Source organism: Streptomyces sp. NPDC001985 (assembly GCF_040296845.1).
GTDB lineage: Bacteria > Actinomycetota > Actinomycetes > Streptomycetales > Streptomycetaceae > Streptomyces.
The window spans coordinates 1-114,041 of record NZ_JBEOYB010000013.1 but is presented as its reverse complement, the minus strand read 5'-3'; the positions used below and the strand labels follow the sequence as shown (position 1 = coordinate 114,041).

At 71.8% G+C, this 114,041-nt stretch carries 101 protein-coding genes, 1 rRNA gene and 1 pseudogene (1 of these 103 running past the window's edge); 33 read left to right on the top strand and 70 right to left on the bottom strand.

From position 1 onward, the window contains the following. A protein-coding gene (locus ABT122_RS08600; RefSeq protein WP_351547401.1) for a bifunctional serine/threonine-protein kinase/ABC transporter substrate-binding protein crosses the window boundary here: on the bottom strand, positions 1-1,486 show its 5' portion. The gene continues 887 nt to the left of window position 1, outside the view; only the first 1,486 of its 2,373 coding nucleotides appear in the window; the start codon lies at positions 1,484-1,486; the stop codon falls past the left edge of the window. Between the two features lie 281 nt (positions 1,487-1,767). Beyond that, positions 1,768-2,469, bottom strand: a complete 702-nt coding sequence (locus ABT122_RS08595; RefSeq protein ID WP_351547398.1) for a hypothetical protein — start codon at positions 2,467-2,469, stop codon at positions 1,768-1,770. A 459-nt stretch (positions 2,470-2,928) separates the two neighbouring features. Between ABT122_RS08595 and rarD the strand changes: the two genes are divergently transcribed. Continuing rightward, complete coding sequence (gene rarD / locus ABT122_RS08590) at positions 2,929-3,960, top strand: EamA family transporter RarD (protein WP_502976118.1); 1,032 nt, start codon at positions 2,929-2,931, stop codon at positions 3,958-3,960. 137 nt (positions 3,961-4,097) lie between these two features. Further along, positions 4,098-4,898 (top strand): mechanosensitive ion channel family protein, encoded by an 801-nt coding sequence (locus ABT122_RS08585; protein WP_351547392.1) that lies wholly within the window; start codon positions 4,098-4,100, stop codon positions 4,896-4,898. Between the two features lie 187 nt (positions 4,899-5,085). Here ABT122_RS08585 and ABT122_RS08580 read toward each other — a convergent pair whose 3' ends face one another. Next, the gene (locus tag ABT122_RS08580; protein WP_351547389.1) at positions 5,086-6,444 is read right to left on the bottom strand and encodes an MFS transporter; all 1,359 of its coding nucleotides are present in this window, start codon (positions 6,442-6,444) and stop codon (positions 5,086-5,088) included. A gap of 256 nt (positions 6,445-6,700) precedes the next feature. On the opposite strand from ABT122_RS08580, the gene ABT122_RS08575 reads away from it, so the two are divergent. The 3 genes from ABT122_RS08575 (at position 6,701) to ABT122_RS08565 (ending at position 9,357) form a co-directional block, all read left to right on the top strand. Beyond that, positions 6,701-7,144, top strand: a complete 444-nt coding sequence (locus ABT122_RS08575; RefSeq protein ID WP_351547387.1) for a winged helix-turn-helix transcriptional regulator — start codon at positions 6,701-6,703, stop codon at positions 7,142-7,144. A gap of 47 nt (positions 7,145-7,191) precedes the next feature. Beyond that, the gene (locus ABT122_RS08570) at positions 7,192-7,641 is read left to right on the top strand and encodes a VOC family protein (RefSeq protein ID WP_351547385.1); all 450 of its coding nucleotides are present in this window, start codon (positions 7,192-7,194) and stop codon (positions 7,639-7,641) included. A gap of 369 nt (positions 7,642-8,010) precedes the next feature. Continuing rightward, positions 8,011-9,357, top strand: coding sequence for a M28 family metallopeptidase (locus ABT122_RS08565; protein ID WP_351547382.1), 1,347 nt, complete (start codon positions 8,011-8,013; stop codon positions 9,355-9,357). A gap of 186 nt (positions 9,358-9,543) precedes the next feature. Here the strand turns inward: ABT122_RS08565 and ABT122_RS08560 are convergent, their stop codons facing one another. The 5 genes from ABT122_RS08560 to ABT122_RS08540 form a co-directional block, all read right to left on the bottom strand. Then, positions 9,544-10,551: an ABC transporter permease gene (locus ABT122_RS08560; RefSeq protein WP_351547379.1), complete on the bottom strand. Its 1,008-nt coding sequence runs from the start codon at positions 10,549-10,551 to the stop codon at positions 9,544-9,546. Beyond that, a complete protein-coding gene (locus tag ABT122_RS08555) occupies positions 10,538-11,479 on the bottom strand; it encodes an ABC transporter ATP-binding protein (RefSeq protein ID WP_351547376.1) in 942 nt (313 codons plus the stop codon). The genes ABT122_RS08560 and ABT122_RS08555 overlap by 14 nt, the downstream gene beginning before the upstream one ends. Before the next feature lie 151 nt (positions 11,480-11,630). Beyond that, on the bottom strand, positions 11,631-12,959 hold the full coding sequence (locus ABT122_RS08550; RefSeq protein WP_351547373.1) for a LolA family protein: 1,329 nt from the start codon (positions 12,957-12,959) through the stop codon (positions 11,631-11,633). A 493-nt stretch (positions 12,960-13,452) separates the two neighbouring features. Further along, positions 13,453-14,448, bottom strand: a complete 996-nt coding sequence (locus ABT122_RS08545; protein WP_351547370.1) for a CHRD domain-containing protein — start codon at positions 14,446-14,448, stop codon at positions 13,453-13,455. A 339-nt stretch (positions 14,449-14,787) separates the two neighbouring features. Next, a complete protein-coding gene (locus ABT122_RS08540; RefSeq protein ID WP_351547369.1) occupies positions 14,788-15,798 on the bottom strand; it encodes a polyprenyl synthetase family protein in 1,011 nt (336 codons plus the stop codon). A 241-nt stretch (positions 15,799-16,039) separates the two neighbouring features. Between ABT122_RS08540 and ABT122_RS08535 the strand changes: the two genes are divergently transcribed. Then, positions 16,040-18,037, top strand: a complete 1,998-nt coding sequence (locus tag ABT122_RS08535; protein WP_351547367.1) for a CocE/NonD family hydrolase — start codon at positions 16,040-16,042, stop codon at positions 18,035-18,037. Positions 18,038-18,128: 91 nt separating this feature from the next. Beyond that, on the top strand, positions 18,129-19,355 hold the full coding sequence (gene fahA / locus ABT122_RS08530) for a fumarylacetoacetase (RefSeq protein ID WP_351547364.1): 1,227 nt from the start codon (positions 18,129-18,131) through the stop codon (positions 19,353-19,355). Positions 19,356-19,424: 69 nt separating this feature from the next. Here the strand turns inward: fahA and nuoN are convergent, their stop codons facing one another. The 14 genes from nuoN to ABT122_RS08460 are packed head-to-tail and all read right to left on the bottom strand — an operon-like array spanning position 19,425 to position 35,466. Then, the gene (nuoN, locus tag ABT122_RS08525) at positions 19,425-21,074 is read right to left on the bottom strand and encodes an NADH-quinone oxidoreductase subunit NuoN (RefSeq protein ID WP_351547361.1); all 1,650 of its coding nucleotides are present in this window, start codon (positions 21,072-21,074) and stop codon (positions 19,425-19,427) included. After that, positions 21,071-22,642 carry an NADH-quinone oxidoreductase subunit M gene (locus ABT122_RS08520; RefSeq protein ID WP_351547358.1) on the bottom strand — a complete coding sequence of 524 codons (1,572 nt, stop codon included), beginning with the start codon at positions 22,640-22,642 and terminating at the stop codon, positions 21,071-21,073. Before ABT122_RS08520 ends, nuoN begins: the two co-directional genes overlap by 4 nt. 5 nt (positions 22,643-22,647) lie before the next feature. After that, positions 22,648-24,543: an NADH-quinone oxidoreductase subunit L gene (nuoL, locus tag ABT122_RS08515; protein WP_351547356.1), complete on the bottom strand. Its 1,896-nt coding sequence runs from the start codon at positions 24,541-24,543 to the stop codon at positions 22,648-22,650. An 11-nt stretch (positions 24,544-24,554) separates the two neighbouring features. Beyond that, positions 24,555-24,854, bottom strand: a complete 300-nt coding sequence (nuoK, locus tag ABT122_RS08510; RefSeq protein ID WP_351547353.1) for an NADH-quinone oxidoreductase subunit NuoK — start codon at positions 24,852-24,854, stop codon at positions 24,555-24,557. Next, positions 24,851-25,765: an NADH-quinone oxidoreductase subunit J gene (locus ABT122_RS08505; protein ID WP_351547350.1), complete on the bottom strand. Its 915-nt coding sequence runs from the start codon at positions 25,763-25,765 to the stop codon at positions 24,851-24,853. Before ABT122_RS08505 ends, nuoK begins: the two co-directional genes overlap by 4 nt. Then, the gene (nuoI, locus tag ABT122_RS08500) at positions 25,762-26,379 is read right to left on the bottom strand and encodes an NADH-quinone oxidoreductase subunit NuoI (protein ID WP_351547347.1); all 618 of its coding nucleotides are present in this window, start codon (positions 26,377-26,379) and stop codon (positions 25,762-25,764) included. The genes ABT122_RS08505 and nuoI overlap by 4 nt, the downstream gene beginning before the upstream one ends. Then, positions 26,342-27,739: an NADH-quinone oxidoreductase subunit NuoH gene (nuoH, locus tag ABT122_RS08495; protein ID WP_351547344.1), complete on the bottom strand. Its 1,398-nt coding sequence runs from the start codon at positions 27,737-27,739 to the stop codon at positions 26,342-26,344. The genes nuoI and nuoH overlap by 38 nt, the downstream gene beginning before the upstream one ends. Beyond that, complete coding sequence (locus tag ABT122_RS08490) at positions 27,736-30,243, bottom strand: NADH-quinone oxidoreductase subunit G (RefSeq protein WP_351547341.1); 2,508 nt, start codon at positions 30,241-30,243, stop codon at positions 27,736-27,738. The genes nuoH and ABT122_RS08490 overlap by 4 nt, the downstream gene beginning before the upstream one ends. Next, the gene (nuoF, locus tag ABT122_RS08485) at positions 30,240-31,616 is read right to left on the bottom strand and encodes an NADH-quinone oxidoreductase subunit NuoF (protein ID WP_351547338.1); all 1,377 of its coding nucleotides are present in this window, start codon (positions 31,614-31,616) and stop codon (positions 30,240-30,242) included. The genes ABT122_RS08490 and nuoF overlap by 4 nt, the downstream gene beginning before the upstream one ends. Then, entirely contained in the window at positions 31,616-32,467 is an 852-nt protein-coding gene (gene nuoE, locus ABT122_RS08480; protein ID WP_351547336.1) for an NADH-quinone oxidoreductase subunit NuoE, read from the bottom strand. The genes nuoF and nuoE overlap by 1 nt, the downstream gene beginning before the upstream one ends. Then, positions 32,464-33,786, bottom strand: coding sequence for an NADH-quinone oxidoreductase subunit D (locus ABT122_RS08475; RefSeq protein WP_351547334.1), 1,323 nt, complete (start codon positions 33,784-33,786; stop codon positions 32,464-32,466). The genes nuoE and ABT122_RS08475 overlap by 4 nt, the downstream gene beginning before the upstream one ends. After that, on the bottom strand, positions 33,786-34,538 hold the full coding sequence (locus ABT122_RS08470) for an NADH-quinone oxidoreductase subunit C (RefSeq protein WP_351547333.1): 753 nt from the start codon (positions 34,536-34,538) through the stop codon (positions 33,786-33,788). The genes ABT122_RS08475 and ABT122_RS08470 overlap by 1 nt, the downstream gene beginning before the upstream one ends. Beyond that, positions 34,535-35,089, bottom strand: a complete 555-nt coding sequence (locus ABT122_RS08465; RefSeq protein WP_351547331.1) for a NuoB/complex I 20 kDa subunit family protein — start codon at positions 35,087-35,089, stop codon at positions 34,535-34,537. Before ABT122_RS08465 ends, ABT122_RS08470 begins: the two co-directional genes overlap by 4 nt. A 17-nt stretch (positions 35,090-35,106) precedes the next feature. Further along, positions 35,107-35,466, bottom strand: coding sequence for an NADH-quinone oxidoreductase subunit A (locus ABT122_RS08460; protein WP_003956195.1), 360 nt, complete (start codon positions 35,464-35,466; stop codon positions 35,107-35,109). 865 nt (positions 35,467-36,331) lie between these two features. Between ABT122_RS08460 and ABT122_RS08455 the strand changes: the two genes are divergently transcribed. Continuing rightward, positions 36,332-37,219 (top strand): C40 family peptidase, encoded by an 888-nt coding sequence (locus ABT122_RS08455; RefSeq protein ID WP_351547329.1) that lies wholly within the window; start codon positions 36,332-36,334, stop codon positions 37,217-37,219. A gap of 81 nt (positions 37,220-37,300) precedes the next feature. Here ABT122_RS08455 and ABT122_RS08450 read toward each other — a convergent pair whose 3' ends face one another. After that, complete coding sequence (locus ABT122_RS08450) at positions 37,301-37,753, bottom strand: ATP-binding protein (RefSeq protein WP_351547328.1); 453 nt, start codon at positions 37,751-37,753, stop codon at positions 37,301-37,303. 202 nt (positions 37,754-37,955) lie between these two features. Between ABT122_RS08450 and ABT122_RS08445 the strand changes: the two genes are divergently transcribed. Both ABT122_RS08445 and ABT122_RS08440 read left to right on the top strand, forming a co-directional pair. Continuing rightward, a complete protein-coding gene (locus tag ABT122_RS08445; protein ID WP_351547326.1) occupies positions 37,956-38,807 on the top strand; it encodes a Scr1 family TA system antitoxin-like transcriptional regulator in 852 nt (283 codons plus the stop codon). A 13-nt stretch (positions 38,808-38,820) separates the two neighbouring features. Then, positions 38,821-39,015 carry a DUF397 domain-containing protein gene (locus ABT122_RS08440; protein WP_351547416.1) on the top strand — a complete coding sequence of 65 codons (195 nt, stop codon included), beginning with the start codon at positions 38,821-38,823 and terminating at the stop codon, positions 39,013-39,015. 338 nt (positions 39,016-39,353) lie between these two features. On the opposite strand, the gene ABT122_RS08435 is transcribed toward ABT122_RS08440, so the two are convergent. From ABT122_RS08435 to ABT122_RS08405, 7 genes are all read right to left on the bottom strand, one after another. Continuing rightward, positions 39,354-40,136, bottom strand: a complete 783-nt coding sequence (locus ABT122_RS08435) for an ABC transporter permease (protein ID WP_351547324.1) — start codon at positions 40,134-40,136, stop codon at positions 39,354-39,356. Continuing rightward, a complete protein-coding gene (locus ABT122_RS08430; RefSeq protein ID WP_351547322.1) occupies positions 40,133-41,140 on the bottom strand; it encodes an ATP-binding cassette domain-containing protein in 1,008 nt (335 codons plus the stop codon). The genes ABT122_RS08435 and ABT122_RS08430 overlap by 4 nt, the downstream gene beginning before the upstream one ends. A gap of 379 nt (positions 41,141-41,519) precedes the next feature. Beyond that, positions 41,520-42,371: a DUF4097 family beta strand repeat-containing protein gene (locus ABT122_RS08425; RefSeq protein ID WP_351547320.1), complete on the bottom strand. Its 852-nt coding sequence runs from the start codon at positions 42,369-42,371 to the stop codon at positions 41,520-41,522. 92 nt (positions 42,372-42,463) lie between these two features. Further along, positions 42,464-42,997: a hypothetical protein gene (locus ABT122_RS08420; RefSeq protein WP_351547318.1), complete on the bottom strand. Its 534-nt coding sequence runs from the start codon at positions 42,995-42,997 to the stop codon at positions 42,464-42,466. A 228-nt stretch (positions 42,998-43,225) separates the two neighbouring features. After that, the gene (gene hisS / locus ABT122_RS08415) at positions 43,226-44,557 is read right to left on the bottom strand and encodes a histidine--tRNA ligase (protein ID WP_351547316.1); all 1,332 of its coding nucleotides are present in this window, start codon (positions 44,555-44,557) and stop codon (positions 43,226-43,228) included. 155 nt (positions 44,558-44,712) lie between these two features. Continuing rightward, positions 44,713-45,015, bottom strand: coding sequence for a hypothetical protein (locus ABT122_RS08410; RefSeq protein ID WP_351547313.1), 303 nt, complete (start codon positions 45,013-45,015; stop codon positions 44,713-44,715). A 340-nt stretch (positions 45,016-45,355) separates the two neighbouring features. After that, a complete protein-coding gene (locus tag ABT122_RS08405; RefSeq protein WP_351547311.1) occupies positions 45,356-46,639 on the bottom strand; it encodes a geranylgeranyl reductase family protein in 1,284 nt (427 codons plus the stop codon). 98 nt (positions 46,640-46,737) lie between these two features. Here ABT122_RS08405 and ABT122_RS08400 point away from each other — a divergent pair, with 98 nt between their 5' ends. Beyond that, positions 46,738-47,247 carry a GNAT family N-acetyltransferase gene (locus ABT122_RS08400; RefSeq protein ID WP_351547308.1) on the top strand — a complete coding sequence of 170 codons (510 nt, stop codon included), beginning with the start codon at positions 46,738-46,740 and terminating at the stop codon, positions 47,245-47,247. A gap of 203 nt (positions 47,248-47,450) precedes the next feature. Here the strand turns inward: ABT122_RS08400 and ABT122_RS08395 are convergent, their stop codons facing one another. Genes ABT122_RS08395 through ABT122_RS08380 form a run of 4 tightly spaced genes read right to left on the bottom strand, consistent with a single transcriptional unit; the run spans position 47,451 to position 51,120 of the window. Next, positions 47,451-48,152 carry a demethylmenaquinone methyltransferase gene (locus ABT122_RS08395; protein WP_351547305.1) on the bottom strand — a complete coding sequence of 234 codons (702 nt, stop codon included), beginning with the start codon at positions 48,150-48,152 and terminating at the stop codon, positions 47,451-47,453. A 32-nt stretch (positions 48,153-48,184) separates the two neighbouring features. Then, positions 48,185-48,943 (bottom strand): imidazolonepropionase-like domain-containing protein, encoded by a 759-nt coding sequence (locus ABT122_RS08390; protein WP_502976117.1) that lies wholly within the window; start codon positions 48,941-48,943, stop codon positions 48,185-48,187. A gap of 5 nt (positions 48,944-48,948) precedes the next feature. Then, complete coding sequence (mqnC, locus tag ABT122_RS08385) at positions 48,949-50,148, bottom strand: cyclic dehypoxanthinyl futalosine synthase (protein ID WP_351547302.1); 1,200 nt, start codon at positions 50,146-50,148, stop codon at positions 48,949-48,951. 57 nt (positions 50,149-50,205) lie between these two features. Continuing rightward, positions 50,206-51,120 (bottom strand): menaquinone biosynthetic enzyme MqnA/MqnD family protein, encoded by a 915-nt coding sequence (locus tag ABT122_RS08380; protein ID WP_351547299.1) that lies wholly within the window; start codon positions 51,118-51,120, stop codon positions 50,206-50,208. 426 nt (positions 51,121-51,546) lie between these two features. Between ABT122_RS08380 and ABT122_RS08375 the strand changes: the two genes are divergently transcribed. Next, complete coding sequence (locus ABT122_RS08375; protein ID WP_003967102.1) at positions 51,547-51,750, top strand: cold-shock protein; 204 nt, start codon at positions 51,547-51,549, stop codon at positions 51,748-51,750. Positions 51,751-51,850: 100 nt separating this feature from the next. Here ABT122_RS08375 and ABT122_RS08370 read toward each other — a convergent pair whose 3' ends face one another. From ABT122_RS08370 to ABT122_RS08325, 10 genes are all read right to left on the bottom strand, one after another. Further along, positions 51,851-53,209: a M1 family metallopeptidase gene (locus ABT122_RS08370; protein ID WP_351547296.1), complete on the bottom strand. Its 1,359-nt coding sequence runs from the start codon at positions 53,207-53,209 to the stop codon at positions 51,851-51,853. 227 nt (positions 53,210-53,436) lie between these two features. Continuing rightward, positions 53,437-57,438: a Pls/PosA family non-ribosomal peptide synthetase gene (locus ABT122_RS08365; protein ID WP_351547293.1), complete on the bottom strand. Its 4,002-nt coding sequence runs from the start codon at positions 57,436-57,438 to the stop codon at positions 53,437-53,439. A 286-nt stretch (positions 57,439-57,724) separates the two neighbouring features. Next, the gene (locus ABT122_RS08360; RefSeq protein WP_351547290.1) at positions 57,725-59,071 is read right to left on the bottom strand and encodes a dicarboxylate/amino acid:cation symporter; all 1,347 of its coding nucleotides are present in this window, start codon (positions 59,069-59,071) and stop codon (positions 57,725-57,727) included. Positions 59,072-59,432: 361 nt separating this feature from the next. Further along, positions 59,433-60,176, bottom strand: a complete 744-nt coding sequence (locus tag ABT122_RS08355; protein WP_351547287.1) for a peptidoglycan recognition protein family protein — start codon at positions 60,174-60,176, stop codon at positions 59,433-59,435. A 251-nt stretch (positions 60,177-60,427) separates the two neighbouring features. After that, positions 60,428-60,709 carry a DUF4229 domain-containing protein gene (locus ABT122_RS08350; RefSeq protein WP_351547284.1) on the bottom strand — a complete coding sequence of 94 codons (282 nt, stop codon included), beginning with the start codon at positions 60,707-60,709 and terminating at the stop codon, positions 60,428-60,430. Between the two features lie 145 nt (positions 60,710-60,854). Then, positions 60,855-62,018 carry an aminofutalosine synthase MqnE gene (gene mqnE / locus ABT122_RS08345; RefSeq protein ID WP_351547281.1) on the bottom strand — a complete coding sequence of 388 codons (1,164 nt, stop codon included), beginning with the start codon at positions 62,016-62,018 and terminating at the stop codon, positions 60,855-60,857. Between the two features lie 90 nt (positions 62,019-62,108). Further along, positions 62,109-62,564, bottom strand: a complete 456-nt coding sequence (locus ABT122_RS08340) for an Lrp/AsnC family transcriptional regulator (RefSeq protein WP_351547410.1) — start codon at positions 62,562-62,564, stop codon at positions 62,109-62,111. Positions 62,565-62,722: 158 nt separating this feature from the next. Continuing rightward, entirely contained in the window at positions 62,723-63,409 is a 687-nt protein-coding gene (locus ABT122_RS08335) for a UbiX family flavin prenyltransferase (RefSeq protein ID WP_351547278.1), read from the bottom strand. A 202-nt stretch (positions 63,410-63,611) separates the two neighbouring features. Next, positions 63,612-64,532: a menaquinone biosynthesis prenyltransferase MqnP gene (gene mqnP / locus ABT122_RS08330; protein ID WP_351547275.1), complete on the bottom strand. Its 921-nt coding sequence runs from the start codon at positions 64,530-64,532 to the stop codon at positions 63,612-63,614. Further along, on the bottom strand, positions 64,529-65,980 hold the full coding sequence (locus tag ABT122_RS08325) for a menaquinone biosynthesis decarboxylase (RefSeq protein ID WP_351547272.1): 1,452 nt from the start codon (positions 65,978-65,980) through the stop codon (positions 64,529-64,531). Before ABT122_RS08325 ends, mqnP begins: the two co-directional genes overlap by 4 nt. Positions 65,981-66,069: 89 nt before the next feature. On the opposite strand from ABT122_RS08325, the gene ABT122_RS08320 reads away from it, so the two are divergent. Next, positions 66,070-66,411, top strand: coding sequence for a PLD nuclease N-terminal domain-containing protein (locus tag ABT122_RS08320; protein WP_351547269.1), 342 nt, complete (start codon positions 66,070-66,072; stop codon positions 66,409-66,411). 74 nt (positions 66,412-66,485) lie between these two features. On the opposite strand, the gene ccsB is transcribed toward ABT122_RS08320, so the two are convergent. The 6 genes from ccsB to hemL all read right to left on the bottom strand — a co-directional run bounded on the left by ccsB (position 66,486) and on the right by hemL (position 73,091). Continuing rightward, positions 66,486-67,565: a c-type cytochrome biogenesis protein CcsB gene (gene ccsB, locus ABT122_RS08315; RefSeq protein ID WP_351547266.1), complete on the bottom strand. Its 1,080-nt coding sequence runs from the start codon at positions 67,563-67,565 to the stop codon at positions 66,486-66,488. After that, positions 67,562-69,433 (bottom strand): cytochrome c biogenesis protein ResB, encoded by a 1,872-nt coding sequence (gene resB / locus ABT122_RS08310; protein ID WP_351547263.1) that lies wholly within the window; start codon positions 69,431-69,433, stop codon positions 67,562-67,564. The genes ccsB and resB overlap by 4 nt, the downstream gene beginning before the upstream one ends. Before the next feature lie 5 nt (positions 69,434-69,438). After that, entirely contained in the window at positions 69,439-70,215 is a 777-nt protein-coding gene (locus ABT122_RS08305) for a cytochrome c biogenesis CcdA family protein (protein WP_451069089.1), read from the bottom strand. Between the two features lie 52 nt (positions 70,216-70,267). After that, complete coding sequence (locus ABT122_RS08300; protein ID WP_351547260.1) at positions 70,268-70,864, bottom strand: TlpA family protein disulfide reductase; 597 nt, start codon at positions 70,862-70,864, stop codon at positions 70,268-70,270. A 233-nt stretch (positions 70,865-71,097) separates the two neighbouring features. Continuing rightward, complete coding sequence (locus ABT122_RS08295; protein ID WP_351547257.1) at positions 71,098-71,787, bottom strand: histidine phosphatase family protein; 690 nt, start codon at positions 71,785-71,787, stop codon at positions 71,098-71,100. Continuing rightward, positions 71,784-73,091: a glutamate-1-semialdehyde 2,1-aminomutase gene (gene hemL / locus ABT122_RS08290; protein WP_351547255.1), complete on the bottom strand. Its 1,308-nt coding sequence runs from the start codon at positions 73,089-73,091 to the stop codon at positions 71,784-71,786. The genes ABT122_RS08295 and hemL overlap by 4 nt, the downstream gene beginning before the upstream one ends. A gap of 273 nt (positions 73,092-73,364) precedes the next feature. On the opposite strand from hemL, the gene ABT122_RS08285 reads away from it, so the two are divergent. Beyond that, the gene (locus tag ABT122_RS08285; RefSeq protein ID WP_351547252.1) at positions 73,365-73,922 is read left to right on the top strand and encodes a hypothetical protein; all 558 of its coding nucleotides are present in this window, start codon (positions 73,365-73,367) and stop codon (positions 73,920-73,922) included. 210 nt (positions 73,923-74,132) lie between these two features. Further along, a complete protein-coding gene (locus tag ABT122_RS08280; RefSeq protein ID WP_351547250.1) occupies positions 74,133-74,876 on the top strand; it encodes a Mut7-C RNAse domain-containing protein in 744 nt (247 codons plus the stop codon). A gap of 42 nt (positions 74,877-74,918) precedes the next feature. Here ABT122_RS08280 and ABT122_RS08275 read toward each other — a convergent pair whose 3' ends face one another. Beyond that, the gene (locus tag ABT122_RS08275; protein WP_351547247.1) at positions 74,919-75,500 is read right to left on the bottom strand and encodes a TetR/AcrR family transcriptional regulator; all 582 of its coding nucleotides are present in this window, start codon (positions 75,498-75,500) and stop codon (positions 74,919-74,921) included. Between the two features lie 150 nt (positions 75,501-75,650). Here ABT122_RS08275 and ABT122_RS08270 point away from each other — a divergent pair, with 150 nt between their 5' ends. From ABT122_RS08270 to ABT122_RS08260, 3 genes are all read left to right on the top strand, one after another. Further along, positions 75,651-77,060 (top strand): FAD-dependent monooxygenase, encoded by a 1,410-nt coding sequence (locus ABT122_RS08270; RefSeq protein WP_351547245.1) that lies wholly within the window; start codon positions 75,651-75,653, stop codon positions 77,058-77,060. A 259-nt stretch (positions 77,061-77,319) separates the two neighbouring features. Beyond that, on the top strand, positions 77,320-78,081 hold the full coding sequence (locus ABT122_RS08265) for an SDR family NAD(P)-dependent oxidoreductase (protein ID WP_351547243.1): 762 nt from the start codon (positions 77,320-77,322) through the stop codon (positions 78,079-78,081). 164 nt (positions 78,082-78,245) lie between these two features. Further along, positions 78,246-79,049 (top strand): LAGLIDADG family homing endonuclease, encoded by an 804-nt coding sequence (locus ABT122_RS08260; protein ID WP_351547240.1) that lies wholly within the window; start codon positions 78,246-78,248, stop codon positions 79,047-79,049. A gap of 27 nt (positions 79,050-79,076) precedes the next feature. Here ABT122_RS08260 and ABT122_RS08255 read toward each other — a convergent pair. Further along, a pseudogene (locus ABT122_RS08255) lies at positions 79,077-79,247 on the bottom strand (RtcB family protein); the annotation flags it as partial. Between the two features lie 250 nt (positions 79,248-79,497). Here ABT122_RS08255 and ABT122_RS08250 point away from each other — a divergent pair. From ABT122_RS08250 to ABT122_RS08240, 3 genes are all read left to right on the top strand, one after another. Further along, positions 79,498-80,349: a DUF3558 domain-containing protein gene (locus tag ABT122_RS08250; protein ID WP_351547237.1), complete on the top strand. Its 852-nt coding sequence runs from the start codon at positions 79,498-79,500 to the stop codon at positions 80,347-80,349. A 130-nt stretch (positions 80,350-80,479) separates the two neighbouring features. Then, positions 80,480-81,232, top strand: coding sequence for a DUF3558 domain-containing protein (locus ABT122_RS08245; protein ID WP_351547234.1), 753 nt, complete (start codon positions 80,480-80,482; stop codon positions 81,230-81,232). Positions 81,233-81,308: 76 nt separating this feature from the next. Then, positions 81,309-82,796 (top strand): DUF2637 domain-containing protein, encoded by a 1,488-nt coding sequence (locus tag ABT122_RS08240; protein ID WP_351547232.1) that lies wholly within the window; start codon positions 81,309-81,311, stop codon positions 82,794-82,796. Positions 82,797-82,817: 21 nt separating this feature from the next. Here the strand turns inward: ABT122_RS08240 and ABT122_RS08235 are convergent, their stop codons facing one another. Further along, positions 82,818-83,024 carry a hypothetical protein gene (locus tag ABT122_RS08235; RefSeq protein WP_351547229.1) on the bottom strand — a complete coding sequence of 69 codons (207 nt, stop codon included), beginning with the start codon at positions 83,022-83,024 and terminating at the stop codon, positions 82,818-82,820. Positions 83,025-83,207: 183 nt separating this feature from the next. On the opposite strand from ABT122_RS08235, the gene ABT122_RS08230 reads away from it, so the two are divergent. The 6 genes from ABT122_RS08230 (at position 83,208) to ABT122_RS08205 (ending at position 88,910) form a co-directional block, all read left to right on the top strand. Then, positions 83,208-83,582, top strand: coding sequence for a transcriptional antiterminator (locus ABT122_RS08230; protein ID WP_351547226.1), 375 nt, complete (start codon positions 83,208-83,210; stop codon positions 83,580-83,582). Positions 83,583-83,661: 79 nt separating this feature from the next. Further along, positions 83,662-84,015: a DUF2620 family protein gene (locus ABT122_RS08225; RefSeq protein ID WP_351547223.1), complete on the top strand. Its 354-nt coding sequence runs from the start codon at positions 83,662-83,664 to the stop codon at positions 84,013-84,015. A 170-nt stretch (positions 84,016-84,185) separates the two neighbouring features. Continuing rightward, entirely contained in the window at positions 84,186-85,520 is a 1,335-nt protein-coding gene (locus ABT122_RS08220; protein ID WP_351547220.1) for a YhfT family protein, read from the top strand. Between the two features lie 14 nt (positions 85,521-85,534). After that, positions 85,535-86,557 carry a phosphotriesterase family protein gene (locus ABT122_RS08215; protein WP_351547217.1) on the top strand — a complete coding sequence of 341 codons (1,023 nt, stop codon included), beginning with the start codon at positions 85,535-85,537 and terminating at the stop codon, positions 86,555-86,557. Next, positions 86,557-87,726: an aminotransferase class V-fold PLP-dependent enzyme gene (locus tag ABT122_RS08210; protein WP_351547214.1), complete on the top strand. Its 1,170-nt coding sequence runs from the start codon at positions 86,557-86,559 to the stop codon at positions 87,724-87,726. The genes ABT122_RS08215 and ABT122_RS08210 overlap by 1 nt, the downstream gene beginning before the upstream one ends. 26 nt (positions 87,727-87,752) lie before the next feature. Continuing rightward, entirely contained in the window at positions 87,753-88,910 is a 1,158-nt protein-coding gene (locus ABT122_RS08205) for an alanine racemase (RefSeq protein WP_351547211.1), read from the top strand. Positions 88,911-89,074: 164 nt separating this feature from the next. On the opposite strand, the gene lysS is transcribed toward ABT122_RS08205, so the two are convergent. Further along, positions 89,075-90,835, bottom strand: coding sequence for a lysine--tRNA ligase (gene lysS, locus ABT122_RS08200; protein WP_351547208.1), 1,761 nt, complete (start codon positions 90,833-90,835; stop codon positions 89,075-89,077). A 144-nt stretch (positions 90,836-90,979) separates the two neighbouring features. Here lysS and argS point away from each other — a divergent pair, with 144 nt between their 5' ends. After that, on the top strand, positions 90,980-92,752 hold the full coding sequence (gene argS / locus ABT122_RS08195) for an arginine--tRNA ligase (RefSeq protein ID WP_351547205.1): 1,773 nt from the start codon (positions 90,980-90,982) through the stop codon (positions 92,750-92,752). A gap of 213 nt (positions 92,753-92,965) precedes the next feature. Here argS and ABT122_RS08190 read toward each other — a convergent pair whose 3' ends face one another. Continuing rightward, positions 92,966-93,235 (bottom strand): DUF1876 domain-containing protein, encoded by a 270-nt coding sequence (locus ABT122_RS08190; protein ID WP_351547202.1) that lies wholly within the window; start codon positions 93,233-93,235, stop codon positions 92,966-92,968. A gap of 276 nt (positions 93,236-93,511) precedes the next feature. Here ABT122_RS08190 and ABT122_RS08185 point away from each other — a divergent pair, with 276 nt between their 5' ends. Both ABT122_RS08185 and ABT122_RS08180 read left to right on the top strand, forming a co-directional pair. Further along, positions 93,512-94,417: a chitinase gene (locus ABT122_RS08185; RefSeq protein ID WP_351547199.1), complete on the top strand. Its 906-nt coding sequence runs from the start codon at positions 93,512-93,514 to the stop codon at positions 94,415-94,417. A gap of 280 nt (positions 94,418-94,697) precedes the next feature. Beyond that, positions 94,698-95,609: a glycoside hydrolase family 19 protein gene (locus ABT122_RS08180; protein ID WP_351547196.1), complete on the top strand. Its 912-nt coding sequence runs from the start codon at positions 94,698-94,700 to the stop codon at positions 95,607-95,609. 81 nt (positions 95,610-95,690) lie between these two features. Here ABT122_RS08180 and hemB read toward each other — a convergent pair whose 3' ends face one another. The 7 genes from hemB to ABT122_RS08145 form a co-directional block, all read right to left on the bottom strand. Then, complete coding sequence (gene hemB, locus ABT122_RS08175) at positions 95,691-96,680, bottom strand: porphobilinogen synthase (protein ID WP_351547193.1); 990 nt, start codon at positions 96,678-96,680, stop codon at positions 95,691-95,693. Positions 96,681-96,737: 57 nt separating this feature from the next. Beyond that, the gene (locus tag ABT122_RS08170) at positions 96,738-97,268 is read right to left on the bottom strand and encodes a DinB family protein (protein ID WP_351547190.1); all 531 of its coding nucleotides are present in this window, start codon (positions 97,266-97,268) and stop codon (positions 96,738-96,740) included. 1,012 nt (positions 97,269-98,280) lie between these two features. Beyond that, positions 98,281-99,939: a bifunctional uroporphyrinogen-III C-methyltransferase/uroporphyrinogen-III synthase gene (locus ABT122_RS08165; protein ID WP_351547187.1), complete on the bottom strand. Its 1,659-nt coding sequence runs from the start codon at positions 99,937-99,939 to the stop codon at positions 98,281-98,283. Then, entirely contained in the window at positions 99,936-100,895 is a 960-nt protein-coding gene (gene hemC, locus ABT122_RS08160; protein ID WP_351547185.1) for a hydroxymethylbilane synthase, read from the bottom strand. Before hemC ends, ABT122_RS08165 begins: the two co-directional genes overlap by 4 nt. Then, positions 100,892-102,547, bottom strand: a complete 1,656-nt coding sequence (locus ABT122_RS08155; protein WP_351547184.1) for a glutamyl-tRNA reductase — start codon at positions 102,545-102,547, stop codon at positions 100,892-100,894. The genes hemC and ABT122_RS08155 overlap by 4 nt, the downstream gene beginning before the upstream one ends. Then, on the bottom strand, positions 102,544-103,275 hold the full coding sequence (locus tag ABT122_RS08150) for a redox-sensing transcriptional repressor Rex (protein WP_351547181.1): 732 nt from the start codon (positions 103,273-103,275) through the stop codon (positions 102,544-102,546). The genes ABT122_RS08155 and ABT122_RS08150 overlap by 4 nt, the downstream gene beginning before the upstream one ends. Positions 103,276-103,658: 383 nt before the next feature. Next, positions 103,659-103,934 carry a glutaredoxin family protein gene (locus ABT122_RS08145; protein WP_351547178.1) on the bottom strand — a complete coding sequence of 92 codons (276 nt, stop codon included), beginning with the start codon at positions 103,932-103,934 and terminating at the stop codon, positions 103,659-103,661. 168 nt (positions 103,935-104,102) lie between these two features. Here ABT122_RS08145 and ABT122_RS08140 point away from each other — a divergent pair, with 168 nt between their 5' ends. From ABT122_RS08140 to ABT122_RS08130, 3 genes are all read left to right on the top strand, one after another. Continuing rightward, the gene (locus tag ABT122_RS08140; RefSeq protein WP_351547175.1) at positions 104,103-105,044 is read left to right on the top strand and encodes an HAD family hydrolase; all 942 of its coding nucleotides are present in this window, start codon (positions 104,103-104,105) and stop codon (positions 105,042-105,044) included. Positions 105,045-105,356: 312 nt separating this feature from the next. Continuing rightward, positions 105,357-106,151 (top strand): ECF subfamily RNA polymerase sigma factor, BldN family, encoded by a 795-nt coding sequence (locus ABT122_RS08135; RefSeq protein ID WP_351547172.1) that lies wholly within the window; start codon positions 105,357-105,359, stop codon positions 106,149-106,151. Between the two features lie 219 nt (positions 106,152-106,370). Further along, positions 106,371-107,576, top strand: a complete 1,206-nt coding sequence (locus tag ABT122_RS08130) for a DUF5667 domain-containing protein (RefSeq protein ID WP_351547169.1) — start codon at positions 106,371-106,373, stop codon at positions 107,574-107,576. Between the two features lie 109 nt (positions 107,577-107,685). On the opposite strand, the gene ABT122_RS08125 is transcribed toward ABT122_RS08130, so the two are convergent. The 8 genes from ABT122_RS08125 to rrf form a co-directional block, all read right to left on the bottom strand. Beyond that, positions 107,686-108,789, bottom strand: a complete 1,104-nt coding sequence (locus ABT122_RS08125) for a lysophospholipid acyltransferase family protein (protein WP_351547166.1) — start codon at positions 108,787-108,789, stop codon at positions 107,686-107,688. A 6-nt stretch (positions 108,790-108,795) separates the two neighbouring features. Continuing rightward, on the bottom strand, positions 108,796-109,884 hold the full coding sequence (locus ABT122_RS08120; RefSeq protein WP_351547163.1) for an NAD-dependent epimerase/dehydratase family protein: 1,089 nt from the start codon (positions 109,882-109,884) through the stop codon (positions 108,796-108,798). Between the two features lie 191 nt (positions 109,885-110,075). Continuing rightward, positions 110,076-110,174 (bottom strand): 30S ribosomal protein bS22, encoded by a 99-nt coding sequence (locus ABT122_RS08115; protein ID WP_003948845.1) that lies wholly within the window; start codon positions 110,172-110,174, stop codon positions 110,076-110,078. Between the two features lie 121 nt (positions 110,175-110,295). Continuing rightward, the gene (locus ABT122_RS08110) at positions 110,296-110,508 is read right to left on the bottom strand and encodes a helix-turn-helix domain-containing protein (RefSeq protein ID WP_003958488.1); all 213 of its coding nucleotides are present in this window, start codon (positions 110,506-110,508) and stop codon (positions 110,296-110,298) included. 128 nt (positions 110,509-110,636) lie between these two features. After that, the gene (locus ABT122_RS08105) at positions 110,637-111,452 is read right to left on the bottom strand and encodes a phosphatase (protein ID WP_351547159.1); all 816 of its coding nucleotides are present in this window, start codon (positions 111,450-111,452) and stop codon (positions 110,637-110,639) included. 573 nt (positions 111,453-112,025) lie between these two features. Further along, positions 112,026-113,204, bottom strand: a complete 1,179-nt coding sequence (locus tag ABT122_RS08100) for an acetoin utilization protein AcuC (protein WP_351547156.1) — start codon at positions 113,202-113,204, stop codon at positions 112,026-112,028. 44 nt (positions 113,205-113,248) lie between these two features. Beyond that, the gene (locus ABT122_RS08095; protein WP_351547154.1) at positions 113,249-113,893 is read right to left on the bottom strand and encodes an HAD family hydrolase; all 645 of its coding nucleotides are present in this window, start codon (positions 113,891-113,893) and stop codon (positions 113,249-113,251) included. 81 nt (positions 113,894-113,974) lie between these two features. Beyond that, a 5S ribosomal RNA gene (gene rrf / locus ABT122_RS33600) occupies positions 113,975-114,041 on the bottom strand; the annotation flags it as partial.

The window sequence follows — 114,041 nt, the reverse complement described above, 5'->3', positions numbered from 1 at the left end:
TCGAGCCGAGGACGGCGGCGACCTCGCGGTCGTCGGCCAGCCGGCGGGCCGCGGTGAGGGCCCTCGCCCGGTCGCCGGCGTCGTCCTCGGCGCGCAGGCCGACGGAGAAGGGGCGGTCCGCGCGGGCGTTGAAGGCGTCGACCGCGAGCCGGGCCCCGCGCTCCTGCTCGATGCCCGTCTCCTTCCGGGGGCCGGAGAGGTCCGCCTGTACGCCGATCACCCAGCGCCTGCTCGCCGGTGGGCCGCCCGGGGCGGTCCGGTCGTCGCGCGGCCCCGCCCGGAGCACGGCCCCGCCGCCCAGCGCGAGCACGGCGGCGGCGCCCGCGGCGATGAGGAGTCTCCGGCGCCCCGGGGAGCGCGGCGGCCCGGGCTCCCCGGCACCGGTGGGCTCGATGCCGGGCAGCGCCAGCATCCGCGCCGAGCGCTCGGCGATGGTCCGTACGACCTCGGGGGGCAGCCAGTCGGCCCCGGCGCGCGGCGCGTCCTCGGCGAGCCGGCCGGTGATCTCGACGGCCGTCGGGCGCTGCCGGGGGTCCTTGGCGAGGCAGTCGGCGAGCAGTCGGGCCAGCCCGGGTTCGATGCCCCGGAGATCGGGGTCGTCGTGGACCGTGCGGTAGAGCAGGGCGTCGACGGCGCCCCGGCCGAAGGGGAGCCGGCCGGTGAGCGCGTGGGCCAGCAGACAGGCCAGGGCGAAGACATCGCTCGGCGGGCCGATGTCGGCGCCGCGCGCCTCGGCCTGCTCGGGGGCGAGGAATCCGGGGGTGCCGACGACCATGTCGGTGGCAGTGAGGGCGGTTTCGTCGGCGGTGCGCGCGATACCGAAGTCGATCAGGCGCGGGCCGTCGACGGCGAGCAGCACATTGCCGGGTTTGACGTCCCGGTGGATCAGGCCCGCGTCATGGACGGCGGCGAGCGCGCGGGCGAGGGCGACGCCCAGGACGCGCACGCTGCGGGGCGGGAGCGGGCCGTGCGCGGCGATCGTCTCGGCGAGTGAGGGGCCGGGGACGAACACGGTGGCGAGCCAGGGCTCGGGAGCGTCGGGGTCGGCCGCGGTGACCGGCACCGCCCAGGGGCTGGAGACCCGCCGTGCCGCCGCGACCTCCCGGCGGAACCGGGCCCGGAAGTCCGGGTCCTCGGCCTGGCCGGAGAGGGTGACCTTGACGGCCGCCAGTTCGCCGGCGTCCGTACGGCCGAGGTAGACGACGCCCATACCGCCGGCGCCGAGCCGTCCGAGGAGGCGGTAACCGGCGATCGCGGACGGGTCATGGGTACGCAGCGGCTCCAGCGCCCCCGGCGCCCGGGGGTCACCGGGTGGAGCCGGCGGCCGAGCCGGGGGCGGGATGGCCTCCGGCCCGGCTCCGGAGCCCTCGGGGCCGGCGGCGGACGGCGGCCCGGCTCCGGCTTCCGGCGCGCCCGGGGCCACGGGGGAGGGGGGCGCGCCGTGCCCCGCGCCGCTCCCGGGGTCGGTGGGGGCGCTCGTGTCCACCGGGGAGCGGTCACCGGGACCGCCCGCGCCCACGCCGCTCGGGTGCGCGTCCGCGCCGCTCGGAGGCGTGTCCGCGTCGTTCGGAGGCGTGTCCATGTCGCTCGGAGGCACGGCGGCGTCGGAGGGGGCTGGAGGGTCGGACGGCGCCGTGGCCCCGGGCACGGCCGGGGTGGCCGGAGGGTCGGACGGCGCCGGGGCAGCCGGGACACGGGGGTCCGCCGGGACACGGGGGTCCGCCGGGGGGTGGCGGGACGGGTCGCGCGGGGGCTCGGGGGCGGGGCTCATGCCGCGGCCTCCAGCCGGCCTTCGAGGCGGTGCATCATGCCGGTGAGCGCTTCCGCCCGGGCGGTGTTGATCTCGTCGTCCGTGTGGCCCTCGGCCCCCTTGGTGACCGCGGCGACGGTGACCTGGCCGAGCCGCGACTGGAACCAGCCGTACTCGTACGGCTGGTCGCCGGACTCCTCGCTCACATAGCGGCCGATCTCGCCTATCGAGTCCTCCGCGGTGAAGTTCCCGCCGGTACCGAACGCGGAGCCGATGGACATCAGCCCCCGCACCCGTTCGCCGTCGCGGAGTTTCTGGTCCGGGCAGCGCAGGGCCTCCTCCAGCGTCTCGGCCATCTCCCACTCCGCCCGCCGCACATCGCGGTGGACGGTGACGGTGGCGGCGACCCGCAGCGGGCCCCGGCCGGGACCGGCCGGCAGTTCGCTGTGGGCCGTGAGGCTGTAGAGGACGCCGGAGGGGAGGGCACCACTCCGCCAGACGCACTTCGCGTCCAGCACCGGCCAGTAACCCGGCGGGCTCAGCGCCGGGGTGCGTGCGACGAATCCGGCGCCCCAGAGATCGGGACCCGCGACCACCGCGCGGGCCAGCTCGCCCGCCGCCGCGGCCGTCCTGGGCGCGCGGGCCGGGTCGGGGTCGAACCCCGGGCCGGTCGGCGCCGGGCTCGCCTCCGGCTCCGGCGCTCCCGATCCCTTCCCCACCGGGCTCCCGGACGCGCCGGCCGGGGCGCTCCGCTCCCCCGACCCACCGGGCCCGCCGGGCTCCCCCGGTCCTCCCGGGCCGGAACAGCCCGTCCACAGCAGCCCGCCCGCGAGCACTCCGCAGACAGCACGCACCACTCTTCCGCAGGCCATGGTCCCCCACCACACATTCGCCCAGTGTTCCGTCCGATCGTACGACCCACCACCGACAACCGGACCCGGCCGCCCGCCAGTTGATCCACTCGGCTCCCCGCCGGCCCCGCCGCGCGTTCCCGGGCCGTCTCTCGGGCCACCCCCGTCCCGTCATGACCGTATGCCGATACATCCATGACAGCCCGCCCCCGGGGCGCGTACCGTCGACGGGATGGTGTGCGTGACGTGCACAGGGCAGGAGGGCCAGTGAAGCCGAGCGACGGCGAACAGCGGACGGGGTTGCTGCACGGCATCGCCGCGTACGGAATGTGGGGGCTGGTCCCCCTCTTCTGGCCGCTGCTGGAGCCGTCGGGCGCGCTGGAGATCCTCGCCCACCGCATGGCCTGGTCACTGGTGGTCGTGGCCTTCGCGCTGCTGGTCCTGAAGCGGTGGGGGTGGGTACGGGAGCTGCTGGGCGACCACCGCAAGCTCGGGCTGCTCACCGTGGCCGCGCTGGTCATCACCGTCAACTGGGGTCTGTACATCTGGACCGTGAACGAGGGCCGGGTCGTCGAGGCATCGCTCGGCTACTTCATCAATCCGCTGGTCACCATCGCCATAGGTGTGCTGGTGCTCAAGGAGCGGCTCCGGCCCGCGCAGTGGGTGGCCGTGGGCACGGGCTTCGCCGCCGTGGTGGTGCTGACCGTCGCCTACGGGCAGCCGCCGTGGATCTCGCTGACGCTGGCCTTCTCGTTCGCCGCCTACGGGCTGGCGAAGAAGAAGGCCAACATCGGGGGGCTGGAGTCGCTGGCGGCGGAGACCGCGGTGCTCTTTCTGCCCGCGGTGGGCTTTCTGCTGTGGCTGGCGGCCCGGGGAGAGGCGAGCTTCGGGGCCCACGGCCTCGGGCACGTGGCGCTGCTCGCCGCGACCGGGCTGGTGACGGCCGTCCCGCTGGTCTGCTTCGGCGCGGCGGCGATCCGGGTGCCCCTGTCCACGCTGGGGCTGCTCCAGTATCTGGCTCCGACGTTCCAGTTCCTGCTGGGAGTGCTGTACTTCAAGGAGTCGATGCCCGCCGAGCGGTGGGCCGGATTCGCGCTGGTGTGGCTGGCGCTGACCTGTCTGACCTGGGACGCGCTCCGGGCGGGGCGCAGGTCGAGGGCGGAGGCCCAGCGGCTGGCGGGGCTGGCGGTCCTGGCCGCCGCGCGCGCGGGGGCGGCGGACGACGACGGGCACGAAGGCCGCGGAGACAGCGGAGACCGCGGAGACCGCGAAGGCGGCGGCACAGCGGGGGCGGCGGCGGTCGCACCGGCCGCGCACACCCCGCGTACCACCGGGTCGGCCGCCGGTCCCGGGGGCTGACACCCCCCGACCGCGAAATATCACTCCACCGGCCCATCAACGGGTCCGGCCGCAGGCCCGGTACGTCCACCGGGTGCTACCACCGAAGTCCGGGTACCGGTCAGCGGGGCCCGCCCAGCGGACGGAGTGAGAGCGTCATGTCACAGCCCCTCGCCCTCTCTGTGGACTTCGGTCAGGGCTTCACCGACGCGTGGTCCGCGGTCGCGCGGTTCATCCCGAGGTTCATCGCCTTTCTCGTCATCCTGATCATCGGCTGGCTCATCGCCGGGCTGATAGCCCGGGTCGTGGACAAGCTGCTGCGCAAGGTCGGTTTCGAGAGGCTGGCGGAGCGCAGCGGGACGGCCCACGCCCTGCGGAACTCGACATACGACGCGACCGGAATCCTCAGCAAGGTCATCTACTACGGCCTGCTGCTGATCGTCCTCCAGCTGGCCTTCAGCGCCTTCGGCCCCAACCCCATCAGCTCCATGATCAACTCGGCGGTGGCCTGGCTGCCGAAGGCGATCGTGGCGCTGGTGATCGTGGTGGTGGCGATGGCCATCGCCCGCGCGGTGCGGGACATCGTGCGGGGGGCGCTGGGCGGGGTCTCGTACGGCAGGGTGCTGGCCACCTCGGTCTGGGCGTTCATCGTCGCGCTCGGTGTGATCGCGGCGCTGGGGCAGGCGGGTATCGCGACGGCGGTCACCGGTCCGCTGCTCACGGCGGTGCTCGGCACGGTCGCGGGGGTGCTGATCGTGGGGGTTGGCGGGGGGCTGATCGGGCCGATGCGGTCGCGGTGGGAGCGGTGGTTGGCGCGGGCGGAGGAGGAGAGTTCGGGGGCGCGGGAGAATATTGACGCGTACCGGCGCGGGCGGGCCGACGGGCGGGCGGGCCGGCCCGCCACCGGCCGCCCGAACCCACCGCCCGAGGGCGGCCCGGAACACATCGACCCGATGTGAAGCCTCGCCCCGGAGGGGCCTCGCACAGTGCGGGGTCCTCCGCCCCGGGGTCCGTCCTCAATCGCCGGACGGGCTTGGAATGCCCGGGTCACCTGTCGTGCAGGGGCCGTGCCCAAGTGCCGGGCGGGCCTGGAATGCCCGGGTCACCTGTCGTGCAGGGGCCGTGCCCAAGTGCCGGGCGGGCAGGTCATCTGTGAGCGTGGGGGTGGCGGCGGGCGCTGGGGAAGGCCAGGGCCACACCCGCGAGAGCCATCACCACCGGCACCACCAACCCCGCCCGAAACGCCCCCATCCCCTCCCCCACCAGCCCGTACACCGCCGTCACCGACGAAACCCCCACCGCCGCCCCGAACTGCGTCGCCGTGTGCAGCAACCCACCCGCCAGCCCCTGCTCCCCCTCCGCGACACCGTCCGTCGCGGCGATCGTCAGCGGGCCGTAGGCGAGCGCGAACGCCACCCCCACCAGGGCGAGCGTCGGCACCATCGCCGCGTACGTCCAGTCCGGGCCGACCGGGAGGAAGAGCAGATATCCGACGGCCGCCATCACAAAGCCGCCGAGGATGACCCGGCCGTAGCCGAACCGGTTCACCAGAAGCGGTGTCACCGTGGGCGCGAGCAGCACATCCACGCCCATCAGCAGCAGGGCGAGCGAGGTCTCCATCGAACTCCAGCCGCGCAGCTCCTGGAGATAGAGCGTCACCATGAACTGGAAGCCCATGAAGGCCCCCAGGAACAGCAGCGCCCCGAGGTCGGCGCGGACCATCTGGGCCCGGCGCAGGATGCCCAGCCTGACCAGGGGCGCCGGGGAGCGGCGTTCGATCGCGGTGAAGAGCCCCACCAGGAACAGCCCGCCCATGACGGCGGCGACGGTGAGGACCCAGCCGTGCAGACCGTGTTCGAGACGGAGGATGCCGTAGGCCAGCAGCAGCATCGCCCCGGCGGCGGCGCCCGCGCCCGCGAGGTCGAAGCTCCCCTTGTACGCGGGGGGCTTCGCCGCCGGGATCAGCCGCAGCGCGGCCAGCAGGAGCACTCCGCCCAGCAGCACGGGCGCGAAGAAGACCCAGCGCCAGCCCAGCTGGGTGAGCAGCCCGCCGATGACCAGACCGAGCGAGAACCCACCGGCGCCGGTCCCCGCGAAGATCAGCAGGGCTCTGTTGCGCTGCGGCCCCTCCCGGTAGGAGGTGGTGATGATCGACATCGAGGCGGGCGTCATGAACGCGGAGGCCACACCGGTGACGAAGCGGGAGACGATCAGCATCCACCCCTCGGTGGCCAGCCCGCCGAGAGCGGAGAAGACCAGGAAGACCACGAGCCAGCCCAGGAACATCCGGCGGCGGCCGAGCAGATCGGCCGCCCGGCCGCCGAGCAGGGTGAAGCCCGCGTAGCCGAGGACATAGCCGCTGACCACCCAGGCCGCCGTGCCGGTCGACAGCCCCAGATCGGCCCTGATCGTGGGCACGGCCACGGCGAGCATCGCGATGTCGATGCCCTCCAGGAAGATCGCACCGCAGAGGACGAGCAGCAGGGCCCAGGCCCGCCCGGACATGGCCGGGGCCGGGGACGGAGACGGAGCAGGGGAAGGGGAAGAGCCGGGAGGAGGAGGCGAGGAGGACAGGGCAGAGGACATCAGTGGACAGCTCCGCGAATGGCAACGGACAACGGACACCGGGCAGGGGAGGTCGAGGCGGGAGGGAAGGAGCGGCAGCGGAAGAAAGGGGGAGAGGAACGGCCGGGATCGGTTACCTCACAGGGGGCCGGTTCCCTCTTGTAACCAGCTCGATCCTCCGGCAGCATGGCGCTCCATGGAAGAAGGCACTTCAAAGTCACCGAGGCACTGCGCGGTGACCGACTTCGACGACACCGGCGATCCCGACCCCTTCCAGTGGGACACCCGCGGGGACTGCGAGGTCCGCCAGATCCTGGACCGGGTCGGCGACAAGTGGTCGCTGCTGGTCATCGCGCTGCTCGACAGCCGGGTCCTGCGCTTCACCGAGCTGCGCCGGGAGATCGACGGGATCAGCCAGCGGATGCTGACCGTGACCCTGCGCCAACTGGAGCGGGACGGACTGGTCAGCCGTACGGTCCACCCGGTCGTACCACCGCGCGTCGAGTACGCGCTGACCGCGCTCGGCTGCACTCTGCACACCACGATCCGCTCCCTGGTCACCTGGACCGAGGAGCACCAGAACGAGATCGCGGCGGCCCGGGAGGGCTACGACCGGAGGATGGCCGGGACCGAGAGCTGACCCCGCCGGGCGCGCGGCCCGCCCGCACAGCGCCTACAACTGGTCGCATGGCACTGCACTGGAAACTCAGCATCGACGCCGCCGACCCCGCCGCCCAGGCCGACTTCTGGGCCGAGGCACTCGGCTACGAGGTCGAGGACCCCCATACCCTCATCGAACTGCTCCGACAACAAGGGCAGTTGCCGGAGGGTTCGACCCTCCGGCACCACGACCGGGAGGCGTGGCGGGAATGCGCCGCCGTCCGTCATCCGGACGACCCCTTCGACAAGGTGAGCGGCATCGGCGAGGGCCGCCGGCTGCTGTTCCAGCGGGTACCGGAGGCCAGAACGGTCGAGAACCGCGTCCGCCTCGATCTGCACCCCGGTCCGGAGCTGCGGGAAGCCGAGGTCACCCGACTGGAGGCACTGGGCGCGACCGTCATCGGCCGGCAGCAGCGGCCTATGGGCACATGGGTGGTAATGATCGACCCTGAGCGCAATGAGTTCCGCGTGGCCTGAGGGCGGACCCGGCCGGGCCGGGCGGCGGACACCGCGACGGACGCGGACCCCGCGGGCCGGGCGGGGACACGGCAGAGGGACTCCCCGAGGTCCTCAGACGTCCCACGGGCCCATATTCGTCCGATATTCGAACACAACTGACCGGTTTCCGCCCTTGACGGTATGACGAACTCTCGCTGAACTCTCAGGACGCATCACCGCGCCACTCAGTGCACCGCCCGCACCCCCCTCCCCCGCGCCCCGGGGCACTCAGTGCCGCCGGGACCGCTCAAGTGCTCAGCGCCACCGCTCCAGCGCCCTGGACCGCACCGCTCCGGGGCGTCTCGCACGTTCCGTCCTGTCCCCGTACGGAATCCGGAGCCCGCCCCCATGAAGCTCTTCGCCACCAGACGCACGGTCGCAGCGGCCGTCATATCCCTGGCCGGGCTGCTCGCCACCGCGACTCCCCCGGCCTCCGCGGCACCCGCGGCGCCCGCCGCACCCTCGTCCCCCACCGCCGCCGGCGCCTCGGCGCTCGCCGCCCCCGACATACCGCTCGCCAATGTGAAGGCCCACCTCACCCAGTTCCAGTCGATCGCCACCGCCAACGGGGGCAACCGCGCCCACGGCCGTCCCGGTTACAAGGCGTCCATCGACTATGTGAAGGCCAAGCTGGACGCGGCCGGTTTCACCACCACCCTCCAGACCTTCACCTCCGGCGGCGCCACCGGCTACAACCTGATCGCCGACTGGCCGGGCGGCGACGCCAACCAGATCCTGATGGCCGGGGCGCATCTCGACTCCGTCACCTCGGGCGCCGGCATCAACGACAACGCCACGGGCTCCGCCGGGGTGCTGGAGACCGCGCTCGCCGTCTCCCGCGCCCAGCTCCAGCCGACGAAGCATCTGCGGTTCGCCTGGTGGGGCGCCGAGGAGCTGGGGCTGGTCGGGTCACGGCACTATGTCAACAACCTCCCCGCCGCCGAACGGGCCAAGCTCACCGGCTATCTCAACTTCGACATGATCGGGTCCCCGAACCCCGGCTACTTCGTCTACGACGACAACGTCGCCATCGAGACCGTCTTCAAGAACTACTTCTCCGGCCTCGGCGTCGCCACCGAGATCGAGACCGAGGGCGACGGCCGTTCCGACCACGCCCCCTTCAAGAACGTGGGCATCGCCGTCGGCGGCCTCTTCACCGGGGCCAGCCGCGCGAAGACGGCCGCGCAGGTCCAGAAGTGGGGCGGCACCGCCGGGCAGGCCTTCGACCGCTGCTACCACTCCTCCTGCGACAACACCTCCAACGTCAACGACACCGCGCTGGACCGCAACAGCGACGCCATCGCCCACGCGATCTGGACGCTGGGCACCGGCGCCTCCAACCCGCCCGGCGATGTCTACGAGAACCTCGCCGATGTGGCGATCCCCGACAACGGCGCGGCCGTGACCTCCACGGTGACCGTCTCCGGCCGGACCGGGAACGCCCCCGCCGCCCTGGCGGTCGGAGTGGACATCAAGCACACCTGGCGCGGTGATGTGGTGGTCGACCTGGTGGCCCCGGACGGGACGGCGTACCGGCTGAAGAACTCCAGCAGCAACGACTCGGCCGACCATGTCATCGAGACCTACACCGTCAACGCCTCCAGTGAGCCGGCGAACGGAGCCTGGAAGCTGCGCGTCCAGGATGTGGCCGCACAGGACACCGGCACGATCGACAGCTGGAAGCTGACCTTCTGACCTTCTGACCTGCGCCGGCCCGGGTCCTGGCTCCGCCACCGGCCCTGGCACCGGCACCGGCCTCTGATACCGGTCTCTGATCAGCACCGCCGCCACCCCCCACCGGCCGCATGCGTGTGCGTCCCCGCACACGCATGCGGCCGTGTATGTCCGCCGGGGCCCGCGCTCGGCGGCGCTCGTGCCGCCCTACGAGGTGATGTCCTTCGTGGTGAAGCGCGCCCAGGCCGCCGCCCCGAACACCCCCGCGTACAGGGCCTGGAGTCCGAGGTTCCTCCGCACCTCGTCCCAGTGGAACGGCTCCCGCAGCAGATCCGAGAACGACATCCAGTAGTGCGGGAAGAGATACGGGTGGATCGCGTCCAGCTGGGGGATGGTGCCCAGGATCTGCACGGTGATCAGCAGTCCGACCGTGGTGGCCATGGCCGCGATACCGCTGCCCGTGAGGGTGGAGACAAAGAGCCCGAGCGCCGCGAACCCCGCCAGCGAGGCGGCGACGACGACGGCGACCAGCGCGGCCCGCAGCAGCCCCGATCCGAAGGAGATCGTGGTGCCGGAGATGGTGGTGACATCCCCCAGCGGGAAGAGCAGCGCGCCCACCGCCAGGGCGGAGACCGCGACCACCAGGGTCGCTGTCAGACAGAAGGCGAGGGCGGTGGCGTACTTGGCCAGCAGCAGCCGGGTCCGGCCGGCCGGGGCGACCAGCAGATAGCGGAGCGTACCGGCGTTGGCCTCGCCCGCGATGGAGTCGCCGGCGACGACCCCGACCGCCATCGGGAGGAAGACGGGCAGGGTCACGGCCAGCGCGGCGAAGACCAGGAAGAGCCCGTTGTTGGTGATCTGGGTGATGAAGGCCGGGCCCTCGCCCCCGCCGCCGGACCCGGCCGAGCCGTCCCCGCCGGTCTCGATCCGCACCGCGACACCGATCAGCACGGGGACGGCGGCCAGCACTCCCAGCAGGGCGAGCGTCCGCCAGCGGCGCAGGGTGGTGAGCAGCTCGGAGCGGAAGAGCCCGAACGTCCACGACCAGTGCGCCTCCCGCACCGCCCCGGAACTCCCGGCCACTCCGGCCGCCCCGGAACCGGCCGGCCCGGCCACCCCGGAGCCCCCGGAGCCCCCGGAACCCCCGGAACCGGACGCCTGGGAACCGGCCACCCCCGCCACCCCCGCCATCTCGTCGGTCTCAGCCCGCGACATCGAATCCCTCCCCCGTGAGCGCGACGAACGCGTCCTCCAGCGAGGCCCGCTCGACGCCGAACCCCCGTACCCGTATCCCGTCCTTCACCAGCGCGGCGGTGAGATCGGACAGCTCCGTGTCCACCGCCGGCGGGTCCGCCGTCACCCGGACGCCGTCCTCGACGGCCACTCCGGTGACTCCCCGCTCCCTGAGCAGCCGGGCCGTGTCCTCGGTGTCCGGGGTGAGCACGGTGAGCCGGCCGCGCGCCCCCGCCGCGAGGTCGGCGACGGGGCCCTGGGTGAGCAGCCGGCCCCGGGCCATCACCGCCACATGGGTGCAGACATGCTCGACCTCGTCGAGCAGGTGGGAGGAGAGGAAGACGGTGGTGCCGTCCGCCGCCAGCTCGCGCACCAGGGCGCGGATCTCCCGCATGCCCTGGGGATCGAGCCCGTTGGTGGGCTCGTCCAGGACGAGGAGACTGCGCGGCTGGAGCAGTGCGGCGGCGAGCCCGAGGCGCTGTTTCATTCCCAGGGAGTACGCCCGGGCCTTCTTGCCCGCCGCGGTGGTCAGGCCCACCCGGTCCAGGGCGGCGCCGACCCGGGCGGTCCGGGTGCGCGGATCGGCGGTCGGGTCGGCGGAGTCGAACCGTGTCAGATTCGACCGGCCGCTGAGATGTCCGTACAGCGCGGGTCCCTCGATCAGCGCTCCCACCCTGGGCAGGACGGAACGCTCCGCGCCGGGCACGGCGCCGCCGAGAACCCTGGCGGTGCCGGCGGTCGGTTCGATGAGGCCCATCAGCATGCGGATGGTGGTGGTCTTGCCCGAGCCGTTGGGCCCGAGGAAGCCGAAGACGCTTCCCTCGGGCACGGTGAGGTCGAGCCCGTCGACGGCGAGCTGGCCGCCCCGGTAGCGCTTGGTGAGGCCGCGCGTCTCGATCACCGCTGTCATGTCCGGCTCCCCCGATTCGACGCGTGCCGCTGGCGCACGCGTGCCGTGTTCTGTGGTGGCCCGTGGGGCCGTGCCGACGGACCCGGCCGCCCCACCGTACGAACGTACGGCGGAGCGGCCGGGTTCCGTTCCTCTGGCGTCGCCGCGCGGGCTACTTGTCCGCGTTGGCGGCCTTCACCAGCGCGTCCTGGGTGACGGCACCCGCATAGACCTTGCCGTCGTCCGTCATCAGGGCGTTGACCAGCCGGGTCTTGAAGATCGTCCCGGTGCCGAAGTCGCCGCTGACCTGGTCGCCCAGGGAGTCCAGGAAGTTCTTGGCCTCGGCGGGCACGTCGCCGTCCGCTCCCTTGGCCGCGCCGGACGCCGCGCCGCCCGGGGCGTCGAACACGGCGATGGAGGTCCAGTCCTCGCCGATGACGTTCAGCCCGCCGCCCGGGAGGCCACCCGGGCCGCCCGCGTGCTTCTCCAGCTTGCCGAGGTCCTTCTCCAGATCCTTCCCGAGCTCCTTCTCCAGCTCCTTGAGCCGCTGCTCACCCGGTCCGGCGGGCCCGTCCTTCCCGGCCCTGCCCTCCTGGCCGGCCTCGGTCACCTTCGTCCCCTTCGGCGGGGTGAAGTCGAAGGTGGAGCCGGCGGGCCGGGAGAAGTCGACCTTGGTGAAGCGCACATCGACCGCGGCCTTGCCGCCGCTCGCGGGGTTGACCGAGAACTTCAGCGGCGTTCCCGTGCTCGCGTCCACGGCGATCTTGATCGAGCCGATCGTCGAGCCGCTCTGCTGGGGCCTGACTGCCAGCTGGTAGGCGTCGCGGCCGGCGACCTGCGCGGTGCCGTCGACGGTCACGGAGGTGGAGGAGCCGGCGGCGGCCTTCAGGACCTGGTCCGCCAGCTCCTTGGGCGTGACCGACAGGTCCTTTCCGTCCGCCTTCCCGCGCTCGTGGGCCCGGGCGCCGTCCTTCTTCGCGTGGTACGCCTCGTTGCTGGCGCTGTCGTACGCCCACACCTCGGCGCCGTCGCGGATGATGCTGTACTCGGCGTTGTCCTCCAGGATCGAGAGCTTCTGCCGGTCGGGGCCGTCGACCGCGACACGCAGCGTGTGCGACCCGGTGGCCAGCCGCATCAGCTTCTCCTCGGGGGCGGCGGCGGAGGTCTCGCCGCCCTCCTCCGCACCGCCCTTCGGGGTGAAGTTGTCGCCGAGGCCGCCGAGATCGCCGAGCCCGTCCAGCGGGAGACCGAGATCCGTGGTGATCCTGACGGTGCCGGAGAGCTGTTCGGTGTCCGAGGCGGCGATCTTCTCGACCAGCTCCTGTGCGCTGATCTCCGGCAGGTCCGGGTCACCGGACGCGGCCAGCGCCGGGACGAGCCCGATGGTCGCCGCCGCCACGCCGGCCACGGCGACCGGGACGAAGTAGCGCGCGGCCTTGCGGCGGACCGGTCCCCGGTCCCGGTCCTCTTCGGTGGTCAGTGCGCTGTCGTTCGGTGCCATGGTGTGGCCTACCTCCGTGGTCGGTCAGAAGCGGTGACGCCGTGCGGTGCAGAAGCAGTTGGCCCCCCGGGCTGCTGTTGCCCGGAGGCGCTGATATCAATCTGACCAAATCACCGGGGCGGGGGCGTCAGCCCCCGGGAGCAACTTGGCGTACTGCTCTGGGATGAGGAAACGACACGGCGCCTCCCCCTTCCAGTAGGGGGAGGCGCCGCGCCCGCGCAAGGGTGCCGTGTCGGGTTTCGGCCAGGGCCTCCCGGCCCGCTCCGGGCCTCACCCGGGACTCACCCGGGCCCGCCCTGCCGCGCCCCCGCGCCCGGCTCGGCCCTGCCGCGCCCCCGCCCGGCTCGGCGCCCCCGCCCGGCTCAGCGCTGCCCGGCTCGGCGCTGCCCGGCTCGGCGCTGCCCGCTCCGCCCGCTCCACCGCCTCAGTTCACTTCCGACCGTCCTGGATCACTTCAGATCGCCTCGGATCACTTCCGGCCGCCGCTCCCGGGCTACTTCTGAATGAAGACATAGTCCGCGCCGTAGGAGACCCCCTTGAGGGCGCCCTTGGCGCAGCTTCCCGTGGGCGCCACGCCGCCCACGGTGTTCAGCCGCAGGATCTCCTGGCTCCCGGCGAGCAGCCCCTTCTTCTTGCCGGACTGGGTGGCCTTGAGGTCCAGCTCGGCGATGTTGGCGGTGCCGTTGGCGACCTTGCTGATCAGCTTCCCGGTGACGGCGCTGCGGTCGGGGGCGATCCACTGCGGGGTGCCGGAGCCCGGGGCGGTGAAGGAGTGGGCGATCCTCCCGCCCAGCACCGCGCTGACATCGTGCTGCTGGAACGAGAGCTTGCCGTCCGCGCCCTTCCTGCACTGGTAGATCTGCTTGCCCTTGACCACGGACGCCTGGAAGTTGTCGAGCGCCCTGGCGAACGGGAAGGACCCGGTCACCTTGTGGAACTGGCCCCGCACCGCGCCGCCCGGGAACTGGGCGGTGTGCAGATTGGCGTAGAAGCCGTTCGGGTCGGCCGTGAAGGCCCGGAGGACGGCCTTGTCCGTGATCCTGACCGTGCCGGTGACCGCACCGGTCCAGCCGTCGAGCCGGCTGCTGCCCTTGGCGAGCAGACCGGTGAAGTCGATCTTGACTCCGCCGTTGGTCCCGCGCGCGCCCTGGTGGATGTGGAGCGCGGTCGGCTTGTCGGTGCCACGGAACTTCACGGCGACCGAGACCTTGTCCCCCTGCACCTTCACGAACTGGAGCGCCAGGCCGTCGCGGTCGTTGACGGCGGGGCCGCCCTGCACCGGCACCTCGTTGGCACCGTTCAGGCTGGCCGCGAAGAGCGAGACGGCGGGGGCCTTGGCGCCGGCCTTCGCCGAGACACCGATGGCGCCCGTGGCGCCCGTGCCGCCGCCCGGGCCGCCGGCGGCGAAGGCGGGCAGTACGGCGAGCCCCATACCGACGGCCGCCACAACAGCGGTGGAACCGATAAGGATGGTCTTGGTGTGCTTCATCAGGAAAACTCCCCGTACAGGTGCCAACGCCCTGTGCGTCGGCTTCCGTACGTGAATACGGATGCGGTCCGAGGACCGGCCCAATCCTGGGAAGTGACCTGCGCCACACCACCTGGGCACCACGTGGCCAGAGTTTTCGCAGGTCAGCGGCGCCCGATCGGATACGGGCCGCTGGACACGATTCAGCGCGCGGCTCAGCCCACGCGTCAGCCACAGCTCCGGCGCACGCCCCGGCCCGGCCCCAGCCGCGCCCCGCCAGGGCCCGGCCCCGGCTCAGCCCCGGTCCGGCCCCGGCCCGGCCCCGGTTCGGTCCCGGCTCAGCCCCGGCCCGGTCCCGGCTCAGCCCGCGCGGTGCACCACCGCGTCGCACAGCTCCTCCAGAGCCGCCTTCGCGTAGCACTCGGGCAGCGGGGCGAGCATCGCCCGCGCCTCCTGCGCGTACCGCACGGTGTCCCGGCGGGCCAGCTCCAGCGCCGGGTGCTCGCGCAGCCGGCGCAGCACCTCGGCGAGCCGGTCGTCGTCCGCGAGATCCCCGTCGAGCAGGGCGACCAGCTCCAGGTCCTCCCGGCGGCCGTGGGCCCGGGCCTGCGCCCGCAGATGGAGCACCGGGAGCGTGGGGATGCCCTCGCGCAGATCGGTGCCGGGGGTCTTGCCCGACTCGTGCGAGTCACTGGCGATGTCGAGCACGTCGTCGGCGAGCTGGAAGGCGACGCCGAGCCGCTCCCCGTACTGGGTCAGGATGTCCACGACACCCTCCTCGGCACCGGACATCATCGCGCCGAACCGGCCCGAGACCGCGATCAGCGAGCCCGTCTTGCCGCCGATCACATCGAGGTAGTGGTCCACCGGGTCGCAGCCGTCGCGCGGCCCCGCCGTCTCCAGGATCTGGCCGGTGACCAGCCGCTCGAAGGCCTCGGCCTGGATGCGCACGGCCTCCGGGCCGAGGTCGGCCAGGATGTGGGAGGCGCGGGCGAAGAGGAAGTCACCGGTCAGCACGGCCACGGAGTTGCCCCAGCGGCTGTTGGCGCTGTCCACACCGCGCCGCACCTCCGCCTCGTCCATCACGTCGTCGTGGTAGAGGGTCGCCAGATGGGTCAGCTCCACCACCACGGCCGAGGGCACGATTCCGGGGGAGTACGGATCACCGAACTGGGCGGCGAGCATCACCAGCAGGGGACGGAACCGCTTGCCCCCGGCGCGTACGAGATGCTGCGCGGCCTCCGTGATGAAGGGCACCTCGCTCTTGGTGGCATCGAGCAGGCCCGCCTCCACGGCGGACAGTCCGTTCTGGACATCGGCCTCAAGAGCCTGGTCCCGCACGCTCAGCCCGAACGGCCCGACGACGGTCACGAGGTGGTCTCCTGTCTGCTGATAATCACACGGATTGTCGATGTGTCGGTGGATTCACTCAAGTCAGCGTATCCGGTCGCCTTTCGATCACCATGAGCGCCTTCCCGCCGCCGCCGGTATGTTCGTGATCAGCACATACGACCCGAAGTAGCCCTTTTCGCCAAGATCGGATGTCAGGCCGGAAAACCGGCCGGACGGCGGTCCCGGAGAAGGGGGCGCACCCCGTCATCGAGGCTCAGCCATGCGCCATCGCCTGCGGTTTCCCCATGACATCGGCCAGGAGGACCTCCGTATCCCGGTCCGTGACGGCACCGTGCTGTACGCGCGCGTCTGGCGGCCGACCGGAGAGGAGCCTGTCCCCGCGCTGCTGGAGTATTCGCCGGAAAGGCTGACGGACGCGACCGTCCCTCGCGACCTGCGGCGCCACCCCTGGTACGCCGGTCACGGCTACGCCTCGGTCCGCGTCGACGCCCGGGGCCACGGAAACAGCGGCGGCGTACCGGCGGGCCCGGCCGCCGAGGGCGCGCCCGGCGGGCCGCCGGACCTCCCGGACGCCGTCGATGTCATCGAGTGGCTGGCCGCGCGGCCCTGGTGCACCGGCCGGGTCGGCATGTTCGGGCTCGGCGCCGGCGGCACGCTCGCGCTGCGCGTCGCCGCCCTGGCCCCCGAGCCGCTGCGGGCCGTCGTCACCGTCTGCTCCAGCGACGACCCGTACGACAACGGGGGCTGCGCCCTCGGCGGCGCGCTGCCCGCCGGAGGGCTGCACTCCCGCTCGGCCGCGCTGCTCTCCTCGGTCTGCCGCCCGCCGGACCCCGTCTTCGCCGGACCGTCCTGGCGCGAGCGGTGGCTCACCCGGCTGGAGGCCGTCGAGCCCGCCGCCCACACCTGGCTCGCCCACCAGCTCAGGGACGACTTCTGGGAGCGGCAGACCCCCGCCGCCGGGGCGGTCAGGGCGGCGGTGCTGGCCGTCGGCGGCTGGGGCGACCCGCGCCGGGACACCGTGCTGCGGCTGGTGTCGGGGCTGCCGCCCGACCGGGTGCGCGGAGTGCTCGGCCCCTGGCCGCACGGCTACCCCGACCAGGTGCGGCAGGGAGCCGGGGCCGGCTTCCTGCACGAGACGCTCCGCTGGTGGGACCACCATCTGCGGGGCATCGGCAACGAGGTGATGGCGGAGCCGCTGCTGCGCACCCGCGCCCCCGGGGGCCCCTGGACCGGGGAGGCACACTGGCCGCCGCCGGATGTCACCCCGCTGGTGTACGAGCTCCGGGGCGCGCCCCGCACCGTCGACTCACCGCACTCCACCGGGGCGGACGCGGGCCCCTTCCTCCCTGACCTCCTCCCCGCCGCCGACCAGCGCGCCGACGACGCCCACTCCGCCTGCTTCGAGTTCCCCGTGGCCGATGAGCCGGTCACCGTCCTGGGCCGCCCCCGGCTCGCCCTGCGGCTGCGGCTGGACGTCCCGCACGGGCAGGTGATCGCCCGGCTCTGCGATGTCGCGCCCGACGGCTCGTCGGCGCCGGTCACCCTGGGCGCCCTCGGTCTCTCGGCCCGGCACGGCCCGGAGCGCGTCCACGCCTGGCCGCCGGGGACGACGGAGGAGGTGTCGCTGGAGCTGCTCGCCGCCGATCACACCTTCCGGCCCGGCCACCGCATCCGGCTCGCGGTCTCGTCCGCGTACTGGCCCTGGATCTGGCCGCAGACGGGCTCGGCCGGGTTCGTCCTGGACCCGGAGGGCTCCCGGCTCGAACTCCCCGTGCACGAGCACCCCGCCGGGCGGAGGACCCTCCCGGACCCCTTCCGGGTCGTCGGCCAGGACCCCGGTGCCGCGCGGGAGCAGGAGGGGCCCTGGCCGGTCGGGGTCAGCTCCGCGCCACGGCTGGACGGGGAGCGGCCCGAGCGGCTGCTGATCCGCGATCTCACGGCGGGCACCTGGCGGCTGGAGACCCTGCCGTGCCCCGCCGGCACCCGGACGCACCCGGGCGGTCTGGAGATCACCGAGGACGCGCTGGAGGTCCGTACCGTCCAGGAGCGCGACCCCCACTCCGCGCGGGCGCTCACCACCTGGAGCACCCGGCTGCACCGGCCGGAGCTGTCCTGGGACATCACCGTCGAGACCCGTTCGGAGCTGTCCTGCGACGCGTCGGACTTCCTGCTGCGGGACGAGGCGGTCTGCCGGGACGGCCGGGAGACCGTCTTCCACCGGACCTGGGAGCGGAGAATCCCCCGGCTGGCCGGATGACCGTGGCCCCCGCCGGATGATCGTGGTCTGCCGGGCGGGGGCGTCGCCCACGTACCGTGTCCTCACAACGTGGAAAGCGAGGCAGGCACCGATGTCCGAGCAGAGCCCGCTCGATCTGGCCGAGGGTGATCCCTTCGGTCCGCACAACCTCCCCTACGGCGTCTTCACCACGGCCGGCGAGCCCGAGCGCCCCCGGGTCGGCGTCCGGATCGGCAACCATGTGCTGGACGCCGGCGCGGCGGCGCGCGCCCTCGGCTCCCCCTACGCGGCGCTGCTGGACCGCCCGGCGCTGGACCCGCTGCTGGCGGCCGGGCGCACCGCCTGGCGCGATGTCCGGCGGGCCCTGACCGCCTGGGTGACGGTGCCCGCGCACCGCGCCGTCACAGAGCCGCTGCTGCACCCGCTGGACTCGGTCGCCCTGCACCTCCCGTACGCGGTCGGCGACTACGTCGACTTCTACGCCAGCGAGCACCACGCCACCAATGTGGGCCGGATCTTCCGCCCGGACGGGGACGCCCTCACCCCGAACTGGAAGCATCTGCCGATCGGTTACCACGGCCGCTCCGGCACGGTCGTGGTCTCCGGCACGGACGTCGTGCGCCCCCGGGGCCAGCGCAGGTCGCCCGCCGACCCCGCCCCGGTCTTCGGCCCCTCCGTCAAGCTCGACATCGAGGCGGAGGTCGGCTTCGTCGTCGGCACCCCCTCCACCCGGGGCCTGCCGGTCGGGCTCGCGGAGTTCCGGGAGCACGTCTTCGGCCTCTCGCTCCTCAACGACTGGTCGGCACGGGACATCCAGGCCTGGGAGTACGTCCCGCTCGGGCCGTTCCTCGGCAAGTCCTTCGCCACCTCCGTCTCCGCGTGGGTGACCCCGCTGGAGGCCCTGGAGGCGGCCAGGACCGATCCGCCCGCGCGCGACGTGGTGCTGCTGCCCTATCTCGACGACACCGCCGAGGAGGAGAAGGGCGGCTTCGACCTGCGGATCACGGTGGCGGTCAACGGCCATGTGATCGCGGAGCCGCCGTTCGCCACGATGTACTGGACCGCCGCCCAGCAACTGGCGCAGATGACCGTGAACGGCGCCTCGCTGCGCACGGGTGATCTGTACGGCTCCGGCACGGTCAGCGGCCCCGAGGTCCACCAGCGCGGCTCGCTCCTCGAACTCACCTGGAACGGCCGTGACCCGCTGAGGCTCCCGGAGGGCGAGCGCACCTTCCTGGAGGATGGCGACGTGGTGACGATAACGGCCTGGGCACCGGGCCCGGACGGGGTACGCGTCGGCCTGGGCGAGGTCACCGGCCGGATCACCCCCTCCCCCTGACCCCCGGTCCGGTACGCGGACGGGCCCGGCTCCCCCGAGGAGCCGGGCCCGTCGTGCGCGCGGGCCGCGCTACCGGACGAACACCCCGGCCTGGCCCGCCAGATCCAGGAAGTACTGCGGGGCGACACCCAGGACCAGGGTCACCGCGACCCCGACCGCGATCGCGGTCTTGGTCATCACCGAGGGCACGGCGACCGTGGGGCCGTCGGGCTTCGGCTCGCTGAAGAACATCAGCACGATGACCCGGATGTAGAAGAAGGCGGCGATGGCGGAGGAGATCACACCGACCACCACCAGCGCCCCGGCACCGCCCTCGGCCGCCGCCTTGAAGACCGCGAACTTCCCCGAGAAACCGGAGGTCAGCGGAATCCCGGCGAAGGCCAGCAGAAAGACCGCGAACACGGCGGCCACCAGTGGCGAGCGCCTGCCGAGCCCGGCCCACTTCGACAGATGGGTCGCCTCGCCTCCGGCGTCCCGCACCAGGGTCACCACGGCGAACGCCCCGATGGTGACGAAGGAGTAGGCGCCGAGGTAGAAGAGGACCGAGGAGACGCCCTCCGGGGTCACCGCGATGACACCCGCGAGGATGAACCCGGCGTGGGCGATGGACGAGTAGGCGAGCAGCCGCTTGATGTCCGTCTGGGTGATCGCCACGATCGCGCCGGCCAGCATGGTGACGATCGCGACCGCCCACATCACCGGCCGCCAGTCCCAGCGCAGCCCCGGCAGCACGACGTACAGCAGCCGCAGCAGCGCGCCGAAGGCGGCCACCTTGGTCGCCGCGGCCATGAAGCCGGTCACCGGGGTCGGCGCGCCCTGATAGACGTCCGGGGTCCACATGTGGAACGGGACGGCACCGACCTTGAAGAGCAGCCCCATCAGGATGAGCGCGGCGCCGATCAGCAGCAGCGCGTCATTGCCCATGGTTTCGGCGAGCACCGGGTCGATGGTCTGGACGCTGCCGTCGACCACATCGGCGATCCGGGCGTAGGAGAGCGAGCCCGCGTACCCGTAGAGCAGGGCGACGCCGAAGAGCAGGAACGCCGAGGAGAAGGCGCCGAGCAGGAAGTACTTCACCGCCGCTTCCTGGGAGAGCAGCCGCTTGCGGCGGGCCAGCGCGCAGAGCAGATACAGCGGGAGGGAGAAGACCTCCAGCGCGATGAAGAGCGTCAGCAGATCGTTCGCCGCCGGGAAGACCAGCATGCCCGCGATGGCGAAGAGGGCCAGCGGATAGACCTCGGTGGTGGTGAATCCGGCCCTGACCGCAGCCTTCTCGCTGTCGCTTCCGGGGACCGAGGCGGCCTGGGCGGCGAAGGAGTCGATCCGGTTCCCATGGGTCTCCGGGTCGAGCCTGCGCTCGGCGAAGGTGAGGACGGCGACCACCGAGGCCAGCAGGATCGTGCCCTGGAGGAAGAGGGTCGGTCCGTCGATCGCGATGGCGCCCATGGCCGCGATGTTCATCTTGGAGGTGCCGTAACCGGCCTGGGCGAGCGCGATGATGGAGGCGAACGCGGCGGCCAGCGCGACCAACGTCAGGGTCACCTGCGCCTGGTACCGCGCCCTGCGCGGCAGGAACGCCTCCAGCAGCAGGCCCAGGACCGCCGCGCCGACCACGATCAGGATCGGTGCGAGCTGTCCGTACTCGATATCGGGGGCCGGGATCTTGTCGGTCGATCCGGCGGCCGTCGTCCACAGGCTGTGGACAGCCGTAGCGCTCACTTCGCCGCCTCCGCCTCGGGCCGGGGGTCCTTCTTCTGTACGTCGGACATCGTGTGCTCCACGGCCGGGTTGACGACCTCCGTCAGCGGCTTCGGGAAGACACCGAGGAGGATCAGCAGTGCGATCAGCGGCGCGACCACGGCCAGCTCACGGGCCTTGAGATCGGGCATCGACCTGACCTCGGCCTTCACCGGGCCGGTCATCGTCCGCTGGTAGAGGACGAGGGTGTAGAGCGCGGCCAGCACAATGCCGGAGGTCGCGATGATCCCGGCGACCGGATAGCGGGCGAACGTGCCGACCAGGACCAGGAACTCGCTGACGAACGGCGCGAGCCCCGGCAGTGACAGGGTCGCGAGACTGCCGATCAGGAAGGTGCCGGCGAGGACCGGGGCGACCTTCTGCACCCCGCCGTAGTCCGCGATGAGCCGCGAGCCGCGCCGGGTGATCAGGAAGCCGGCCACCAGCATCAGCGCGGCGGTGGAGATCCCGTGGTTGACCATGTAGAGCGTGGCGCCCGACTGGCCCTGGGAGGTCATCGCGAAGATGCCGAGGACGATGAAGCCGAAGTGCGAGATGGAGGCATAGGCGATCAGCCGCTTGATGTCGCGCTGTCCGACCGCGAGCAGCGCCCCGTAGACGATGCTGATCAGTGCCAGCACCAGGATCACGGGGGTGGCCCACTTCGACGCCTCGGGGAAGAGCTGGAGGCAGAAGCGGAGCATCGCGAAGGTGCCGACCTTGTCGACCACGGCCGTGATCAGCACGGCGACCGGAGCGGTCGCCTCCCCCATCGCGTTGGGCAGCCAGGTGTGCAGCGGCCACAGCGGCGCCTTGATCGCGAAGGCGAGGAAGAAGCCCAGGAAGAGCAGCCGCTCGGTGTTGGTCGCCATGTTCAGCTCGCCCGAGGCGCGGGCCTCGGCGATCTCGGCGAGCGAGAAGCTGCCCGCGACCACATAGAGGCCGATGACGGCCGCCAGCATGATCAGTCCGCCGGCCAGGTTGTAGAGCAGGAACTTGACCGCCGCGTACGACCGCTGGGCCGCCGCGTTCTGGTCGGTGCCCGCGTGGGCCCGGTCGCCGAAGCCGCCGATGAGGAAGTACATCGGGATCAGCATGGCTTCGAAGAGGATGTAGAAGAGGAAGACATCGGTGGCCTCGAAGGAGAGGATCACCATCGCCTCGACCATCAGGATCAGGGCGAAGAAGCCCTGGGTCGGCCGCCATCTGCTGCTGCCGGTCTCCTGGGGCTCGGCGTCGTTCCAGCCGGCCAGGATGACGAACGGGATCAGCAGCGCGGTCAGCGCGATCAGCGCCACCCCGATGCCGTCCACGCCCAGTTCGTACCGGACGCCGAAGTCGGCGATCCAGGCGTGGGACTCGGTGAGCTGGTAGCGGTCGCCGCCGGGTTCGAACCGGATGAAGACGATCGCGGCCAGCACCAGGGTGACCAGCGAGAAGCCCAGCGCGAGGACCTTGGCCGCCGAGCGCCGCGCGGCGGGCACGGCGGCGGTGACGATCGCGCCGACCGCCGGGACGACCGCCGTCGCCGTAAGGAGCGGGAAGGACATTGCAGTTACACCGCCCTCATCAGCAGGGTCACGGCGATCAGCACCGCCGTACCTCCGAACATCGAGACGGCGTACGAGCGGACGTAGCCGTTCTGCAGTTTGCGCATCCGGCCGGAGAGCCCGCCGATGGAGGCGGCGGTGCCGTTGACCACGCCGTCGACCAGGGTGTGGTCGACATAGACCAGGGAGCGGGTGAGGTGCTCCCCGCCCCGGACCAGGACCACATGGTTGAAGTCGTCCTGGAGGAGGTCGCGGCGCGCGGCCCGGGTGAGCAGGGAGCCCCTCGGCGCGGTGACCGGCACCGGCCGGCGCCCGTACATCGCCCAGGCGACGGCGACCCCGATCAGCAGCACCACGACGGTGGCCGTGGTGACCGTCGCCGCGCTGACGGGCGGATGGCCGTGGTCGTAGCCGGTGACGGGCTTCAGCCAGTTCAGGAAGCGGTCGCCGATGCCGAAGAAACCGCCGGCGAAGACCGAGCCGAAGGCCAGCACGATCATCGGGATGGTCATCGACCGGGGCGACTCGTGCGGATGCGGCTCATGGCCCTCGGCGTCGGGCTGCCAGCGCTTCTCGCCGAAGAAGGTCATCAGCATCACCCGGGTCATGTAGAACGCGGTGATCGCCGCGCCCAGCAGGGTGACACCGCCGAGAATCCAGCCCTCGGTGCCGCCCTTCGCGAAGGCGGACTCGATGATCATGTCCTTGGAGAAGAAGCCGGAGAGCCCGGGGAAACCGATGATGGCGAGATAGCCGAGACCGAAGGTGACGAAGGTGACCGGCATGTGCTTGCGCAGACCGCCGTACTTCCTCATGTCGACCTCGTCGTTCATGCCGTGCATCACCGAACCGGCGCCCAGGAACAGCCCGGCCTTGAAGAAGCCGTGGGTCACCAGGTGCATGATCGCGAAGACATAGCCGATGGGGCCGAGGCCGGCCGCCAGGATCATGTAGCCGATCTGCGACATCGTCGAGCCGGCCAGCGCCTTCTTGATGTCGTCCTTGGCGCAACCGACGATCGCACCGAAGAGCAGCGTCACCGCGCCGACGACCACGACCACCGTCTGCGCGTCCGGGGCGGCGTTGAAAATCGCGCCGGAGCGGACGATCAGATAGACACCGGCGGTGACCATGGTGGCCGCGTGGATCAGGGCCGAGACCGGGGTCGGGCCCTCCATCGCGTCCCCCAGCCAGGACTGGAGGGGCACCTGCGCGGACTTGCCGCAGGCCGCGAGGAGCAGCATCAGACCGATCGCCGTGAGGGTGCCCTCGCCGGCGCCGTCGACGGACCCGAGGACCGGGCCGAAGGCGAAGGTGCCGAAGGTGGTGAACATCAGCATGATCGCGATGGAGAGGCCGATGTCACCGACCCGGTTGACCAGGAAGGCCTTCTTCGCCGCCGTCGCCGCGCTGGGCTTGTGCTGCCAGAACCCGATGAGCAGGTAGGAGGCGAGCCCCACACCCTCCCAGCCGAAGTACAGCAGCAGATAGTTGTCCGCGAGGACGAGCAGCAGCATCGCCGCGAGGAAGAGGTTCAGATAGCCGAAGAAGCGGCGGCGCCGCTCGTCGTGCTCCATGTAGCCGATGGAGTAGATGTGGATCAGGGTGCCCACACCGGTGATCAGCAGCACGAAGGTCATCGACAGCTGGTCGAGCTGGAAGGCGACATCCGCCTGGAAGCCCTCGACCGGAATCCAGCTGAACAGCCGCTGGTGCAGGGCGCGGTCGTCCGCGCTCCGGCCCAGCATGTCCGCGAACAGCACCGCGCCGATGAGGAAGGACGCGGCGGCGAACGCCGTGCCGAGCCAGTGTCCGGTGCGGTCGAGCCGCCGCCCCCCGCACAGCAGCACCACCGCTCCGAGCAGGGGCGCGGCGATGAGCAGCGCAATCAGGTTCTCCACGATTCAGCCCCTCACAGCTTCATCAGGCTGGCGTCGTCGACCGAGGCCGAGTGGCGGGAACGGAACAGGGCCACGATGATCGCGAGCCCCACCACGACCTCGGCGGCGGCGACGACCATGGTGAAGAACGCGACGATCTGGCCGTCGAGGTTTCCGTGCATCCGGGAGAAGGCGACGAGCGCGAGGTTGCAGGCGTTGAGCATCAGCTCGATGCACATGAACACGACGATCGCGTTCCGCCGGATCAGGACTCCGGAGGCGCCGATGGTGAACAGCAGCGCCGCCAGGTAGAGGTAGTTGACCGGACTCACCGCGAGGCCTCCTCTTCGTCCCGGTCGCGTCCGAGGCCGCCGTCGGTGTCGTCATCGGTGCCGGCGGGGCCGTCGGGGCCCTCGCCGATCGGTCCCGAGCGGCCCAGCCGCTCCTCCGAGCGCTGCTCCAGGGCCTTGATGTCGTTCAGCGCCTGGGCGGAGACATCGCGGATCTGGCCGCGCTCCCGCAGGGTGCCGATGACGGTCAGCTCGGAGGGGGTGCCGTCGGGGAGCAGTCCGGCGATGTCCACGGCGTTGTGCCGGGCGTAGACGCCGGGGGCGGGGAGCGGCGGCAGCTGCTTGCCCGCGCGCACCCGCTCCTCGGCCAGCTCGCGCTGGGTCTTCGCGCGCTCGGTGCGCTCCCGGTGGGTGAGCACCATCGCGCCGACGGCCGCCGTGATCAGCAGCGCGCCGGTGATCTCGAACGCGAAGACGTACTTGGTGAAGATCAGGGCGGCGAGCCCCTCGACATTGCCGCCGTGGGCGCTGTTGGCGGCGCCCAGACCGGTGAAGGTGGAGAGGGAGGCCTGGCCGATGCCGGCGACCAGCAGCACGCCGAAGCCGAGCCCGCAGGCCACCGCGAGCCAGCGCTGCCCCTTGAGCGTCTCCTTGAGGGAGTCGGCGGCGGTGACACCGACGAGCATCACCACGAAGAGGAAGAGCATCATGACCGCGCCGGTGTAGACGACGATCTGGACGATGCCCAGGAAGTAGGCGCCGTTGGCGAGGTAGAAGACCGCCAGGATGATCATCGTGCCCGCGAGGCAGAGGGCGCTGTGGACGGCCCGCCGCATCAGGATCGTACAGAGAGCGCCGATCACCGCGACGGTGCCGAGGACCCAGAACTGGACGGCCTCACCGGTCGATGTGGTGGTGGCCGCCAGGGCGCCGAGACCGCTCAGCCCGCTCATGCGCCCACCTCCTCGTCCTTCTCCTCCTTGGAGACGGCGGTCTGCTGGACGGTGCCGGGGGCGGCCTCGGTCACCAGGCCCCGGTAGTAGTCCTGTTCGTCCATGCCGGGGTAGATGGCGTGCGGCGAGTCGACCATGTTGTCGTCGAGACCGGCGAGGAGCTGTTCCTTGGTGTAGATGAGGTTCTCGCGGGAGCTGTCGGCCAGCTCGAACTCATTGGTCATCGTGAGCGCCCGGGTGGGGCACGCCTCGATGCAGAGGCCGCAGAGGATGCAGCGCGCGTAGTTGATCTGATAGACGCGGCCGTACCGCTCGCCCGGGGAGTACCTCTCCTCCTCGGTGTTGTCCGCGCCCTCCACATAGATGGCGTCCGCGGGACAGGCCCAGGCGCACAGCTCGCACCCCACGCACTTCTCCAGGCCGTCGGGATGACGGTTGAGCTGGTGCCGGCCGTGGAAGCGCGGCGCTGTGACCTTCTGCTGCTCCGGGTACTGCTCGGTCAGCCGCTTCTTGAACATGGCCTTGAAGGTCACGCCGAAGCCGGCGACCGGGTTCTGGAATGTGCTGTCCGATTCCTCAGACACCGTCAGCCTCCTTTCCGTCACGAGGACCATCACTCACAGTGTCGGGTCCACCACTGACAATCAGCTCGCGCTCACGGCGCGGACGCCTGCGCGGCACGGGCGGCAGGGTCTGCCCGGGCAGCGGCGGTACGGGGAATCCGCCGGCCATCGGGTCGAAGGCGGCGGGTGGTTCCGCCTCCGCCCCCTCCCCCGCGTCGGGGGACCGCTTCCCGCGGAACATGTCGGCGATGAAGGACAGCAGCAGCACGGTGATGACCGCGCCGGCGACATAGAGCAGGATCGTCTGGAAGTCGTAGTTCTCGTTCCGCAGCGCCCGCACGGTCGCGACCAGCATCAGCCAGACCACCGAGACCGGGATGAGGACCTTCCAGCCGAGCTTCATCAGCTGGTCGTAGCGGACGCGCGGGAGCGTGCCGCGGAGCCAGATGAAGAAGAACAGCAGCAGCTGGACCTTGATGACGAACCAGAGCATCGGCCACCAGCCGTGGTTCGCGCCCTCCCAGAAGGTGGAGATCGGGTAGGGGGCGCGCCAGCCGCCGAGGAAGAGGGTGACCGAGACGGCGGAGACGGTGACCATGTTGACGTACTCGGCCAGCATGAACATCGCGAACTTGATCGAGCTGTACTCGGTGTTGAAGCCGCCGACCAGGTCGCCCTCGGACTCCGGCATGTCGAACGGCGCCCGGTTGGTCTCGCCGACCATGGTGACGATGTAGATGATGAAGGAGACCGGCAGCAGGATGATGTACCAGCGGTCGGCCTGGGCCTCCACGATCGCCGAGGTCGACATCGACCCGGAGTAGAGGAAGACGGAGGCGAAGGCGGCGCCCATCGCGATCTCGTAGGAGATCATCTGCGCGCAGGAGCGGAGCCCGCCGAGCAGCGGGTAGGTCGATCCCGAGGACCAGCCCGCCAGCACGATCCCGTAGATGCCGACCGACGCGACCGCGAGGACGTAGAGCATCGCGATCGGGAGGTCGGTGAGCTGCATCGTGGTGCGCTGGCCGAAGATCGAGACCTCGTTGCCGGCCGGTCCGAAGGGGATCACCGCGATCGCCATGAAGGCCGGGATCGCGGCGATGATCGGCGCGAGGATGTAGACGACCTTGTCGGCGCGCTTGACGATCACATCCTCCTTGAGCATCAGCTTGATGCCGTCCGCGAGGGACTGGAGGAGGCCCCAGGGGCCGTGCCGGTTGGGGCCGATGCGCAGCTGCATCCAGGCGACGACCTTGCGCTCCCACACGATGGAGAAGAGCACGGTCAGCATGAGGAAGGCGAAGCAGAACACGGCCTTGATCAGGACGAGCCACCAGGGGTCGCGCCCGAACATCGAGAGGTCCTCGGCCGCGAGGAGCTGGACCTCGGTGAGCTGGGCCGCGGCGATCATGCGCGCACCTCCGGCGCTTGGGCGGCGGACGGCGCGTCGGCCGGGCCGATGCGGACCAGCTGCCCGGGGCGGGCCCCGGTGTCCGCGGTGACGCCGCCGCCCCGCGAGTTCAGCGGGAGCCAGACGACCCGGTCGGGCATCTCGGTGATCTGGAGCGGCAGCCGCACCGCGCCGGCGGGGCCGGTGACGGTCAGTTCGCCGCCGTCCTCGACTCCGGTCTCGGCGGCCGTGGCGGGCGAGAGCCGGGCGACGGCCGCGTGGCGGGTGCCCGCCAGGGCCGTGTCGCCCCGCTGGAGCAGCCCCTGGTCGAGCAGGAGCCGGTGCCCGGCGAGCACCGCCTCGCCCTCGCCGGCGCGGGGCAGCGGACGGCCGGACTCCATGGGCTCCCCGGCCCGGGGGCCGGTCCAGGTGCCGAGGCGGTCCAGCTCCCTGCGCACGGAGAGCAGATCGGGCAGCCCGAAGGGGATGTCCATCTCGTCCGCGAGCATGTGCAGGACACGGGAGTCGGCCGGTGCGAGCCGGCGGGTCATCTGCTCGGGTTTGAGCGCGGCCTCGAACATCCTCGCCCTGCCCTCCCAGTTGAGGAAGGTGCCGGGCTTCTCGGCGACGGCGGCGACCGGGAAGACGACATCCGCCCGGTCGGTGACCTCGCTGGGCCGCAGCTCCAGGGAGACCAGGAATCCGACCGCGTCCAGCGCCTCGCGGGCGCGTGCCGGGTCCGGCAGATCGGCGACCTCGACACCCGCGACGAGCAGGGCGCCCAGCTCACCGGTGGCCGCGGCCTCCACGATCTGCGCGGTGTCCCGGCCGTAGCGCTGCGGGAGTTCCCGTACGCGCCACACCTCGGCGGTCTCCTCGCGCGCCCTCGGGTCGGTGGCGGGGCGGGCGCCGGGCAGCAGCGAGGGGAGCGCGCCCGCCTCGACGGCGCCGCGCTCACCGGCCCGGCGCGGAATCCACACCAGGCGGGCGCCGGTCGCGGTCGCGGTCCGCACGACGGCGGTGAGCCCGCCGGGCACGGCCGCGAGCCGTTCACCGACGATGATCACCGAGCCGTCGGCGCGGAGCGCCTCGGCGGCGGCCGATCCGTCGCCGTCGAGTCCGACGGTGCCGCTGAGCGCGTCCAGCCACTCCGTCTCGGTGCCGGGCGCGGCCGGCAGCAGCGTGCCGCCCGCCTTGGCCAGGCCCCGGGTGGCGTGGGTGGCCAGGGCGAAGGTCCGCTGTCCGTGCTTGCGGTGGGCCTTGCGGAGGCGGAGGAAGACCCCGGGGGCCTCCTCCTCGGCCTCGATGCCGACGAGGAGCACGGCGGGCGCCTGCTCCAGTTCGCGGTGGGTGACCCCGCCGCCGGAGAGGTCCCGGCCCGTCCCCGCGACCCGGGCGGCCAGGAAGTCGGCCTCCTCGGGGGAGTGGGCGCGGGCCCGGAAGTCGATGTCGTTGGTGCCGAGGGCGACCCGGGCGAACTTGGCGTACGCGTAGGAGTCCTCGACGGTGAGCCGGCCGCCCGCGAGGACTCCGGCCCGGCCGCGCGCCGCGCCGAGCCCGGCCGCGGCGGCGGCCAGCGCCTCGGGCCAGCTCGCCGGCTCCAGCACCCCGTCCGCCGTGCGGACCAGGGGGGTGGTGAGCCGGTCCCGCTGCTGGGCGTAGCGGAACCCGAAGCGCCCCTTGTCGCAGATCCACTCCTCGTTGACCTCGGGGTCGTCGGCGGCGAGCCGCCGCATGACCTTCCCGCGCCGGTGGTCGGTGCGGGTCGCGCAGCCGCCGGCGCAGTGCTCGCAGACACTGGGCGTGGAGACCAGGTCGAAGGGGCGGGAGCGGAAGCGGTACGCGGCCGAGGTGAGCGCGCCGACCGGGCAGATCTGGATGGTGTTGCCGGAGAAGTACGACTGGAAGGGGTCGCCCTCGCCGGTACCGACCTGCTGGAGGGCGCCCCGTTCCAGGAGCTCGATCATCGGGTCGCCGGCGACCTGGTTGGAGAACCGGGTGCAGCGGGCGCACAGGACGCACCGCTCGCGGTCGAGCAGCACCTGGGTGGAGATCGGCACCGGCTTCTCGAAGGTCCGCTTCCTCCCCTCGAAGCGGGAGTCCGCGCCGCCGTGCGACATGGCCTGGTTCTGGAGCGGGCACTCGCCGCCCTTGTCGCAGACGGGGCAGTCGAGCGGATGGTTGATCAGCAGCAGCTCCATCACGCCCTTCTGCGCCTTCTCGGCGACGGGCGAGGAGAGCTGCGACTTGACGACCATGCCGTCGGTGCAGGTGATGGTGCAGGAGGCCATCGGCTTGCGCTGGCCCTCCACCTCCACGATGCACTGCCGGCAGGCGCCGGCCGGGTCGAGGAGGGGGTGGTCGCAGAACCGGGGGATCTCGATGCCGAGGAGTTCGGCGGCGCGGATGACGAGGGTCCCCTTGGGGACGCTGATCTCGGCGCCGTCGATGGTCAGGGTGACGAGGTCCTCGGGCGGGACCGCTGCCTCCCCGCCCCCGGAAGGAGCGCTCGTGGTCACGGTCATGCGTTGACCTCCGTGCGGTGATCGGCCCAAGCGGTGGACTTGGCCGGGTCGAAGGGGCAGCCGGCGCCGGTGATGTGCTGCTCGTACTCCTCGCGGAAGTACTTCAGCGAGGAGAAGATCGGTGCCGCGGCACCGTCGCCGAGGGCGCAGAACGACTTGCCGTTGATGTTGTCGGCGATGTCGTTGAGCTTGTCGAGGTCGGACATGACGCCGTGGCCGGCCTCGATGTCGCGGAGCAGCTGGACCAGCCAGTAGGTGCCCTCGCGGCAGGGGGTGCACTTGCCGCAGGACTCATGGGCGTAGAACTCGGTCCAGCGGGTGACGGCCCGGACCACGCAGGTCGTCTCGTCGAAGCACTGGAGGGCCTTGGTGCCGAGCATGGAGCCGGCCGCTCCGACGCCCTCGTAGTCGAGCGGGACGTCGAGGTGCTCGTCGGTGAACATCGGGGTCGACGAGCCGCCGGGGGTCCAGAACTTGAGCCGGTGGCCGGGGCGCATCCCGCCGCCCATGTCGAGGAGCTGGCGCAGGGTGATGCCGAGCGGGGCCTCGTACTGGCCGGGGCCCGCGACATGGCCGCTGAGGGAGTAGAGCGTGAAGCCGGGGGACTTCTCGCTGCCCATGGACTTGAACCAGTCCTTGCCCCGGTTGAGGATCGCGGGAACCGACGCGATGGACTCGACGTTGTTCACCACAGTGGGGCACGCGTACAGACCGGCGACCGCGGGGAAGGGGGGTCGCAGCCGGGGCTGGCCGCGCCGTCCTTCGAGCGAGTCCAGCAGCGCGGTCTCCTCACCGCAGATGTACGCGCCGGCGCCCGCGTGCACCGTGATGTCGAGGTCGAGTCCGCTGCCGAGGGCGTCCTTGCCGAGGTAGCCCGCCTCGTACGCCTCCCGCACGGCTTCGTGGAGGCGCCGCAGCACGGGGACGACCTCACCGCGCAGATAGATGAAGGCATGGCTGGAGCGGATCGCGTAACAGGCGATGATCATCCCCTCGATGAGGGAATGCGGGTTGGCGAAGAGGAGCGGGATGTCCTTGCAGGTCCCGGGCTCCGACTCGTCGGCGTTGACAACAAGATAGTGAGGCTTGCCGTCTCCCTGCGGGATGAACTGCCACTTCATCCCGGTGGGGAAGCCCGCGCCGCCGCGTCCGCGCAGACCCGAGTCCTTGACATAGGCGATCAGGTCGTCCGGGGACATGGCGAGTGCCTTGCGCAGCCCCTGGTAGCCCTCGTGCCGCTGGTAGGTCTTCAGCGTCCAGGACTCCGCCTCGTCCCAGAAGGCCGACAGGACGGGTGCGAGGAGCTTCTCGGGGCTGGTCTCGCCGCCGGCCCCGGAACCGGCGGTGCCTCCGTATTCGGTGGACACGGCCATCACTCCCCCTCCTCGGTGACCGGCCCCGACGGGTGCCGTGGGTCGGAGTCCGCTGTCTGCTGCGGTGCGTCATGGGAACTGAGGTGCCCGGAGCCGGGCTGCGGGGCGTCCTCGGGTGCCTCGGACCGGGGGGAGACCACCCGGGCGGGGACGGTCTCGCCCTTGGCCAGACGGAGCCCGATCAGGGAGGCGGGTCCGGCGCCGCCGGTCGCGGCGACCGCTCCGGGGCGCTCGTCCGGGAAGCCGGCGAGAATCCGCGCGGTCTCCTTGTAGGTGCACAGGGGCGCGCCCCGGGTCGGCTCCACCGGCCGTCCGGCGCGCAGGTCGTCGACGAGCCTGCGGGCCGAGCCGGGGGTCTGGTTGTCGAAGAACTCCCAGTTCACCATCACCACGGGGGCGAAGTCGCAGGCCGCGTTGCACTCGATGTGCTCCAGCGTGACCTTGCCGTCCTCGGTGGTCTCGTTGTTGCCGACCCCGAGATGCTCCTGGAGCTCCTCGAAGATGGCGTCACCGCCCATGACCGCGCAGAGCGTGTTGGTGCAGACCCCGACCTGGTAGTCACCGGACGGCTTGCGCCGGTACATGGAGTAGAAGGTGGCGACCGCGGTGACCTCGGCGGTGGTCAGTTCGAGCTGCTCGGCGCAGAACTGCATGCCGGTACGGGAGACATGCCCCTCCTCCGACTGGACCAGGTGCAGCATCGGCAGCAGCGCCGACCGGGAGTCCGGGTAGCGGGAGACGATCTCCTTGGCGTCGCGCTCCAGCCGCTCGCGCGCCTCGGCCGGGAAGTCGGGGGCGGGCAGCCGGGGCATCCCCAGCTGCACTTCCTGGTTGGACGACTGGGCCGTCATCGGTCGACGCCTCCCATCACGGGGTCGATGGACGCGACGGCGACGATGACGTCGGCCACCTGGCCGCCCTCGCACATCGCCGCCATGGCCTGGAGATTGGTGAAGGACGGGTCCCGGAAGTGGACCCGGAAGGGGCGGGTGCCGCCGTCGGAGACGATGTGCGCGCCGAGTTCGCCCTTGGGCGACTCGACCGCCGCGTACACCTGTCCGACGGGGACCCGGAAGCCCTCGGTGACCAGCTTGAAGTGGTGGATCAGGGCCTCCATGGAGGTGCCCATGATCTTCTTGATGTGGTCCAGGGAGTTGCCGAGTCCGTCCGGTCCGAGCGCGAGCTGCGCGGGCCAGGCGATCTTCTTGTCGGCGACCATGACCGGCCCGGGCTCCAGGCGGTCGACGCACTGCTCGATGATGCGCAGCGACTGGCGCATCTCCTCCAGGCGGATGAGGAAGCGGCCGTAGGAGTCACAGGTGTCGGCGGTCGGGATGTCGAAGTCGTAGGTCTCGTACCCGCAGTACGGATCGGTCTTGCGCAGGTCGTGGGCGAGCCCGGCCGAGCGCAGTACGGGTCCGGTGGCGCCGAGGGCCATGCAGCCGGTGAGGTCGAGATGGCCGACGTCCTGCATCCGGGCCTTGAAGATGGGGTTGCCGGTGGCGAGCTTGTCGTACTCCGGCAGGTTCTTCTTCATCGTCCGCACGAACTCGTGGAGCAGGTCCACGGTCCCGGGGGGCAGGTCCTGGGCGAGGCCGCCCGGGCGGATGAAGGCGTGGTTCATCCGCAGACCGGTGATCAGCTCGAAGAGGTCGAGGACGAGTTCACGGTCCCGGAAGCCGTAGATCATGATCGTGGTGGCGCCCAGTTCCATCCCGCCGGTGGCGATGCACACCAGATGGGAGGAGATCCGGTTCAGCTCCATCAGCAGCACCCGGATCACGGTCGCCCGGTCGGGGATCTGGTCCTCGATGCCGAGCAGCCGTTCGACGCCGAGGCAGTACGCGGCCTCGTTGTAGAAGGGCGTCAGATAATCCATGCGCGTGACGAAGGTGGTGCCCTGCGTCCAGTTCCGGTATTCGAGGTTCTTCTCGATGCCGGTGTGGAGATAGCCGATGCCGCAGCGGGCCTCGGTGACGGTCTCGCCGTCGATCTCCAGGATCAGCCGGAGCACCCCGTGGGTGGAGGGGTGCTGGGGACCCATGTTGACGACGATGCGCTCGTCGTCGGCCTTGGCCGCGCTCTGGACCACCTCGTCCCAGTCGCCACCGGTGACGGTGTAGACGGGGCCCTCGGTGGTCTCCCGGGCGGTTGCGTGGGATGTGGACATCAGCTGTACGACCTCCGCTGGTCCGGAGCCGGAATCTGGGCGCCCTTGTACTCGACGGCGATTCCGCCGAGCGGATAGTCCTTGCGCTGCGGGAAGCCCTGCCAGTCGTCGGGCATCATGATCCGGGTGAGGGCGGGGTGGCCGTCGAAGACGAGCCCGAAGAAGTCGTAGGTCTCGCGCTCGTGCCAGTCGTTGGTCGGGTAGACCGCGACCAGCGACGGGATGTGCGGGTCACTGTCCGGGGCGGAGACCTCGACGCGGATCAGCCGGCCGTGGGTGAGCGAGCGCAGATGGTAGACGGCGTGCAGCTCGCGGCCCTTGTCCTCGGGGTAGTGGACCCCGCTCACCCCGGTGCAGAGCTCGAAGCGCAGGGCGGGGTCGTCGCGCAGGGTGCGGGCGACCCGGAGCAGATGGTCGCGCTCGATGTGGAAGGTCAGCTCGCCCCGGTCGACCACGGTCTTCTCGATGGCGTTCTCGGGGACGAGGCCCTGCTCCTCCAGGGCGCCCTCCAGCTCGTCGGCGACCTCGTCGAAGTACCCGCCGTAGGGGCGGTTCGCCGGGCCCGGCAGCCGCACCGAGCGGACGAGGCCGCCGTAGCCGGAGGTGTCGCCGCCGTTGTTGGCGCCGAACATCCCGCGCTGGACGCGGATCTCCTCGCCGTGGTCGCCGCGCTGCCCGGGAAGGTTCTGCTCGCTGAGCTCCTTCTCGGGGTTCGGCCGGTCGTCCGGCCGGCCCTTGGCCGTCTCGCTCACCGGAGCAGCCCCTTCATCTCGATCGTCGGAAGGGCCTTGAGCGCCGCTTCCTCCGCCTCCCGGGCCGCTTCCGCCGCGTTGACGCCGAGCTTGGAGGACTGGATCTTCTGGTGGAGCTTGAGGATCGCGTCCATCAGCATCTCGGGGCGCGGCGGACAGCCGGGCAGATAGATGTCGACGGGGACGATGTGATCAACGCCCTGCACAATCGCGTAGTTGTTGAACATGCCGCCCGACGAGGCGCAGACGCCCATGGAGATGACCCACTTGGGGCTGGGCATCTGGTCGTAGACCTGGCGGAGCACGGGGGCCATCTTCTGGCTCACCCGGCCCGCCACGATCATCAGATCGGCCTGGCGCGGTGAGCCGCGGAAGACCTCCATCCCGAACCGGGCCAGGTCGTAGCGGCCGGCGCCGGTCGTCATCATCTCGATGGCGCAGCACGCCAGCCCGAACGTGGCCGGGAAGACGGATGACTTGCGCACCCAGCCCGCGGCCTGCTCGACCGTGGTGAGCAGAAATCCGCTCGGCAGCTTCTCTTCGAGTCCCATTGGTGCCTCTCAGCCCCTCAGTCCCATTCCAGCCCGCCGCGCCGCCAGACATACGCGTAGGCGACGAAGACGGTGAGCACGAAGAGCAGCATCTCCACGAGCCCGAAAAGCCCGAGGGCGTCAAAGCTGACCGCCCAGGGGTAGAGGAAGACGATCTCGATGTCGAAGACGATGAAGAGCATCGCCGTCAGGTAGTACTTGATGGGAAAACGGCCGCCCCCGGCAGGCGTCGGAGTGGGCTCGATGCCGCACTCGTACGCCTCCAGCTTTGCCCGGTTGTACCGTTTGGGGCCGATCAGCGTGGCCATGACCACGGAGAAGATCGCAAACCCTGCCCCGAGGGCTCCGAGTACCAGGATGGGCGCGTAGGCATTCACCCTCCTCGCTCCTTCCAGTCGTCCTTGACCGTGTGGACCGCACCGGGCGATAGACGCGCCGCCTCGAAGATCGTGTTCATGTGAGGCAGTTCACAAGCCCGACTGCCCCGCATCCTATGCCTGCCGGTCTGTGATCTGCGACACGGGGTCGGCAACCGCTTTTGTGATCTCCACCACCTGACGAAGGATCATGAAGTCGGATGAGAGGTGATCTTCATACGTGAAGCGCGCAGTTGATTACCAGACGTGACAACTTTTGGCGTTTCCGCTGGTCGTGGGCGTCTCGCACTATCAAGCAGATGCCCGCGAACGCAAATTGGCGGCAAACGGGAGCGGATGATAGTAAGCGTTGCCTTGCCTAACCCGGAGCCTCGCGGGCGGAGCCGCGCAGAAGAGACGGGACCGGTGGCGGCGAGCGCCGGATCACCCCCGCCGGGGGGATACGCGCATCCGTTCACGAACTCCGGGGGCCCACTCCGTCACCCTTCCGGTTCGCGTCACCACACACCGCGACCGCCACCGCGGGCACGGCGGGCCGGGCACGGAGGGGTGGCGGCCCGAGCGGCCGGTAGCGCCCCGGACACCGCCCGTCACGCCCGCCCGTGACCCCACTGTGACCTGCACCACTCCCCTGTGACCCTCGTAAAGGCGGGCTTGGCCAATGGCCTGAAGCGGTGGTAGGCGTGAGGCAATTCGGACCTTTTCCCAGAAACGCATGATCACGACCATGATCACGACTGTCCGAATTATCCCTTAGGGCGTCAATAAGGGTCCACGCCAAGAGGATTGATGGGTTCCGGTCACAACTGTGGCGCAACACACGTTTCTTGTCGGCAACCGGGTATGGCTGATAGCGGTTGTCCCTATGTCCCACACCGCTCACATACCCAGCCACCGGAAGCCCCGTCGCCGGAGCTCCTCCGCGATGGCCCTCCGCGCCGGAGTTGCCGGTGGCGTGCTCAGCACCATCGCCGTGGCCGGAGCCGCCGGACCGGCCAACGCCGACCCGGTGACCGAGACCATCGAGATGCCGGCGTTCACCCCCGCCGGTCTCTCCCAGGCCGTCGCCCAGTCCGCCCAGGCCCAGCAGCAGGTCGCGTTCGACCAGGAGCTGCGGGCCCAGGAGGCCGCCGCGGCAGAGAAGGCCGAGAAGACCGCCAAGAAGGCCAAGGCGGAGGCTCTGCGCCAGGCCGAGGCGGAGCGCAAGGCCGCCGAGGAGCGCGAGAAGCGCGAGCGCGAGGCCGCCGCCAAGGAGGCGGAGGAGCGCGCGTCCCGCACCGCCGAGCGCACCACCCTCGCCGCGGCCGCCGACTCCTCCCCCAGCACCTCCTCCTCCGCCGGGAGTTCGTCGTCGAGCGCCCCCGCCTCGACCTCCCCGTCGAACTCCTCGAACGCGTCCGGCTCCGTCGGCACGGTCATCGCCTTCCTGAAGGCCCAGGTCGGCGACGCCTATGTGATGGGTGCCACCGGCCCCAACTCGTGGGACTGCTCCAGCCTGGTCCAGGCCGCGTTCCGTCAGGTCAACATCGACCTGCCCCGCGTCTCCCAGGACCAGTCGACCGCGGGCACCCAGGTCGGCACCTCCAACCTCCAGGTCGGGGACATCCTCTACTGGGGCGCGGCGGGCAGCGCCTACCACACCGGTGTCTACATCGGCAATGGCCAGTACCTGGACGCGGCCAACCCGGAGAAGGGCGTCGTCATCCAGGATCTGTCGGGTTACCCGGCGACGGGAGCGGTGCGCGTCCTCTGAGCGCGGCTGTTCCTCCGTACCACGGGCACGGCCGAAGGGGCCGGCGGGAGACGCTCTCCCGCCGGCCCCTTCGGCGTCCGCTCACCCCGGGTCCCGCCGCCGGGCCGTGAGCCTGAACCACACGGACTTCCCGCTGGACCGCCGCCCGTCGAGCGGGGTCACCCCCCAGGAGTCGGCGAACGCGTCGAGCAGCGTCAGCCCCCGCCCCCGCTCCTCGTCCGAACGGCTCCCGGCCGGCCGCGGCAGCGCACCGGCCCGGTTGTCCCGGACCCGGACCACCACATGCGCGTCGGTGATGTGCGCGTCGACGCGGATCGTGGCGGCGGTGGTGTGCCGGTGCGCGTTGGTGACCACTTCGGAGAGACAGAGCAGCACGTCATCCGCGAGCTGCGGGTGCGCTGTGCGCAGGGGCGCGGTGAGCCAGTCACGCGCCTTCCTGGCGACGGTGGGGTCGCTGGGGGCCTCTATGCGCAGCCGCGCGCCACTGAACGGGGCGGGTGTCGTTGATGGGGTTGAGGCTGTGGAGGTGTGCATTCACGTCTCCCTGCTCGGAGAAGCCCGCGCCTGGGCATGCGCCTGCCGGTCGCGCCGGGGCCAAGTCCCGGCGTACCGCGCGGTGTTCATGAGACGGTAGCAGCGAAGTCTCAACATTTGTACTCAACGATAGAAACCATGGTGCTCAGTGGACCGAGGTGGGACACGCGGACCAGACTGAGGCCCAACAGGAGGGGAGCAGATGCCACCAAGGAAGGCGCCCACGGCCAGACAGCGCCGGCTGGGTGCCGAGCTACGCAAGCTGCGAGAGCACGCCGGCCTCAATCTGGCGGAGGCCGCCGGGCTGCTCGGCACCGACCGCACCACCATCAGCAACACCGAATCAGGGCGTTTCGGGGTGAGCGCGGGCCGGGTGCGCGCCTGGGCGGGGCACTACTCCTGCCCGGACGCGGCCTACGCCGAGGCGCTCGCGGGGATGGCTGAGGAGCGGATAAGCGGGTGGTGGGAGCACTATCGCGACCATCTCCCCAGCGGTGCGCTGGATCTGGCCGAGCTGGAGCACCACGCGTCGGGCTTCCGGACCGTCCAGATAATGCACATGCCCGGTCTGCTCCAGACCGAGGAGTACGCCCGCGCAGTGGTCGCCCTCGCCGTACCCCCGCCCGATTCCAGCTTCCTGCGGCGCCAGCTGTCACACCGACTGCAACGCCGCGATGTGCTCGACCGGGACCAGCCTCCGAAGTGCACCTTCCTGATCCACGAGGCCGCGCTCCGGATGGAGTACGGCGGCCCCGAGATCGCCCGGAGCCAGCTGGACTACCTCCTCCAGGAGTCGGAGCGGGACAACGTCACCGTCCGGGTGATCCCCTTCTCCGTGGGCGGTTTCCCGAACGCCGGAAGTTCGACACTCTATGTGTACGGGTCGGTGCCGCAGCTCGACACCGTGCAGATGGACACCGCGACCGGCCCCGCGTTCCTGGACGCGGAGACCCGGCTCGCGAACTACCGAGCCGTTCTGGATCAGACCGAGGAGCGCTCACTCGATCCGAAGCGGTCGCGGGACTTCATTCATGAGATAGCACGACAAGCATGAAGGCGTGAGAACAGTGGACATTCAGTGGCGCAAGTCCTCAAAGTCGACGGACGGCGCGGGCAACAACTGCCTGGAACTCGCTGTGCACGGAGGTGAGATCCTGATGCGTGAGAGCGACAATCCGGATGTGATCATTCATACGACCCCGGCCAAGCTGCGCGCTTTCCTGGGCGGCGCCAAAGAGGGGGAGTTCGATGATTTGATCTGATCATCGAACGGCAGCATCGAACGGCCCCTCATTCGACCACGAATGGGGGGCCGTTCGATTCCGTAGACCAAGTTGGCATATTCCGTCTCACTCTAGAGACGGAAAACTATTGATACGGGATGGTAGCCAGCGCTACGGTCGCTGGTGCGCGGTGGCGGGGGCGCTCGCCACGGCCATCTCCCCGCTCCGCTGCGGCTGTTGGGGAGACGCACCAGAGGGCTGCCCCCCGCCCGTACTCACGCCTGCCGGCGGGGGGCACTCTTCATGGGCATGCGCGGGCGGGGTGCCCGCTCCCCGTGCCGGTGAGCGGGCACCCCGCCCGGGTGCGTACCCCCGGCTCAGCGTGTGGTGCCGCTGTTGAAGAGGGAGCGCGACCAGACATAGCCCACCAGCCCGATCCCCACGCACCACGCGAGGGAGATCCACCCGCTGTCGCCGATCGCCGAGCCGGAGAGCAGACCGCGCAGGGTCTCCGTCATCGGGGTGAAGGGCTGGTGCTCGGCGAACCAGCGCAGGCCCGGTGACATCGACTCGGCCGGTACGAACGCCGAGCCCAGGAACGGCAGGAACTGGATGAGCAGCGGCTTGTTGCTCGCCGACTCGACCGTCTTGGAGACCAGGCCGAGCGCCGCGGACAGCCAGGTCACCGAGAAGGCGATCGCCATCAGGAGACCGGCCGCGGCCAGCCACTCCAGCGCCGTCGCCCCGGAGCGGAACCCGACGGCGAGTGCGACACCGACGACCAGCACCGCGCAGAGCATCGTCTGGATGACGCTGCCGATGACATGCCCCGTCATGAACGAGGAGCGCGTGATGTTCATGGTGCGGAAGCGGTTGATGATGCCCTCGGTCATATCCATGCAGATGGCGATCGAGGTCGACATCGAACCCGCGGCCACTCCCATGATGATGATTCCGGGCGTCAGATAGTTGAGATAGGCGTCCCGGCCCCCGCCCATTCCGGCGCCGATCGAGTCACCGAAGGCGTACACGAACAGCAGCAGCATCAGGATCGGTGTCATCGCGCTGCCGAGCCCCACGGCCGGATAACGGATCGCGTGCCGGAGATTCCGCCGCAGCATCGTCCTGGAGTCGTGCACGGCGTGGCCGAGGAAGCTCATCGCTGGTTCTCCTTCACGTGGAGCGCGGTGTTGGTGCTGCCGTCGCCGGTGAGGGCGAGGAACACGTCGTCGAGGTCGGGGGTGTGCACGGAGAAGCCGGCGGCGCGGATACCGGCGGCGTCGAGCCGGTCCAGCAGGGCGCGCAGCGCGTCGAGACCGGCGTCGCCCGCCACCCGCAGGGCGAGTTCCTCGTCGTCGCGGGCCGCGCCGGGGAAGGCGGCGGAGGCGCGTTCGTACTCTCCGGCGTCCGTGAACCGCAGCCGCACATGGCTGCCGGGGATCTGTGCCTTCAGCTCGTCGGCCGTGCCCTCGGCGACGATCCGCCCGCCGTCGAGCACGGCGATCCGGTCGGCCAACTGGTCGGCCTCCTCCAGGTACTGCGTGGTGAGGAAGACGGTGACCCCGCCGGCGACCAGGGAACGGACGGTCTCCCACATGGTGCGGCGGCTGCGCGGGTCGAGACCGGTCGTCGGCTCGTCCAGGAAGATCACCTCCGGGTTGCCGACCAGGGTCATGGCGAGGTCGAGCCGGCGCCGCATCCCACCGGAGAAGAGCGCGGCGCGCTTCCGCGCGACATCCGCGATGTCGAACCGCTCCAGCAGCTCCTCGGCCCGTCTCCGCCCCTCGCGCTTGCCGAGCCGCAGCAGATCGGCCATGAGGAGCAGGTTCTCCTCGGCGGTGAGGAGGTTGTCGAGCGCGGCGAACTGTCCGGTGACGCCGATCGCGGCGCGCACCCGGTCCGGCGCCGCGGCGACGTCGTGCCCCGCGACCTGGGCCTGTCCGCCGTCCGCCGAGATGAGCGTGGAGAGGATCTGCACGGTGGTGGTCTTGCCGGCGCCGTTCGGCCCGAGCAGCGCGAACACCGTGCCGGCCGGAATCCGCAGGTCGATGCCGTCGAGGACGGTCTTGTCGCCGTAGGACTTGCGCAGATCGGCGGTGGAGACGGCGGCGGGAGGCCGCCGGTCGTGCGCGGTCTTTGGCGCGGGCATGACAGAAGAAGGCATGGGGCCCTCCCATTCGGAGGCGTGGTGACGGGGGTGGGGTGCTGTTCGGTACGGGGGGTCGGGCGCGTCGGGCCCGGGTGGCCCGGGTGGCCCGGGTGGCCCGGGTGGCTCGGGTGGCTCGGGCCCGGGTGGCTCGGGTGGCTCGGGCCCGGGCGGGCGGGGCCAGGGCTGCGGGCCCGGGTGGCCAGGCCAGGGGTCGGGCGCGGGGCCGGGCGGCTCAGGCGCGGCGAACCGGGGTCACGGTCGGGCCTGGGGTGGCTCGGGCTCGGGCGCGTCGAGTCCGGGTGGCTCGGGGCGCGTCCGTCCGGCGCGGGCGGGCCGGGGTCGGGGCCCGGGGGCTTCAGGCCCGGGCGGGTCAGGGGCTGCGGGTCCGGGCGGGTCAGGTGTGGGGGTGGGAACGGCGGATGTCGATGTTGCCGTAGCGGGTACGGGCCCTGACCTCGACCGTGTCCTCGGACCCCTCCGGGCTCCCGGACTCGGTGAGCGCGTTGTGCACCTGCCCGGCGACCGACCCGACATCGAGCCAGGCGGCCGTCCCCTTGCGGATGCCGATCTCGATGGCACCGTACGAGGTCTCCAACTGGACGGTGCCACGGACGATCTCGTCGACGCGCAGAGTGCCATGGGCGGTGGTGGCGGTGACCGAGCCCCGCGCGCGCTCGATGGCGATGTCGCCGTTGGCGCCGCTCACGCGCAGCTCCCCCAGGGCATCGCCGACGGTCGTGTTGCCGTGCGAGTTCTTCAGCACGGCCGAGCCGTCGAGGGTGCGGACGCGCAGGCTGCCGGAGCTGGAAGTGATCTCGGCGGACCCCTCGACCCGGTCCACGGTGATATTGCCGTGGGACGCGGTCAGACGCAGCGGCCCGGTGGTGTCGAAGCGGACATCCCCGGTCGAGATCTTCACCCGGACCTCGCCGAGCCTGCCCTCCCCGTTGACCTGGGCCCAGGCGCCGGTCACCTCCACCCCGGAGCCCGTGGGCAGTTCGACCGTCACATCGACCATGCCGGTGCGCCCCACGAAGAAGCGCTGCTTGGGCGTCCTCACCGTCAGATGGCCGTTCGCGTACCGCACCTCGGTCAGTTCGGCGGCCCGCTGGTCCGCGTCCTTCCTCGGGTCACGGGGCCGCACCTCGACGACGGTGTCGGGCCGGTCGGCGGCGAGGAACCGGATGGTCCCGGCTTCCACATGGGCGGTGGCCGAGATCATCGAGGGGGTGTCGAAAGAAGGCATGGCTGTCCCGTCCTCTTGGGTCTTCGTGGCGTCCCCGCTGGTGGGACGTGGTGTGAGTGAAGTGAGGTGAGGTGCGATGAGGGTGGGCGCGGTCAGCGCACCCAGCCCGTGAAGCTCTGTCCGACGGTGCGGGTGGCGCGGGTCGTCTCCGCCGTGCGGGACGGGGTGCCGCCGCCGTCGACCGCGGCCGACACGGCTCGTACCAGCCAGGCGTTGACCGAGAGGCCCTCGCGGCCCGCGGCCTCCTCGGCGCGCGCCTTGAGGTGGGCGGGGAGCCGCAGGTTGACGCGGGCGGTGCCGCCGTCGTCACCGTCGGCGGGGGCCGGGGCCGGCGCCCTGAGCGGCTCGGCGGGAACGCTCCCCCCCTGGTACGCCTCGTCGCCCGCCGGCCGTGTCACCACGAAGTCGGGGTCGAGCCCGCGCAGCCGCACATCGACCGAGCCGGGGGCGAGTTCGCGGGTGATCTCGTCCATCGCGGCGGAGAGCACGTTGAGCATCGTCAGACGGGTCGCCGACTCCAGGGGAGCGGTGAGCCGCTCGGCCAGCTCGCGGGCTTCCTCGCCGCCGGCTTCGGCGGCCACCGCGAGTTCGCGGCGGAGGTTGTCGACATACGGCGTCAGGTCCATAGCGCCATAGTGGCATCACTATGGCGCCATGCACAAGTCCGTCCGGGACCCCCCTGCGAGCCGCCGCGCGGACAACCACCCTGACCTGCGAAAACGCTTCCGGATGGGCTCGCACCAGCACGGCACCATCCCAGGCTCCGATCCCGCTGGCACCTTCAGTGGCACCAGATGGCACCACTGTGGCCCGCCCGGAGGGAGCGGACGCGGTCCGTGCGGTACGCGCCCGGATTACGCGTCGGCCGCCGCGAGCAGACGGGTCAGCTCCGCGGCCGTCTCCGCCAGCGGGACCTGGGTCTGTTCGCCCGTGGTCATGTCGCGGAGGGTGACCGTGCCGGACGCGCGCTCGGACGCGCCGTGGATGACACAGAACCGGGCGCCCTGGTCGGCGGCCCACTTCATCTGCTTGGCGAACTTCCCGCTCGCGCCCAGATAGATGCCGGTACGGATGCCCGCCCGGCGGATCTCGGCCGCGAGGCGGAAGCTGGCGGCGGACTGCTCCTCGCCCATGACCGTGACCGCGACATCGGTGAGCGCGTAGGTGTCCTCGGCGGGCTCGGGGAGCAGGGGCAGAATGCGCTCGATGCCCAGGGAGCCGCCGCAGGCCGGGGAGTCCTTGCCGCCGAGCCGGCCGATCAGACCGTCGTAGCGGCCACCGGAGGCGATGGAGCCGGGGGTCCCGGGGGCGACGACCTCGAAGATGATGCCGGTGTAGTAGTCCAGGCCGCGCACCAGGTTGGGGGTGAAGCCGATCCGCTCGGCGGGGATCGAGTCCTTGGTGAGGTCGAGCAGCCGGTCGACCTCGGCCAGCCCCGCCTGGCCGGTCTCCCCGGCCTTCAGCCGGTCCCGGACGCGTTCGACGGCATCGGGCGCGGTGAGATCGTCCACCAGGCCCTGGGCCACCTCCGGATCGAGCCCCCGGCCGGAGACCAGCTCGGTCACGACCGCCTCCGGGGTGAGCTTGTCCAGCTTGTCGAGGGTGATCAGCGCCCCGGAGCCGCGCTCCTGGGGGACCTCGTACGCCTCCAGGAGTCCGAACAGCACCTGCCGGGAGTTGACCAGGAACCGGAACTCCGGGACGCCGAGCGCCACCAGGGCGTCGTGCAGGGTCAGCACGGTCTCCGCGTCCGAGAGCGGCGACGACGAGCCCACGATGTCCAGATCGCACTGGACGAACTCCCGGAACCGCCCCTTGCCCGGCCGGTCCGCCCGCCAGACGGGGTCGATGGTGTAGCGCTTGTACGGCGTCGGGAGCTGGCTGCCGTAGGCCGCCACCGCGCGCGCCAGCGGGACCGTGAGGTCGTAGCGGAGTGCGAGATCGGCCTCCCCGGTGGCCTCGTGCTCGCCGCGCCGGAGGATCTTGAAGATCAGCTTGTCGCCCTCGTCGCCGTACTTCCCGGTCAGCACGTCCAGGCGCTCGAACGCGGGGGTCTGGAGCGGCTGGAAGCCGTACCGGGAGAAGACGGCACGGATGGTCGCGAAGGCGCGCTCACGCCTGTCGAACTCGGCCGCGAGGAAATCACGGGTCCCGGACGCGGGGTCGAACTGCTTCATGGAGGCCATGCGGGTCATCGTCCCGGAAGCAGGTCACGGTGAGCAAAACGCGGGGTGGCACGGGCGGTTCGCGGCCGGCCGGCGGGCGGCTCGTGGAAGGAGCGGGGGCGAGATCCGAGGAGGACGGAGGGACGGATCAGGCACCGGGTCCGCGGGGGCGGGGCTCAGCCGTCCGGATTCGCCTCCAGACGGGTGAGGTCCATGTCGTCCAGAAGGGCTTCATGGGTCCGCCCGCTCATATGCGCGTCCTTCTCGATCTCGACCGCGGCCCACCCGGTCAGACTCATCACCAGCACCCGCAGGCCGTCCGTGCCATAGGTCTCCAGGACCTCGTCGGCCGTGCGCAGCGCCTCCTCCGGGATGCGCTCCTCCGGGTAGACACCCACCACCCGGCGCAGCAGGCTCACCGAGATGTGGGAGATGTCCGGGGCGATGGCGCGCAGCCGCCGGTCCTCAGCCTCGTCCAACGGGATGTCCCCCTCCGATCAGCGGGAGCCGGCTCCGCCACCCCCGTGTCTGTCCGTATCCCCCCGCACACAACCAGTTTCCACCCCGGCGGGGCGCTACACAGCGGGATTTCCCGAATCAGCACGGGTTCGGCTCACTCTCTTCCCCGAGCGCCCCTCCGGGCGCCCCCCGGTGCGTCACCACGGGGACGGGCGGGGTGCGGCGGGCACCTTGCGGGGGCGCGCGCCCGCTCACGGCGACACGGGCGGCGAGACGGCACGGGAGCGGACGGCGAAAGGCCCGGCGGACGGGCCGCCGGGCCTCGGGGCGCCGGGGGCGCCGCCTGCCGAACCGTGTGCGTCAGGCCTTCGGGGCCACCTTCGAGAGGCCGTTGATGATGCGGTCCATCGCGTCCCCGCCGGTCGGGTCGGTCAGGTTCGCCAGCATCTTCAGGGTGAAGCGCATCAGCAGCGGATGGGTCAGACCCCGCTCCGTCGCCAGCTTCATGATCTTCGGGTTGCCGATCAGCTTCACGAACGCGCGGCCCAGCGTGTAGTACCCGCCGTAGGTGTCCTTGAGGACCTTCGGGTAGCGGTGCAGCGCCAGCTCGCGGTGGGCCGGGGTCGCGCGGGCGTGGGCCTGGACGATCACATCGGCGGCGATCTGCGCCGACTCCATGGCGTAGGCGATGCCCTCGCCGTTGAACGGGTTCACCAGCCCGCCCGCGTCACCGATCAGCAACAGCCCGCGCGAGTAGTGCGGCTGCCGGTTGAAGGCCATCGGCAGCGCCGCGCCCCGGATCGGGCCGGTCATGTTCTCCTCCTGGTAGCCCCACTCCTCGGGCATGGAGGCGCACCAGGCCTTCAGGACCTCGCGCCAGTCCAGCTCCTTGAAGGCACCGGTGGTGTTGAGCACGCCGAGGCCGACGTTGGAGGTGCCGTCGCCCATGCCGAAGACCCAGCCGTACCCGGGCAGCAGCTTGTCCTCGGAGCCCCGGCGGTCCCACAGCTCCAGCCAGGACTCCAGGTAGTCGTCCTCGTGGCGGGGGGAGGTGAAGTACGTCCGCACCGCGACGCCCATCGGACGGTCGTCGCGCCGGTGCAGCCCCATCGCCAGCGAGATGCGCGAGGAGTTGCCGTCGGCGGCCACGACCAGCGGGGCGCGGAAGGTGACCGGGGTCTTCTCCTCGCCGAGCTTGGCCTCCACTCCGACGATCCTGCCGGTGCGGTCGTCGATGATGGGCGCGCCGACATTGCAGCGCTCGTACAGCCGCGCGCCGCCCTTCTGCGCCTGCCGGGCGAGCTGCTCGTCGAAGTCGTCGCGCTTGCGGACGAGACCGTAGTCCGGGTACGAGGCCAGCTCGGGCCAGTCGAGCTGGAGCCGCACCCCGCCGCCGATGATCCGCAGCCCCTTGTTCCGCAGCCAGCCGGCCTCTTCGGAGACATCGATGCCCATGGCCACGAGCTGCTTGGTGGCGCGCGGGGTCAGCCCGTCGCCGCAGACCTTCTCGCGCGGGAAGGCGGTCTTCTCCAGCAGCAGTACGTCGAGTCCCGCTTTCGCGAGGTAGTACGCGGCCGTGGAGCCGGCCGGGCCTGCCCCGACGACAATCACATCCGCGGTGTGTTCGGAGAGGGGCTCGGTCACGGCGGGTTCTCCCGAAGACTCAATTCTGCGTGCCGAACGGCACAGGACATGTGCAGTCTAGGGGGCGTACCGATCAACTGACTGAAGGGCTCCCCCCTATGAGCAGGCCCCTCCCCGCCGTACGGCTGCGTGTGCCCACCGACGAGGACGCCCATGCCTGGCACCGGATCTTCGATGATCCGCAGGTCATGGAGTTCCACGGCGGCCGGTCCGCGGAGCTGTCCGTGTACGAGGAGCTGACGGCCCGGCAGCGCAGACACGACGCCGAACGGGGCTTCTGCCTGTGGACGCTGCTGGACGACGACGGGGAGGTGCTGGGCTTCACCGGCGCCCAGCCCTGGCCCTCTCCTGACTTCGGGCCGGTCGGGGAGATCGAGATCGGCTGGCGGCTGGCCCGGGCCGCGTGGGGCAGGGGCTATGCGACGGCCGCTGCCCGCATCACCCTGGAGCGGGTGCGGGCCGCCGGGGTGCCGGAGGTGGTGGCGATGGTGGACAGCCGCAACGAGCGCTCGATAGCGGTCGTGAAACGGCTGGGAATGGACCATGACCGGACCTTCACGACGCCGGACGGGGAGCGGGAAGGGCAGTGCTTCCGGCTGGCGCTCTGAACACACCGCCGCACTGACGCGCCCGGGCGCGCCCGGGCGCTCAGAGCCCGAGTGCCGCGAAGCCCCTGGAGCCCTGAAGCCCCGGCGCCTCGGGGCCCCGGGGTCCTGAAGCCCCGGCGCGCCGGCGCGGAAGCAGATCCGGCCGGGGAGCCGCTCCGGCCGCCGCCGTTACCGCCGTCAGTCCTCGCCGTCAGTCCTCGCCGTCAGTCCTCCGCCGGCTTGGTGCCCCGGTGCAGGGCCACCACCCCACCGGTCAGATTCCGCCAGGCCACCTTCGACCAGCCCGCCCGCTGGAGCACCGCCGCCAGCGCGGGCTGGTCGGGCCAGGACTGGATGGACTCGGCGAGATACACATAGGCGTCCGGGTTGGAGGAGACGGCGCGCGCCACCGGCGGCAGCGCCCGCATCAGATACTCCTCGTACACCGTCCGGAACGGCGTCCAGGTCGGGTGGGAGAACTCGCAGACCACGATCCGCCCGCCGGGCCTGGTCACCCGGAGCATCTCGCGCAGCGCCTGCTCGGTCCGCTGCACATTGCGCAGCCCGAAGGAGATGGTGACCGCGTCGAAGACACCGTCCCGGAACGGCAGCCGGGTGGCGTCGCCCGCCGTCAGCGGCAGCCAGGGCTCGCGCCGCTTGCCCTCGCGGAGCATGCCGAGCGAGAAGTCGCAGGGCACGACATACGCGCCGGCCTCGGTGAAGGGCAGCGACGAGGTGCCGGTACCGGCCGCCAGGTCGAGCACCTTCTCGCCGGGCCGGGCGTCCACGGCCGCGGTGACCTGCCTGCGCCACCGGCGGTCCTGGCCGAGCGAGAGCACATCGTTGGTGAGGTCGTAGTTCGCCGCCACATCGTCGAACATCGAGGCGACTTCGTGCGGCTGCTTGTCCAGGGATGCTCGGATCACACCGCCCATTCAAGCAGGGCGGCCCGGACCGGCTACGAGCGGCGGTGCACCAGCCGCCCGCCGAGGACGGTGGCGGCGCAGACGGCCGCGCCCGCCCGGCGCAGCGCCCGCTCGGGCTCCTCGCCGGCGAGAAGGGCGTCGAGGAGGGCGGCGGGGAGGTCGAGGACGGCGAAGTCGGCGGGGCCGCCGGGGTGCAGCTCCCCGTCCAGGAGGGCGCCGCCCGGCGGCTGTCCGGCCGCCGGATCGAGCGAGGGCGCCCCCGCCGGGCCCGGGCCCGGACCGGAAGAGGGACCTGGACCGGAGCCGGGGCCTGGACCCGGGCCCGGACCGGAGCCGGGGTGCGAGTGCCCCGGCACCGGGCCGCGTACCCGCAGACCCGAGCGGGAGACCGCGGTCCGCACGGACGGGCGGGTGAAGGGGCCGGTGACGGCGGTGGTGCCATGGGCCAGCATCCGCTGGAGGCCGCGCCGGGCGCTGCCGCCCCAGCGGACCTCGTCGGGAGCGAGGGCGGCGAGCGCCGCGCCGGTGAGCGGCTCGGTGCCGAGCGCGCCGGCCTCGCGGGGGTCGGGGTGGTAGGCGGCCTCCAGCAGCTCCACAGCGCGCGGCTGGAGCAGCCCGGGGAGCAGCAGCCCCGGCCAGCGGCGGACCCGGGCCGCCGGGTGGGCGGCGGTCAGCTCCGCGTACGGCCCGATGGCGACGATCAGCCCGCCGTCGACGGTGACCGCGTCCGCGCCGGTCCCCGGGTCGGTGGCGGCGGTGCGGACGGCTGCCGCGGTGTGGATCGTGAGCACGGGGCTCAGTTGGCGCTGAGGAGCTTCAGCTCCGGGTGGGCCGTGCCGCCCTCGATCGCGGTGGAGGAGATGTGCGAGACGACCCGCTCGTCGACCGGGTCGTCGGCCGGGTCGGTGTGGACGGCGAGGTGCTCATAGGTCGTGGCCCGCTGCGCCGGGACCCGGCCCGAGGCGCGGATCAGATCGATGATCTCCTGCCGGTTGGAGCGGTGCTTCGCCCCCGCCGAGGAGACGACGTTCTCCTCCAGCATGATCGAGCCGAGGTCGTCCGCGCCGTAGTGCAGCGAGAGCTGGCCGACCTCCTTGCCGGTGGTCAGCCAGGAGCCCTGGATATGGGCGACGTTGTCGAAGAAGAGCCGGGCGACGGCGATCATCCGGAGGTACTCGAAGAGCGTCGCCTGCGTCTGCCCCTTGAGCTTGTTGTTCTCCGGCTGGTACGTGTACGGGATGAAGGCCCGGAAGCCGCCGGTCCGGTCCTGCACGTCACGGATCATCCGCAGATGCTCGATCCGCTCGGCGTTGGTCTCGCCGGTGCCCATCAGCATGGTGGAGGTGGACTCCACGCCCAGGCCGTGGGCGATCTCCATGATCTCCAGCCAGCGCTCGCCGGACTCCTTGAGCGGGGCGATGGCGGTACGGGGCCGTGCGGGCAGCAGCTCGGCGCCGGCGCCCGCGAAGGAGTCCAGACCGGCCGCGTGAATCCGCTGGATGGCCTCCTTGGCGCCGACCCCGGAGATCCGGGCCATGTGCTCGATCTCGGAGGCGCCGAGGGAGTGGATCACCAGCTGGGGGAAGGCGGACTTGATGGCGGAGAAGTGGTGCTCGTAGTACTCGACGCCGAAGTCGGGGTGGTGACCGCCCTGGAACATGATCTGGGTGCCGCCCAGCTCGACGGTCTCCGCGCAGCGGCGCAGGATGTCGTCGAGATCGCGGGTCCAGCCCTTGGCCGTGTCCTTGGGAGGGGCGTAGAAGGCGCAGAACTTGCAGGCCGTGACGCACACATTGGTGTAGTTGATGTTGCGCTCGATGATGTACGTCGCGATGTGCTCGGTGCCCGCGTACCGCCGGCGGCGCGCGGCGTCGGCGGCGCGGCCCAGCGCGTGGAGCGGGGCCGAGCGGTAGAGGTCGAGCGCCTCCTCCGCGGTGATCCGGCCTCCCTCGGCGGCGCGGTCCAGCACGGACTGAAGGTCGGCCTTCTCGGTCACCGGGTGTCACCTTTCACCGGACTTGTCTGCGGGCCGGTCCAGCGTACGCCAGAGGGCTCAGGGTGCCGCGAGCCGGTGGCGCGTGTGCGGCCCCCGGCCGTCCCCCAGCAGTTCGACGGTGACATCGGCCGCGAACCCGGTCGTCGGCCCGGTGCGGCGGGCGAACTCCCGTACGCCCGCGATCTGCTCGGGGCCGAACCGGAAGTCCAGCGTCCGGAAGTACCGCTCCAGCAGCTCCGCGTCGAAGCTCTCCCAGCGCGCGGCCTGCGCGGCGACCTGGCCGACCTCCTCCAGCGAGAGGGCCATGGAGGCGAGGAACGCCTCGTGCACCTCCCGGACGAGCCCCTCCTCGCGCTCCAGATACTCCCGGCGGGCGGCCCAGACCGCGAAGACGAAGGGGAGCCCGGTCCACTCCTTCCACATCCGCCCCAGATCGTGGACCTGGAGGCCGAGGCGGGGGGCGTCGTGGAGCGAGGCGCGCAGGGCGGCGTCGCCGATCAGGACGGCGGCTTCCGCCTCCTGCATCATCACGCCGAGATCGGGCGGACAGCTGTAGTAATCGGGCCGGACGCCGTACCGCTCGGCGAGCAGCAACTGCGCAAGACGTACCGAAGTACGCGAAGTCGATCCCAGGGCCACCCGGGCGCCGCCGAGTTTCTCCAGGGGCACCTGCGACACGATCACACAGGACATCACCGGGCCGTCGCAGCCGACCGCGAGATCGGGAAAGGCGACCAGTTGGTCGGCATTGCGGAGGAATTCGACCAGGGTGATCGGGCCGATATCGAGGTCGCCGCGGACGAGCTGCTCGCTCAGCTTCTCCGGGGTGTCCTTGGACAGCTCCAGATGCAGCAGGGTTCCGGTGCGGGCGAGCCCCCAGTAGAAGGGGAGACAGTTGAGGAACTGAATATGCCCGACGCGGGGCCTGCTGCGGCGGTGCCCGGCTGCTGCGCTTTCTCCACGACTGTCCACAACGCGAGGCTAGTACCCCCGGGCCGCCCCGGACACGGAGGGGGCGCAGGCGGGTCGCACCGCCGCGCGGGGGGCGCGGCGGCCCGGGAGGGCTCCGGCCCGGCGGCGGGCCGGACCGGGGGCCGCCCGTCCGGGCGGGTGACCGGCGCACCCCTCGCGAGCTGGGGTTCGTCCGGAGCCGGGCCCGGCGGGGTGCTCGGCGGCCGGGGGGCACGTCAGCGCGGGGACGGGCGTTTCAAGCGTCCGGGTGAAGTGATCTTTGCCTCTACCGCTGCGAACACAGTGCGTGCTAGGCTCGACGCAAGTTGCAGTTTGGTTTCCCTTGCAGTACAGAGCCTGCGGAGCATGTGACCCGCAGGCTTTTGTAGTTTTCAGACTTGTTTGCAGGTTCTGGAGCAGGGCAACCCTTTGGCCCAAGGAGGGCTTATGGCTACCGGAACCGTCAAGTGGTTCAACGCTGAAAAGGGCTTCGGCTTCATCGCCCAGGACGGCGGCGGCCCGGATGTCTTCGTCCACTACTCCGCGATCAACGCGTCTGGTTTCCGCTCTCTTGAGGAGAACCAGGTCGTGAACTTCGACGTCACCCAGGGTCCGAAGGGCCCGCAGGCGGAGAACGTCACCCCGGCCTAGTCAGCCAGGGTCGGCGATCGCGCACGACTAGCAGTACCCAAGGAGCCCCGGCCATTTCCAGGACCGGGGCTCCTGCCTTTCCCCGGCAATTCCCCTCGGGTCACCCGTCCGAGGGCAGGGGCGGCAGTTCCGTCCCGTACAGCCAGGCGCTCAGCAGCCCGTCCACCGGGCGCGGGGCGTGACGGGCCGCGAGCAGCCGGAAGTCCTCCGTGGTCACCACGGCGTGCCGGTGGACACCGGTCCACTCCCGCAGCAGCGGTACGAAGGCCCCGTGGCCGATCTCCGCGCGCAGCGCGTGCAGGGTGAGCGCGCCCCGCTCGTAGACCCGGTCGTCGAAGAGCCGGCGCAGCCCCGGGTCCGCGATCCTGATGTCCTGCGGCAGCAGCGCGAGCCGGGCGTGGGAACGGGCCGCGAGCGCCGCCGCCGAGGGGCCGCCGGACAGCTCGGACCAGAGCCACTCCGCGTACTTCGCGAACCCCTCGTTGAGCCAGATATGGCGCCAGTCGGCGACGGTGAGGCTGTTGCCGAACCACTGGTGGGCCAGCTCATGGGCGATCAGCCGCTCGCTGCCGCGCCGCCCGTCCACATGGTTGCGGCCGAAGACCGAGAGCCCCTGGGCCTCCACCGGCACATCCAGGTCCTCGTCGACGACCACGACGCCGTACTCCTCGAAGGGGTAGGGGCCGAAGAGTTCCTGGAAGGCGGTCATCATCCTCGGCTGGCGCGCGAAGTCGTGCGCGAACCGGCCGCCGGGGCCGGCGAGCGAGCGCGGCACGGCGGCGGGCTGGGGAACACCGGCCGCCCCGTCCGCGTCCGGGACTCCGGCAACGGCCGGGGACCCGGGGACCTCCACCAGCTCGTACGGTCCGATCTGCACGGTCGCCAGATAGGGGGCCATCGGCGCGGGCTGCTCGTACACCCAGGTCGTCGTGGAGGCGCTGATCGTCCGGGAGATCAGGGTGCCGTTGGCGACGGCGGGGTACGGGGTCGGGGCGGTGACCGTGATCCGGTACGGAGCCTTGTCCCCCGGCAGGTCGTTGCAGGGGAACCAGGAGCGCGAGCCGTGCGGCTGGGAGGCCACGAGCGCGCCCTCCTCCAACTGCTCCCAGCCCAGCTCGCCCCAGTCGCGGGTGCGGACCGGCTGGGGGACGCCCGCGTAGCGGACCTCGACGGTGAAGGGGGTGCCGGGGGGCAGCGGGCGGTCGGGGCGGATGCGGAGCTTCTCCGCGCGGTGGGTGTAACGGGCGGGCCTGCGGCCGTCGATGAGGACCTTGGTCAGCCGGAACCGGCCGAGGTCGAGGACGACCTCGGCGAGCGGCCCGGCGGCGGGGGCGACCACCGCGCCGATCCTGGCGCGGCCGGTGAGCCGGCCGGTGTGCGGGATGTACTCCAGCTCCAGGTCGTATCCGGTGGTGCGGTAGCGGTCGTCGCCGTGCTGCGGGAGGTAGGAGTCGCTCACCCTGCGTCCTTCGGTCGCCTGTCGGGTCGGGGCGGGTTCTTCGGGGCGGGCCGGTCGGCCGGTCGGTCGGGGCGGGTTCTTCGGGGCGGGTCGGCCGGTCGGTCGGGGCGGGTCGGCCGGTCGTCCAATCGGTCGATCCCGGCGGGCTCTCCGGGGCGGGCGGGCCGCGCCGGGCGGACGGTGGGTACGGGCCCCGGAGGCACGGCCCCGCCCGGGGGCCGCCGGGGTCAGCCGCGCGCCGACCGGCGCTTGCGGGCGCGGGCCCGCCCCGGCCGCCACGCGGCGATCGGGTTGCCGAGCCAGCGGGTGCCGTCCGGCACCCGCTCCCCGCGCATCACCAGCGACGCGGGCCCGACCGTCGCCCGGTCTCCGATCACCGCGCCGGGCAGCGCGATGCCGTGCGGGCCGAGCGTGGCGCCCGCCCCGAGGACCACATTGTCCATGCGCATGATCCGGTCGTGGAAGAGGTGGGTCTGCACCACACAGCCGCGTCCGACGCTGGCGCCGGACCCCACCGAGACGAGATCGGCCTCCGGCAGCCAGTACGTCTCGCACCAGACACCGGAGCCGACGCGGGCACCGAGCCCGCGCAGCCACAGACTCATCAGCGGGCTGCCGCCCGCCCCGCCGACCAGCCAGGGCACCGCCAGCACCTCGACAAAGGTGTCGGCCAGCTCGTTGCGCCAGACGAACGCCGACCACAGCGGGTGCTCGACCGCCCGGAAGCGGCCCACCAGCAGCCACTTCGCGGCGAGCGCGACCAGACACGCGACCACGCCCCCCGCGAGCAGCAGCACCCCGCCAAGCAGGATCGCGACCGGGTGGCCGAAGCGGCCGGCCAGCGCGCCGAAGGCCATGATCCCCAGGACCGCGAGGGTGACGGAACACATCACCGGAACGATTCTGCACAGCTCGACGGCGGCCCTGGCCCAGCGGAGGCGGGCCGGCGGGGCGAAGGTGCGGCTCCGGTCGCCGCCCTCGGCGGCCCGGGGGAGCCGCATCGGCGGCATGCCGAGCCAGGAACTGCCCGCCTTGGCCCGCTTCGGGGTCGCGGAGAGCACCCCGACCAGACCCCGCTTGGGCACCCGCCGGCCGGCCGCCGTCATCCCCGAGTTGCCGAGGAAGGCCCGCTTGCCGATCCGGGCCTCGGCGATGCGCAGCCGTCCCCCGCCCAGCTCGTAGGAGGCCACCATCGTGTCGTCGGCGAGGAACGCGCCATCGCCGACGGTGGTCATCGCGGGGACCGCGAGCACGGTCGACGCCTCGACACCGCGGCCCACCCGCATCCCGAGCGCCCGCAGCCACACGGGCGTCGCGAGAGACGCGTACAGCGGGAAGAGATGCACCCGCGCCATGTCCATCAGCCGCTCGGTCGCCCAGGCCTGCCAGGCGATCCGGCTGTGGACGGGGTGGCTGCCCTCGCGCAGCCCGGCGCTCAGCGCGCGCACCCCGGCCAGGATCAGCAGGGCGTACGCCACCAGGGCGGCGGCCGTCGCGAGCGGGACGGCCGCGAGCGGGGAGGCGGACCGGTCCATGATCAGCAGGGCGGGGAGGGCGGCGAGCGCCGGGAGCAGGCCGAGGAGGAGCGAGGTCAGCGAGTAGAGCGCCGTCCAGCGGGCCCGGCGCGGCGGCCGGGTGCCGGGGTGCGGACGGGCCCGGCCGTCGCGGGTGGCCGGGACGCCCGACCAGCGCTCACCGGCCGGGACGGTCCCGGTGACACCGGAGCCGGGGGCGATCTCGGACCGCTTCCCGATCCGGGCGCCGGGGAAGAGGGTGCTGCGGGCGCCGACGGTGGCCTCGGCGCCGATCCGGAGCCGGCCGATGTGCAGCCGGTCGCCGTCCAGCCAGTGCCCGGAGAGATCCACCTCGGGTTCGACGGCCGCGCCCCGGCCGAGCCGGAGCAGACCGGTGACGGGCGGCAGCGAGTGCAGATCGGCGTCGTCGCCGATCCGGACGCCCAGCGCCCGCGCGTAGTACGTCAGCCAGGAGCCGGCCAGACCGGTCGCGCCGGTCAGCTCGGCGAGCCGCTCGGCGGTCCAGAGCCGCAGATGGACGCCGCCGCCCCGGGGGTGGGTGCCCGGACGGACCCCGCGCAGCAGCAGCCGCGCGCCGCCGGCGGCGATGAGGATCTTCCCCGGCGGGCTGATGACGAGCAGCCACCCCAGCGCGACCCACCACCAGGAGACGGTGGGCCCGGCGAGGTGGAGGACGTTGTTGACGGCGGCGGCGACCACGGCCCAGCGCAGCCCGGCGACGGTGAGCAGCGGGAGTGTCAGCAGGCACTGGATCAGCTGGGCCCCTCGGGGCACGGGCCGTACGGCGCGCTCGTCGTCCCGCTCGCCGGAGGTGGCCTCCAGGGTGCGGGCGAGGGCGCGGAGGGTGGGGTGCTGGTAGATGTCGCCGACGGAGCCGGTGCCGTACCGCACCCTGATCCGGGAGACCAGTTGCGCCGCCGCGAGGCTGCCGCCGCCGGAGGCGAAGAAGTCGGCGCCGGGGCCGTCGACCGGGACGCCCAGCAGCTCGGTCCACTCGCCGGCGAGCCAGGCCTCGGCCCCGGTCAGCTCTGTGCGCTCCCCGCCGCCGACGGCGCCGGCGCTGTCCGGCAGGGGCCAGGGGAGGGCGTCGCGGTCGACCTTCCCCGAGGTGCGGGTGGGCAGCTCCGCGACCGGCGCGAGCACCGGGACCAGCGCGGCGGGCAGCTCCCGGCGCAGCCGGGCGAGGGCGCCGGCGCGGTCGAAGGGGACGGGGGTGCCGGGGGCCGGGGCCTCCGGGACCAGATAGCCCACCAGGACCTGGTGGCCCGCCGGGGTGGTGCGGACGGCGGAGGCGGCGGAGGCGACGCCCGGCAGCGACTGGAGGGCGGCGTCGATCTCACCGAGTTCGATGCGCCGGCCGCCGAGCTTGATCTGTTCGTCGGCGCGGCCCAGGAAGAGCAGGCCCTCGCGCTCGGCCCGGACGAGGTCGCCGCTGCGGTAGGCGCGTGGCCAGCCCAGCGACGGGAGGGGGGCGTATTTCTCGGCGTCCTTGGCCGGGTCGAGATAGCGGGCCAGGCCCACTCCCCCGATGACCAGCTCGCCGCTGCCGCCGAGCGGCACCGGCTCGCCCCGGGGGTCGACGACGGCCAGCTCCCAGCCGTCGAGCGGCAGCCCGATGCGGACCGGGCCCTCCCCGGTGAGCAGGGCGGCGCAGGCGACGACGGTGGCCTCGGTGGGGCCGTAGGTGTTCCAGACCTCCCGGCCGGGGACGGCCATCCGGGCCGCCAGCTCGGGCGGGCAGGCCTCACCACCGAAGATCAGCAGCCGGACGGCGGCCAGTGATTCGGCGGGCCACAGGGCCGCGAGCGTGGGGACGGTGGAGACGGCGGTGATGCGCTGCTCGACGAGCCAGGGGCCCAGGTCGGCCCCGGTCCGTACGAGGGAGCGGGGCGCGGGCACCAGACAGGCGCCGTGCCGCCAGGCGAGCCACATCTCCTCGCAGGACGCGTCGAAGGCGACCGAGAGCCCGGCGAGCACCCGGTCCCCGGGCCCCAGCGGCTCCCGCGCGAGAAACAGCTCCGCCTCGGCGTCGACGAACGCCGCCGCGCTCCGGTGCGTGACGGCGACCCCCTTGGGCCGCCCGGTGGACCCCGAGGTGAAGATCACCCACGCGTCGTCCCCGGGGGTGACCTCCGGTCGGGTACGGGAGGAAACGCCGGGGCCCCCGGACCCGGCCCCGCGCGAGACCGGTCCTCCGGCAACGGGACCCGGCACACACCCGCCGGGGGGCCCGGTGGCAGCGGGTGGGGCCTCCGGGGGCAGGGTCAGGGTCAGGGTCAGGGCTTCCGTCAGGGTCGCGCGGACGCGTGCCTCGGTGAAGACCAGGGCGGCCCGCTCGTCGGGGTCCTCCGCGTCCACCGGGACGTACGCCGCGCCGGCGGCGAGGACGCCGAGGACGGCCACGTACAGATCGGCGGTCCCGGACGGCACCCGCACCCCGACGCGGTCGCCGGGCCCGATCCCCGCCCCGGTCAGCCGCCGGCGCAGCGACTCCACCCGGTCCGCGAGGGCGCGGTAGGTCAGCGGGGACGTGCCGTCGTCCACGGCGTGGGCCGTCGGATGGCGGCGGGTGGTCTCGCCGAGGATGTCGAGGAGGGTGCGCTCCGGGGCCGCGCGGCCCGCGCGGAACACGGCCGGGGCCTCGGGGCCGATGTCCGGGTCCAGCAGCGCCGGGGTGTCCGGGGCGACGGTCATCCGGCGCACCCGTCGCCGCCCGTCGGTCCGCTCGGGGCGCCGAGGCCCCCGTGTCCCCGCTGGATGGGCAGAACCCGGTTCATCCGCGTCTCACTCTCCGTAGGCCCTGTGGAGTGCGCTGCGACTGCTGCCCCGCACACGGCAAACGAGAAGTTTATCCAGCTTTGCCCCGGCTCGCCTGTTCTGGGTCCCGGGTCCGGGGCCGGGGCGTCCGCGCACCGGAAGGCCCCCGCTCTCCGCCGCGCGGGCGCGCGGCGGGGAACGGGGGCCTCGGAAGCCGCCGGGGTCAGGCCGTGACGGAGACCGGCCGGGTGTCCTGGGACGTCCCGGGGACGTCGTCGATCGGCGAGGACTTGGCGGAGGTGTACGCGTCGTGGTCCAGGATCTTCTCCCGCGCGGCGACGATCACCGGGACCAGCGCCTGGCCCGCGACGTTCGTGGCCGTGCGGATCATGTCCAGGATCGGGTCGATCGCCATCAGCAGACCCACACCCTCCAGGGGCAGCCCCAGGGTGGAGAGGGTCAGGGTCAGCATGACCGTGGCACCGGTCAGACCGGCGGTGGCGGCCGAGCCGACCACCGAGACGAACGCGATCAGCAGGTAGTCCTGGATGCCGAGCTGCACATCGAAGATCTCCGCGATGAAGATCGCCGCCAGCGCGGGGTAGATCGCGGCGCAGCCGTCCATCTTGGTCGTGGCGCCGAACGGAACCGCGAAGGAGGTGTACTCCTTCGGCACACCGAGCCGCTCGGTGACCTTCTGGGTGACCGGCATGGTGCCGACGGAGGAGCGGGAGACGAAGGCCAGCTGGATCGCGGGCCAGGCGCCCCGGAAGAAGTGCAGCGGGTTGACCTTGGCGACGGTCGCCAGCAGCAGCGGGTAGACACCGAAGAGCACCAGGGCGCAGCCGATGTAGACATCGGCGGTGAAGGTGGCGTACTTGCTGATGAGGTCCCAGCCGTAGTCGGCGATGGCGAAGCCGATCAGACCGACCGTGCCCAGCGGCGCGAGGCGGATCACCCACCACAGGGCCTTCTGGAGCAGTTCGAGCACGGCCTCGCCGAGCCCGAGGATCGGCTTGGCCTTCTCGCCCAGCGCGAGGGCGGCGATCCCGGCGACGGCGGCCATGAAGACGATCTGGAGGACGTTCAGCTCGGTGAAGGGGGTGATGACATCGGTCGGGACGATCCCGGTCAGGAAGTCGATCCAGCTGCCCTCGCGCTTGGGCAGGGCGCCGTCCTTCGGGGTGAGGCCGGTGCCCTCGCCCGGGTTGGTCAGCAGGCCGATGCCGATGCCGATGGCGACCGCGATCAGCGAGGTGATCATGAACCAGAGCAGGGTCTGCCCGGCCAGCCTGGCGGCGTTGTTCACCTTCCGCAGGTTGGTGATCGACACCATGATCGCGAAGAAGACCAGCGGGGCCACGGCGAGCTTCAGCAGCCGGATGAAGATGTCGCCGATGTGGCCCAGGGTCTCCTTGAGCCAGCCGATGTCCTGCTCGCGGGCGAGCCAGCCGAGCAGGACGCCGAGCACCAGACCGGCGACGATCTGGACCCAGAAGGGGATCTTGGATATGCGGAAGCCGGAGCCCGAGGGCTTTCCGGTCGTGGTGGACGCGGTGTTCGCGGACACGGACACACTCCAGTAGCGGCGTAAAAGGGGAGAAGAGCGGGGAGGGGCGGCGCCCGTGCGCGAGGGGACTGTTCCGCTGCGGCGGGGGTCAGGCCGAGCGGCGACAGACCGCGGACATACAGCGGCAGAGATCGACATGCAGGCGCGCCACGAGCGGGGGGCTCGCGGCATGGTGAAGGCGCTCTGCTGACGTCATGTCCGATACGTTAACACTTGAACTTTGAGAACCTCAAAGCTCCGCTTTGGGATCTTCGCCACTCCCCGGGCTGCCGGACACCCGGCCCCGCCCAGGTCAGCCCCCGGCAAGACCGCGCCGCACCCGTGCGGCCCGCCGGGACCGGCCTCCCCCGCCCCCCGCCGCTCAGCCCCGGCGGGACCGCCGCACCCGGCGCAGTACCGCTTGCCGCTGGGCCGCCCGCACCGGCCCGGGGCAGGCGTGCGCGCCCCACGCGGCCCCGCCCATCTCATGGGTGCCCAGCCCCCGCCCCTCCGGGGAGTCCGCCACCTCCAGCGGCCAGCCGTGCTCCCGGGCGCCCCAGGCGTAGACGCGCGCGACGGATGCGACCTGCGCGCCGGTGAGCGGCCGGTCCGCGAACCCCGAGGTCTCCACCGACACCCAGGCGGCATTTCCCGCGCGCTGGGTCCAGGCGCGGTCGTGCACCGAGACGTACTGCTCGATCTCGCCCGCCCGCGAGACCCAGAAGTGGGAGGAGCTGCGGGTGGCCGGGTTCGAGAACCGCTCGAACAGCGACCCCTCCCCCTGCTGGACGTGGAGTATCAGCCCGCGCTGCCCCTCCCGTCCGCCCTCGCTGAAGTTCTCGCCGATCGGCCTGCGGGCGGCGCCGGGCATCCAGCCCGGAGGCGGTGCGGCGGAGGCGGTGGAGGCCGAGACGGCGCGGGGCTGCCGGGTGGTGCGCGGCTCCGGGGCGGCGGGGGTCCGCCCGGGCCGTCCCTCCCAGAGGAGGGCCGCCGCCGACACCGGGGCGAGAAGCAGCCCTCCCCCCAGCAGGAACACACCCCGCCGGGACGGCCCGTCCGGTCTCCGGTGCTTCCGCGTCACGGCTGCCTCCGCGTCGGTGCGCCGGGGGCCGTGGGGCTGTTCCACAGGGTGGGCATGCCGAACACTGTGTCCCGCACATGTGATCGTTACCCCATGGCGGCATGACGGGAAGGAAACAGCCCGGACCGGAACCGCCCCCTCCGCGCGCACCGGCCCCGCACCCGGGCGCGCCGGCGGCTCCAGGGGTGCCTGGAGGCCCCGGGTGTGCCGGAAGCCCCGGGTACGCCGGAAGCCGGAGCCCGCCCGCTGTTGTTCGGGAGGCTCCGGCTTCTCGGGGACGCGGAGAGGGAGGAGGGTCAGTCCTCCTGGGTGCGGTTCGCCTGGAGACGGGCCTTGGTCCGGTCGACCTTGCCCACGATCTGCTCGGACATCGCGTCCCGCTGCCGGCGCAGCAGGACGAAGCTGAGCGGCGCGGAGAGCACCAGCGCCAGCAGCACCACCCAGGCGAAGTTGGCATCGGCCACGCCCTTGGGCAGCAGACCGAAGTGGACCAGACCGGCCACCACCACGAAGCAGCCGGCGAAGACGGCCAGGCGCAGGGCCGTGTACTTGATCGCGGCACTCGACTTGGCTGACACTGCGGGGCCTACTCTCTCTCTTCGTACGGGTGGCAGAACGTGCCGAACCAGTGAAGCACGCCCCTCCGGAGGGCGGCACAGTGGCTCGGGGCCGGGCGCGGGACACCCGGTTCGGCACCCACCGCCCCGGGACCGCCGGCGGATCTCAGACGCGCATGGGCTGGGGCGACTCACGGCGGTCGGCGTCCGGACCCGGGTACTCGCGGATGATCTCGTAGCGGGTGTTCCGCTCGACCGGGCGGAACCCGGCGTCACGGATCAGGTCCAGCAGATCGTCGCGGGTCAGCTTGTTCGGCGTGCCGTAGTTGTCCGCGTCATGCGTGATCTTGTACTCGACGACCGAGCCGTCCATGTCGTCCGCCCCGTGCTGGAGCGCGAGCTGGGCGGTCTGCACGCCGTGCATCACCCAGAAGACCTTGACGTGCGGCACGTTGTCGAAGAGCAGCCGGGAGACCGCGAAGGTCTTCAGCGCCTCGGCACCGGTCGCCATCGTCGTCCGCGCCTGGAGGCGGTTGCGGATCTTGCCGTCCTGCATGTCCACGAAGTCGTGCTGGTAGCGCAGCGGGATGAAGACCTGGAAACCGCCGGTCTCGTCCTGGAGCTCCCGCAGCCGCAGCACATGGTCGACGCGGTGGCGGGGCTCCTCGATGTGCCCGTACAGCATGGTCGAGGGGGTCTTGAGGCCCTTGCCGTGCGCCAGCCGGTGGATGCGCGACCAGTCCTCCCAGTGGGTCCTGTGGTCGACGATGTGCTGGCGCACCTCCCAGTCGAAGATCTCAGCGCCGCCACCGGTGAGCGATTCGAGGCCCGCCTCGATCAGCTCGTCCAGGATGTCGGAGGCCGACATGCCGGAGATGGTCTCGAAGTGGTGGATCTCGGTGGCGGTGAAGGCCTTCAGGGAGACGTGCGGGAGGGCTTCCTTCAGCGCGCTCAGGGAGCGCGGGTAGTACCGCCACGGAAGGTTGGGGTGGAGCCCGTTGACGATGTGCAGCTCGGTGAGGTTCTCGTTCTCCATCGCCTTGGCGAGGCGGACGGCCTCCTCGATGCGCATCGTGTACGCGTCCTTCTCGCCCGGCTTGCGCTGGAACGAGCAGTACGCGCACGACGCGGTGCACACATTGGTCATGTTGAGGTGGCGGTTGACGTTGAAGTGGACGACATCGCCGTTCTTGCGGGTGCGCACCTCGTGGGCGAGACCACCGAGCCAGGCCAGGTCGTCCGAGGCGTACAGAGCGATCCCGTCCTCGCGGGTCAGCCGCTCCCCGGCCGTGACCTTCGCCTCCAGCTCGCGCTTGAGCCCAGCGTCCATGCGCCCGCCTCCCATGTCTGACGTCAATCGGGCTCCGACAACGTTACTCCCCCGTCCCCGACGGACGGGGGCGCCCCCACGGCCCCCGGATCAGCTCTGCTCCGGAAGGTCCCCGACCCGGTTCTCCCACTTGGTGGAGAGCACGATCGTGGTGCGGGTGCGGGAGACACCCCGGGTCCCGCTGAGCCGGCGGATCGTCTTCTCCAGGCCGTCGACATCGCCGACGCGCACCTTCAGCATGTAGGAGTCGTCACCCGCGATGAACCAGCAGTCCTCGATCTCCGCGAGATCCCGCAGCCGGCGCGCCACGTCCTCGTGGTCGGCCGCGTCGGAGAGGGAGATGCCGATGAGGGCGGTGACCCCGAGGCCGAGGGACGCCGCGTCGACGGTGGCGCGGTAGCCGGTGATGACACCGGCCGCCTCCAGGCGGTTGATCCGGTCCGTGACACTGGGCCCGGAGAGACCCACGAGCCGTCCCAGCTCGGCGTACGAGGCCCTGCCGTTCTCCCGGAGGGCCTGGATGAGCTGTCTGTCCACCGCGTCCATGTGCCTGGAGCCTTCCATAGTTGCTGAACCTGAGGCGTGCAGGGCGCGAGCCCTGCGATTCTGATGGCGAATCTGATGACGAACCAGCGATGATCTTCAGGGTGTCCGGAATCCCCGGGCAGCGGGAGCCCACGGCGACGGATGTCCGAAAAGGGCCGTCAGGAGGCCGGACCGGCTCCCCGGGAGCCCCCCAGCTCCCCTTCCCAGCGCCGGTACAGCCGGTGCGGTACGCCCACCGCGTCCAGCGCCCGCCCGGCGACGAAGTCCACCAGGTCCTGGATGTGCGTCGCGCCCGCGTAGAAGGCCGGTGAGGCGGGCAGCACCACGGCCCCGGCCTCGTCGAGCGTGACGAGATGCCGCAGGGTCTGCCCGTTCAGCGGGGTCTCCCGCACGGCGACCAGCAGCGGGCGCCGCTCCTTGAGCGTGACGCTGGCGGTGCGCTGGAGGAGATCCTTGGAGAGCCCGAGGGCGACCCCGGCGACGGCGGCCGTCGAGGCCGGCACGATCAGCATCCCCTTCGCGGGGTACGAGCCCGAGGAAGGACCGGCGGCGAGATCCCCGGCCGACCAGTGGCGCACCCCGTCCAGCTCCACCCGGAAGGTGTCCGGCTTGCCGTCCGCGCCCCGGGCGAGCCACTCCCGCAGATCGTCGCGCCAGTGGGCGTCCCGGAAGGAGATCCCGGTCTCGTCGAGCAGCGTCAGCCGGGAGGCCCGCGAGACCACCAGATCGACGCTCTCGCCTGCGTCGATCAGCCCGCGCAGCACGGCGGCGGCATACGGTGTCCCGGAGGCGCCGGAGACGCCGACGATCCACGGGCGACGGGGGTTGTTCTGTGCTGGCTCCACACAGGGAGCCTATCCGGCGGGCCCGAGGACCCGTGTGCCAGGCGCCGGGGCCCGCGACCGGGAGCGGGCGGCGGGCAGCGGGACCGGGAGCGGGCCGGAGCGGGCGGCGGGCGGCGGGAGCGTCCGAGCGGGCGGCGGGCGGCGGGACCGGGAGCGGGAGCGGGCCGGAGCGGGCGGCGGGAGCGTCCGAGCGGGCGGCGGGCTAGAGGGTGAGCCCGCGCACCAGCAGATCCAGCAGGGCGAACCCGAACAGGCTGATCCCGATGAAGCCGTTGACGGTGAAGAACGCCCGGTTCAGCCGGGACAGATCGTGCGGCTTCACCACCGTGTGCTCGTAGCAGAACGCCACCGCCACGATCAGGAGCCCCGCCCAGAGGAACACCCCGGCGTCCGTCGCCAGCGCGTACCAGACCAGCAGCGCGGCCGTCACGGCGTGCGCCGCCCGGGCCCCGTGCAGCGCGGCCGGGACACCGAAGCGGGCCGGCACCGAGCGCACGCCCTCGGCGCGGTCCGCCGAGACGTCCTGGGTGGCGAAGATCAGATCGAAGCCGCCGATCCAGACACCGACCGCGAGCCCGAGGATCACCGCGTCCCACGACCACTCCCCGGTGACCGCGAGCCAGGCGCCGATCGGACCCATGGCCTGCGCCAGGCCCAGGATGGCGTGCGGGTAGTCGGTGAACCTCTTCCCGTACGGATAGACCACCATCGGGACCACCGCGACGGGCGCCAGCATCAGACAGAGCGGGTTGAGCAGCGCGGCGGCCCCCAGGAAGACCACCAGCGCGATCAGGGCCCCGGTCCACGCGGACCGCACGCTCACCGCGCCCGTGACCAGCTCCCGGCCGGCGGTGCGCGGGTTCCGGGCGTCGATCTCGCGGTCGATGATCCGGTTGCAGGCCATCGCGAAGGTCCGCAGCCCGACCATCGCGAGGGTGACCAGCAGCAGCGTCCCCCACTGGATGGACCCGCCGTCCAGGAACATCGCGGTGAGGGCGGCGATATAGGCGAAGGGCAGCGCGAAGACCGAGTGCTCGATCATCACCAGCCGCAGAAAGCTCCTGGTGCGGCCGGGGCTGTCCGGGAGCGGGCTGTCCGGGAGCGCGTCGGCGGACGCGCTCACAGGCCGTACTCCTTCCAGCGGCGGTCCACCAGCGCCGCCGTGTCCGGGTCGGACTCCACCATGTCGGGCCAGCCGCCGTCGCGGACGTACCCCTCCTCGGGCCACTTCCTCGTCGCGTCGATGCCCGCCTTGCCGCCCCAGAACTGCTGGTAGGAGGCGTGGTCGAGATGGTCGACTGGGCCCTCGGCCACGGTGAGGTCGCGGGCGTAGTCGGTGTTGCCCAGGGCCCGCCAGGAGACCTCGTGGAGATCGTGGACATCGCAGTCGGCGTCGACGACCACGATCAGCTTGGTGAGCGACATCATGTGCGCGCCCCAGATCGCGGACATCACCTTCTGCGCGTGCTTGGGGTACTTCTTGTCGATCGAGACGATCGCGCAGTTGTGGAAGCCGCCCGACTCGGGCAGGTGGTAGTCGACGATGTCCGGCACGATGATCTTCAGCAGCGGCAGGAAGAAACGCTCCGTCGCGCGCCCCAGCGGCCCGTCCTCGGTCGGCGGGCGGCCCACCACGATCGACTGGAGCAGCGGGCGCCTGCGCATCGTGACGCAGTCGATGGTCAGCGCCGGGAACGGCTCCTGCGGGGTGTAGAAGCCGGTGTGGTCGCCGTACGGGCCCTCGGGGAGCATCTGCCCGGGCTCCAGCCACCCCTCCAGCACCACTTCCGCCTGCGCGGGGACCTGGAGCGGGACGGTCTTGCAGTCGACCATCTCGATCCGCTTGCCCTGGATGAAACCGGCGAAGAGGTACTCGTCGATGTCGCCGGGGAGCGGCGCGGTGGAGGCGTAGGTGACGGCCGGCGGACAGCCGAAGGCGATGGCGACCGGCAGCCGCTCGCCCCGGCGGGCGGCGACCTGGTAGTGGTTGCGGCTGTCCTTGTGGATCTGCCAGTGCATCCCGATGGTGCGCCGGTCGTGCCGCTGGAGCCGGTAGAGCCCCAGATTCCGTACGCCGGACTCCGGGTCCTTGGTGTGCGTCAGCCCGAGATTGAAGAAGGAGCCGCCGTCCTTCGGCCAGGTGAAGAGCGCGGGCAGCCGGTCGAGGTCGACGTCGTCGCCGCGCAGGACCACCTCCTGCACGGGGGCGTCCTTCACCTTCTTCGGCGGCACGTGCACCATCGAGCCGAGCTTGCCGAACGCCTCGCGCACCCCGACGAAGCCGTGCGGCAGCTCGGGCTTGAGCAGCCCGCCGATCTTGTCGCTGATGTCGCTGTACGAGGTGAGGCCGAGCGCCTTGAGCAGCCGGCGGTCGGTACCGAAGACATTCATCGCGAGCGGCATCGCGGAGCCGCGCACATTCTCGAAGAGAAGGGCCGGGCCGCCCGCCTTGTTCACCCGGTCGACGATCTCCCCGACTTCCAGATGGGGGTCCACCTCGGCCTTGATGCGCTTGAGGTCGCCCTCGCGTTCCAGGGCCCTGAGCAGGGTACGAAGATCGTCGTAAGCCATGCGCTCCAGTATCGGGTACCGGTTACCCTGGCCGCGTCACCGGGGCCCCGCACAAGCCCCCTCACCTCATTCCGGGAGACCGTAAGACCATGCTCAGGTATCTGCCCTTTCTGCTGGTCCTGGCGCTGTGGATCTACGCCTTCATCGACTGCCTGAACACTCCCGAGAAGGAGGTCAGGAATCTGCCGAAGGTGGCGTGGGTCATCATCGTGCTGCTCTTCGGGCAGGTCCTGCTGGGCCCGGTCGCCTGGTTCATCGCGGGGCGCCCGCGCAGGGCCCTGGGACACGGCGGGGCGCGGGGCGGCGGCTGGGTGGCGCCCGACGACAATCCGGAGTTCCTCAAGTCGCTGCGGGACGAGAAGTCCCCGGAGGACGACCAGAGGAACGACGGCAAGGACAAGGACAAGGACAAGAACGACGAGGGCGCGTGAGGTGAGACGCCGGTGCCCCGCCGGTCCGGGACATCCGGACCGGCGGGGCACCGGGGACGGGGCCGCCCACGCGGTCACGCGTAGGAGTGCAGACCGTCCACGAAGATGTTCACGCCGTAGTAGTTGAACAGCCAGCAGGCGAAGGCGATCAGCGCCAGCACCGCCGCCTTGCGGCCCTTCCACCCGGCGGTCGCGCGGGCGTGCAGATAGCAGGCGTACGCCACCCAGGTGATGAAGGACCAGACCTCCTTGGGGTCCCAGCCCCAGTACCGGCCCCAGGCGTCGCCCGCCCAGATCGCGCCCGCGATGATCGTGAACGTCCACAGCGGGAAGATCGCCGCGTTGACGCGGTACGCGAACTTGTCCAGGGAGGCCGCCGACGGCAGCCGGTCCAGGACCGAGGCGGTGAAGGCGCCGGGCTTGCCGCCGCGCGCCAGCTTCTTCTCGTAGGAGTCCCGGAAGAGGTACAGCACCGTGCCGACCGCGCCGAGGTAGAACACCGCGCCGCAGAAGATCGCGGTGGAGACATGAATCCAGAGCCAGTAGGAGTCCAGCGCCGGGACCAGCTGGTCGCTCGCGGTGTAGAGCCAGGTGGTGGCGATACCGAGGTCGATCAGTACGGTGCCGACCAGCGGCAGCCCCAGCCAGCGGACGTTCTTCCCCGCGGCCAGGAAGCCCAGGTACGCGCCGACCAGCACCGTGGAGAAGGTGATGGAGAACTCGTACATGTTGCCCCAGGGGGCCCGCTGCACCGACATCGCGCGGGTCGCGACACCCCCCGCCTGGATGGCGAACGCCAGCACGGTGAGCGCGATCGCGATCCGCCCGTACAGATCGCCCTTGAACGTGCCCCCGGCGGCGCCGGGCCCGTCCGGGACATCACGGGTGCCGGGCGCGGAGCGGGTGACGACCCTCGGCTTGTCGAGGACGGCCGTGCCGCCCTCCTTCCCGGCCTCCTTGCCGCGCACCTGGACGGCGGGGGCGGACGCCGGGGCGGTCAGCGCGGCGGCGGTACGGCCCACCTTGCTGCGGCTGCCGAAGACCCACTCGGCGATGTGCGCCAGGAACGCCAGGGTGTAGACGGCCATCGCGGAGTAGATCAGTGTGTTGCTGATCTGGGCGAGGTTCTCGTTGGTTGCGGCGGCGAGACTCACTTGTCAGCCCCTTCGGCAGAAACTTCCACGGCATCGCTTCGATCGTCGGAGTCGTTCGGTGGTACGGGCGCGGTCGGCGCCCGTTCGTGGAGGGCGGCGGCCAGTCCGGCCAGCTCCTCCGGCAGCTTCGGCGACTCGCTGCGGCCGAGGCCCGCCATCTCGACCACCGTCACCCCGTCGGCGCCGCGCACGGCCCGCACCCAGACCCGGCGGCGCTGGATGAAGAGCGAGCCGACCAGGCCCGCGATGGCGGCGACCGCGCCGCCCAGCGCCCAGCCGTTGCCGGGCGACTGGGAGATCTGGAAGCTCGCCCACTCCTTGACCTCCTTCTCGAAGGTGATGGAGCCGGCGCCGTCCGGGAGCTTCATGGTCTCGCCGGGCAGCAGCCGCTCGGCGAGCTTCTCGCCCTTCTCGTCCGTGAACTGCTTCATCTTGCTCGTGTCGAGCTGGTACACGTTCTGCGGCAGTCCGGAGTTGACCCGCAGATCGCCGATGAAGCCGGTCAGCGCGAGCACCGGATTGTCCAGGGCGGGGAAGGTGGAGAACATCGTGCCCGCGCCGTGGCCGGCGAAGGTGGGGACGAAGAAGGCGCTGAAGCCCAGCTGGGTCTTCTTGCCGTTCTTGTCGCGGTAGCCGTCCATCACCTTGATCGCACCGGTGGAGGTGACATTGGAGTCCGCCGGCAGCAGCGGGGTGGCGCCGCTGAAGACGACCTTGCCCCGGCCGTCCCGGACCGTGACCACCGGGGCGTACCCGTGGGCCAGCAGATAGACCTTGGTGCCGTCGACCACCAGCGGCCGGTTGACCTCGATCGTGGCCTTCTTGTCCTGGCCGCCCGGCTCGGACCAGGTGACCGCGGCCTCGTAGGTGCGGGGGGTGCCGCGCTGCGGCCCGGTCTTCTCGTACGTACCGGTGAACTCGTCCAGCATGAAGGAGAACGGCACCAGGTCGTCGATGTCGTGGAGCGAGCCGGACCGGAAGTCGTCGTAGTGCGTGAGGCTGTTGGAGAACCCGCCGCCCTCGACGATCAGCTTGCCGCCCTCGGACTTGAAGAGCTGGCCTGCGGCGAAGGCCACCAGCATCACGATCAGCGAGACATGGAAGACCAGGTTCCCGGCCTCCCGGAGGTACCCCTTCTCGGCGGCGACCGCGTTGCCGACCGTGTGCGCCCGGAACCGGCCGCGCCCCAGTATCCCGAGCGCCAGCTCACGCACCTGCTCGGGCTCGGCGTCGGTGCGCCAGGTGGTGTACGCGGGCATCCGGTCGAGCCGCCCCGGGGCGCCCGGCGGACGGCTGCGGAGCTGGCCCACGAACTGCCAGGTCCGCGGGACGATACAGCCGATGAGGGAGACGAACAGCAGGATGTAGATCGCCGAGAACCAGACCGAGCTGTAGACGTCGAAGAGCTGGAGCGCCTCGAAGACCGGGGTCAGGGTCTCGTTGTTCTCCTGCCAGGTCTGCACCTTGAGGTCGTCGACGCTGTTCTGCGGGATCAGCGAACCGGGGATCGAGGCGAGGGAGAGCAGCAGCAGCAGGATCAGCGCGACCCGCATGGAGGTGAGCTGCCGCCAGAACCAGCGCGCCCAGCCCACGAGACCGAGGGTGGGGCCGCCGGCCGGCTCCTCCTGGGAGGTCTCCTCCCGGGGGGCGGTGGAGAGCCGCGCCCCGGCGGCCGTCTCCCGGCTCCGCTCGGCCGCGCGCTCCTGCTCGCTCCCGGCCGTGGTCCCGTCCCCGGCCGTGGTCCCGTCCCCGGCCGTGGTCCCGTTCCCGGTCCCGCTGCCGGTCTCCGTTGTGCTGTCGCTCACGGCCCCGCTCTTGCCCTTGTCGCTGGTGCTGGTGCTGGTGCTCTCGGTCGTGCCCTTGCCCATGGGTGTCAGATCCCCACCGTGAAGCCGTTGGACCAGGTCTGCATCTGCGCCACCATCGAGTCCCAGACCCCGGTCAGCAGCAGCAGCCCGGTCACGATCATCATGATGCCGCCGATCCGCATCACCCAGACGTAGTGCCGCTTGACCCAGCCGAAGGCGCCCAGCGCCTTGCGGAAGGCCACGGCGGCGAGCACGAAGGGCACTCCGAGACCGAGGCAGTACGCGACGGTCAGTATGGCCCCCCGGCCCGCGCTGCCCTGCTCCATCGCCAGGATCTGCACGGCCGCGAGCGTCGGGCCGATACAGGGGGTCCAGCCGATGCCGAAGAGCGCGCCCAGCAGCGGCGCGCCGAGCAGCCCGGTCGCCGGCCTCTTCCGGAAGCGGAATTCACGCTGGGTCAGCCAGGGCATCGCCCCCATGAAGAACGCCCCGAGCAGCAGCATCAGCACGCCGAGGATCTTCGAGAGGGTCGCCTGGTGGTCCTGGAGGCTGAGGCCGAAGTGGCCGAAGAGCGCGCCGCCCGACACGAACACGGCGGTGAAGCCGAGCACGAAGAGCGAGGCGCCGGCCACCATCCGGCCGCGCCTGGCCTCCGCCAGATCGGTGCCGGAGACACCGGTGACATAGGAGAGATAGCCGGGGACCAGCGGCAGCACACAGGGGGAGAAGAAGGAGACGAGCCCGCCGAGGACGGCGATCGGCAGCGCCAGCGCCAGCGCCCCGCCAAGGACGGTCTCATTGACGCCCGCCGCCAGCACGGTCCAGTCGGAGCCGGTGGGCACGGGCGGACGCGACGCGGCGAACTCGGCCACGGTCTGTGCGGTGCTCACCGGATCACTTCTCCGCGATCAAGGGGTCGATCATCTTGCGGAGCTGCTTCTCGCTCAGTTCCGCGAGTGAACGGGCCGCGATCTTTCCGTCCCGGTCGAGGACGACCGTGGAGGGAATGGCCTGCGGCGCCAGGGTTCCCCGGGGGAAGCCATTGATGATCAACTTGCCCGCGGGGTCGTACAGACTGGGGTAGCTGACTTCGTATTCCTTCTCGAAGGCAACCGCCGAGCCTTTGTTGTGGTCTCTGGTGTTGATCCCGACGAACTCGACGCCCTTCGGCTTCAGCTCCTCGGACACCTTGTCGAAATGCTTTGCCTCGGCGCGGCACGGACCGCACCACGAACCCCAGACATTGATGACGACGATCTTGCCCTTGAGGTCGGCGACATCGAGCCGCTTTCCCTCCAGGGTCTCGCCGGCGATCGTGCCGGTGGCCTTGCGCTCACCCTTCGCGACGGTGGCGATGCCTCCGGTGTCCGTGACGAAGTTGATGTTGTTTCCGCCCTTGCCTGAGTCCTGGCCGCAGGCGGACAGGACGAGCCCGCCGGCCACGGTCACGGCGGTCAGCAGGGCAGCACGAGGTGCACGGCTCAGGCTCATGTGAAAAGTTTCGCATGACGGTTCCGGCGATCTTCCGCGCCCCCCTCGCTGCCCGTATGACCCCTCTTACGCCTGTTGTCAAGCCGCCTTAAGGAATCCGGCCGCACAACGGGCGGGAGGCGGGCCCCGAACATGCGGCAGGGGGCGCGGGACGCCCATTTCCCGGCGTCCCGCGGCCCCTTGTCACCACGCTGTCCGCGCGCTCTTCCCCGGCAATTCCCGCACCCGCCGGGTTATGCGCCGAACGCCTTCGATTTCCCCTTCACCGGCTTGGCGCCGGCCCGCAGATGCGGGGGTACGAGATCGAGCGCGGGCTCCGAGTACCCCACCGAGACGATGCGGTCGCCCTCGTAGGTGAACGAGGTCAGCGACGCCAGCGTGCACTGCCGGCGGCGCGGGTCGTGCCACAGCCGCCGCCGCTCGATGAAGCTGCGGACGATCCAGATCGGCAGCTGATGGCTGACCAGCACGGCCTCGTGCCCCCGGGCGGCGTCGCGCGCCGAGTTGAGCGCGCCCATCATCCGGACGACCTGGTCGATGTACGGCTCCCCCCAGGACGGGCGGAACGGATTGGTCAGATGCCGCCAGTTCCCCGGCCTGCGCAGGGCCCCGTCGCCGACGCCGAAGGTCTTGCCCTCGAAGACATTGCCCGCCTCGATCAGCCGGTCGTCGGTGCCGAGGCCGAGACCGTGGCCCTTGGCGACGGGGGCGGCGGTCTCCTGGGCGCGCTCCAGCGGGGAGGCGACGACCTGGACGATGTCCCGGTCCGAGAAGTGCTCGGCGACCCGGTCGGCCATCTCCCGGCCGAGCCCGGAGAGGTGGTAGCCCGCCCGTCGCCCGTAGAGCACACCGTCGGGGTTGTGGACCTCGCCGTGGCGCACCAGGTGGACCACGGTCCTGGTGGTGTCGGCGCTCGTGCTCATGCCGTGGCCTCCGCGGCGGCGCGGGCGGCCGAGGGCAGCGCGGCGGCGATCCGCTCCACCGCCCGGGAGTCGTGCGCGGTGGAGACGAACCAGGACTCGAAGGCGGACGGCGGGAGATAGACGCCCTGCGCCAGCATCGAGTGGAAGAAGGCGTTGAAGCGGTACGCCTCCTGGCGCCGCGCCCCCTCGTAGTCGGTGACGGCGTCCGGGGTGAAGAAGACCGAGAACATCGTGCTCGCCGTCTGGAGCCGGTGTGCCACGCCCTGCTGGGTGAGGGCGGCGGTGACCAGGCCCTGGATCTCGGTGGAGACCGCGTCGAGCCGCCGGTACGCGGCGTCGTCCAGCAGCCGCAGCTGAGCGAGACCGGCGGCGGTGGCGACCGGGTTCCCGGAGAGGGTGCCCGCCTGGTAGACGGGCCCGGCCGGGGCGAGCCGCTCCATCACGTCCCGGCGTCCGCCGAACGCGGCGGCCGGGAAGCCGCCGCCCATGACCTTGCCGAAGGTCATCAGATCGGGCTCGACGCCGTCGACACCGAACCAGCCCGCCCGGCTGGTGCGGAAGCCGGTCATCACCTCGTCGGAGATGTAGAGCGCGCCGTGCTCGCGGCAGAGGTCCTTCAGCCCCTGGTTGAAACCGGGCAGCGGAGGGACCACGCCCATGTTGCCGGGCGAGGCCTCGGTGATCACACAGGCGATCTCGCCCGGGTGGGCGGCGAAGGCGGCGCGCACGGCTTCGAGGTCGTTGTAGGGCAGCACGACCGTCTCACCCGCCTGGGCGCCGGTGACCCCGGGGGTGTCGGGCAGCCCGAACGTCGCCACACCGGAGCCGGCGGCGGCGAGCAGGGCGTCCACATGGCCGTGGTAGCAGCCGGCGAACTTCACGACCTTGGCCCGGCCGGTGAAGCCCCGGGCGAGCCGGATCGCCGACATCGTCGCCTCGGTGCCGCTGGAGACCAGCCGCACCTGCTCGACGGGGGCGACCCGGGCCACGATCTCCTCGGCGAGGGCGACCTCGCCCTCACCGGGCGTACCGAAGGAGGTGCCGCGTGCGACGGCGGCGTGCACGGCCTCCAGAACAGCCGGGTGGGAGTGGCCGAGAATCATCGGTCCCCACGAGCAGACGAGGTCGACGTATTCGCGTCCGTCCGCGTCGGTGAGGTACGGGCCGGTGCCGGACACCATGAACCGGGGCGTGCCGCCCACGGCCCTGAAGGCCCGCACGGGTGAGTTGACGCCGCCGGGCGTCACTGCGGACGCACGGTCGAAGAGCGCCTGCGAAACTGGGGCTTCGTATGAATACGCCACTTTGGTCCTGATCTGCGATTCGGGGTTCGGGCGGCCGGGGCGGATGATCTCGGCCACGGGTGAGCGGGGAGCGTGATCTCCTCGTATTACGGAACGGCGTCACCCTCCCCGCATCTGCGAAACTGGGTCGACACAGGGAAGGCTCACGCAATCCATGGTGTCAGAGGCCACGGTGTTCCTCGCGGACAGGTGTTTCACCAGGCGTTCGCGGGGGAGGTCACTGTCACGATGATCGGGTTGCGCGGCGGGGGCCGCGAGTGGTCGGGTGGAGATATGTATCGCGGTGGCGGACTGGGCGAGGGCACCGACGACCTGGGTCCTGAGCCTGCCCGTCGGGGCAGGCACCGACGGGGCGACGCGGACGCGGAGGCCATGGGAGGCAGGAACGCCCGCATGGGGGTGACCTACAAGTATTTCGGGGCGCCCAATGGGGCCACGGCGGCGCGGGTCCCGATCTCGATGCGCCCGGAGGAGCTGGGCGGGGACGAGCTGGGCATGGGCGGCCTCTTCACGAAGATCAAGCCGGAGACCATAGCCGCGATGGTGCTGATGGGCATCCAGGGCCTGCCCCTCAACAAGGTGCCGCCCCTGGAGCTGGTGGTGCTGCATCCGGACTACGCGGTGGTGCGGCTGCCGATGACGGTGGTGGACCCGCTGCGGGACATCGGCGAGGAGTCGGTGGGGGCCGCGGCCTTCATCTGGTCGACGGTGCCGGACCGGGGCGGGCCGAGGGACGCGTACAACGTCTACCAGCTGCTCCACGAGTGGCAGGACTTCAGCCTCCGGCTGCACGAGGCGGGGCACCAGCCCTACTGCCTGGTCTGGCCCTAGGGAGGTTGCCGCATCCGCGGGGGTTCGGGGGCCGGCCCCCGGCCGAGGCCCGCACCGTGCGGGTCTCCTGGGGCACGGGGTCCGTCCTCAATCGCCGGACGGGCTGGGTCGCCGGGGGCACCCGTGGCACAGGGTCCGTCCTCGAACGCCGGACGGGCCGGGTCTCCCAGCCCCGCCGGGAGGCACCCGCCCCGGTGGGATGCTGGCACCGTGAACGGACCGGAAATCCACCTCCTCATCGCCCCCGAGCTCCACCTCTTCATCCCCGCCGAACACCGCCACCACCCCCAGACCCCCACCTCCCTCCTCACCGACGGCACCTCCACCCTCGGCCACACCATCGAATCCCTCGGCATCCCCCTCACCGAGGCGGGCCGACTCCTCGTCGACGGCGAGGAGGTGACGGTCGCCCACATCCCCCGCGCGGGCGAGACCGTCGGCATCCACCCCGTCCAGCGCCCCCAGCACATCCCCGGCGCACCCCTCCGCTTCCTCCTCGACGTCCACCTCGGCACCCTGGCCCGGCGCCTGCGCCTGCTGGGCGTGGACGCGGCCTACGAGAGCGAGGACATCGGCGACCCGGCGCTGGCGGCGCTCTCCGCACGCGAACGGCGGGTCCTGCTCTCACGGGACCGGGGCCTCCTGCGGCGCCGGGAGATCTGGGCCGGGGCGTACGTCTACAGCGACCGCCCCGACGACCAACTGCGCGACGTACTGGGACGTTTCGCGCCCCCGCTCACCCCCTGGACCCGCTGCACCGCCTGCAACGGCCCGCTGCGCGAGGCCGGCAAGGACGCCGTGCGGGCCCAGTTGCGGCAGGGCACCCAGCGGACCTACGACGTGTTCGCCCAGTGCGCGGAGTGCGAGCGCGTCTACTGGCGGGGCGCCCACCACGCCCGGCTGGAGGCGATCGTCGCCGAGGCGGTGAGGGAGTTCGGCGGCACGGCGGCGTGACACCGGGGCCCGGGCGGGACCGGGCCAGAGGCCACTCCCCGGTCACTCCCCCTCGGGCGCGTCCCCCGTCAGATACCGCTGGACCGTGGGGGCCAGCCACCCGACCAGCTCCTCCCGCGCCATCCCCACAGCGGGCGCCAGCCGCAGCACGTACCGGCTGAAGGCCAGCCCGATCAACTGCGAGGAGACCAGCGCGGCCCGCCCCGCCGCCTCCTCCGGGCGCGGGGAGACCCGCAGGGCGAACGGCCTGAGCTGCTCGTCGAACATCCGCCGCGCCCGCTCGGCGGCGACCTCGTGGGTGGCGCTGGCCCGCAGCAGCGCGGGCAGACCGTCCTCCGCCTCCCACCGGCCGAGGAAGTGCCGGACCAGCGCCGCGCCCATGCCCTCCGCCGGCACCCCGTCCAGAGCGGAGAGCCGGAGGTCGAAGTCGGAGGCGGCGGCGAAGAGCCCCTCCTTGTTGCCGTAGTAGCGCATCACCATCGACGGGTCGATCCCGGCGTCACGGGCGATGGCGCGAATGGTCGCCCGCTCGTACCCGTCGGCCGCGAAGCGCTCCCGGGCGGCGCCCAGGATCGCGGCTCTGGTGGCATCGGACCGGCGCGGCGCGGCGGGCTCTTTCGTCATACCAACAACTGTAGGCCAACGGATGTTGACGGAGCCTCAACGGAAATCTACGGTTGCCCACAAGCGTTGGCCCACACCCGTTGGCCCAGACGCCGGCGCAGGGCGCCGGCGCGCAGGCGTCCGCACCCCCAGGGCACCCAGGAGACAGCCGTGCAGACCACCACCACCGAACACACCGAGACCCTCGTCGTCGGCGCCGGGCCCACCGGATTACTGCTCGCCGGGGATCTCGCGGCCCAGGGCATCGACGTCACCGTGATCGAACGCCGCCCCCGCGCCGCGAGCACCCTCACCCGGGCCTTCGCCGTCCACGCCCGCACCCTGGAACTGCTCGACACCCGGGACCTCGCCGAGGAACTCCTCACCCGGGGCAAACGCATCGACCGCCTCCGCTTCTTCGGCGGCCTCGGCTTCGACCTGGCCGGACTGCCGACCCGCTTCCCCTTCGTCCTCATCACCCCGCAGTACGAAGTGGAACGGCTCCTCGAACAGCGCGCCCGCGCCGCCGGCGCCACCTTCCGGTACGGAACGGAACTGACCGGCCTCACCCAGAGCCCGGACGAGGTCACCGCCCACATCCGGGAAGGCGACCGGACCGGCACGATCCGCGCCCGCTACGCCGTCGGCGCCGACGGCGTGCGCAGCACGGTCCGCACCGCCCTCGGCACCCCCTTCCCCGGCAAGGCCGTGATCCGCTCCATGACCCTCGCGGACGTCCGGCTCACCACACCCCCCGACGACCTGATCAGAGCCGACGGCACCGGGGACGCCATCGCCTTCATCGTCCCCTTCGGCGACGGCTGGTACCGCGTCATGGGCTGGGACCCCCGCCACCAGGCCGCCGACAGCGCCCCCGTCGACCTGGAGGAACTGCGCCGCGTCACCCGTCTCGCCCTCGGCTCGGACCACGGAATGCACGACGCCCGCTGGATCTCCCGCTTCCACTGCGACGAACGCCAGGTCCCCCGCTACCGCAGCGGCCGGGTCTTCCTCGCGGGCGACGCAGCCCATGTCCACTCCCCCGCCGGCGGCCAGGGCATGAACACCGGCCTCCAGGACGCGGCCAACCTCTCCTGGAAACTCGCCGCCGTCCTCGGGGACCGCACCCCGCGCCCCGAGGCCCTCCTCGACAGCTACCACGCCGAGCGCCACCCCGTCGGCGCGATGGTGCTCCGCTCCAGCGGCGGAATACTCCGGCTGGCCATGGCCCACACCCGGCGCCGGCGCGCACTGCGCACCCTCGCCGGACTCGCCCTCACCGCGGTCCCGGCCGCCCGGAACCGCGCCGTCGGACAGGTCTCCGGTATCGGGATCGCCTACCGCCGGCCCCTCGGCGCCCACCGGCTCACCGGCAGGCGCGCCCCCGATCTGCGGCTCGCGGAGGGCCGGCTCCACGCGCTGCTGCGCGCGGGCGCCCCTGTGCTGGTGGCCCCCGAGGGCGCGGCCCCCGCCTCGGCACCCGCCCCCGCCGGCACGGTCAGGGCGCACTGGGCCTCCGGCCGGCGCGGCGCGCTGCTGGTCCGCCCCGACGGCTACATCGCATGGGCGGAGGGCCTCTGAGGGGGGACCGCGCGGCGGCCGTGGCGGGGGTTCGCGTGCCGGCGTACTCGCGTACTCGCGGGCTCGGCCGCCCTGTCCGTGGTCACCCCGGGGACCGCTGACCCGCGCGCCGACCGCCCGGGGACCGCTGACCCGCGCGCCCGGCCCCCGGCCCGGCTTCCAGCCCCGCTTCCGGCCGGGCTTCCGGACCGGCCCACCCCGGAGCCCCCGACCCGCCTATCCTGACCGCGTCGTCGATCTCACGTGCGAGGAGCAGTCCATGACCAGCGGTACCCCCGTCGCCGTCGTCACCGGAGCCAGCAGCGGCATCGGAGCCGCCACCGCACGCCAGTTGGCCGAAGCCGGGTACCACGTGATCCTCACCGCCCGCCGCAAGGACCGGATCGACGCGCTCGCCGCCGAACTGACCGCCGCGGGCCACCGGGCCGACGCCCACCCCCTCGATGTGACCGACCGGGACGCGGTCGACGCCTTCGCCGCCGGTCTCGACCGCTGCGACGTCCTCGTCAACAACGCCGGCGGCGCCCTCGGCGCCGATCCGGTCGCCACCGGCGACCCCGAGGACTGGCGCCGGATGTTCGAGGTCAACGTCATCGGCACCCTCCACACCACCCAGGCCCTGCTCCCCGCCCTCACCGGGAGCGGCGACGGCACCGTGGTCGTCATCACCTCCACGGCGGGTCACGCCACCTATGAGGGCGGCGCCGGCTATGTCGCCGCCAAGCACGGCTCCCACGTCCTCGCCGAGACCCTCCGCCTGGAGATCGTCGGCACCCCGGTCCGGGTGATCGAGATCGCCCCCGGCATGGTGAAGACCGAGGAGTTCGCCACCACCCGCTTCCACGGCGACACCGAGAAGGCGGCCAAGGTCTACGCGGGCGTCGCCGAACCCCTGACCGCCGACGACGTCGCCTCCACCATCACCTGGGCCGTCACCCGCCCACCCCACGTCAACGTCGACCTGCTCCTCCTCCGCCCCCGCGCCCAGGCCTCCAACACCAAGGTCCACCGCACTCCCTGACCCCGGCCGGCGCACGGCCATCACGCAGCCGGGTCACCACCCCAGGTGACCCGGCTGAGGCATGCCTGCGCAAGCGCGCAAGCACATCCCCATACGATCACCAGTTCGAGTGACAATCCGCTCTTCACCCACCTCGAAGCCCCGCTCCACCCAAGCATTGCCGTATGACCTTCATGGATCTTCAGGACCCGAGATATGCCTATATGTTTGGCTTCCTCCAGGCTGACGGCCATCTCGCCACCGGAACCGGGAAGAAGGGGCGCCTCGCCGTCGAGCTCAGCCACCGCGACCTCGCCATCCTGGAAGCCTTCCAGCGGCTGACGCCCTACCGAACCACCATCCGCGAACGCACCCGGACCACCAACTTCGCGGCATCCCACCGCTCCGCGATATGGACACTCTGCTCACTGGAAGCCCGCACCCTGCTGGAGTCGCTCGGCCTCCCGCCCGGCCGGAAGTCGGACCGCGTAGCCCCTCCCCGGGTGCCCTTCTCCCAGCCCGACTACCTCCGGGGCATCATCGACGCGGACGGATCGGTCGGGTTCACCGCCACCGGACTGCCCTTCGTCTCCCTGACCACCGCCAGTACCGCGATCGCCACCTTCCTCCGCGACTACACGGAGCGCGTCTTCGGCATCCCACGGACCGCCAAGCGCAACGCCAGGGACGGCGTCTACAACCTGATGTACATGCGCGAGGCAGGCGTGACACTGGCACAGCACCTGTACCCCGCCGACGCTCTGGCCCTGGAGCGCAAGAAGGCAGCCGCGGCGGAAGTGAGCGCCTGGGTCAGGCCGCCCGAGATGAAAAGGGCCGGGCCCCGGCGCCGCTGGAATCCGGCCGAGGACCACGTGCTCCTCTCCTCGCCCACAGTGGCCGACGCGGCAGCACTACTGCAGCGATCCGTGAGTTCATGCCTCAACCGGCGCCACAGGCTCAGGCCGGGAACCCGTGCCCCGCGAAGGTGAGAGCCGGCGGGCACGGGCGGGCGTTCAGCCCGCCGTCGCGCCCTTGCCGTAATGGACGTCCGGCATCACGGCCAGGCCCTTGATCCAGGGCAGCGTGGAGACATTGCGGAGCTGCTCCATCGCCACCCCCTCGACCGTCGCCGGGTCGGCCCACATCCGGATCGGAACCCGCTCCCCCGGCACCTCTGCGTACGACATACTTCCCCGATTCCCCCGATAAGCTCCGAAAATCAATGAATCGCAAAACCGGCGCCAATACCCGCGAAAGACCCAGCGGACCGGCACCCACGGCAGTGCGTGCGATAGACATTGTGTCCATCGGCCGCCTTCGCGCGGCAACCGCTTTTCCGCTCGAAGGGAGTCTGGGACCGTGCAGCGAAAGGCGTGCGCCCCCCGCCGCGAGGCAAGCCCGGCCGGTGGGGCACGCGGGGCCCGTACCCCCATGCCCATGGCGTACGCCACCGCTCTCGCGGCGGCGCTCCTCTCGGTCCTGGTGGCCGGCTGCACCGGGGACTCCGGCGACGAGGGAGAGGCCACGGACGCCAAGGGCACCGCGCCCGCCGCCCAGCCGGGGAAGTACCGCACCCTGCTCGAACCCTGCGGCTCCATCGGGCGCTCCACGCTCAAGGAACTGCTCCCCGGTGCGGTCGATCTCCCCGACGAGCAGCAGCAGAAGATCCTCAGAGGCACCCCGACCAGCACCTTCGACACCGATCGCCGGGTCGGCTGCGGCTGGCGGGCCACCGCCCCGGACGCCTCGCACACCCTCTCGCTCGACTTCGAGCGCGTGGTGTCGTACGACCCGGCCGTCAGCGACAGCGACCGCGCCCAGGAGGTCTTCGCCAAGAAGCAGAGCGCCGCCTCGCTCCCCGTCACCACTCCCTCACCGGGAGCGGAGGGGTCGCGGGAGCCCGGGGAGCCGGGGGCGCAGTCGTCGCAGGGCGCGCCGGCCCCGGGCACGGACACAGCCACGGACACGGACACGGGCGGATCGCCGGGCGCCACCGACGGCGGCGGCAGCCCGGGGACCGGCACCGGAGGCGACGCGGACGACCTGGCGCCGCGCATCCTCGACGATCTCGGGGACGCGGCCTTCCTCAACGACGAGCTCAGCTCCGCGGGCGCCGGCTCCACCGCCCGCAGCCGCACCGTGAGCGTGGCGTTCCGCACATCGAACGTCATCGTCACCGTCGTCTACACCGAGCAGGCCGGCCGCGTCACCACGGTCCCGGACAGCAAGGAACTCCAGGACAAGGCCCGCGGCCTGGCCGGGAGCCTGGCCGGAAAGTTCGGCGGCTGACCGCTCCCCGGGGTGCCCGGACCACCGGCTCCCGCCCCGGGGAGTGCTCCACTCGCGCGCCGGGTCCGCGTACCGTGGCCGTGTTCCAGCCCCGGCCGGAGACCGTACGACCAACGAAACCGAAGGAACCATGCACCGAACAGCCCCGCGACTCGCCCGCATACTCGCCTGCGCAGCCGTCCCGGTGATGCTTGTCGTCGCCGGCTGCTCGTCGGACTCGGGCGGCGACTCCGACAAGTCCAGCTCCTCCGGTGACACGGGCGGCGGCGGCAAGGACTCGGCCTCCGCCTCGGCCGCGCCCGAGGTGAAGAAGTCCCCGACCGTGGAGCCCGCGAAGTTCGCGAAGCTGCCGGACGCCTGCAAGTCGATCCCGTCGAAGACGGTCAAGGACCTGGTCCCGTCGGTCAAGTCCGCCTCGGGCACCCCGAGCAAGTCCTCGGACACCATGACCCGCGCCGGCTGCTCCTGGAACGGTCTGGACGACAACGGCGTCAAGGGCTCGCAGTACCGGTGGCTGGATGTCTCCTTCCTCCGTTACGAATCGGACAAGGCGCTGGCGGTCAGCGCCGCCAAGCGCGCCGAGGACAGCTTCGCCAAGGAACTCGCCAAGGCCCAGGCGACCTCCGGGGCGAAGGAGGTCAAGACCGCGGCCGTGAGCGGGGTCGGCCAGCGCGCGTCCGCCGTGACCTATGAACTCCGCAAGACCGGCGAGGACTTCTCGTACGTGACGGTGGTGGCGCGGGTCGAGAACACGGTCTTCACGCTGACCTACAACGGCACCGGTTACGCGGGAGCGAAGCCCCCGGCCGTCTCCGGTCTGTCGAAGGACGCCGCCGGCGCCGCCAAGGCGGTGGCCTCTTCGGTGACCGCAGCCAACAAGTGACCCCCGTCGGCGAGTAGCCTGCCCCTGGCCGAAAAGGAACGAACACGCGTTCAGCCGTCAGGGGAGGGGGTCGCGGGTGGCCGCGATGCAGCTGACACGGACCCACCGGATACTCATCTCGGTCGTGGTCACCGGCGCGGTGGTCATCGCCGGGATCGGTTTCGCCGGTTCGTACGCCGCCGTGCGCGATCTCGCCGAGCGCAAGGGCTTCGGCGATTTCGCGGTGGTCTTCCCCATCGGCATCGACGCGGGCATCTGTGTGCTGCTCGCCCTCGATCTGCTGCTGACGTGGATGCGCATCCCGTTCCCGATGCTGCGTCAGACGGCGTGGCTGCTCACGATCGCCACGATCGCCTTCAACGGCGCCGCGTCCTGGCCCGATCCGCTGGGTGTGGGGATGCACGCGGTGATCCCGGTGCTGTTCGTGGTCTCGGTGGAGGCGGCGCGGCACGCGGTGGGCCGGATCGCGGACATCACGGCCGACAAGCACATGGAGGGTGTGCGGCTGACGCGCTGGCTGCTGTCCCCGGTGCCGACCTTCAAGCTGTGGCGGCGGATGAAGCTCTGGGAGCTGCGCAGCTATGAGCAGGTGATCAAGCTGGAGCAGGACCGGCTGATCTATCAGGCGAGGCTTCAGGCCCGGTACGGACGGGCGTGGCGGCGGAAGGCTCCGGTGGAGTCGCTGATGCCGCTGCGGCTGGCGAAGTACGGGGTGCCGCTGGCGGAGACGGCCGCCGCGGGGCTCGCGGCGGCGGGGGTGGAGCCGATGCTGCTGCCGCCCGCCCCGCCGCAGCCGGAGCTGGAGCCCCAGCGCGCGTACCGGGACCCCGAGGAGGGGCCGGTGCGGCTGCACAAGGCGGAGGGGCCGCGGGGGGCTCAGGAGGCGCGGGGATCTCAGGAGGCCGGGGAGGCGCCGGAGCCGTCCGGGGCCGAGCGGTCCGGCCGGCCGCAGCTTCCCCCGGCGCGGGAGCGGCGGCGAAGTGCCTGGCCGGAGGAGGAGTGGCCGCAGGAGCACGAGGAGTTCCGGTACGACCAGGAGTACCAGGAGTACGTGGACCAGCCCGCGCGGCAGCCCCGCTCGGAGGGGAGCCCGTGGTTCGCGGCGCAGGTGCACCCGGACGAGTACGAGGGCGGCTACGACCCCTCGTACACCGATGACCGGCGGCCGGACGACCGGCGGGAGCGGGAACAGGAACCGGAATCGGAACCGGAATCGGAGCGGGAGCGGGAGCACGGCCCCGTACGGGTCCCCACCGGGACGGGCGATCGCACCCGCGACCTCACCGACCCCGCGCTGCGCCCGGAACCGGCGCGGGTACCCGCCCCCGCCGCCGCCCCCGAGCACTCCGCCCAGGACGAACGGGAGTTCTACGAGACCGTCTACCCGGTCTTCGTCTCGCTCGCGCACGAACTCGGCGACTACCCCAAGGCCGAGCATCTCGACATACATCTCGCGGACGCCCACGGCATCACCCATCCGCACAGCCTGGCGCTGCTGCGGCAGGCGATGCCCGCCTTCAGGGAGCGCTTCCAGGCGGAGCTGGAGCAGGAGCACATCGCCTGAGACCACGGGCGCCCGCCGGGGTCAGGCCCGGGCGCGCCTGCGCGCCGCTTCACCGGCGTACGCCACCAGCAGCCCCGCCGCCGTGATCGCGAGGTAGCCGGCGGTGGGCACGTCCCACCATCGCTCCAGCATCCCCCAGGGGCCGTCGCCGAGGAGCCGGCCGCCCGCGCCGAGGGCGCCCTGGATCGCGGTGACCCAGCCGGCGGTCAGAGTGATGTCGTTCCTCATGGGTCCACGGTCTCCCGCGCCCGGCCCGGTCGCGTCGTGCTCTGGTCGTACCCGGCGGTAGGCCGAAGGATGCAGTTCCCGGGGGCTCGGGGTTCCCGGGCGGTGTGCGGGACCCGCCGGTCCTGTGGCGCTCACGGACCGGGTGTCCGGAATCCTGTTTACTGTCCGGGCTGGGAGGTTCTCATGGACGACCAACTCGCCGAGCGCATCCGACTCTTCCGCGAGGACGGCCGGATTCGGCCCGAGGTGGCCGATTTCGTCAGCGCCGAGCTGAGGGCGCTCGCGGACGAGGGCAGAACCGTCACGGAGGCGACGGCGGGCATGCTGACGAGCCATCTGATGATGGCTCTCACCCGGCTGCTGGACGGGGTCCCGGCCGAGCCCGCGCCCGGCGGCGAGCGGCTGGCGGCGGAGCTGGCCGGCCATCCGGAGGCGCTGGCCCGGGCCCGTACGGTCGCCGCCCGCGCCGGGCGGGAACTCGGCGCCGCTCTGACCGAGACCGAGATCGTCTTCCTCGGGCTCCATCTGGCCGTGCTCGCCCGGCAGCCCACCGTCTGACCCGACCCACCCGACCTACCCGACCCACCCGGCACCAAAGGCATCAGCGGCATCACAACGGGACCAAGGAGAGCCGGCCATGAGAATCCTCACCGGTGGAATCGGCAAGGACGAGACCGCGGCCGCGGTCCGGGCGCTCGCGCTCGATGGCATCGATGTCACCGTCTCCAGCGATCTGGACGCGGCGGCGAAGCTCCGCGCGGGCGGGGCGGACTACTACCTGGGCACCTGTCACACCGGCGCCGGCGCCTCCCTCGGGCTGCTCGTCGGGCTGCTGGGCCGGGGCGCCTGCCACACCTTCGGACGCTCCGTGCCCTCGGAGGAGGAGGTCAACGCCCTGCTCGCGGGCGGTACGAAGGTGTTCGGCTTCTCGGTCGACCGGATCGGCGCGGTCGCCCCCACCGTGGCCCGCGCCATCGCCGCCCGCGCCTGACCGGACAAGGCCCACGGCCCACGGCACGCGGCCCGGGCCCACGGCACGCAGCACACGCAGCACACGCAGCACGCGGCACGCAGCACGCAGCACCAAGAGACAGAAGGCAGAAGGCAGGACGCAGGACGCAGCAGACCGGCGACACCTCCCGGGCACGAAGGAGTGACCCCGTGACCACGACTCTTCTCGCCGCCGCCCGCCCCGCTCTCGACTTCACCCCGGCCCAGCAGCTCACCGTGATCGCCCTCTGCGCGCTGACGGCGCTCGTCTCGCATCTGGCCGTCGCGGTCTTCAACGACGGGGTGCGCCCCTTCCTGCTCGACTTCGTCCAGGGCCGGGCCACCCGGGCCGCCACCACCGCGGTCGCCTTCGGCCTCTCCGCCGGCTTCGTCTTCGGTCTGGGCGCGCCCCTGGCCCTCTCCACCGGAGTGCTCAACCCCTGGCTGCTCTTCCTCCCCACCGATGTGCTGGGTCTGCTCGCGCCGCGGAAGTGGCTCGCGCCGCTTCTGGGCGGTGCGTGGGGCGCGGTGGTCGTCTTCGGTCTCCGGGGCGCGAACGAGCTGGCGCACGATCTGCCCGTCGACTTCCTCACGGCGATGCAGCAGATGTCGACGCCGATCCTCTTCCTCTTCGCGCTCTTCCCGGTGCTGGCCGTCACCCAGCAGTTCGGGCGGCGGTGGGGCGGGTTCGCGGCCGTTCTCGAACTCGCGCTGACCGTGCTGACCATGAAGGTCTGGCCGCACATGTTCGCCGGGGCGCTCGCGATGGCCGCCGGGGTGCTGCTGCTGATCGCCTTGGCGCTGGCCCGGGACCTCGCCCGGCGGCGCGCCGGGCGGACGGGGGACGAGGTGAGCGCCGGTGAGGATCTGACGGCCTCTCTCTTCGGCGCCGGAGCGGCCCGGCTGCGGCGGTATCTGCCGCTCTTCGCGCTGCTGGGCGCGGGGGTCGCGGTGCTGGCGCAGAGCGGGGTGTTCGGGGGCGGTGAGGCGACCGGTTTCCTGATCGCCGACGGTGAGCGCACGGAGGCCGCGCAGGTCGATTTCTACCGTGCCTTCGGATTTCTGCCGCTGATCGCGACGACGGCGCTCGCCTCGGGGGCGTACGGCATCGTGGGGTTCACCTTCGTCTATCCGATCGGCTATCTGATGCCGAACCCGGTGCTCGCGGCGCTCGCGGGTGCCGCCGTCCTCGTGGTGGAGGTGCTGGCCCTGTCGTCCGTGGGGCGGGTTCTGGGGCGGCTGCCCACGGTCCGTGACGCGTCGGAGTATCTGCGCGGCGCGATCACGGACACCCTTCAGCTCGCGATTCTCTTCGGTTCGCTGCTGGCGGCCGACACCATGGGCGGCGGGCTGGGCATTCTCGTCGTCGGCGGGCTCTATCTGCTCAATGAGGCGATGGGGCGGCCCGTGGTGCGGATGGCGGCGGCGCCGGCGGCGGTGATCGCGGGCGGGGTGCTGCTCAATGTCCTGTACTGGCTGGGGCTGTTCACCCCGGTCGCCGGATGAGTCCGGGAGACGCCATGGGCACCGTGCGCACCGTCACCGGCCCGCTGCCGCCGCACGCGCTGCGGGGGCCGGTCCTCGCCCATGAGCATCTCGTCCTCGATCTGGACCGTACGGGGGAGGGCGCGGCGGTTCTCGGCCGCCGCCACGCCCCGGCCGTCGCCGCCGAACTGGCGGATCTCCGCGAGAGCTTCGGTCTCGGGCTGGTCGTGGAGATGACCTGCCGGGGCATGGGGCGCGACGCGCCCGCGCTGGCCCGGCTGTCCCGTGCGTCGGGGGTGGCCGTGGTGGCCGCGACCGGCTGGTACTACGAGTCCTTCCACACACCCGACATCGCCCGCGGCAGTGTCGAGCGGCTGACGGATGTCCTGGTGCGGGAGATCGTGGAGGGCATCGGCACCACGGGCATCCGTCCGGGGGTGATCGGCGAGGTCGGCAGTCACGGGGAGCGGCCCAGCGAGCCGGAGGCGCGGGTGCTGCGGGCCGCCGCCCGTGCCGCGCTCGCCACCGGGCTCGCGGTGGCCACCCATGCGCGGCTGGGCCGGGGCGGGGCCGCCCAGCTCGCGCTGCTCACCGGGGAGGGGCTGCCGCCGGAGCGTGCCGCGATCGGCCATCAGGATCTGCTGGACGACCCGGGGGCGCACCGGGAGCTGGCGGCGGCGGGTGCGTACATCGCCTTCGACACCGTCGGCAAGGAGAACTACCGGAGCGACGCCACCCGGCTGCGGCTGCTGCTCGCGCTGCTGGAGGCGGGTCACGCGGACCGGGCGCTGCTGAGCGGGGACATCTCGCGGCACCGCTATCTGCGGTCGGAGGGCGGGCAGGGGTACGGGCATCTCTTCCGGGGGTTCCTGCCGGGGCTGCGGGCGGCGGGGGTGGAGGAGGGGCTGATCGATCTGATGACCCGGCGCAATCCGCTGCGCTTTCTGACCGGGACGGACCCGGGGCCGCCCGGACCCGTCCCCTACCCCTACCCCTACCCCGGGTCCGGGTCCGGGTCCGGGGCCGTCCCGTCCACCGCCACCGAGCAGGAGCCCTGATGTCCGTGCCCGCCCCTGAGCCCGAGCCCGCCCCTGAGCCCGTGCCCGTCGTGCTGCCCCGTACGTTTCCGCTGCCCGCACTGGAGGTCGAGGACGCGATCGCGGTCCAGTTCCGGCTGCTGGAGTGCACGGCCGCGCACTTCCGGGGCGAGGAGCTGTTCACCGCCGACGCGGGGGTGGTGCCGGGCCCGGGGCGGCCCCGGGCCACCGCCCGGGTGGAGTCGGTCCTCGCGGACTTCTTCGGCGCGGGGGACGCGGCCCTGGTCCAGGGCGCGGGGACGGGGGCGGTGCGCGCCGCCCTGGACACGCTGCACGCCCTGCCGGGTGCGGGCGCACCGCCCCGGCTGCTGATCCACAGCGCTCCGGCCTACCGCACGACGGCCACCACGCTGCGGGGGATGGCCGTGGAGCGGGCCGAGGCCGACTTCAACGATCCGGCGGCCGTGCGCACGGCTCTGGCCCGCTCCGGGGCCCGCTGGGCGTTTCTCCAGCACAGCCGGCAGCGGCTGGCGGACTCCTACGATCTCGCCGGGGTGCTCGCGCTCTGCGCGGAGGCGGGGGTGCGCACGATCGTGGACGACAACTACGCGGCGCTGCGGGTGCCGGCGTGCGGGGTGCAGCTCGGCGCGGACGCGTCGGCGTTCTCCCTGTTCAAGCTGCACGGTCCGGAGGGGGTCGGGGTGGTGGTGGGCGCGCCGGATCTGGTGGGGCGGGTGCGTGCGGACAACTACTCGGGCGGCGGGCAGGTGCAGGGCCATCAGGCGCTGGAGGTGCTGCGGGCGCTGACGCACGTGCCGGTGATGTGGGCGATCCAGTCCCGGGTCACGCGGGAGGTCGCGGACCGGCTGGATGCCGGGGAGGTGGCGGGGGTGGCCCAGGCCAGGGTCGCCAACGCGCAGGACCGCTGTGTGCTGGTACGGCTGGACCGGCCCGTGGCCCGCCGGCTGCCGGCGGTCGCGGCGGGTCTCGGGGCGGCGCCCTGGCCGGTGGGGGCGGGCTCCCGGTACGAGATCGCCCCGCTGGTGTACCGGCTGTCGGCCTCGGCGCTGGCGGACGCTCCGGAGCTGGCCGACTGGACCGTCCGGGTCAACCCCATGCGCGCGGGCGCCGATCTGGTGGTGGGTCTCCTCGGCCGTGCGATCGGCGCCCTGTACGGCTCCGGGGACTGAACGTTTCTCTTCCAGGGAGTGCACCCGTGTTCCTCGACACCGTCCTCGCCCGCAATCCCGCCCTGGTGGAGGCGGCGACCGCGCTGCACCGGCGGGGCGCCATCCCGCCCGACACCTATGTGGTGGATCTCGACGCCGTGGAGTCGAACGCGGCGCTGCTGGCGGCGGAGGCGGACCGGCTGGGACTCGCGCTCTGGTTCGTCGTCAAACAGCTCGGCCGCAATCCGGAGGTGATCCGGGCGGTCGCCCGGCACATCCCCCGGTACGCGGCGACGGACGCGGCCGAGGCCCGTGTCCTCAACGCGGCGGGGGCCCGGCCGGGCAATCTCGGGCACCTGGTGCAGATCCCGCGCCGGGCGCTGCCGGAGCTGCTCGCGCGGCGGCCGTCGGCGGTGACGGTGTACGACCCGGGGAACGCCCGCGCGGTCGCGGAGGCGGCGCGGGGGCTGGGGTTCGTCCAGGACGTGCTGGTACGTCTCGACGGGGGCGAGGGGAGCGGCTATCCGGGCCAGGAGGGGGGTGTGCCGCTCTCCGCGCTGGCGGGGTTCGCCGAGCGGGCGGGGCGGCTGCGGGGCATCAGGATCGCGGGGGTCACCGCGTTCCCGTGTCTGCTCTGCGACCCGGCGACGGGGGTTCCGCGGCCGACGCCGCTGCTGGGGCTGGCGGTGGCGGGGCGGGAGGTGCTGCGCGGGCTGGGCCACCGCGATCTGCTGCTGAGCGCGCCCAGTGCGAACTGTGTGGCCTCGCTGCCGCTGCTGGCGTCGGCGGGCGCGACCCACGCGGAGCCGGGGCACGCCCTGACGGGGACGACTCCGCTGCACGCGGTGGACGCGGGGCAGCCGGAGAAGCCGGCGTATGTGTATGTGACGGAGGTGTCGCACATCCTCGCGGACGGGCGGCCGGCGGTGTTCGGCGGGGGGTTCTACGCGCGGGGGCGGGTGGGGAGTGCGGTGCTGCCCCGGGCGGGGGTGCGGCTGAGGGTGGGGGAGGCTCCGGCGGGGGTGATCGACTACTACCGGGTGCTGGAGGGGGACGGGGGGAGGGTGCGGGTGGGGGACACGGCGGTGCTGGCCTTCCGGGCCCAGTTCTTCGTCACCCGCTCAACGGTGGCGGTACTCTCCCCCACCCGCCGCCACCTCTCCCTCCACACTCCCCAGGGCCTCCCCCTCCCGCCCCTCACCTGACCCTCATCCCGGGCCCCCGGGCCGAACGAACCCGCCAACCCCAGCCCGTCCGGCGCTTGAGGACGGACCCCGCACCCCGGGACCCCGGGCCGAACGAACCCGCCAAACCCAGCCCGTCCGGCGCTTGAGGACGGACCCCGCACCCCGGGACCCCGGGCCGAAGCTCAGACCGTCAGCAGACGGCGAACCCGGTCCGCCCCCACCGCCAGCAGCAGCGTCGGAAGCCGCGGCCCCGTCTCCCGCGTCACCAGCAGCCGGTACAGCAGCGCGAAGAACGTCCGCTGCGCCACCTTCAGCTCCGGCGTCGGCCTGGCGTCCGCCTCCAGCCCCGCCATCACCTTCGGCACCCCGTACACCAGCGTCGTCAGCCCATCCAGCGACCAGTGCGACTCCAGCCCCTCCAGCAGCAGCCGCAGCGACGCGCGCCCCTCCTCGTCGAGGGACTCCAGCAGCTCCTTGTCCGGCTCGTCGCGCACGATGGTGCGCGCCTCCGCCGGGACCTGGGTGCTGATCCAGTTCTCGGCGCGGTCCAGCCTCGGACGCACCTCCGCCAGCGAGGAGAGCGGGTTCGCCGGGTCCAGCTCGCTGAGGATGCGGACGGTCTGCTCGTCGTGCCCGGCGGTGATGTCCACGACGGACGCCAGCGTCCGGTACGGCAGCGGCCTGGGCGTGCCCGGCAGCTCCCCCTCGGCGGTGCGCACGGCACGGGAGTGCGCGGCGGCGTCCGCCGGCAGCGCCGACCCGTCCGCGACCTTCGCCTCCAGCTTGTCCCACTCGTCGTACAGCCGCTGGATCTCCTGGTCGAAGGCGATCTTGAACGACTGGTTCGGCCGCCGGCGCGCGTACAGCCACCGCAGCAGCGGCGCCTCCATGATCTTGAGGGCGTCGGCCGGGGTGGGCACCCCGCCCTTGGAGGAGGACATCTTCGCCATCCCGCTGATCCCGACGAAGGCGTACATCGGCCCGATCGGCTGCTTCCCGCCGAAGATCCCGACGATCTCCCCACCGACCTGGAACGACGACCCGGGCGACGAGTGGTCCACCCCGCTCGGCTCGAAGACGACCCCTTCGTACGCCCAGCGCATCGGCCAGTCGACCTTCCACACCAGCTTCCCGCGGTTGAACTCGGAGAGCCGCACCGTCTCCGAGAACCCGCACGCCGCGCAGGTGTACGTCAGCTCGGTGGTGTCGTCGTCGTACGCCGTGACGGTGGTGAGGTCCTTGTCGCAGCCGCCGCAGTACGGCTTGTACGGGAAGTATCCGGCGGAGCCGGTCCCGTCGTCCTCGCCGGCCGCGCCGGAGCCCTCGGCGGCCTCCAGCTCGGCCGCGTCGACCGGCTTCTGCGACTTCTTCGGCGGGGCCTTCCTGGTGCGGTACTGCGCGAGGACCGCGTCGATGTCGCCCCGGTGCCGCATCGCGTGCAGCACCTGCTCGCGGTAGACGCCGGAGGTGTACTGCGCGGTCTGGCTGATGCCGTCGAACTCCACCCCCAGCTCCGCCAGGGACGCCACCATCGCGGCCTTGAAGTGCTCGGCCCAGTTGGGGTGCGCGGAGCCCCGGGGTGCGGGCACCGAGGTCAGGGGGCGGCCGATGTACTCGGCCCAGCTCTCGTCCACGCCCTCGACGCCGGCGGGGACCTTGCGGTAGCGGTCGTAGTCGTCCCAGGAGATCAGATGGCGGACCCGGTGTCCGCGCCGCCGCACCTCGTCGGCGACCAGGTGCGGGGTCATCACCTCGCGGAGGTTGCCCAGGTGGATCGGGCCGGAGGGGGAGAGACCGGACGCGACGACGATCTCCGGGGCGCCGGCCGCGGAGGGTGCCGAGTGTTTCGCCCCGGGCGCACGCCGTTCCGATTCCGCAATGACCTCGTCCGCGAAACGGGAGACCCAGTCGGTCTCGGTGCTGCTCTGAGCCACGGTCGGCACGTCCTTCTTTCTGGTATCCGGATGCACTCATTCTCCCAGACGGAACGACCCGCTCCGGGGTTGTCCACAAACGGGGAGATCGAGCCTGCTCGCCCATGGGACACTTGACAACCGATATAGACCTCTACCCAGGAACGGAAGCTCATGGCCTCGGTCCCTTCCCTCGCCTCGCATGTGCAGCAGCGCCTCGCGGACGCCCTCTCGGCAGCCCTGCCGGAGGCCGGCTCCGCCGACCCGCTGCTGCGACGCAGCGACCGGGCCGACTTCCAGGCGAACGGCATCCTGGCGCTCGCGAAGAAGGCCAAGGCCAATCCGCGCGAGCTGGCGGACCGGGTGGTGGGCGCGGTCGACTCCGGCGAGCTGCTCCAGGAGATCGAGGTCTCGGGCCCCGGCTTCCTGAACATCACCCTCACCGACCGGGCGATCATCCGCACGCTCGCCGAGCGGTACGCGGACGACCGCCTCGGCGTCCCGCTCAGCGAGCACCCGGGCACCACCGTGATCGACTACGCCCAGCCGAATGTGGCCAAGGAGATGCATGTCGGCCATCTCCGGTCGGCGGTGATCGGCGCGGCGATGGTGGAGATCCTGGAGTTCACCGGCGAGAGGGTGATCCGGCGGCACCACATCGGCGACTGGGGCACGCAGTACGGCATGCTCATCCAGTATCTGATCGAGCACCCCCACGAGCTGGACCACGACCAGGACGGCGAGGTCTCCGGCGAGGAGGCGATGTCCTCGCTGGACCGGATCTACAAGGCGTCCCGCGCGGTCTTCGACTCCGACGAGGAGTTCAAGGCGCGCGCGCGGGACCGGGTGGTCGCCCTCCAGTCGGGCGACCCGGAGACCCGGGCCCTGTGGCAGCGGTTCGTGGACGAGTCGAAGATCTACTTCTACTCGGTCTTCGACAAGCTCGACATGGAGATCCACGACCCGGACATCGTCGGCGAGTCCGCCTACAACGACATGCTGGACGAGACCTGCCGGCTCCTGGAGGAGTCGGGTGTCGCGGTCCGCTCCGAGGGCGCGCTCTGTGTCTTCTTCGACGACGTCAAGGGCCCGGACGGCAACCCGACCCCGCTGATCGTGCGCAAGTCCAACGGCGGCTACGGCTACGCGGCCACCGACCTCTCGGCGATCCGGGACCGGGTGGGGAGCCTCGGCGCGGACACCCTGCTCTATGTGGTGGACGCCCGGCAGTCGCTGCACTTCAAGATGGTCTTCGAGACCGCCCGCCGGGCCGGCTGGCTGAACGACGAGATCGAGGCCGCCCAGCTGGCGTTCGGCACGGTCCTGGGCGCGGACGGCAAGCCGTTCAAGACCCGGGCCGGTGAGACGGTCCGGCTGGTGGACCTGCTGGACGAGGCGGTGCAGCACGCCACCGGCGTCGTCCGTGAGAAGGACGGCAACCGGGGCGAGCTGACCGAGGCGGAGATCGTCGAGCGCGGCGAGCAGGTCGGCATCGGCGCGATCAAGTACGCCGACCTGTCGACCTCGGCGACCCGGGACTACCGCTTCGACCTGGAGCAGATGGTCGCGCTCAACGGCGACACCTCGGTCTACCTCCAGTACGCGTACGCCCGTATCCAGTCGATCAAGCGCAAGGCGGGCGACACCAGCCCGGCCGCCCACCCGGAGCTGCCGCTCGCCCCGGCCGAGCGGGCGCTCGCGCTCCATCTGGACCAGTTCGGCGAGACGGTCGCGGAGGTGGCGGCGGCCCGCGAGCCGCACAAGCTGGCCGCGTACCTCTACCAGCTGGCCTCGCATCTGACGAAGTTCTACGACCAGTGCCAGGTCCTCAGCCCGGAGAACCCGGCGGAGGTCGTGGAGAACCGGCTGTTCCTGATCGATCTGACGGCGCGCACCCTGCACCGGGGCATGGCGCTGCTGGGCATCCGCACCCCCGAGCGCCTCTGACCGCTCGCGCGCGGACGGCGGGGGCTCCTCGGCGCGGACGGCGGGGCTCCTCCTCGGCGGCCTCGCCGCCGAAGTCCGATCCGGCCGCTCGCGCGCGGACGGCCGGGCGGTCCGCCACCCCGGTCCGTCACCCCGGGCACCCACACGGTTCCCCGCGGTGACGGTCCGGCCGCGCGCCCGCGCGGGCCGGCGCGCGGCCGGGTCCGCCGGGCCTCAGACCAGGGTGTGCGAGCTGCGCCCCGAGGCCGCGTCGATTTCCTGATGCGCCTTCTGGAGCATCTGTGAAGCGATGTCCATGAGCGCCCGCGCGCCCGCGATCTCCTCTCCGACCCTGAGCTGTTCCGAGTCCGACGGGTGACGCCGCGCGTTCCCGTGGCCGCGGATCTCGGTCCCGTCCGCGAGCCTCACCAGGGCGGCGGCCCGGGTCCGCTCGCCCTCCTCGCGGAATTCCATCTCGACATGCCATCCGACGAGTGTCTGCATGGCGGATCACCTCCGGCGGTACGTCTCCAGGGTGCGCCCGCGGCCGTGAGATCACCACTTTCCGCGGCGAGGGCACCACCGGTCACCCCCTTCTCCCGGGCAACACCCCCCGGCGAAAGGTGGGTTGTGAACACACATTCACATTGGTCTATACCTTGACGGAGGACCGTCAAGGCGCTTCAGTGTGGGTACCACCCCCACCATCACGGCGCACCGGGAACACCAGGCCCCCAACCAGGCCCCGGTACGGCCGTTGACGCACGAAGGAGAGAACTCGTGCTGAAGCAGCGCATCAAGTCGGTGCTGGTCGCCGTGCTCGCGGCGGCCGGTCTCGCGACCGCGAGCCTGATCCCCACGGCATCCCCCGCGGCGGCCGACGAGTGCACCACGGCACCCAACTGGCAGCAGGGCACCAACTATGTGCCGGGCAACGTTGTCAAGTACCGCGACGGCAAGTACTACATCGCCGAGCACGCGAACCCCGGCTACGACCCGACCGTCAGCACCTGGTTCTGGAACCCCCACACCTGTAGCGGCGGACAGCAGCCGAACCCGAACCCCACGGGTTTCGTGGTGAGCGAGGCCCAGTTCAACCAGATGTTCCCCAGCCGGAATTCGTTCTACACGTACAAGGGCCTGACGGACGCCATGAGCGCGTTCCCGGCTTTCGCGAAGACCGGCAGCGAGACGGTGAAGCGCCAGGAGGCCGCGGCCTTCCTCGCCAACGTCAGCCATGAGACCGGCGGGCTGGTCCATGTGGTCGAGCAGAACACCGCGAACTACTCGCACTACTGCGACCGCAGCCAGCCCTACGGCTGCCCCGCGGGCCAGTCCGCGTACTACGGCCGCGGCCCGATCCAGCTCAGCTGGAACTTCAACTACAAGGCGGCCGGCGACTTCCTCGGCATCGACCTGCTGAACAACCCCTCGCGCGTCCAGAACGAGTCGGCCGTGGCCTGGAAGACGGGCCTCTGGTACTGGAACACCCAGAGCGGGCCGGGCACGATGACCGGTCACGCGGCCATGGTGAACCAGTCGGGCTTCGGCCAGACGATCCGGGCCATCAACGGCACGCTGGAGTGCAACGGCGGCAACCCGGCCCAGGTCCAGAGCCGGGTGAACAAGTACACCCAGTTCACCCAGCTCCTGGGCGTGCCGACGGGCGCCAACCTCTCCTGCTGAGAGCGCGCGGAAGGGTCCGCCGGGAGCGGCCGGACTCCCCCACACCACTGCGGGCCGGGATGCCTTCCCCGGCCCGCAGTGCGTTGCCGGAGGCCATCCCGCAGGTCAACGCCCCTGCATATCAAGTGGGTTACTACGGAATCTCGCATTGGTCTATACCTTGACTCCACCCCTTGGGGGGCGCTTGGGTGTGCGTACACCCCGCCACGGCGTGCTCACGGTCATCTCTGTTCCCACCAGACCGGTCAGGCACGTCCGTTGACGCACGGAAGGCGTAGTCGTGCTCAGAGAACGTATGAAGTCATTGATGGTCGGCGTCGTCGCGGCCGGCTCCCTCGCGGCCACGGCGCTCATGCCGACCGCCTCGGCCTCCGCCGCCACCTCCCCGGTCGACGAGTGCGCCATCGCACCGACCTGGACCGCCGGCGCGAACTACCAGGCCAACGACATCGTCAAGTACACCGATGGCAAGGTCTATGTCGCCGAGCGCGACAACCCGGGCTACGACCCGGTCGCGAGCAGCTGGTACTGGAACCCGTACACCTGTGGCGGAAACGGGAACCCGAACCACAACAGCTTCGTGGTCACCGAGGCCCAGTTCAACCAGATGTTCCCCCGGCGGAACCCCTTCTACACGTACAAGGGCCTGACGGACGCCGTGAAGGCGTTCCCGAAGTTCGCCCACACCGGCACCGACACCATGCGCAAGCAGGAGGCCGCGGCCTTCCTCGCCAATGTCAGCCATGAGACCGGCGGCCTGTACTACATCAAGGAAATCAACGAGGCGAACTACCCGCACTACTGTGACCGCGACCAGCCCTACGGCTGCCCCGCGGGCCAGTCCGCGTACTACGGCCGCGGACCGATCCAGCTCAGCTGGAACTTCAACTACAAGGCGGCCGGCGACTTCCTCGGCATCGACCTGCTGAACGACCCGTGGAAGGTCGAGACCGACCCGGCGATCGCCATGATGACGGGCCTCTGGTACTGGAACACCCAGGACGGCCCCGGCCCGATCACCGGCCATGACTCGATGGTCAGCGGCGCCGGCTTCGGCCAGTCGATCCGCTCGATCAACGGCGCGATGGAGTGCAACGGCGGCAACCCCGCCCAGGTCCAGAGCCGTATCAACCGCTATAAGAACTTCACCCAGATCCTGGGTGTGCCGACCGGCGGGAACCTCTCCTGCTGACGCGGTGACGCATGGGAACGGGCCGGGGAGCAACAGCTCCCCGGCCCGTTCCGCGCTCCGGCGCTCCGGAGACGGCCGCACTCAGAGGGAGCGCGCCGCCTCGGTCGCCCAGTAGGTGAGGATCATTCCCGCGCCCGCCCGCTTGATCCCGGTGAGGGTCTCCAGGATCGCCTTGTCCCGGTCGATCCAGCCCTTCTCGGCCGCCGCCTCCACCATCGCGTACTCACCGCTGATCTGGTACGCGGCCACCGGCACCGACACCGATTCGGCGACCTTGGCGAGCACATCGAGATACGGCCCGGCGGGCTTCACCATCACGATGTCGGCGCCCTCCTCCAGGTCGAGGGCCAGCTCCCGCAGGGCCTCCCGGGCATTCGCCGGGTCCTGCTGGTACGTCTTGCGGTCCCCGGTGAGCGAGGAGCCCACCGCCTCCCGGAACGGCCCGTAGAAGGCGGAGGAGTACTTGACGGCGTACGCCAGGATCGCCACGTCCTCCTTGCCGATGGTGTCCAGCGCGTCCCGGACCACCCCTACCTGGCCGTCCATCATTCCGCTGGTGCCCACCATGTGGGCCCCGGCGTCCGCCTGGACCTGCGCCATCTCCGCGTACCGCTCCAGCGTGGCGTCGTTGTCGACCCGGCCGTCGGAGTCGAGGACCCCGCAGTGGCCGTGGTCGGTGTACTCGTCCAGACAGAGATCGGACATGATCACCAGATCGTCGCCGACCTCGGCGCGGACATCGCGGATGGCGACCTGGAGAATGCCGTCCGGGTCGGTACCGGCGGTGCCCAGGGCGTCCTTCTTCGCGTCCTCCGGGACCCCGTAGAGCATGATCCCCGCGACCCCGGCCTGCCGCGCCTCGACGGCGGCCTTCCGCAGGGTGTCGCGGGTGTGCTGGACGACACCGGGCATCGACCCGATCGGCACCGGCGCGCCGGCGCCCTCCCGTACGAACGCGGGGAGGATCAGATCGGCGGGGTGCAGCCGGGTCTCGGCGACCATGCGGCGGACGGCGGGGGTGGTCCGCAGGCGGCGGGGCCGGGCGCCCGGGAAGCTTCCATACACACTCATGGCTCCTACGCTACTCCCCGCCTCGGGGCTCCCGTGACCGGGCGGTCACCCCCGCGGTCACCCGGACAGGGCCCTTCGCAGATGGAGGGTGAGACCGATCTCGGAGACGTTCTTGGCCAGTTCGACATTGACCCAGGCGGCGATGTCGGCGAGCGTCTGCTCCCGCCCCCACGGCAGCCCGGCGGTCCGCTCGGTGGAGTCCAGCTCCTCGTCGCCGAGGGCGGCCAGCTCGGCCCGCCACCGCTCCTTCAGCTCCGTCAGCCACACCACGGCCCCCTCGGCGGTCCCCGGCCAGTCGATCTCCTCCCGGCCGGGCGCGCCGCCCTCGAAGCAGTGCCCGTGGGTGGTGGTCCACCAGTAGCCGATGTGCCAGGTGAGCCAGGCGATGGAGGTGGTGGGGACCGGGTCGGGCTCGGGCACCTGCCAGTCGGCGACCCACCGCCCGGCCTCCCCCCGCCGCACGGTCCACGCCTCGGGCGCGGGCTCCCAGAAACAGGCCGGATCGTCCAGGCCGGCGCGGTGGTGCTCGAAGAGGGACCAGACGAGATCGAGTTGCCGTACGAGAAGGGCGGCACGGGAGGAAGTCACCGCAGGAGGCTCCCACCGGCCACGACGGCCGGGCAACCGATTTCGACGGGGCCGGAGGGGGAGGGCTCGCGGGGCGGGGGGCGCGGGCACGTGCGGCGGGGCACGGGGCACGGACCACAGGCGCGGGCACACGGCCACGGGCACGAGCAGAGGCACGGGCGCAGGACCAGGACCACCCGCACCGGCACCGGCGACAGGCATGGGTTCATTGACCGGCACCGGCACCGGCACCGGCACTGGCACCGGCGGCAGGCGCGGGCACGGGTACAGGCCACGGGCACGGGCACGTGCAAACCGGCCCAGGCGACAGGCGTGGGCACAGGCACCGGCGCACCAGCACCGGCGGCAGCCGCGGGCACAGGCACAGACCCGAGCACAGGCGGCAGGCGCGCGGGCACCAGCACGGCCACAGGACACAGGCACGGCCACACAGGCACAGGCATGGGCGCAGGACCGGGACCCCCGCACCGGCACCAGCGACAGGCATGGGTTCATTGACCGGCACCGGCGGCAGGCGCGGACACGGGTACAGGGCACGGGCCCGGGCACCCGCACCGGCGGCAGGCACCGGGGTGCCGTCCCCCGTGCGGTCGCGCCGTCCCGTACGCCCGGGGAACGGCGGGACCGTACGCCCGGGGAACGGCGGGACCGTACGCCCGCCGCCGGACCGGATTCCCCGGAGGAAGCCCACCGGCCCGGCGGAGCCCGGTACCGAGCCGGTACCGACCCGGTCCCGGGCCGGCCGACGGCCCACCAACGCCTGACCGACGACCGATCGACGACCGATCGACGATCGATCGACAGCCGGGGGCCGAGGGCCCGACCACCAGCCGGCCACCCCGCGCGACCGCCACCACCCCCGCCGACCGCGCGCCAGCGCCACAAGGCGCGCCAAACGCCGAAAGACGGGCCGACGCCAAAAAGCAGGCCGACGCCAAAAGACGCGCCAACGCCAAAAGGCGGGCCGGGGATTATCTCCCCCGCCCGCCCTTCGCACCGCTGTGCCGCTCGCTCAGGTGGTCCGGCGCCGTCTGCCGCCCGGCCTGCGCTCCGAGGGCCGGAGCACATGCTCGCCCGCCTCCACCGCCACGGCCCTGCGGGCCGCGCCGAACTCCGCCAGCGCCTCGGCGAGCCGGTGCACCGACGGCTCGGGCGACAGCACGTCCACCCGCAGCCCGTGCTCCTCCGCCGTCTTGGCCGTCGCCGGCCCGATACACGCGATGACCGTCACGTTGTGCGGCTTCCCGGCGATGCCCACCAGGTTCCGCACGGTCGACGAGGAGGTGAAGAGCACGGCGTCGAAGCCGCCGCCCTTGATCGCCTCACGGGTCTCCGCCGGCGGGGGCGACGCCCGCACCGTCCGGTACGCGGTGACGTCGTCCACCTCCCAGCCCAGCTCGATGAGGCCGGCGACCAGCGTCTCGGTCGCGATGTCGGCTCTCGGCAGGAAGACGCGGTCGATCGGGTCGAAGACCGGGTCGTAGGGCGGCCAGTCCTCCAGCAGCCCCGCCGCCGACTGCTCGCCGCTCGGCACCAGATCGGGCTTCACACCGAAGTCGATCAGGGCGCGCGCGGTCTGCTCGCCCACCGCGGCGACCTTGATCCCCGCGAAGGCGCGGGCGTCGAGCCCGTACTCCTCGAACTTCTCCCGCACCGCCTTGACGGCGTTCACCGAGGTGAAGGCGATCCACTCGTACCGCCCGGTGACCAGGCCCTTGACCGCGCGCTCCATCTGCTGGGGCGTGCGCGGCGGCTCGACCGCGATGGTCGGGACCTCGTGCGGGACGGCACCGTAGGAGCGGAGCTGGTCGGAGAGCGACGCCGCCTGTTCCTTGGTCCGCGGCACCAGCACCCGCCAGCCGAAGAGCGGCTTGGACTCGAACCAGGCGAGCTGGTCGCGCTGGGCGGCGGAGCTGCGCTCCCCGACCACGGCTATGACCGGCCGGTGCCCGTCCGGAGCGGGCAGCACCTTCGCCTGCTTGAGGGTCTGGCCGATGGAGCCGAGCGTCGCGGTCCAGGTCCGCTGCCGGGTCGTCGTACCGCCGACGGTGACGGTCAGCGGGGTGTCGGGCTTGCGGCCCGCGGCCACCAGCTCGCCCGCAGCCGCCGCGACCGCGTCCAGCGTGGTCGAGACGACGACCGTGCCGTCGCTCGCGCCCACCTCGGTCCAGCAGCGCTCGCTGGCGGTACGGGCGTCCACGAACCGGACGTCCGTCCCCTGCGCGTCCCGCAGCGGGACACCGGCGTAGGCGGGCACGCCGACGGCGGTGGCGATCCCCGGCACGACCTCGAAGGGAATCCCCTCCGCGGCGCACGCGAGCATCTCCTGACCGGCGTCCGCGTCGAGACCCGGATCGCCGGTCACCGCACGGACGACCCGCTTGCCGCCCCGCGCGGCCTCCATGACAAGATTGACCGCATCCCTGAGTACGGGGATTCCGGCGGCTGTTGACGCATCGTCAGCAATCGTCGGCTCAGGCGTGCTGACGCTCGCCCGCGCATGGCCGCGCACCACGTCGAGCACATCCGGCTCGGCGATGAGTACGTCGGCTCCCGCGAGTGCCTCGACAGCGCGCAGTGTCAGCAGTCCGGGATCGCCGGGACCGGCGCCGAGGAAAGTGACGTGCCCGTGTGCCGAGAACGCCGAGGACGGGTGGGTGGTGGGGCTCAATGTGCTCGCTCCCCCATAAGACCGGCCGCACCCTTGGCGAGCATCTCGGACGCGAGTTCGCGACCGAGCGCGATGGCGTCGCCGTGCGACGTGGGTACGGGACCGGTGGTGGACAGCTGCACCAGCGTCGAGCCGTCGGTGGTGCCGACGACGCCGCGCAGGCGCATCTCAGTGACAGCCTCCTCCTCGCCCAACAGGTCGGCGAGCGCACCCACAGGTGCACTGCAGCCGGCCTCCAGGGCGGCGAGCAGGGATCGCTCGGCGGTCACGGCGACCCGGGTTCGCGGGTCGTCGAGTTCGCCGAGCACGGCGCCGAGGGCAGCGTTATCCGCAGCGCACTCGATCGCCAGTGCCCCCTGGCCGGGGGCGGGCAGGACGGAGTCGACCGACAGGAAGTCGGTCACCTCGCCGGCTCGTCCGATGCGGTTGAGCCCGGCGGCGGCGAGTACCACCGCGTCCAGCTCCCCGCTCCGCACGAATCCGATCCGGGTGTCGATATTGCCACGGATCGGGACGGTTTCTATCCGCGTGTGGTGCTCGCGGGCGTATGCGTTCAGCTGTGCCATGCGGCGCGGCGAGCCGGTGCCGACGCGCGCGCCCTCGGGCAGCTCCGCGAAGCGGAGCCCGTCCCGCGCCACCAGGACGTCCCGGGGGTCCTCGCGCGGCGGGACCGCCGCGAGGAGCAGCTCGTCGGGCTGGGTGGCGGGAAGGTCCTTCAGCGAGTGAACGGCGAAGTCCACCTCACCGCGCAGCAGTGCCTCCCGGAGCGCGGCCACGAACACGCCCGTGCCGCCGATCTGCGCGAGATGCTCACGGGAGGTGTCCCCGTACGTGGTGATCTCGACCAGCTCGACGGGGCGGCCGGTCAGCTCGCGCACCGCCCGCGCCACTTGGCCGGACTGGGCCAGGGCGAGCTTGCTGCGCCTGGTCCCGAGCCTCAGTGCCCTCTCGGTCATACTCGCCCTCGGTTCTTGACGTCGGCGTCATTCAGGTCGGCCCGGCTGACGGAGGCGACCGTCTCCGGGTCGAGGTCGAAGAGTGTCCGCAGCGCGTCGGCGTACCCGGCGCCGCCGGGCTCGCCCGCGAGCTGCTTCACCCGCACGGTGGGCGCGTGCAGGAGCTTGTCAACCACCCGGCGGACGGTACGGCCGATCTCGGCGCGCTCCTTCTCGTCCAGGGCGGGCAGCCGCCCCTCAAGCCGGGCGATCTCACCGGCGACGACATCGGCGGCCATGGCGCGCAGGGCGACCACGGTCGGGGTGATGTGCGCGGCGCGCTGGGCGGCGCCGAAGGCGGCGACCTCGTCGGAGACGATGGTGCGGACCTGGTCCACGTCGGCGGCCATGGGCGCGTCGGCGGAGGCGTCGGCGAGCGACTCGATGTCGACGAGCCGGACGCCGGGGATGCCGTGGGCGGCGTGGTCGATGTCACGCGGCATGGCGAGGTCGAGCAGGGCCATCCGTACGGGACCGGTGCCGGCGTCCGCCGAGGGTCCGCCGGGCGCTGCGGTGCGGGCCGGGCGGGAGGCGTTCTCCAGCCAGGCGCCGTGCTGGGCGAGCGACTCGACGGTGTGCCGGTCGCCGAGCCCCACCGGGCAGCCGTCGTCGGTCTCGTCCGCCACGCGTCCGGGGATCGCGGTCTCGGCGGCCGGTGTGCCCGCCGAGCGGTCGGCGACCCGGCCGTCGCGCGCGGCCGTCGCGGCGAGCCGCGCCACCAGGCTGCCGTCCGGGGCGCGCAGATCCTCGGCGGCCCTGGCGGGGCCGGCCCCGGTGGCGGACTCGGCCAGCGCGGTCGCCACGGCGTCGGCGGTGAGCACGAGACCGGTGGCGCCGGTGCAGGAGACCACCACGTCGGCACGTGTCAGCTCGTCCGTGACGGCGGCCATCGGCACGGCCCGCACCGGCGCCCCGCCGGGGGTGGAGAGCGCCACGGCCAGCCGGCCCGCACGCTCCAGCGTGCGGTTGGCGATGACCAGTTCGCGGACGCCGAGGCGGGCGAGGGTGGTGGCGGCGAGCGAGGACATCGACCCGGCGCCTATGACGAGCACCCGCTTGTCCGCGGCCCACGCGCCGACGTCGCGGCCGTCGGCGAGCTGCTCCAGGCCGAAGGTGACGAGCGACTGCCCGGCCCGGTCGATCCCGGTCTCGCTGTGGGCGCGCTTGCCGACGCGCAGCGCCTGCTGGAAGAGGTCGTTGATCAGCCGCCCGGCGGTGTGCAGCTCCTGGCCGCGCGCGAGGGCGTCCTTGATCTGGCCGAGGATCTGGCCCTCGCCGACGACCATGGAGTCGAGCCCGCAGGCCACCGAGAAGAGGTGGTGGACGGCCCGGTCCTCGTAGTGGACGTAGAGATAGGGCGTCAGCTCCTCGAGGCCGACGCCGCTGTGCTGGGCGAGCAGGGTGGACAGCTCGGCGACGCCCGCGTGGAACTTCTCCACGTCCGCGTACAGCTCGATGCGGTTGCAGGTGGCGAGCACCGTCGCCTCGGCGGCGGGCTCGGCTGCCAGGGTGTCCATCAGCAGCTTGGCCTGCGCGTCCGCCGAGAGGGACGCCCGCTCCAGCACGCTCACCGGCGCGCTGCGGTGGCTCAGTCCGACGACCAGGAGGCTCATGCCGGCATCACGGCGGGCATGTCCCCGTCGGGTCCCTTCCGGTTGGCCGCCTCGGCGTCGGCCTCCTCGCCGGCCTTCCGCTGCTCGTGGAAGGCGAGGATCTGGAGTTCGATCGAGAGGTCGACCTTGCGCACGTCGACGCCGTCCGGCACCGAGAGCACCGTGGGCGCGAAGTTCAGGATGGAGGTCACACCGGCGGCGACGAGCCGCTCGCAGACCTGCTGGGCGGCGCCCGCGGGGGTGGCGATGACGCCGATGGAGACCCCGTTGTCGCTGATGATCTTCTCCAGCTCATCGGTGTGCTGCACGGCGATCCCGGCGACCGGCTTTCCGGCCATCGCGGGGTCGGCGTCGATGAGCGCCGCGACCCGGAAGCCGCGGGACGCGAATCCGCCGTAGTTGGCGAGGGCGGCGCCGAGGTTTCCGATGCCGACGATCACCACGGGCCAGTCCTGGGTCAGCCCCAGTTCGCGGGAGATCTGGTAGACGAGGTACTCCACGTCGTAGCCGACGCCGCGGGTGCCGTACGAGCCGAGGTAGGAGAAGTCCTTGCGCAGCTTCGCCGAGTTGACCCCGGCGGCCGCCGCCAGTTCCTCGGAGGAGACCGTGGGGACGGACCGCTCGGACAGTGCGGTCAGCGCCCGCAGGTACAGCGGAAGCCGGGCGACGGTGGCCTCGGGGATTCCTCGGCTACGGGTCGCCGGTCGGTGATTTCGGCCAGTTGCCACGGTGCTCCTGCGGGATGAGCGGGGCTCTAGGCGGCCGTGTGTTCCAAGACCGCCCCGTCGAATGCAGGCTATGTCTTTGTGAACGCGTGCACAAAGATACTGTCCGTTTTGTCCGAGCAAAGTGATCGGGGTCACGCGCATGGTTCCCGTCAAGGCGGAACCGGGAGCCACGCCGGACCGTTCGAGGCGCGAAGGGGGCAAAGCCGTACACACTCCTCACGTAGCGCCCCCGAGACCGCCCCACTGTGCCCTGCCGCACGGGAGTCTCGATAGGGCCATGACAACGGAAAAGCCGTCGCGCAAAGATTCCGATGGCAACCGCGGCACCTCCCTCCGCCGGTCTCCGCCCTCCCGGCCCTCAGGGCCGGGGGCCGGCACCGCTCTCAGGACTCCAGCGCGCGCCGCAGCCGCTCCGGGTCCACCCGCCAGAAGGTGTGCTGCTCACCGTCGATCAGCACCACCGGGATCTGCTCCCAGTACGCCCGGTGCAGGGCCTCGTCCCGGGTGATGTCCTTCTCCTCCCAGGACGCGCCGACCCCGCCGCACACCCGCTCGACCACGGCCCGGGCGTCGTCGCACAGATGGCACCCCGGCTTGCCGATCAGGGTCACCACGCGCTCGCCGGCCTTCTTCCTGGTACGCCGCAACAGAGGACTCATACCCCCATTCTCCGCCCGCGCACCCGGGCCCCGGCGCCCCCCGGGTGCTGAGACACCGCCCACATTCCGCCCCGCCCGGACTCCGTTTCACCGCGTGGACGCGCAGAGTTCACACCGTCGCGCCCCGGCGCGTCGGGAAGTTCCGAACAGACTGGCTATGCTCGCCACATGGCCGCACTGGGATGGCTCACCCCCCGTAGGCGCTCCGCCACCGCACGGAGCGTCCTCGCAGGCGAGGCAGCAGCCGAGGCAGCGCGCAAGACCTCACAGCAGCTCGCCGAGAGCGAAGAGGCCACCGCGGCCGACGAGGCCGCCGAGCCGCCCTTCCCGGTCGCCGGGGACGAGGCGGCGGCCGCCTTCTTCGATCTCGACAACACCGTGATGCAGGGCGCCGCGCTCTTCCACTTCGGGCGGGGTCTGTACAAGCGGAAATTCTTCCACCGCAACGACCTGGCCCGGTTCGCCTGGCAGCAGACCTGGTTCCGGCTCGCGGGCGTCGAGGACCCCGAGCACATGCAGGACGTGCGCGAGTCCGCGCTCTCCATCGTCAAGGGCCACCGGGTCTCCGAGCTGATGAGCATCGGCGAGGAGATCTACGACGAGTACATGGCCGACCGGATCTGGCCGGGCACCCGGGCGCTCGCCCAGGCCCACCTGGACGCGGGCCAGAAGGTCTGGCTGGTCACGGCCGCCCCGGTGGAGACGGCCACGATCATCGCCCGCCGGCTCGGTCTGACCGGGGCGCTGGGCACGGTCGCCGAGTCCGTCGACGGCGTCTACACCGGCCGGCTGGTCGGCGAGCCGCTGCACGGCCCCGCGAAGGCGGAGGCGGTGCGCGCGCTCGCGGCGGCCGAGGGACTCGAACTGGCGCGCTGCGCCGCGTACAGCGATTCGCACAACGACATCCCGATGCTCTCACTCGTGGGACACCCCTACGCGATCAACCCGGACGCCAAGCTGCGCAGGTACGCGCGTGAGCGCGAGTGGCGGCTGCGCGACTACCGCACCGGCCGCAAGGCGGCCAAGGTCGGCATCCCGGCGGCGGCCGGGGTGGGCGCCATCGCCGGCGGCACGGCGGCCGCGGTGGCCATCCACCGCCGCCGCCGCTGACCCCCGGCCCCGCCCTCCTCCCGGCACCCCGCACCGCACCCCGCCCCGCCGCGGGCCCCTGTCGCCATGAGCGCGCCCGCTCCGCGAACAGTCAGAACACGATCGAATCCGATCAACAAATGTTCACACTTCGCCACTAGAAGCGTCGCCAAGTCGGAACAGAAGCGACGGAAACGATGATTTGAGCAACTGGGTGTAGCACTGCCTGTACGAAGCGTTATTCTCCTCAGACGCATACGGGACCCCACCAGTCGCCACGACGGGTGACCGTCCCGCACTGCTCGTGATGGAAGCTCTGCCTCTGGGAGTCCCGTGTACCCACACGTCGGGGTTGACGCCTCGGGCCTGGCTACGCTGCGCGCGGCGGTCCTCGACCACTTGCGCGGCTTCGTCCCCACCGCGTACGCCGTCCCCGCCCTCGCCATGCCCCGCCTTGCCACCAGCGGCCCAGCCGCTCCCTGCTACGCCCTGGCCGACGGCCGCGCGGCGGTCGGCAGACGGAGCAGCCGGGGCGGCTCCAGCGCCTCGACCACCGCCCGCCGGCCCAGTGCCGACAGCGACAGCGCCCGGATGATGGAGCTGGTCGAGCGCGCCCAGGCCGGCGAGGCGGAAGCCTTCGGCCGGCTCTACGACCAGTACAGCGACACGGTCTACCGCTACATCTACTACCGCGTCGGCGGAAAGGCGACGGCGGAGGACCTCACCAGCGAGACCTTCCTCCGCGCTCTGCGCCGGATCTCCACCTTCACCTGGCAGGGCCGCGATTTCGGCGCCTGGCTGGTCACGATCGCCCGCAATCTGGTCGCCGACCACTTCAAGTCGAGCAGATTCCGGCTGGAAGTGACCACAGGCGAAATGCTCGACGCCAACGAGGTCGAGCGCAGCCCCGAGGACTCCGTCCTGGAGTCGCTCTCCAACGCCGCCCTGCTCGAAGCGGTGCGGAAGCTCAATCCACAGCAGCAGGAGTGCGTGACCCTGCGCTTTCTCCAGGGCCTGTCGGTCGCCGAGACCGCCAGGGTGATGGGGAAGAACGAGGGCGCGATCAAAACCCTCCAGTACCGTGCCGTCCGCACCCTCGCCCGCCTGCTGCCCGACGACGCCCGCTGACCGAACCCAACTCACAATCGGTGACGCCTCGATGACGCACTGGTCCGATCATCCTTCGCGCGTAACCCAAGTGCCGAGACACTCGTTGTCCGGGATGCAGGCTCCCTGTGGTCACGCCATGCCCGCAGCCACTCACTCGATCGTGTGGATGTGTTCAAGGTGTGCAACCTTCCAGACCCCGAGGGGAGTCGACCGTCATGACGAGAGGAGGTGCCGCCAGTGATCGCGAACGTATCGGCGCACCGGCGGGCGAACGCCTTCGCCCAGGCCTTGGAAGACCAGGCGGCCGGGCAGCCGGACGAATCGGTCGAACCGACCGATCGTGGCCGGCTGCTGGCTCTGGCGACCGGCCTCGGCGAGCTGCCGAGGCCGGAACTGGATGCCGAGGTCAAGGTGGTGCAGCGCGCGCAGCTCGTGGCCGCCATGGAGGCCATGCTCCAGGAGGGCACGGCAGCCGGGGGCGCACCCGCGGGCCCTACCGTGCCGGAGCAGCGAAAGTCCGGCCGGGGCGCCCACCGGGCCTCCCCGCTCCGGAAATTGCGACCGCGTTCCCGCTGGTCGAAGGGGCTCGCGGCCGGCGGACTGACCGTGGGCGTCGCCGCGGGGGCCTTCAGCGGGGTGGCCGCTGCCAGCTCCGACGCCCTCCCCGGTGACACGCTGTACGGGCTGAAGCGCGGCATGGAGGACATCCGGCTGGGCATGGCCGACGGCGACACGGACCGGGGCCAGCTCTATCTCGACCAGGCCTCCACCCGGCTCAGCGAGGCCCGGCGCCTGATGGAGCGCGGCCGGGCCGGAGACCTGGACCACGAATCGCTCGGCGAGGTCCGGCGCGCGCTCAACGGCATGCGCCACGACGCCAGGGAGGGCCACCGGCTGCTCCACGCGGCCTATGCGCGCGATGGCTCGCTGGGCCCGATCCAGAAGCTCAATTCGTTCTCCCGCTCCCATCTGGACGCGTGGAACGGACTGCGCGACCGGCTCCCGGCCCAGCTGACCGATGTCGGCGACGAGGTCAGCGATGTCTTCGCCGCCATAGAGCAGGAGGTCAGTCCGCTCAAATCGCTGCTGCCCACCCCGCCGGAACAGGGTCGCGGCACCTCTCAGCGGCCCGGCACTGCCTCCCAGGACACCGGACGCACGGCACCCTCCGGGAGCCGTACGGCACCGTCGTCCTCCGAGGCCCCGGCGGCCCAGCAGGGCTCGGACACCGCGAAACCCCGCCCGTCCTCCTCCGCCGCCCCCGAGGAGGAGGGTCTGCTGGGCGGGACGGACAGCTCCGGGCTGTTCGACTCCCCGTCCAAGTCGGAGAGCTCCACCCCCGCCACAGGCAAGGAGTCCACGCCGAAGCCGGATGTCACCATCCCGCCCCTGATCGAGGACATCATCCCCGGCCTCGGGCTGAACATGGAGGACGACCAGTAGCGCGCACCGCGCGAAAGAGGGCGGGCGGCACCGGAGAGATCCGGCGCCGCCCGCCCTCCGCGCTCTCCGGCCGGTCCGGTGACCACCGGGCCGGCCGGAGGAGGACCGGTCAGAAGAAGACGGACCGCCGCTGCACCAGCAGCTTGTACAGCGTGTGCTGGATCTGCTCCCGCACCTGATCCGTCAGATTGAACATCAGCATCGGATCGTCCACCGCGTCCGCCGAGAACCCCTTGGTCTCGATCGGCTCCCCGAACTGGATCGTCCACTTCGTCGGCAGCGGCACCGCCCCCAGCGGCCCCAGCCACGGGAAGGTCGGCGTCACCGGGAAGTACGGAATACCCAGCAGCCGGGCCAGGGTCTTCGCGTTCCCGATCATCGGATAGATCTCCTCCGCGCCGACGATCGAGCACGGCACGATCGGCACGCCCGCCCGCAGCGCCGTGGAGACGAATCCGCCGCGGCCGAAGCGCTGAAGCTTGTAGCGGTCGCTGAACGGCTTCCCGATGCCCTTGAAGCCCTCCGGCATCACTCCGACGACCTCACCCCGCTGGAGCAGCCGCTCGGCGTCCTCGGCGCAGGCCAGGGTGTGCCCGGCCTTGCGGGCCAGTTCATTGACGACCGGCAGCACAAAGACCAGATCGGCCGCGAGGAGCCGCAGATGACGGCCGGCCGGGTGCTGGTCGTGGACGGCGACCTGCATCATCAGCCCGTCCAGCGGGAGGGTGCCGGAGTGGTTGGCCACCACCAGCGCCCCGCCCTCGGAGGGGATGTTCTCGATGCCCTTCACCTCGACCCGGAAGTACTTCTCGTACAGCGGGCGCAGCAGGGTCATCAGGACCTGGTCGGTGAGTTCCTCGTCGTAGCCGAACTCGTCGACCTCGTACTCACCGGTGATCCGGCGCCGCAGAAAGGCCAGCCCGTCCGCGATCCGCCGGTCCAGGCTCCCGCCGCCGCCACCTCGGCCGGCGCCGTCGGCCGGGCCGGGCGCCGCCTCCCGCGGGGCCCGTGCCCCGGGCAGCGGGCTGACGACCGGGGACTGGCGCACCACCCGGGGCCCGCCCTCCCCGCCGTCCGCGCCCGACGGGGCCGCGGCACCGCCGGTGCCCGGGGTGCCCGCCGCGGGCCGGCGGCGCGCCGGGCGCTGTCCGCCGCCGCTGCCACCACCCCGCGCGCGGTCGTCGTCGAAAGGAATCACCTTGGCGTCCGCCATCGTTGCCTACGCTCCTTCTCCGGCGCCGCTCGGTACGGTACGGACCGCCCCGGCGTTCTGCCGCTCGGCGTCCCCGAGGGACTCCCCCACCCGGTCCACGGCCCTGGCCAGGGACTCCGGCGGCAGCAGCCCCGGTCCCCGGCTGCGGGCGAAGTCGGCGAAGGCCGCGGTGGTGGTGAATCTCGGCGCGAACCCCAGTGTCTCGCGCATCTGTACGGTGCTGACCACCCGGCCGTGCGTCAGCAGCCGGATCTGCTCCGGCGAGAAGTCCGTGACCCCGACCGTGCGCAGCGCGGAGCCGATCCAGGTGACGGCCGGCAGCAGCACGGGCACCGTGGGCCGTCCCAGCCGCCGCGCGCACTGCGACAGCAGCAGCACGCCGTCGCCCGCGATGTTGAACGTGCCGCTGTTCAGGGTGGCCCTGCGCGGTTCGTGCAGCGCGATCCGCAGCACATCGATCACATCGTCCTCGTGGACGAACTGGAGCCTCGGGTCGTAGCCGAAGACGGTCGGCAGGACCGGCAGCGAGAAGTACTCGGCGAGCGGCGAGTCGGCGCACGGACCGAGGATGTTCGCGAAGCGCAGGACGCACACGGCCACATCGGGCCTGCGCCGGGCGAAGCCCCGGACATACCCCTCCACCTCCACCGCGTCCTTCGCGAAGCCACCGCTCGGCAGGGACTTGGGCGGAGTGGACTCGGTGAAGACCGCCGGGTCGCGGGGAGCGGAGCCGTACACGCTCGTACTGGACTTGATCACCAGCCGCCGGACGGTGGCCGACTTCTGGCAGGCCCCCAGCAGCTGCATGGTGCCGATGACATTGGTCTCCTTGACCGCCGCCCGGCCGCCGGCGCCCAGCGGGGTGCCGGTGACATCCAGATGGACGACGGTGTCGACGCCGTGCTCGGCCAGGACCCGGCCGATCGCGGGAAGCCGGATGTCCGCGCGGACGAACTCGGCACCACCGAGATGGTGCGCGGGCTCCACGGCGTCCACGGCGATCACCCGCTCCACCTCGGGATCGCGCTGGACCCGCCGCACGAGACGGCCGCCGAGCTGCCGGGCCACACCGGTGACGAGCACGACCTTTCCCAAGACCAGCGCCTTCCCTGAGGTCGAAATGGGCCCACTCCCAGCGTCACCGTAGCGGTTCGCCGAAGTGCTGTGACGCCCACGGGCCGCTCCTTTGCGAGGAGCTTGCCCGGAAGCGCCCGGAGCCCGGGAAAAACACCGCGGCCCTCCCACCATGATGGTGGGAGGGCCGCGATGACACGTACAGCTGCCGCCTACTTCTTGTTACGGCGCTGAACGCGGGTGCGCTTGAGCAGCTTGCGGTGCTTCTTCTTCGCCATCCGCTTGCGCCGCTTCTTGATAACAGAGCCCACGACTACCCTCGCTCACTTCTCTTCACTCGGTGCGGGGCGTCTGGGCCCACACGACCTACGTCGGTCCAGCCTACCCGCCTGAGCATCGAGGTTGTAATCCGAGGGCAGCCACCCCGCTCCGCTATGCGGATTCCACCCCCACAAAGGACTCGCGGAGGTAGTCGTGCACCGCTTGTTCCGGTACGCGGAAGGACCTCCCCACCCGGATCGCCGGCAGATGACCGCTGTGCACCAACCGGTACACCGTCATCTTCGACACCCGCATCACCGAGGCGACTTCCGCCACGGTAAGAAACTTGACCTCGTTGAGAGGCCTCTCGCTGCCAGCAGCCATGACCCACCTGTACCTTCCGCACAAGACGCCCACCGGCTTCCCCTCCGGTGACTCTTCGTCGCTGTGCGCTCACTCCCCAGACTAGGGGCGGGTGGTGCGAGTGGGGAAGAGGAGCAGCCATCGGCCGCCTACTGTGACAGACACGCCCGATTGAGTACATAGCGTGTCAGCGGTCGGTAGTAAGAGGACCGCACGGAGTCATCAAGCGGGACGGCGACGGCCACGATCCCCTCGGCCTCGCCGACGAAGAGGGCGGGGTCGTCGGTGTCGGCTGGTCCGATTGCCACAAAACCCAGCTGACCTGCCCCGCAGACCCATCCGTGGTCCCCGATGACCAGATCGGGCAGGGGTCCCCCACCGGCCGCCAACTCCTCCAGGACCGCCCTGACCGGGAGGGGGGAATGGGTGTGTGCGCCGGTTTCACCATGGATTGGCCGCGCGCCGGACTCTCGCACGAACGCGACTCCCCCTACGTAATCGATGGCACACGTGCGTACGCCGAACCGGGTCGTTATGTCGACACATCGCCCCTGCGCGGGGGTGAGGACGAGGCAGCCGGCCGCCGACAAAGCGTCTGCCAGCCCGGCGTAGAAGCCGAGCAGCCGGTGCGGATGCCCGGTCCCGAGCAGCACCGCTCCCCGGCGGGCCGCCACCTCCCCGAGCCGCCGGGCGAAGACGTCCAGCGCCCGCAACGTCCGCTCCGGGTCGATGACATCGGGCCCTGTGACATGGGCGGGGTCGGCCGAGACCCCGCACTTCTCGGCCATCAGCGCCATCACCTCGCGATCGCTCCAGTCACGACCGGGAACGAGCCCGAGGGTGACACGGGGGTCGCGCGCGGCGAACAGCCGGTAGCTCCGCAGACTCTCCTCCCGAAGGGTACGCACGGTTCCGGCCAGCCGGGTGGCCAGGAGATGGGCCCGAAGCGCTTCGATGCTCAACACCCACCCGATGCTGCCGCAGCCCACCCCCCACCACGGAATTACCCCACACCAACCGCACAATCGGCCTAATCCCACCCCACCCAGCCCCTCAGACTGGGCCGCAGCACGACTTCCAGCCCCTCCGTCCGAGCCGAGGCACGAAATCCAGCCCCTCCGGCGTTTGGGCCGCCCACCCCAGCCCCGCCGGCGACCTGAGCAACCCAAGCCCCTCCGGCGTTTGAGGAGCGCCCACCCAGCCCTGCCAGATTTTGGGGCGCACGACTTCCATCCCCTCCCACCGGGCCGAGGCACGAAATCCAGCCCCTCCGGCGATTGAGGAGCGGGGGTTCGGGGGCTGGCCCCCGACCGTGACCCGCACCGCGCGGGCACCTGTGGACCAGGGTCCGTCCTCAATCGCCGGACGGGCTGGGATCGCTCGGGTCGCCTGTGGACCAGGGTCCGTCCTCAAACGCCGGACAGGCTGAGGGTGTCGGACGGGCTGACGGTGGTGCGGGGACCTGTCGCGCAGGGTCCGTCCTCAGAGGCCGGACCGGCCGGGACCACCCACCGGAAGGCGCCGGAAGGCGCCCCCCCTCACTGAGCCAGCAACCCTCGCAACGGAAACGCCGCCCGCCGCGTCGCCAACACCGCCTGATCCAGCCGATCCGCGGGATCGTACCCCTCCCCCCACTCCCGCCACACCGGCCTCCTCCCATCCGTCATCCTCCGAGGCCCCGACTCCCGCGTCCGCGCATACACCTCATCCCTCCACCCCTCCGGAATCATCGAATCCGGTTCAACGGGACTGTGCGCCGCGATCCCCACCAGATGAGTCCACGACCGGGGCACCACATCCACCACCGCGTACCCCCCACCGCCGAGCGCGATCCACCGGCCGTTCTCCGCGTACGCGTGCGCCAGCGAGTGACAGGCCTCCTGGACCGCCCGCTGCGCGTCCAGGGAGACCGCCAGATGCGCCAGCGGGTCCTCGAAGTGCGTATCGGCCCCGTGCTGGGTCACCAGTACCTGTGGCCGGAAATCGGCCAACAACTCGGGCACCACCGCGTGGAAGGCCCGCAGCCACCCCTCATCCCCCGTCCCGGCGGGCAGCGCCACATTGACGGCGCTCCCCTCCGCCGCCCCGGCCGCACCGGTCTCCTCGGGCCAGCCGGTCCCGGGGAAGAGCGTCCTCGGGTGCTCGTGCAGCGAGATCGTCAGCACCCTCGGATCGTCCCAGAACGCGGCCTGGACGCCGTCCCCGTGATGCACGTCCACATCCACGTACGCGACCCGCTCGGCGCCCAGCTCCAGCAGCCTGGCGATGGCGAGCGAGGCGTCGTTGTAGATGCAGAAGCCGGCCGCCGCCCCCGGCATCGCGTGGTGCAGCCCGCCGGCGAAGTTCACCGCGTGCGCCGCCTCGCCCCGCCAGACCGCCTCGGCGGCCCCCACGGACTGCCCGGCGATCAGCGCCGACGCCTCGTGCATCCCGGCGAAGGCGGGATCGTCCACCGTGCCCAGCCCGTACGCCGGGTCCGCCGCCCGGGGCCGTGCGGACGCGGCCCGGACGGCGGCCACATAGTCGGCCCGGTGCACGAGCCGGAGGGTCGAATCGCCGGCCGACCTCGCGGACACCACGTCCACGGCCCGGTCCAGCCCATAGGCCCGCACCAGCCCCATGGTCAGCGCGAGCCTGACCGGGTCCATCGGATGGCTCTCCCCGAAGTCGTACTTCGTCAGCGCCTCGTCCCACATCAACAACACCCGGCTGCTCATGTCCGCCACCGTATCGGCCGGGTCTTTCGCCTCGGGGCCCCGGTTCACGCGAGGAGGGCCGGCAGCTCGGCCATGGAACCGAAGTACCCCTTCGCCCCGATGAGCCTGTCCGCCGGGGTCATCGCGGTGAAGCCGTACACATCCATCCCCGCGGCGACAGCGGCCCGCACGCCCAGGGCGCTGTCCTCGACCACCACACACCGCTCCGGGGCCACTCCCATGCGCGCCGCCGCGTGGAGGAAGAGATCGGGTTCCGGCTTCCCGCGCCCCACGTCCTGCGCACTGAAGACGATCTCGTCACGGAACCACCGATCGAGCCCGGTCCTCCGGTGTCCGACCCTGATCCGCTCATGGCTTCCCGAGGACGCGAGGCAGTAGGGAACCCCGTCCGCGACCAGCTTCCGCAGTACATCCGTGATTCCCTCCACCGCCTCCAGCTCCCGCTCGAACGCGGCGAACGTCCGTGCGTGCAGCGTGGCGTCGAAATCCTCCGGCAGCCGCTGCCCCGACCTCTCCAGCACCAGATCGTGCACGCGGTGCACCGCCGCCCCCATGTAGTCCCGCAGGGAGTCCTCGTACGAGGTCGGGTGCCCCAGCTCGCTCAGATAGCCGGCCAGGATGGTGTTCGCGACCGGTTCGCTGTCGACGAGTACACCGTCGTTGTCGAAAATGACAAGGTCATATCTCATTGCTCCAGCTTAGGAGCCCTGAACGCAAAAATGCCTCAGCCCCCCGGACCATAAAGATCCAGGGGACTGAGGCTAAAAATTGTTCGGCGGCGTCCTACTCTCCCACAGGGTCCCCCCTGCAGTACCATCGGCGCTGAAAGGCTTAGCT

What these genes read in the sequence shown, in the direction of transcription:
- ABT122_RS08100 (WP_351547156.1), bottom strand. Translation starts at nt 113,204, where the DNA reads ATGAGCAGCCGGGTGTTGTTGATGTGGGACGAGGCGCTGACGAAGTAC.
- ABT122_RS08565 (WP_351547382.1), top strand. Translation starts at nt 8,011, where the DNA reads ATGAAGCTCTTCGCCACCAGACGCACGGTCGCAGCGGCCGTCATATCC.
- hemC (WP_351547185.1), bottom strand. Translation starts at nt 100,895, where the DNA reads ATGACCGAGAGGGCACTGAGGCTCGGGACCAGGCGCAGCAAGCTCGCC.
- ABT122_RS08095 (WP_351547154.1), bottom strand. Translation starts at nt 113,893, where the DNA reads ATGAGATATGACCTTGTCATTTTCGACAACGACGGTGTACTCGTCGAC.
- ABT122_RS08155 (WP_351547184.1), bottom strand. Translation starts at nt 102,547, where the DNA reads ATGAGCCTCCTGGTCGTCGGACTGAGCCACCGCAGCGCGCCGGTGAGC.
- ABT122_RS08450 (WP_351547328.1), bottom strand. Translation starts at nt 37,753, where the DNA reads ATGCACACCTCCACAGCCTCAACCCCATCAACGACACCCGCCCCGTTC.
- ABT122_RS08535 (WP_351547367.1), top strand. Translation starts at nt 16,040, where the DNA reads ATGCGCCATCGCCTGCGGTTTCCCCATGACATCGGCCAGGAGGACCTC.
- ABT122_RS08265 (WP_351547243.1), top strand. Translation starts at nt 77,320, where the DNA reads ATGACCAGCGGTACCCCCGTCGCCGTCGTCACCGGAGCCAGCAGCGGC.
- ABT122_RS08225 (WP_351547223.1), top strand. Translation starts at nt 83,662, where the DNA reads ATGAGAATCCTCACCGGTGGAATCGGCAAGGACGAGACCGCGGCCGCG.
- mqnE (WP_351547281.1), bottom strand. Translation starts at nt 62,018, where the DNA reads ATGGACGCTGGGCTCAAGCGCGAGCTGGAGGCGAAGGTCACGGCCGGG.
- ABT122_RS08285 (WP_351547252.1), top strand. Translation starts at nt 73,365, where the DNA reads ATGTATCGCGGTGGCGGACTGGGCGAGGGCACCGACGACCTGGGTCCT.
- ABT122_RS08320 (WP_351547269.1), top strand. Translation starts at nt 66,070, where the DNA reads ATGCTCAGGTATCTGCCCTTTCTGCTGGTCCTGGCGCTGTGGATCTAC.
- nuoF (WP_351547338.1), bottom strand. Translation starts at nt 31,616, where the DNA reads ATGGCCGTGTCCACCGAATACGGAGGCACCGCCGGTTCCGGGGCCGGC.
- ABT122_RS08580 (WP_351547389.1), bottom strand. Translation starts at nt 6,444, where the DNA reads ATGTCCGGGCGGGCCTGGGCCCTGCTGCTCGTCCTCTGCGGTGCGATC.
- ABT122_RS08230 (WP_351547226.1), top strand. Translation starts at nt 83,208, where the DNA reads ATGGACGACCAACTCGCCGAGCGCATCCGACTCTTCCGCGAGGACGGC.
- resB (WP_351547263.1), bottom strand. Translation starts at nt 69,433, where the DNA reads ATGGGCAAGGGCACGACCGAGAGCACCAGCACCAGCACCAGCGACAAG.
- ABT122_RS08275 (WP_351547247.1), bottom strand. Translation starts at nt 75,500, where the DNA reads ATGACGAAAGAGCCCGCCGCGCCGCGCCGGTCCGATGCCACCAGAGCC.
- ABT122_RS08555 (WP_351547376.1), bottom strand. Translation starts at nt 11,479, where the DNA reads ATGACAGCGGTGATCGAGACGCGCGGCCTCACCAAGCGCTACCGGGGC.
- ABT122_RS08465 (WP_351547331.1), bottom strand. Translation starts at nt 35,089, where the DNA reads ATGGGACTCGAAGAGAAGCTGCCGAGCGGATTTCTGCTCACCACGGTC.
- ABT122_RS08260 (WP_351547240.1), top strand. Translation starts at nt 78,246, where the DNA reads ATGACCTTCATGGATCTTCAGGACCCGAGATATGCCTATATGTTTGGC.
- fahA (WP_351547364.1), top strand. Translation starts at nt 18,129, where the DNA reads ATGTCCGAGCAGAGCCCGCTCGATCTGGCCGAGGGTGATCCCTTCGGT.
- ABT122_RS08375 (WP_003967102.1), top strand. Translation starts at nt 51,547, where the DNA reads ATGGCTACCGGAACCGTCAAGTGGTTCAACGCTGAAAAGGGCTTCGGC.
- ABT122_RS08545 (WP_351547370.1), bottom strand. Translation starts at nt 14,448, where the DNA reads ATGAAGCACACCAAGACCATCCTTATCGGTTCCACCGCTGTTGTGGCG.
- ABT122_RS08325 (WP_351547272.1), bottom strand. Translation starts at nt 65,980, where the DNA reads ATGGCTTACGACGATCTTCGTACCCTGCTCAGGGCCCTGGAACGCGAG.
- ABT122_RS08550 (WP_351547373.1), bottom strand. Translation starts at nt 12,959, where the DNA reads ATGGCACCGAACGACAGCGCACTGACCACCGAAGAGGACCGGGACCGG.
- ABT122_RS08455 (WP_351547329.1), top strand. Translation starts at nt 36,332, where the DNA reads ATGTCCCACACCGCTCACATACCCAGCCACCGGAAGCCCCGTCGCCGG.
- ABT122_RS08125 (WP_351547166.1), bottom strand. Translation starts at nt 108,789, where the DNA reads ATGGCGGACGCCAAGGTGATTCCTTTCGACGACGACCGCGCGCGGGGT.
- ABT122_RS08340 (WP_351547410.1), bottom strand. Translation starts at nt 62,564, where the DNA reads ATGGACGCGGTGGACAGACAGCTCATCCAGGCCCTCCGGGAGAACGGC.
- ABT122_RS08575 (WP_351547387.1), top strand. Translation starts at nt 6,701, where the DNA reads ATGGAAGAAGGCACTTCAAAGTCACCGAGGCACTGCGCGGTGACCGAC.
- ABT122_RS08295 (WP_351547257.1), bottom strand. Translation starts at nt 71,787, where the DNA reads ATGAGCACGAGCGCCGACACCACCAGGACCGTGGTCCACCTGGTGCGC.
- ABT122_RS08110 (WP_003958488.1), bottom strand. Translation starts at nt 110,508, where the DNA reads ATGGCTGCTGGCAGCGAGAGGCCTCTCAACGAGGTCAAGTTTCTTACC.
- hemB (WP_351547193.1), bottom strand. Translation starts at nt 96,680, where the DNA reads ATGAGTGTGTATGGAAGCTTCCCGGGCGCCCGGCCCCGCCGCCTGCGG.
- ABT122_RS08245 (WP_351547234.1), top strand. Translation starts at nt 80,480, where the DNA reads ATGCACCGAACAGCCCCGCGACTCGCCCGCATACTCGCCTGCGCAGCC.
- ABT122_RS08365 (WP_351547293.1), bottom strand. Translation starts at nt 57,438, where the DNA reads ATGACCGTCGCCCCGGACACCCCGGCGCTGCTGGACCCGGACATCGGC.
- ABT122_RS08250 (WP_351547237.1), top strand. Translation starts at nt 79,498, where the DNA reads ATGGCGTACGCCACCGCTCTCGCGGCGGCGCTCCTCTCGGTCCTGGTG.
- rarD (WP_502976118.1), top strand. Translation starts at nt 2,929, where the DNA reads ATGTGGGGGCTGGTCCCCCTCTTCTGGCCGCTGCTGGAGCCGTCGGGC.
- ABT122_RS08475 (WP_351547334.1), bottom strand. Translation starts at nt 33,786, where the DNA reads ATGTCCACATCCCACGCAACCGCCCGGGAGACCACCGAGGGCCCCGTC.
- ABT122_RS08570 (WP_351547385.1), top strand. Translation starts at nt 7,192, where the DNA reads ATGGCACTGCACTGGAAACTCAGCATCGACGCCGCCGACCCCGCCGCC.
- ABT122_RS08430 (WP_351547322.1), bottom strand. Translation starts at nt 41,140, where the DNA reads ATGCCTTCTTCTGTCATGCCCGCGCCAAAGACCGCGCACGACCGGCGG.
- ABT122_RS08490 (WP_351547341.1), bottom strand. Translation starts at nt 30,243, where the DNA reads ATGACCGTGACCACGAGCGCTCCTTCCGGGGGCGGGGAGGCAGCGGTC.
- ABT122_RS08235 (WP_351547229.1), bottom strand. Translation starts at nt 83,024, where the DNA reads ATGAGGAACGACATCACTCTGACCGCCGGCTGGGTCACCGCGATCCAG.
- ABT122_RS08210 (WP_351547214.1), top strand. Translation starts at nt 86,557, where the DNA reads ATGTCCGTGCCCGCCCCTGAGCCCGAGCCCGCCCCTGAGCCCGTGCCC.
- ABT122_RS08585 (WP_351547392.1), top strand. Translation starts at nt 4,098, where the DNA reads ATGTCACAGCCCCTCGCCCTCTCTGTGGACTTCGGTCAGGGCTTCACC.
- hisS (WP_351547316.1), bottom strand. Translation starts at nt 44,557, where the DNA reads ATGGCCTCCATGAAGCAGTTCGACCCCGCGTCCGGGACCCGTGATTTC.
- ABT122_RS08520 (WP_351547358.1), bottom strand. Translation starts at nt 22,642, where the DNA reads ATGTCCTTCCCGCTCCTTACGGCGACGGCGGTCGTCCCGGCGGTCGGC.
- ABT122_RS08560 (WP_351547379.1), bottom strand. Translation starts at nt 10,551, where the DNA reads ATGTCGCGGGCTGAGACCGACGAGATGGCGGGGGTGGCGGGGGTGGCC.
- ABT122_RS08445 (WP_351547326.1), top strand. Translation starts at nt 37,956, where the DNA reads ATGCCACCAAGGAAGGCGCCCACGGCCAGACAGCGCCGGCTGGGTGCC.
- nuoH (WP_351547344.1), bottom strand. Translation starts at nt 27,739, where the DNA reads ATGATCGCCGCGGCCCAGCTCACCGAGGTCCAGCTCCTCGCGGCCGAG.
- ABT122_RS08145 (WP_351547178.1), bottom strand. Translation starts at nt 103,934, where the DNA reads ATGAGTCCTCTGTTGCGGCGTACCAGGAAGAAGGCCGGCGAGCGCGTG.
- nuoE (WP_351547336.1), bottom strand. Translation starts at nt 32,467, where the DNA reads ATGACGGCCCAGTCGTCCAACCAGGAAGTGCAGCTGGGGATGCCCCGG.
- ABT122_RS08400 (WP_351547308.1), top strand. Translation starts at nt 46,738, where the DNA reads ATGAGCAGGCCCCTCCCCGCCGTACGGCTGCGTGTGCCCACCGACGAG.
- ABT122_RS08420 (WP_351547318.1), bottom strand. Translation starts at nt 42,997, where the DNA reads ATGGACCTGACGCCGTATGTCGACAACCTCCGCCGCGAACTCGCGGTG.
- ABT122_RS08190 (WP_351547202.1), bottom strand. Translation starts at nt 93,235, where the DNA reads ATGCAGACACTCGTCGGATGGCATGTCGAGATGGAATTCCGCGAGGAG.
- nuoI (WP_351547347.1), bottom strand. Translation starts at nt 26,379, where the DNA reads ATGGTCCTCGTGACGGAAAGGAGGCTGACGGTGTCTGAGGAATCGGAC.
- ABT122_RS08140 (WP_351547175.1), top strand. Translation starts at nt 104,103, where the DNA reads ATGGCCGCACTGGGATGGCTCACCCCCCGTAGGCGCTCCGCCACCGCA.
- ABT122_RS08300 (WP_351547260.1), bottom strand. Translation starts at nt 70,864, where the DNA reads ATGAGCCTGAGCCGTGCACCTCGTGCTGCCCTGCTGACCGCCGTGACC.
- argS (WP_351547205.1), top strand. Translation starts at nt 90,980, where the DNA reads ATGGCCTCGGTCCCTTCCCTCGCCTCGCATGTGCAGCAGCGCCTCGCG.
- ABT122_RS08425 (WP_351547320.1), bottom strand. Translation starts at nt 42,371, where the DNA reads ATGCCTTCTTTCGACACCCCCTCGATGATCTCGGCCACCGCCCATGTG.
- ABT122_RS08435 (WP_351547324.1), bottom strand. Translation starts at nt 40,136, where the DNA reads ATGAGCTTCCTCGGCCACGCCGTGCACGACTCCAGGACGATGCTGCGG.
- ABT122_RS08215 (WP_351547217.1), top strand. Translation starts at nt 85,535, where the DNA reads ATGGGCACCGTGCGCACCGTCACCGGCCCGCTGCCGCCGCACGCGCTG.
- ABT122_RS08505 (WP_351547350.1), bottom strand. Translation starts at nt 25,765, where the DNA reads ATGAGCGGGCTGAGCGGTCTCGGCGCCCTGGCGGCCACCACCACATCG.